The sequence below is a fragment of the Streptomyces sp. NPDC001070 genome, from assembly GCF_053598835.1.
Map to the genome: position 1 here is coordinate 282,955 of NZ_JBSFLB010000002.1, position 114,211 is coordinate 397,165.

Here is a 114,211-nt window from a genome sequence, read left to right on the forward strand (position 1 = left end):
GGCGCGCACCCCCTTGACCTTCGTACGGGTCACGTCGCACGTGACGCCCACGCGGCGCAGGTCCTCGGCCATGGCCTCCATGCCGCCCGCTTCCCACATCTCCCGGAAGGTCTTGCCGTTGTGCACGAAGACCCAACGGTCCTGCATGGTATCGGGATCGATGGCGTTCAACTCTTCCGTGAGCTTGTCGAGCGTCTTCTCGGCTCGCTCGCGAGTGAACCGCGTCTTCGAGAAGCGGCCCTCTGGTTCGAGTTCCGTCATGTAGTAGGAGATGGCATCTTCGAGCCGCTTCACTTCGGCGCGCGCCTCGGCTCCCTTGGCGTACTCCCGGACCTGGACGGGGAAGTCGCCGAGGACGCGGAGCACGTCGCCCACGAGGACGTCGCAGACGTCCTGAGGGTTGGGCGCGCCGAGGCCGCCGCCCTTGCACTTGCTGCAGCGCAGGTAGGTGTAGCTCCGGCCGTTGCTCATGTTCTTCTGCACGGTCATGTTGGTCGAGCAGTCGACGCAGATCAGTACTCCCAGGAACTGTGTCGCTCCGCCCGCCTGCCGGGTGGGCTGGTTCTTGCCCCGGCGATCGAGTGCCGCTTGAAGGGTCTCGAACTCCTCCTCGGTGAAGATCGGAGGGCCGACTCGTATCGGCTTTCCGTCGTTGCTGAGGACGAGTCTGCTCCGTCGCTTCCCGCCCTGCTTGTTCTCCTCGACCCGGAAGCCCATGAGCGCGGGGTTACGCAGGCGTCGGAGGAGAGTCGACGTGGTGAGTCCTGCCGACATGAGGCCGGAGCGGACGAGACAGAGGGCCATGCGTCGGGCGGAGACGCCCCGGAGCGCCATGCGCCGGGCCCAGTGCAGTGCCTTGTGTGCGCTCGGCTCGATGGCGAGCGCCGGCTTGCCGTCCACCTTCGTCGTGACGTAGCCGTACGTCGGCTTACCGACGAGCCACGAGTCCTGCGTGCGTGCGTAGTCCCACAGCGACGTGACGCGGGTCGACGTGTTCGCCGCCTCGATCTCGGCGATGCCGCCGATAAGCGTGACCATGATTCGGCCCACGGTCGTGCTGAGGTCGATCGCGTCGTTCTTCGACACGAGGTTCTTCCCGTACCGCTCGCACCACTCGATCATCGTGGACAGGTCCGTCATGCGACGGATGAAGCGGTCGAGCTTCCAGAAGAGCAGAGCGTCGAACTCCGGGGCCCGGTTGTTGAGCCACTCGCCGAGCTCCTTCCGCTTCCACGGCGGAACCTTCGTCGCCGAGACGTTGAGGTCGGATGCGACGCCTACGACCCGGTACCCCTTCTCTCTGGCCATGAGACGTAGGTCGAGTTCCTGCCGCACCGGCGATGTCGTGTCTTCGGTAAGTACGGACAGGCGGACGGAGAGGAGCGCGCGCGGAGCGTCCTCGGGGAGCAGAGCCTCTGCCCGCTTCAGGTCCTCCAGTAGGGCCAGGTCCGAGGCGGTCCACTCGCTCTCGATGTCGTACGTCTTCATGGTCGCGGAGCGTACAGGTTGGATGTGGAGCTGTCTTCCTATGGCCGTAGATGGACACCTACATCCAGATCGGGCCGACGGGCAAGAAGCTGCTGCCTTTGACGGTCAAGAACGCCGGTCAGATGCCCGCTTCGAGTGGTCACACGCACTGAGGTGAGCGAGGCACCCGATCGGTGACTGAGGCGCCGGCGGCAGAGCGAGGACGAGGTGGCCGCTACGCCGGAGGCGGTCGGCCCTTCGAGCCCTCGCCCGCCGACGTAGCCGGTGTCTTCTCGGACACCACTGCCAGGTCCTGAACGGTCCGTCCGAGAAGTGGAGTGGGTCTGGGGCCTTTCCGGCTTTGTGCGACCGCGTGGCCTCCGAGCCCCCTTCCCTGACGGGGAGGGGGGCTCGTTGGCGTGCCGTGGAGTGTGAGCGCAATGGCCGGTTTACCGTTGACCGGTATGCGACGAAGCACGGGAGGCGCTGCGGTGTCATCCGCTGAGTCACGTACCGATTCGACGCCCCTGCCGATCATCCTCGCCCTCGCTCTCGCCTTCACAGTCACCGTCGTCGACCCGCTGGTGCTCAGCCTGAACCTGCCGCAGGTGAGCCGGGCCCTCCATGTGCCGCCGCAAGTCGTCGGGCTGCTCGGCGGGGCAGCGACGCTGGTGATGGCCACCTCCGTTCTCGCCGCGGGCAGGCTCGGGGACTCCGTCGGGCTCAAGCGGCTGTTGATGCTGGGACTGGTCGTCGTCACGGTCGCCGACCTGCTCTGCGTGTTCTCACCCGGATATGGCTTCCTGCTGGCGATGCGCTTTCTGGCCGGGCTGGGGATGACCGCGCTGCTGGCAGTGCCGCTGGCCCTGCTGAAGGTGTCCGTGGCGCCGGAGAGGCGGCCGGTCGCCATCGGTGGCCTGATGGCCGTCGACGTGATCCTGTGCGGGCTGATCCCCGCGTTCACGGGCTGGGCCGTGGCGGCCGTCGGCTGGCGGTTCCTGTTTCTGATCGCCCCACTGCTGTGCCTGGTGTCGCTGTGGTTGACGGCTCGGTACGTCCCGGAGTCACCCGTCCAGCGGGGCCGTCGCCTCGACGTGGTCGGCGTCAGCCTGATCGGGGTGACTCTGCTGGCCCTCGTCCTCGGCCTTGCCGCGGCGCAGAACGGCATCCTCCGGCCCGAGACCTGGGTGCCGCTGGTCATCAGCCCGGCCGCCGCCGTGCTGTTCGTGCTGCATGCACGCCGTACTCCGGAACCCGCCTTGGACCTGGCATTGTTCCGCAGCGCACCGTTCAGCGTGGCCTTGGCGGCGACGCTCACGCTGAACTTCCTGATCGCGGGGCTCGGCATTGTCCTGGGGCAGTTCGGCAGCGCTGTGCTGTCGCTTTCACCCGAGTCCGTCGGCCTGCTGTACCTGCCCGGCACACTGCTGATCGCCGGTGCCGTGATCCTGGCGGGGAGCCTGATTGGTAAGTGCGGCCCGCGACCGGTGATGATCACCGGCCTGCTGGTGATGGCGGCAAGCGGACTGCTGATGGCGGGCACCGCAGGCCCCGCGATAGCAGTGTGGCTGCTCGTCCCGACCACATGGATGTGCAACCTCGGGTCGGTGGTCACTTCCGCATCGGTGTCCGAGACGGTCCTCTCCCAGGCGCCGCCCGGGCACTCCGGCACGGTTGCCTCCGTCCAGATGGCCTTCGCGATGACCGGCGCCGCTTTCGGGCCCACCGTCTACGTTCTGCTTCTCGACTTCTTCTTCCAGCGTCAGTGGCTGGTGGATGCGAAGTCACGCGGGCTGTCGGTGGCCCAGGCCGGGCGGGCCGTGGATGCTGTGCGCAGCGGACTGGCGCAGAGTCCGGGCAGCACCGTGTACGACTCCAACCTGCTTCGCCAGGCTTCAGGACTGGACCTCGGGCTGGACTTCGCCGACGGACTCCGGCTCACCATGCTGATCGTCAGCATCCTGCCGCTCGTCGTGGCGGCGTTGGCCCTTCTGCTGATGCCCCACCGCAAAGAGCCCACGGCCTAGGTGTGCCGAGCCCGTCGCCGACCGCGCTGTCACGCCTCCGCGGTGCCGTCAGCCGACGCGGTTGATCGGCGGGCACACCCATCGGGCGTCGATGACCTCGGGGCGTGGCAGATACATGCGCAAGCCGATGAACCAGATGTCCTGTCCGGGCGTGGGAAGCCAGTTGGGCTCGAGGGCGGGACCTGGAGACTCCGGCTGCAGGTGGATGGTCAAGCTTCCGTCTCCGTCGGTGAGCAGTCCTGGGGTACGGTCACCGATGGAGTATCGGCCGATCGGGTTGGGGACCAGGTTCCTGTCCGCGCCGTAGGCGGTCAGCGACCAGAAAGCGTCGACAGGGGGCAGATTCCCTGATTCGAAGCGCAGTTCGTAGCGGCCCGGGGACAGCTTGTTGCCGTCCGCATCGTGGAAGGCGGCCAGGTAGACCGCTTCCTCGGGATCGTTGACGGCGACGCCGACAAAAGACTGCTCCGCGGCTCGCCTCAGGAAATCGTCCCCGAACCGTCCCATCTCCGGGGGCGGGTAGCGCCAGCCGTTGATGACATGGGCCCATTCACCACTGAGCAGCTGCTGTTCGAGCATCCGGACGCCGGTCGTGGCGGCCCGGATCAGGCTCTGCTTAACGGGTTCGGGCTGGGCTTCGACGTCGAGCCCGGGCCCGATACCGATCTCGGCGAACTGCTTGAGCAGAACGTCGTGGTGCCGGGGTGGCGGATTCTCGGCCAGCATCGCGTTCAGCGTCTTCCACGGCCCGAGAGGATCATCCGCCGCGTCGATCGGTTCCAGCACGTCGCGGCGTTCCGGGACGTGCGCTCCTTCTTTGCCGAACAGATGGAGCGGGGTCAACCGATACCCGCGTTGAAGTGCGTGAACGTTCGCGAGGTCGTGCTCGCCGTCGACGAGGGTCCGGCCGACGACCACGGCCCAGGGACTGGGGGCGGTCGCCGTGCGGCGCACCCCTTCGGGGAGGTCTCCTGTCCATCCCGGCCCTACGAGAGCGAAATCACCGGCGTGCGAACCGCTGGCGCGCTGTCCCACGTAGTCGTAGTTGTCCGAGGTGACGCCGACCAGTTCGAAGGTGAAATAGCGGTCGTTCATGTCCGGGTGCGAGAGGATGACGGGTTCCTCGCTCAGGTCGACCCAGGCGAACGAGTACAGGGTGTCGTTGTTGGGGGCCAGGCCCTCCCGGTCGGAGGCGTCGAAAAGCTTGCGGGCGTGCCAGAAGTGGTTGACGGCGGCATAGGGCGCCGCGTCGGTGTCGGGCTTCCGGGTCACCCACCGGTGGCGGAGCCGGGCGTTGTAGATGTACGGGAACCCATAGACAAAGGCCTGTTCCCCGAGCGTGTAAGCGTATTCTCGGCGCCAGTCCCTGATGTGGCCGGTCAGTACGGGCTTCACCGATTCCCACATCAGCGGCAGCGCCTGCGATGCTTCGCGGGCGCGTCCGAGCGTTGCTCGTGGGTGGCGCACGGCGTCCGCCGTAGCCCTGCTCGTCGCCGTCGCCGCCTGGCCGATGCCCGACGCCACTCCTGTGAGCTGGTCGCGCAGTCGCTGCATGGGGTGGTTGATCGTGGCTTCAGAGGTCATCTCCGCGCTCATCTCCCGTCGTCGAGCACCACTGCGCTCACCAACTTCGGCCGCACAGCCGGCTCCGTCGGGCGACGCGATCCGAGCCCCTGCCTGCGGGCCGATGTCCGCATTGGTCACCGTGCTTTGTCGGGTATCGGGCGGGGGCTTCATGACTCCGTCCCCACTGCCGAGTAGATCACCGCAGCCAGGGCCCGGCAACCGAGGGCCCACGACGGGCAGGATCAGGGCCCTGCGGGACTCCGGTCCGTGAGCGGAGTCATGTGACCGGTGGACGGGGTCCACCGGTCCGCGTAACGCCGTAGGGCCTCGCCGGAGGCCACCGTCACAGCGAGCGCTACTTGTCAACCGCGGCGATCCCTATTTCGCAGCCCAGCTGCACGAGCACGGACAAACGGACGGACAGCTGGGCTTGGGGTGCGTCGTCCGGTGACGGGGCATCCGCCTTCTTCAGCTCCTCCAAGAGCGGCGGGAGCCGGCTCCCGATCCGTTCGACCTGTGCGGCACGTTCTGGTGCGTCGGCGGCGAGTCCGGCTGGGACTTCCTCGGCCTGCTGTCCGTCCGCTGCCATCTCACCGTGCCCTGGGGCGAGTTGTCCGGACACGTCGGTTACGGCCTCCGCCCGCCGGCGCGGGCACGCCACGGCGATGCCGCGCGCTGGGCTGCCCCTGGCACGTGAACTCGGCCTCGAGCAAGCGCTGATCACCTGCGACGACGGCAACACCGCGTCCCGGAAGGTGATCGAGGCCTGCGGCGGGTTTCCGGCCGACCGACGGGAGGGCGAGTTGTGCTTCCGGGCGTAATGTTCCGGCCTGCACGAGCGGGGGAGCGCCGGCGGGTATGCCGGGAACGGTGACGGCTGACTGACGGTGGCGATCAGGATGCCGGTGCGCATCGTCGCGCTGGTGGTGGTGCTTCCACCGCGATGTCGTGGGGCGCGCCCAGGGCGGCGGGCCGCGCGCTGGGCCGCGCCGGGGGTGGCCGGGGTCGGTACCTGGCCGTGGTCCCGGCGATCGCCTTGTGGCGGTACGTCGTGGTTCCGGCAGGCCGTGGCGTGGGCGTCTCCCTGGCGCGTGCGGTCTCCGTGCCGGTGGCGCTGCCCGCTGTGGCGTTGTGGTGGTACGTGCTGGGCCGGGCGGCCGGCGCCGGTGCGGTGTGGGTCGTCCGCGTGGTGACGGTGGCGGCGCTCTACCGGCACGTCCTGGTGCCGATGGCCGCCGGGGTGGTGTGGCCGGCGCGGCGGACGGTACGGATCCTCGTCGTGATCCTGGCCGTCGCGGTGTACCGCCACCTCCTCGTGCCGGCCCGCGCCCGCGGTGGCGTTGCCGGTGCGGTGGCTCGTCGTGGCCCGCTCGTATTCCTCCGGTACCGGGTCGTCGTGCAGGCGGCCCGGGAGGCATGGGCCGCCTGCTGGTCTTCTGGCGGGTCGCCGGGTATGTCTCGGGGGCCGTGGGCCGCGCGCTGAAGGGGCCGGCCATCCCGACCCTGATGGTGCCGGCGGGCTGGGCGTGGCGCACGGCCGGCCCTTGTGGCGACCGGTGCGGCGTGCGGCGGCCGAGGCGAGCCGGGCGGTGCTCGGCGCACTGGCCGTGGTGCGGGGACCGAGCGCGGGGTGCGCGGATCTGCGTACCGCGTCGACCGGCGCGCCGCCGCGTGTGGGGCGCGGCAGGCGTCGCGGGGAACCGGAAGGCCGGAACCCCCAGTAATCTGGAAGACGACAGGCAACCCCATCCGGGGTGACCAGACGCACGAGGGACTGAACGACACTGGGCAAGCGACAGCCCGAAGGCCCGCCGCCCGCACCCGCGGTGCAGCGCATCCGACTGCGCTACACCAAGCGCGGCCGCCTCCGGTTCACCAGCCACCGCGACTTCCAGCGCGCATTCGAGCGGGCGCTGCGCCGCGCCGAGGTGCCCATGGCCTACTCGGCGGGCTTCACCCCGCACCCCAAGGTGTCGTACGCCAACGCCGCACCCACCGGCGTCGGCAGCGAGGCCGAGTACCTGGAGATCGCGCTCGCCGAGGCCCGTGAGCCGGAGAAGCTGCGCCTGCTGCTGGACGAGTCGCTGCCGGCCGGTCTCGATGTGATCGAGGCCGTCGAGGCCCGTACTTCGGGGCTCGCCGAGCGGCTGGAGGCGTCCGTGTGGCAGCTGCGGCTGGACGGAGTGGAGCCTGCCGAGGCCGAGCGGGCCGTGGCCGCGTTCCTGGCCGCCGGGACCGTCGAGGTCCAGCGGATGACGAAGAACGGCGTGCGGACTTTCGACGCGCGCGAGGCCGTGATCCGGCTCGATGCGGTGGATCCGCAGGTGGCCGGGGCCCGGAACAGCATGTTCGAACAGGGTGCCGATAGGCCGAGGGCAGGAGCTTGTGCGATACTGCGGCTGGTTGTTCGGCATGTGACACCTGCCGTACGACCCGACGACGTCCTGTCCGGCCTCCGTGCGGTGGCCGACCTCGCGCCGCCGGTCCCCGCTGCGGTGACCAGGCTGGCGCAGGGGCCGCTCGACGAGGAGACCGGCACGGTGACCGATCCGCTCGCGCCCGACCGCGATGCCGCGACGGCGCCGGATGGCTCCGCGTAGGACCGTCGTCGTTGTGCGGCCGACGCACCAGGGGAAACCCGGGTCCGGCAGCACGCATCAGACGAGACTTTCGTCGGCCCGCCAGGGCGGTGCCGACGAGCGATACGACAGCTCCCGTGTGGCGCCCGCGCCCCCGGGCGGCGGCCCCGTGAAGACGCGGGCCGCCGTGTACCGGACCAGGACGCGGCGCCCGGGAGCGTGACGGGAGAAATGCCCGCATGCTCGAGCACAACGAGCCGAACGAGGCGCCCGAGAACGGCGCCACCGAAGCCGCCTCCGGCGGCACCGACACCGAAGCGACGGCCGCTCCGCGCCGCCGTCGCCGCGCGGCCAGCCGGCCCGCGGGACCGCCCGCGGCCGGAGAGGCCGCCCCGGACGTGACCTCCGGGGCCCCCGCCCAGCCGGCTGAGGCCGCTCAGGCCCCGGCCATACCGGCCGAAGCGCCCGCCGCCGGGGCCGAGGGCGAGCCCGCCCCCGCGCGTACCCGGCGCCGCGCCACCCGCAAGGTCGCCAGCCCCGAGCCGACCCCGGCCGAGGGCACCACCGAGGCGGCGGCGGAAGCCGCTCCCGCCCCGGCCCGGCGCCGCACGACGCGGAAGGCCGCTGTTGCCGCGGAGGCCCCCGAGGCCCCTGTGGCGGCAGAGCCCTCCGGGACGCCCGAGGTGGAGCAGGCCGAGCAGCCGGCCGCCCCCGCGCGTACCCGGCGCCGTGCGACCCGCAAGGTCGCCAGCCCCGAGCCGACCCCGGCCGAGGTCGGCCCCGTGGTCGCCGCCGACACCCAGGCCAAGGAACTCCAGGCCGACCTGCCGCTGCACGCCGAGGCCGCCCCCGAGGCGGAGCAGGCCGAGCAGCCGGCCGCCCCGGCCCGTACCCGGCGCCGTGCGACCCGCAAGGTCGCCAGCCCCGAGCCGACCCCGGCCGAGACGGTCGCCGCCGGGCAGCCCGAGGCCGTGGCCGCCGCCGACGCGCCCGCGAAGGCCCTGCAGGAGGAGCCCGCGAAGAAGGGCGGGAGGGCCGAGCAGCCCAAGACCACGCGCTCGCGCAGGCGTGCCGCCCCGGCCGCGTCCTTCCTCGCCGCCGACGACGGTTCGCGCCGCCTGAAGCCGGGGGCGCTCGCGCCGCGCGAGGAGGCGGCGGCGGAGGCCCGCGGGGCCGCGGCCCCGGAGCAGCGCACATACACCGCCAAGGCCGTCCCGGACGGCTCCGGCTGGGCCGTCGAGGTCGAGGACGCCTACGAGATCCGCGGTTACGGCGACACCGTGGACGAGGCCCGCGTCGCCGCGGTCGCGGCCGTCGCGGAGGCCTTCGGCGTCCCCGCCGACTCGATCGTCATCGAGGTCCAGGAGGGGCAGGAGGCGAAGGCGCCCGAGGCCGAGGTCAAGCCCGAGCCCGAGCCCGAGCCCGAGGCCGAGCCCGCCCCCGCGCGTGGCCGTCGCCGGGTCGTGCGCCCGCCCATGGCCGTCTTCCAGGCGCCGGTGTTCCAGGCCCCCGGTGCGGCGCAGCCCGAGCAGTCCGCCGCGCGCGAGGAGCAGCAGGAGCCCCAGGCCGAGACCGAGGCCGAGACCGAGGAGTACGCCGCCGAGAGCGGTGGCCGCCGTCGTCGTCGCCGTCGCCGCGGCGAGCCCGCGGAGGCCGTGGAGGGCGCCGGTACCGAGCGCGTCCTCGAGGAGGCGGAGTCCGAGCACGAGGACGAGGCGGAGCCCGAGGGCGAGGAGATCGCCGAGGGTGAGGCCGAGGAGCACGAGGGCGAGGCCGGCGAACGGCCGTCCCGCCGTCGCCGCCGTGGTGGCCGCCGTCGCCGTCGCGGCGAGGCCGCCGAGGGCGAGGAGATCGCCGAGGGCGAGGCCGAGGAGCACGAGGGCGCCGAGGACGAGTCCGAGGAGGACGAGGACCAGGGCGCCGAGAGCAGCAGCACCAGCCGCCGCCGTCGCCGCCGTCGTCGCCGTGGCGGCGAGGGCGCGGGCGAGGAGAACCTGGGCGAGGACGCCCCGGAGCGCACGGTCGTCAAGATCCGTGAGCCGCGCAAGCCCGCCGAGCCGGTCGACGAGGTGCAGTCCATCAAGGGCTCCACGCGTCTGGAGGCCAAGAAGCAGCGCCGCCGCGAGGGCCGCGAGCAGGGCCGCCGCCGCGTTCCGATCATCACCGAGGCCGAGTTCCTGGCCCGCCGCGAGGCGGTCGAGCGCGTCATGGTCGTCCGCGAGAACGGCGACCGGACGCAGATCGGCGTGCTGGAGGACGGTGTCCTCGTCGAGCACTACGTCAACAAGGAGCAGGCCACCTCCTACGTCGGCAACGTCTACCTGGGCAAGGTCCAGAACGTGCTGCCGTCCATGGAGGCCGCGTTCGTCGACATCGGCAAGGGCCGCAACGCGGTGCTGTACGCCGGTGAGGTCAACTTCGAGGCGCTGGGCATGGGCAACGGCCCGCGGCGCATCGAGGCGGCCCTCAAGTCCGGCCAGTCCGTGCTGGTCCAGGTCACCAAGGACCCGATCGGCCACAAGGGCGCCCGCCTGACCAGCCAGGTCTCGCTGCCCGGCCGCTACCTGGTCTACGTGCCCGAGGGCTCGATGACCGGCATCAGCCGCAAGCTGCCCGACACCGAGCGCGCCCGGCTGAAGCAGATCCTCAAGAAGATCGTCCCCGAGGACGCGGGCGTCATCGTGCGCACCGCCGCCGAGGGCGCGAGCGAGGACGAGCTGCGCCGTGACGTCGAGCGGCTGCAGTCGCAGTGGGAGGACATCCAGAAGAAGGCCAAGACCGGCAACGCGCCGTCGCTGCTGTACGGCGAGCCGGACATGACCGTCCGGGTCGTCCGCGACATCTTCAACGAGGACTTCACCAAGGTCATCGTCAGCGGCGACAACGCCTGGGAGACCATCCACGGTTACGTCGCGAACGTCGCGCCGGACCTCGCGGACCGGTTGAGCCGCTGGAGCTCCGAGGTCGACGTCTTCGCCACCTACCGGATCGACGAGCAGCTGCTGAAGGCGCTGGATCGCAAGGTCTGGCTGCCGAGCGGCGGTTCGCTGGTGATCGACCGGACCGAGGCGATGGTCGTCGTCGACGTCAACACCGGCAAGTTCACCGGCCAGGGCGGCAACCTGGAGGAGACGGTCACCAGGAACAACCTGGAGGCGGCCGAGGAGATCGTGCGCCAGCTGCGGCTGCGCGACCTGGGCGGCATCATCGTGATCGACTTCATCGACATGGTGCTGGAGTCCAACCGCGACCTGGTCATGCGCCGTCTGCTGGAGTGCCTGGGCCGGGACCGCACCAAGCACCAGGTGGCCGAGGTCACCTCGCTGGGCCTGATCCAGATGACCCGCAAGCGGGTCGGGCAGGGCCTGCTGGAGTCCTTCTCCGAGACCTGCGTGCACTGCAACGGCCGCGGCGTCATCGTCCACATGGACCAGGCAACGGCGGCCGGTGGCGGCGGCAAGCGCAAGCGCCGTCGCGGCGGCGCCGGCGAGGAGCCGGCGGCCGCGGAGACGGCCGCCGTCACCGAGGCCGAGGAGATCGTGGAGGAGGCTCCGGAGCTGGAGCCGGTCACGGTCGCCGAGGCCGAGCTGGTGCCCGCGATGGGCCCGGACACCGGCGACGGGGAGTGGTTCAGCAGCCCGGCCGAGGCCGAGGCGGCGGCCGGCCGCCGTTCCCGGCGGCGCGCGTCGCGGCGGGTCACCGCCCCGGTGAGCTCCCCGGACGCCACGGCCGAGATCGTCACGGTCGTCCCGGCCGTCGCGCCGGTCACCGAGCCCCAGGCGGCCGAGTCCGCGACGGCCACCGCCGTCGAGGTGCCCGCGGCCGCCGGGACCGCCGAGCCGGCCGAGGAGCCCGCCGCCCCGGTCCGCACCCGGCGCCGGGCGACCCGCAAGGCCACCGCGCCGACCGCCCCCGCGGGTGAGGCCGCGACCGTGGTCGTGCCCGCCGCGGCGGAGCCGGTCGCCGAGGCCCCGGCCCCCGAGCCGGAGCCCGTCGCCGAGGTCGCGCCGCCCGCGCCGCGCCGCCGCGCCACGCGCAAGGCGTCCGCCCCCGCGGGCGCGCCGTCCTCCGCCGAGGAGGCCGCGGTCGTGGTCGTCCCGGGCACCGAGGCGCAGCCGGAGGAGACCCCGGCGGCCGAGGCGGAGACGGAGACCGTCGAGGCGGAGCAGGCGGAGCCGAAGAAGCGGGCCCCGCGCAAGACGGCCGCGAAGAAGGCACCGGCGAAGAAGGCCGCCGTGAAGAAGGCCGCCACGAAGAAGACGACGGCGAAGAAGACGACGGCGAAGAAGGCACCGGCGAAGAAGGCCACGGCCGAGACACCCACCGAGGCGTCGTAGGTTCCCGGCCGGCGCATATCGGGCTGCTCCTCCTACCTGTGGGAGGAGCAGCCCGGCGCGTTGCTGTGACCTGGATTTCGCTCGCGTAACGCCAGCGGAACCTCTGGGGAACAGCTGCTAATCTTACTGCGGCCGACAGGGAAAACACGGGTGACACTGCTGTCGGTTCTACCGTTGCCGTCGCTCACCGTCACGGGACGATGACGACATACCACATATCCGGTTATGCGAAATCGGCTTTTCCGGACGCAGAACTGCAGTCGCCTGCCTCGGGACTTGGGCTTGCCGACGTCACGTGGTCAACGGAAGCCGCCGGCACTGCGCCAGGGGCGGTGGCCGTCCGTTGGGCGTCTTCCCGCCAGGAGTTGTGACCGGCCGAGAACCCTTGGTGCTGGAAGCGGGAGGAAACCCCATGCCAGGCGTTGACCAGGAATTCATTCCTGCTGCGCGGCCGGTCATCGGCGAGGAAGAGATCGATGCCGCGGTACGTGTGCTGCGCAGCGGCCGTGTCGTACAGGGCCCGGAGGTAGCCGCCTTCGAGGAGGAGTTCTCGGAGCTGGTGGCCGGCCGTCACTGCGTGGCGGTGAACTCCGGTACCTCCGCGTTGCAGCTCACCCTCCTCGCGCTGGGCATCGGCCCCGGCGACGAGGTCGTCGTGCCCTCCTTCTCCTTCGCGGCCTCGGCCAACGCGGTGCGACTCGTGGGCGCCGAGCCCGTCTTCGTCGACATCGAGGCAGACAGCTTCTGCATCGATCCGGCCGCCGTCGAGGCCGCCATCACACCCCGCACCGTGGCGATCATGCCGGTCCACCTGTACGGCCACCCGGCCGCGATGGACAAGCTGATGCCCATCGCCGAGCGGCACGGACTCGCGGTCGTCGAGGACGCCGCCCAGGCCCACGGCGCCGCGCTGAACGGACGGCCGGTCGGCTCCTTCGGCTCGGCGGGCTGCTTCAGCTTCTACCCGACCAAGAACATGCACGCCCTCGAGGGCGGCATGGTCACCACCGCCGACGCGCAGGTGGCGCGCACGCTGCGGCTGTTGCGCAACCAGGGCATGGAGCAGCGGTACGCCAACGAGATCGTCGGCGCCAACATGCGGATGACCGACGTCGCCGCCGCCATCGGTCGTGAGCAGCTGAAGAAGCTGCCCGCGTGGACCGAGAGGCGCATCGCCAACGCCGCGTTCCTGGACGCCGGACTGAACGGTGTGGGCGTGCCGCCCGTCGCGGAGAACGCGCGCCACGTCTACCACCAGTACACGATCCGTGTCAGCGGTGACCGGGACGCCGCGCACTCCGCCCTGGCCGAGGCCGGCGTGGGCAGCGGTGTCTACTACCCGACGCCGATCCACCGGTTGAAGCCCTACTGGGAGCCGGACCAGAAGATCAACCGCACCTGGGACCTGCCGGAGACCGAGCGCGCCGCCGCCGAGGTGCTGTCGCTGCCGGTCCACCCGAGCCTGTCGCAGAACGACCTGGAGCGTGTCGTGGCGGCCGTCAACGCACTGGGAGACGCACAGTGACCTCCACACCTCTGCGCGCGGGCCTGATCGGTCTGGGGGCCATGGGCCGCAACCACTGCCGGGTCCTGGCGGGCCTCGACGGAGTCGATCTCGTGGGCGTGGTCGACCCCAAGGGCGACCCCAAGGCGGCCCACGGCGCCCCGGTCCTCGACACGGTCGAGGAGCTCATCGCCCTCGGCGTCGACTACGCCGTGGTCGCCTGCCCGACCGCTTTGCACGAAGAGGTCGGCCTCATGCTCGCCGAGGCGGGTGTCGGCGCGCTCATCGAGAAGCCGCTGGCGCACACCGTCGAAGCGGCGCGGCTGCTGGTCGACGCCTTCGACTCACGCGGCCTGGTCGCCGGTGTCGGCCACATCGAGCGGTACAACCCGGCGCTGCAGAATCTGCGCGGCCGTCTCGAGGCGGGCGAGCTCGGCGATGTCTACCAGGTGGTCACGCGCCGCCAGGGGCCTTTCCCGCACCGCATCGCGGACGTCGGCGTGGTCAAGGACCTCGCGACCCACGACATCGACCTCACCTCCTGGGTGACCGGCCAGGAGTACGTGACCGTCGCCGCGCACACGGTGTCCAAGAGCGGCCGCCCGCACGAGGACATGGTCGCGGTCGTCGGGCAGCTGGCCGACTCCACCATGGTGAACCACCTGGTGAACTGGCTGAGCCCGCTCAAGGAGCGCACCACGGTCGTCACGGGCGAGCGGGGCTGTTTCGTGGCCGACACGCTCACCGCCGACCTGACCTTCTTCGCCAACGGTGTGCAGGACACCGAGTGGGAGGCGCTGCGCACCTTCCGTGGTGTGTCGGAGGGCGACATGGTCCGTTACGCCACACCCAAGCGGGAGCCGCTGCTCGTCGAGCACGAGCGCTTCCGCGACGCCGTCCTGGGCAAGCCCAGCGACATCGTGACGCTCCGTCAGGGGCTGCGTACAGTGCGGGTGTCGGCCGCAGTCATCGAGTCTGCGCAGAGCGGTCTCACGGTGACCATTCAGGAGAAGGGCGATACCAGCGATGGTGCGTGAGCGCGTGTTCGCTCGCAGGTCCGGAACGCGCGGCCGGATCGTCATGCTCGTGGACAACGGGGTTCATGGGGACTCTCGGGTGCAGAAGCAGGCGCGTTCGGCGGCCGCGGCCGGCTGGGACGTGATCCTGCTGGGCAAGTCCCCCGACAAACAGCGCCATGAGTGGCGGCTCGGTGACGCAGAGGTACTGCTGATACCCGTCCCCCAGCCTCTCAACAAGCGGCGCCATGAGTTCCGTCGTGCGCCGCTGCGCAGCCCGCTCGCTTATCCTCCGGGCAGGTTGGCCGACTACCGCAGGCAGAAGATGAAGGCGTGGCGGGTCGAGCTCAACCTCCGGGACGTGGCCGCCAAGGCCGAAGGCTCCACCTTCGGGCGCGTCCGGGTGCTGTTCCCGCGGATGCTGTCCAACATCATGAGCCGCTGGGTGGGCATGCGGTTCCGCCGCACCCGCCGGCTCGATGAGCGGCGCAAGAACATGGACTCCCGGCTGGACCGCTTCACCACGGCCTTCTGGGAGCGAACCATGGGCGACCGCGCGTGGCGTCGGCTGGACCCGGGGCTGTGGGACTACGAGCTGGCCTTCGGAAAGGTCATCGACGAGCTGCGGCCCGACCTGGTACACGCCAACGACTTCCGCATGCTCGGCACCGGAGCCCGCGCGGTGATGCGGGCACGGGCCAACGGTCGTCCGCTGAAGCTGGTTTGGGACGCCCACGAGTTCCTGCCCGGTATCAAGCCCTGGAACAGCCACCCGCGCTGGCACGTGGCGCAGTGTGCGCATGAGCGTGAGTACTCGGGCTACGCCGACGCCGTGGTGACCGTGTCGGAGACCCTCGCGGATCTGCTCGTGGAGCGCCACGGGCTGGCCGAGCGGCCGGCCGTCGTGCTGAACGCGCCCGGCGCCGATCTGCCGGAAGGGGCCGCCGACGAGGAGGTGCCGGACCTCCGCGCGCTCTGCGGTATCGGGCCCGACACCCCATTGGTCGTCTACAGCGGTGCGGCGGCCCCGCAGCGAGGCCTCGACATCATGGTCGAGGCTCTGCCCGGCCTCGAAGGCGTCCATGTCGCCTTCGTCGTGCTCAAGCCGACGTCCGGGTACCTCAAGGAGCTGCTCGCCCGGGCCGAGGAGCTCGGTGTGGCCGACCGCGTGCACGCGCTGCCCTACGTGCCGCATTACCAGGTGGTGCCGTTCCTGTCGGCGGCGGACGCGGGTGTGATCCCCATCCACCACTGGCCGAACCATGAGATCGCGTTGATCACGAAGTTCTTCGAGTACTCGCACGCGCGGCTGCCCCTCGTCGTCAGCGACGTCAAGACGATGTCCCAGGTGGCGCTGGAGACCGGCCAGGGCGAGGTGTTCAAGGCCGAGGACGTCGCCGACTACGCTCGCGCTGTCAAGGCCGTGCTGGCGGATCCGCAGCGCTACCGATCGGTCTACGACGATTCGGGCGTACTGGAGGAGTGGACCTGGGAAGCCCAGGCCCAGATTCTCGACCAGGTGTACAGCCGCCTCCTGGAGGCTCGCTGATGCCGACGCCCGATGTCAGCGTCATCGTCGCCGTCTACAACACCATGCCGTACTTGAGCGATTGCCTGACCTCCCTGGTGGAGCAGACGATCGGCCTGGACCGGCTGGAGGTCGTCGCCGTGAACGACGGCTCCACCGACGACAGCGGCAAGGAGCTGGACCGGTTCGCGAACCTGTACCCCGGCACGGTCAAGGTGATCCACCAGGCCAACTCCGGGGGCCCGGCCGCACCGAGCAACCGGGCGCTGGATGTCGCGACCGGGCGTTACGTCTACTTCATCGGATCCGACGACTACCTGGGCCACGAGGCGCTGGAGCGGATGGTCGCGGCGGCCGACGAGCACGGTTCCGATGTGGTGATCGGGAAGATGGAGGGGGTGGGCGGCCGGTACGTCCACCAGGCGCTGTACGAGACGACGCGGCACGACGTCACCTTCACCAACTCGGCGCTGCCGTGGACGATCGCCAACACCAAGCTGTTCCGGCGAGAGCTGGTCGAACGGTACAAGCTCCGCTTCCCGGAGGACCTCCCCGTCGGCAGCGACCAGCCGTTCACCATCGAGGCCTGCGTGCGGGCCGCCCGCATCTCGGTACTCGCGGACTACACCTATTACCACGCCGTCAAGCGTGGGGACGCCAGCAACATCACCTACCGCGCAGACCATGAGGCCCGGCTGCGCTGCACGGCCGAGATCATGCATTTCACGGCAGGGCTGATCCCCGTGGGCCCGGAGCGGGACGCGGTACTGAAGCGGCACTTCGGGTGGGAGCTGTCCAAGCTGCTCCTGGACGACTTCCCCGAGCTCGATCCCGCCGTGCAGAGGAACCTGGTGGCAGGCATCGGCCGGCTCGCCGACGCCTATCTCACCGACACGATCCGCAACGGGATGGGTGTCAAGAAGCGGGTGCGTATCGGCCTGGCGCAGCGGGGCAGGACCGACGAGCTCGTCGCGCTGATCCGTGACGAGGCGAAGCACGGGGCTCCCGCCTTCGTCCTGGAGGGCGAACGGGCCTTCGCCCGCTACCCGGGCTTCCGCGACGTCGACGCCGTCCTCCCGATGAGCTGGTACGAGCTGCTCGGCGAGGGTGTGCACGGGCGGCTGAAGGCGGGAACCAAGACCCTGTCCGCCTCCTGGCGGAAGAGCCCGGACGGTCCCGCGCTGGCCGTGACCGCGCGGACGAAGCTGCTCGGTCCCTTCGGGGCGGGGCCGGCCGCAGTCCGGTGCGAACTCAGCGGCCCCGAGTCCGTGCCGGTGTCCACGACCACAGGCACCTGGAAGAACGGCCTGGGTACCCGGGTCGACGTCGTGGTGCCGCTGCGACGGCTCCTGGCCGTGCGGCCGGGCCGGTCCGCGCGCTGGCGGCTCAACGTGGCCGCGGACCTGGCGGGCAAGCCGTACCGGGTGCCCTTCGGCGCCCACGCATCCGTGCTGCACAAGCGGGTATGGCACCGGATCCGCCCCTACCGCGTCTCCGTAACCACCGACGAGCAGGGCCGCCTGGTGCTTGCCGTCACCGCGATCAAGATCCTGCGGGGCATCTCACAGCGCCTGCGTCGACCGAGGAAGAAGTAGCCACGCCCATGAACATCTGTGTAGTCGCGCTCGGGAAGATCGGCCTGCCGCTCGCCGTGCAGTTCGCCGCCAAGGGCCACCGCGTCATCGGCGCGGACGTCAACGAGAAGGTCGTCGAGCTGGTCAACTCCGGTGTCGAGCCGTTCCCCGGCGAAGCGGACCTGGACACCAAGCTCAAGGCGGCCGTGGAGGCCGGTCTGCTGTCCGCGACGACCGACACCGCCGCGGCCGTCGCCGAGTCCGAGGCCGTCGTCGTGGTCGTCCCGCTGTTCGTGGACGCCGAGGGCGTGCCGGACTTCGGCTGGATGGACTCCGCGACCAAGGACATCGCCCGGGGCCTGCGTCCCGGCACTCTGGTGTCGTACGAGACCACCCTGCCCGTCGGCACCACCCGCAACCGCTGGGCGCCGATGCTGGAGGAGGGCTCCGGCCTGACGGCCGGGCGGGACTTCCACCTGGTCTTCAGCCCAGAGCGGGTGCTGACCGGCCGGGTCTTCGCCGACCTGCGCCGCTACCCGAAGCTCGTCGGCGGCATCGACGAGGCGTCGGCGAAGCACGGTGTGGAGTTCTACCAGGCGGTGCTCGACTTCGACGAGCGCGCGGACCTCAGTGAGCCCAACGGCGTGTGGGACCTGGGCTCCGCCGAGGCCTCCGAGCTGGCCAAGCTCGCCGAGACCACCTACCGCGACGTCAACATCGGCCTGGCCAACCAGTTCGCCCGGTTCGCCGACAAGGCCGGCATCGACGTCAAGAAGGTCATCGAGGCCTGCAACACCCAGCCGTACAGCCACATCCACCAGCCGGGCATCGCCGTCGGCGGCCACTGCATCCCGATCTACCCGCGGATGTACCTGTGGAACGACCCGGAGGCGACCGTCGTCCGCTCGGCCCGTGAGGCGAACGCCGCCATGCCGTCGTACGCCGTCGACCTGCTGGCCGCCGCCTACGGCGACCTCAAGGACGTCAACGTGCTCGTGCTGGGTGCCGCCTACCGCGGTGGCGTGAAGGAGACCGCGTTCTCCGGCGTGTTCCCGACCGTCGAGGCCCTCAAGGCGTACGGAGCCGTGCCGTATGTCTCGGACCCGATGTACACGGACGAGGAGCTGGCCGCCCACGGCCTGACCCCGCACCGCGGCGAGACCGTGACCGCCGCCGTCCTCCAGGCCGACCACGCCGAGTACCGCGAGCTCTCCGCCTCCGACCTGCCCGACGTCCGCGTCCTGGTCGACGGCCGCCGCACCACCGACCCGGCTCGCTGGGCGGGCGTGCGCCGCGTCGTCATCGGCGGCTGACCGCGAGGATCGGCCCGTCCATGCCCTCCCGTCTGCCGCGTCCCCTGCGCCGCCGTGGTGTCCTGCCGCTGCTGGTGTGCGTCGTCTACGCCGTGCTCCAGCTGGCGGCGGGGCCGCAGTGGACGCTCTTCCCGGACTCCTACCGCTACGCGAAGGCCGCCGAGACCGCTCTCGGCGTCCCCCGGGAGGAGGCGCACCACATCGCGCTGAAGGCCTTCTGCGCCGGCAAGGGCGACACCGCGGCGGAGGAGGCCCGGCTGCGCCCGGCCGGCGGTAGCGGTCGGGACGCAGGCGGGAAGGCCGAGCGTGACTGCCTGAAGCGATGGGCCGGCGCTGCGGACATCACCACCGACGACCCGCGCTATCAGGAGATCTTCGCCACCCGGCCCGGGTACCCGCTGCTCGCCGCCCCCTTCGTGGACGCCTTCGGCGTGCTGCGGGGCATGCGGCTGCTCGGCCTGCTCACGGCGGCGGCCTGCTCGCTGACCGTGTTCGGGATGCTGCGCGGAGCCCGGCTCTCGGTGCGTGCCGCGCTGGCCGGCCAGGTCGTGTTCCTGGCCGGCCCGCTGGGCTGGTGGTCGCTGCAGGCCCTGAGCGAGGGGCTGTTCACGCTGTGCGCGCTCGGTGTCCTGTGGGGCGCGCTGCTGCTGTTCCGGCGGCGGCTCGCGGCGGGAACGGCGGCCATGACCGTCGCGTTCGCGGCCGGGACCGTCACCCGGTACTCGTCCGTCCTCCTGCTGGCCGGGCTGCTCGCCCTGGCGGGTGCGGCGGCCCTCGTCCTCGGCAGGGGGCTGCGTCACCGGGGGACGGTGCTGCTCACCCTCGTGTCGGGGGCGGCCGCCGGCTCGCTGGCCGTCGCCCAGAAGGCGCTCGGTCTGCCGTCCGCGCAGATCACCCTGCAGGACACCTTCACCCGGCACTTCCGCTCGCCGGACGTGCCCGACCCCTGGCGGCGGCTGTTCGTCCTGGCGGTACGCTTCTGGCGGCACTGGCTGGCGGAGCAGGTGGCCATGCCCTATTTCCTGGTCCTGCTCGCCGTGGCGGGCTGGGCGTTGATCACCTACGGCGACGGGCTGGCCTGGCCGGCCTTCGCGGCGGCGGCCACGGGGGTCGCCCAGATCACCGCCCACCCCCTGGCACAGGAGGCCGACCGGCTCGGCGTCCTGATGTGGATGCCCGTCGTGCTGGGGCTGCCACTGATCGTCGAACGCCTCGGGACCGGAGGGCGGCCCTGGGACGGTGCGCCCGCCGGGTCGGCGGCGACGCGGGACGATCTCCTTGAGCCGCTGCCCGGCAGGGGCTGAATTCCATCGGCCCGGATCCGGGCCGCAGCGTCGCGGCACCGCCGCCATCGGGAAGGTCCGAAGAGTGAGCCACACCATCAAGCCCACCGCCCAGGTCGCGGAGACCGCCGAGCTGGGCGACGGCACCACCGTCTGGGAACTCGCCCAGATCCGCGAGAACGCCCGCCTCGGCGCGGGCTGTGTCATCGGCCGCGGCGCCTACGTCGGCACGGGGGTGCGGATCGGCGACAACGTCAAGCTGCAGAACTACGCCCTGGTCTACGAGCCGGCCGAGCTCGGCGACGGCGTCTTCATCGGTCCCGCGGTCGTGCTCACCAACGACCAGTACCCCCGTTCCGTCGACCCCGAGGGCAAGCTCAAGCGCGGAGGCGACTGGGAGGCGGTCGGCGTCAAGGTCGCCGAGGGCGCGTCGCTCGGTGCCCGCTCGGTGTGCGTCGCCCCCGTGCGGGTCGGCCGCTGGGCGCTTGTCGCGGCCGGAGCGGTGGTCACCAAGGACGTCCCCGATTTCGCCTTGGTCGCGGGGGTTCCCGCGCGCCGTATCGGCTGGGTCGGCCGGGCCGGTGTACGGCTGGCCGAGCGGGCGGGCGAGCCGGGCGTGTGGGAGTGCCCGCAGACCGGCGCGCTGTACCAGGAGGAGACGTCCGGCGAGGGCGGGACCGCGCTGGTTGAGATGCCGCAGCGGGCGTGACGCACTCCACCCGGTTTGACCCCCTCACACCGGGCCCGTAGTCTTGACCGTCGGCGTTTTAGCGCCCATTCCTGAGCACCTTCCTACCGGTTCAGGCCGGTAGAGGCCGTCCATGTACCACAGGGGCGGCTGGCGTCAGGAGTGACGATCCGAGCGAGAGAGTGAGTTCCGCGTGTACGCAATCGTGCGCAGCGGTGGCCGCCAGCACAAGGTGGCCGTCGGCGACATCGTCGAGGTTGACAAGATTTCCACCGGCAAGGTCGGCGACGCGGTCGAGCTCTCGACGCTGCTCGTCGTCGACGGCGACGCCGTCACCAGCGACCCGTGGGTGCTGGCCGGGATCAAGGTCCAGGCCGAGATCGTGGACCACCACAAGGGCCAGAAGATCGACATCCTGCGGTACAAGAACAAGACCGGCTACCGCCGTCGTCAGGGTCACCGTCAGCAGTACACGGCCCTGAAGATCACCGGCATCCCCGCCGCTGCGAAGTAAGGGACTGAAGAGAGATGGCACACAAGAAGGGCGCATCGTCCACCCGGAACGGTCGCGACTCCAATGCCCAGCGGCTCGGCGTCAAGCGCTTCGGCGGCCAGGTCGTGAACGCCGGTGAGATCATCATCCGCCAGCGCGGTACTCACTTCCACCCCGGCGCGGGCGTCGGCCGTGGCAAGGACGACACGCTGTTCGCCCTCGCCGCCGGTGCGGTCGAGTTCGGCACCAGCCGTGGTCGCAAGGTCGTGAACATCGTTCCCGTCGCCTGAGCGACCGGCGGCGATACGACTTCACCGAGGGCGGATCCTGTTTCCCGGGCCGGGAAGCAGGTCCGCCCTCGACGCGTTAACCCACAGACATTCCCGTACGCATCAGGAGGAACATCCGCATGACCACCTTCGTGGACCGCGTCGAGCTGCACGTCGCCGCGGGTAACGGGGGCCATGGCTGCGCCTCCGTGCACCGGGAGAAGTTCAAGCCGCTCGGCGGCCCGGACGGCGGCAACGGCGGCCGTGGCGGCGATGTGACCCTGGTCGTCGACCAGTCGGTCACCACGCTCATCGACTACCACCACCACCCGCACCGCAAGGCCACCAACGGCAAGCCCGGCGAGGGCGGCAACCGCTCCGGCAAGGACGGCACGGACCTGACCCTGCTCGTCCCGGACGGCACCGTCGTCCTGGACAAGAAGGGCAACGTCCTCGCCGACCTCGTCGGCCACGGCACCACCTTCGTCGCCGGCCAGGGCGGCCGCGGCGGCCTCGGCAACGCGGCGCTGGCCTCCGCCCGCCGCAAGGCGCCGGGCTTCGCGCTGCTGGGTGAGCCGGGCCAGGCCCGGGACGTGGTCCTGGAGCTCAAGACCGTCGCCGACGTGGCGCTGGTCGGTTACCCGAGCGCGGGCAAGTCCTCGCTCATCTCGGTGCTCTCGGCCGCCAAGCCGAAGATCGCGGACTACCCGTTCACCACGCTCGTCCCCAACCTGGGCGTCGTCACGGCCGGTTCGACCGTCTACACCATCGCCGACGTCCCCGGCCTCATCCCGGGCGCCAGCGAGGGCCGCGGTCTGGGCCTGGAGTTCCTGCGGCACGTCGAGCGCTGCAGCGTCCTGGTCCACGTCCTGGACACCGCCACCCTGGAGTCCGAGCGCGACCCGCTGACCGACCTCGACGTCATCGAGGCGGAGCTGCGGGCCTACGGCGGTCTCGAGGACCGTCCGCGGATCGTCGTCCTCAACAAGGTCGACATCCCCGACGGCCAGGAGCTCGCCGACATGGTCCGTCCCGACCTCGAAGCTCGCGGGTACCAGGTCTTCGAGGTGTCGGCGGTGGCCCACAAGGGCCTCAACGAGCTGTCCTACGCCCTCGCCGGCATCGTCGCCGAGGCACGCGCCGCCCAGCCGGTCCAGGAGGCCACGCGCATCGTCATCCGGCCCAAGGCCGTGGACGAAGCCGGCTTCACCGTCACCGCCGAGGACGGCTTCTACCGCGTCCGCGGCGAGAAGCCCGAGCGCTGGGTGCGCCAGACGGACTTCGCCAACGACGAGGCCGTCGGCTATCTCGCCGACCGGCTCGCCCGCCTCGGCGTCGAGGAGGAACTGGTCAAGGCGGGCGCCCGCGAGGGCGACGAGGTGGTCATCGGAGACGAGGACGACGCCGTCGTCTTCGACTGGGAGCCCTCTGTCGCGGCCGGTGCCGAGATGCTCGGCCGCCGCGGTGAGGACCACCGCTTCGACACTCCCCGGCCGGCGGCCCAGCGACGCAGAGACCGTGACGCCGAACGGGACGACCCGTCCAGCGAGTTCGAGGGCTTCGACCCGTTCGGGGGCTGAACGGGGGTCCGCGCCGGCCTTCTCCGGCCACCGCGGCAGCGGTGCGCAACCGATGCCGCGGTGGCGGACGGGAACCGCGCGCGACCGTCCGGCTCAGCGCCGCGACTGCGCTTCCGGCTCCGAAGTCCGTGGGACGCCGCCCCCCAGCGCCGCCCCGCGCGGTCCCACCACACGGGCCACGGCAGTGGGCTCCCGGACCTCCTGGCAGGCAGCGTGCCGCTCGTCGGCGGCTGCGGCCAGTGCCCGCGCCGCTGCCTTGAAGCGCTCAAGGGACGTGGGTTCCGCCGGCCCGAGTAGCCGTTCCTTGAGCGCTGCGCGGGCCGGGCCCAGGCTGTCCCGCTCCTGGTTGCGGACGCTGTCGAGCAGCCCCGGCACCTCGTGCGCGTCGGGTGAGAGGATCGTCGCCGCGGCCGCGGTGGGGAAGGCGGAGCGGAACGCGTTCTCGTCCAGTCCGCTGGTGTTCGCCACGGCGTGGGGCTTCTCGCTGGCCAGAAAGTCCGAGACGACGCTGGACACGTCGCTGATCAGCAGATCGGCCTCGTTGAAGCAGGAGTACAGCGACGGACGGGCGTCGGTGATGATCCGGTGCTCCCACGCCGGGGCGGCGGACCAGTAGGACTCCTCCCAAGCCGCGGTGGCGGCCTCGACCGCGGCGGCGCGGCCCGGGGCGGGGGCCCCCTGCAGCGCCATGCGCTCCACCTCGTCGGCGGCGGCCCGGAAGCGCGCCGTGGTGAGTCCGTCCAGCGCCGCCGTGTGGCGGGCGAGTGCGGTGCGCGGCGAGGCCGAGGCGTCCCACGCGGCGCACTGGGCCCGCTCGCGAGTGGCGTCGGCGATCATGGCCCGGATGCGGCGGTCTGCACGGCCGGCACGGGGATCGACCGAACCGGTCAGCGGATGCGGTTTGTAGAGCAGCCGTACGGCCCGGTCGCCGAGCAGGGCGCGGACGATGTTCTCCCCCGCCAGCACGATCGAGGTGTTGCCGGGCTGCCCGTCCCACCCCTCCCACGTGGGTGCGTACAGCACCGTGGTCCACGGCCCCTGCGGGGCGCCCTTGCCGGGCAGGATGGGGGCGAGCTGAGGACGTCCGACCTCCACGACGTCGCGGTCGTCGACGCCGATGTCGGCCAGGGCGTAACGCTCGCGTGCGGCGGGGCCCGCGACCCAGACCTCGTCGTACGCCTTGGCGTACGGATTGCAGCTGGAGAGCTTGTCACTCTCGCCGTGGTTGGTGAACGCGTGCTTGATGGTGGGGATGCGCAGGATCTGCGAAGTCTTCCCGGAGTTGGAGGGATGCAGCAGGACCTGGAGCGTGGAGTGCTCAAGTCGCATCAGGTCCGTGACCTTGGGGATGCAGAGCACGGGGATGTCCGTGGCCTCGAGGCGCTGCACCATGAGGCGTTCCCGGAGTACCACCACCGGCCGTCCGTCGAGCCGGGCAAGTGTCGAAAGCCACATGTTGACCTGGTAGGCCGACGCGGCGCCGCCGGAGAAGTAGATGCCCACCGTCGGCCGGTAGTCGGCCAGCCACCGGTCGAGCCATTCCAGGGCGCGGGCCCCGTCCACCGGGCGTCGGCCCGGCAGCAGCCACAGCGCCAGGTAGACGGTGCCGCCCACGGCCGCCAGTGCCGCCGAGGAGGCGCCGAGTGCCGCCCACAGTGCGTTTCCTGTGACTGCCGTGGCCAGCAGGCCGGCGGAGACGAACAACGAGAGCAGCAGCAGGCGGTGCCCGGGCCTGCGGGCCAGCAGCAGAGGCGGGGCCGTTGTCGGGTTGAGGGCGGCGGCGTCGATGTTGCGGGTCACCACGGGCAGCGTCCTGGCACGGCGCACGAGCAGGGCGACGGCGTGGCACGCGCTGTGGGCCGCGTACAGGGCCAGCAGGCCGACCAGCAGCGGCGCGTAGGCCCGGGTGCCGTGGACGCCGTCCACGCGCAGAAGGGTCGTCGTGGTGAGCAGGTCGCGCAGCAGCTGCCGGGCCGTGACGTCCAACCGGATACGTGTCAGCAGTCCCGTCAGCGTGGGGTGGCACAGGTGCAGGTGGAGATCGGCGAGCAGGCTTACCGCCGAGGCCGCGACGAGCAGCGGCACGTGCGACAGGACGGCCGCGGTCAGATGGGCTGCGAAAGCCGCTGCCATCACCACCAGTGGCACCGCGGCGGAACGCGGGTTCCCCGGTGGTGGCGGACCGGGACTTTGGTCACGTTTCAGCTGAATAAGAGGCACATAGCAACAACGAAGGCAATGCGGGGCAGTCACGCCGGCAAGTGAGCGGACGTCTTCTCAGATGAGACAATCTTGTGGATTCTGTCACAGTTCGGCTGCCGGGGTTCCCTCGGATTTCCCGTCGGGCGGAAGATGAACCTAGGGTTGCGGCAACATGCTGCGTGGGATGTGTCCGCCTTGCGTTCCGGTGAAGGTGGACGGGAGCATTGCCTGCGCCCTCTATTCCTTCAAGGTAGGTCGTCTGTGTCCGAGCACATAGCCAAGCCCCGTACCACGGCCGTCGTCCTGGCCGGCGGTACTGGCCAGCGCGTTGGCCTCTCGATCCCCAAGCAGCTCCTGAAGATCGCGGGCAAGGCGGTCGTCGAGCACACCCTCGCCGTCTTCGAGCAGGCCGACGGAATCGACGACGTCATCGTCCTCATGGCGCCGGGATATGTGCAGGACGTCGAAAAGATCGTGGCGAAGGCCGGCTTCTCGAAGGTGACGAGGGTCATGGAGGGCGGTGCGACGCGCAACGAGACGACCGAGCGTGCGATCGCCGCGATCGGTGCGGGGCTCGCCGACGGGGAGGACTGCAACGTCCTGTTCCACGACGCGGTACGTCCCCTGCTCTCACAGCGCGTCATCAACGACTGTGTCTCCGCCCTTGACCGTTACCAGGCCGTGGACGTCGCGATCCCCTCTGCGGACACCATCATCGTGACCCGGACGCACGGCGCGGACGGTGAGTTCATCACCGACGTCCCGGACCGTTCCCGGCTGCGCCGCGGGCAGACCCCGCAGGCGTTCAAGCTCTCCACGATCCGCCGCGCGTACCAGATCGCGTCCGGAGACCCCAACTTCCAGGCGACCGACGACTGTTCCGTCGTGCTGAAGTACCTGCCGGATGTGCCGGTGTACGTGGTGCCGGGTGACGAGTACAACATGAAGGTGACCCAGCCCGTCGACGTCTTCATCGCCGACAAGCTCTTCCAACTGGCCTCGCAGACGGCTCCGGAGCAGGCCGACGACGCCGCTTACCGCGCACGGCTCACCGGCAAGACCCTGGTCGTCTTCGGCGGTTCCTACGGCATAGGTGCCGACATCGCGGAGCTCGCCAAGCGCTTCGGCGCCAACGTCTACGCGTTGGGCCGTTCCACGACCGGTACCCACGTCGACAACCCCGAGCACGTCGACGACGCATTGTCCAAGGCCTACGCCGAGACCGGCCGCATCGACTACGTGGTCAACACCGCGGGCGTGCTGCGCATCGGCCGCCTCGCCGAGACCGACAACGCCACCATCGAGGAAGCCCTGCGCGTCAACTACCTCGCGCCGGTGCAGATCGCCCGTGCCGCGCACAAGTACCTCGCGGAGAGCGGCGGGCAGCTCATGCTCTACACCTCCAGCAGCTACACCCGCGGCCGTGCCGAGTACAGCCTGTACTCCTCGACGAAGGCCGCCATGGTCAACCTCACCCAGGCACTCGCGGACGAGTGGGCCGTCGACGGCATCCGTGTCAACTGCGTCAACCCGGAGCGCACGGCCACGCCCATGCGGACCAAGGCCTTCGGGCAGGAGCCCGAGGGCACCTTGCTGTCCTCGGAGTCCGTCGCGCGTTCCTCCCTCGACGTGCTGCTCTCGGACCTGACCGGCCACGTCATCGACGTCCGCCAGCAGGATCCGACCAGGGCCGCCGTCGGCGCGTCGAGCTTCGAGCAGGCACTGGCCGGGGTTTTGGCGCGGGAAGAAAACGCATAGTACAATTCCGCAATTGTGATTTCGGGTCCTCGGGAAGCGCGAAGGGGCATTTTCCGGGGACCTGATCCGTTGGCGACGCAGGTCGTGTTTGTCCATTCCAAGACCTTCGTCTTTCACCAGCGCTCAGGAGAAGGCCTTTCGTGATATCGACCGCCGTCCGCCTGGCCCGGGTGGGCAACCGCACCGAGCTGTCCGTATTGCTGATCATGCTGCTGAGCTATCCCGTCATGGTGGCGGGTGCTCTTTTTCCCCACCTGTGGCTGTTCGTCAGCGCGGCGGCGGTCAGCTATGCGTCCGACTGGCTGCTCCGTCGGCGTGGCGCATACGTGATGAGCAGACTCACCAAGGCCGGGGCCGGGCTGCCCGTCCGATTTCTGACGCGTGAGCTCATCGTCGTTCTCCTCCTGGCACGCACCGAGACGACGGACAGCAGAGTGTTCTACGTCGTCGTCCTGTGCTTCCTGGCTCTCTACGCGTTGCAGGTCCCCCATATCGCACTGGTCACCCTGATCGGCAACCGCCGCAGGCTGCCGTTCGAGGTACGGAACGTCGACCTGCCCGGGCTGCGCGTTCCGGCCGGTCCGCCGCGCTGGCTCAGTCATCACGCGGTGGAGAAGTTCCTGCACCTGGACCTCTTCGTGGTCGTCGGCCTGGTGGCCGCGTCCGTGGCGGATGAGCCGGTGTACGCCCTCGCCGGTGCCGCCGTGACGCTGTCGCTGGGGTTGCTGGGTGTGCTGCTGCTGGTCCCCTACCTGCGGCGCAGGCGCCTGGCGCCGGGCAGGGAGAAGGCGCTGGCCCACCTGGACCGCTGGCTGGGCGTCTACCGGCCCACCACGGTGCTCTACTTCTCCGGGTCCAAGGAGAGCGCCTACCAGGTCAACATGTGGCTGGACACCATGGCGCAGCTCGAGGGCCGTCCCCTGGTGCTCCTCCGTGAGCACTACATCCTTCCCAAGCTCGCCCCTACCACCGTGCCGGTGGTGAGCGTTCCCAGCGGCGTCCACCTCATGAACATGGACCTCTCGAACGCGCGGGTGGCGCTGTATCCGGCGAACGTCGGCAAGAACATCCACCTCCTGCGCGTACCGACCATGAAGCACGTCTTCATCGGGCACGGGGACAGTGACAAGGTCGCGAGCGTCAACCCCTTCAGCAAGGTCTACGACCAGGTGTGGACGGCCGGCAAGGCCGGCCGCGACCGCTACGCGCTGGCGGACGTCGGAGTCCGCGACGCGGACATCGTGGAGGTCGGCCGCCCTCAGCTGTCCGGCATCCTGCCGTGGACCGGGCCCCGGACAGACCGGATGCCCACGGTGCTCTACGCCCCCACCTGGGAGGGCTGGAGCGACGACCCCGGGAACACGTCCCTGATCCAGGCGGGCGAGAACATCGTGCGTGCTCTTCTCGCCTCCGAGACGCCGGTGCGCGTTCTCTACAAGCCGCACCCCTTCACCGGAACGCGGCAGCCCAAGGCCGGGCAGGCGCACAAACGCATCGTGGCGCTGCTGGAGAAGGCCAACACGGAGCGTGCCGCCGATCCCCGGTGGTCCGGACAGGACGACGGTCAGGCTTCCGCGCGGGCCGCGGCGCGCGCCGAGATGGCCCGCATCGAGGCACGACTGGCGCAGATCGAGAACTCGCTCCGTGAGTCGTCCGACGAGACGGACGCCGCCTATGACCAGGTTTCCGGCGGGAGCGGCGAGAGCGGTGTGACGGAGCTGCGGTCGCTGAGGGAGCAGTGGAGCGACGCGTACTGGCGTGCGCTGGTTCCCTGGGAGCACAAGGTGGTCACCGGTCCGCTGCCGCACCTGTACGACTGCTTCAACGCGGCGGACGCGATGGTCTCGGACATCTCCAGCGTCGTCTCGGACTTCATCGCGAGCGGCAAGCCGTACGCCATCACCGATTCCGCGGGGATCGGTGAGGCCGAATTCAAGCGGCTGAACACAGCGGCGCGCGCCGCGCTGATCCTGGACAACCGGGCAACGCGGCTCGGCGAGCTCGTGGCCGCAGTGAGTGAGGAGGGCCAGGACCCGCTGCTTGCCGCGCGGAGGGAGCTGAAGGAGTACCTGCTCGGCCCGGATGAACCCTCCTCGATCGTGCGCTTCGACGACGCCGTGCGCGCGCTGGCCATCGAGTCGGCGGCCCGTGAGGCCCGCCAGCCGGAACGGCACGCCGCCGAAGGGGCGGACGACGAACTGGCGATGGTGGTCCCCAGCCAGCGCGAGGGCGGCGAGCGCCTCGGACCTGTCGATGGCGACACCCTCGACGACGCGAACATCGGCTGAGGCCGCACCCTTTCCGGCTCTCAGGTTCGGGGCCCTGCCGGCGGGACGGCTCCCGTCGGCAGGGCCCCGTCGTGTGACGTCGATCACTGCTGGTGCCGAGCGGCTCCGCGCAACCATTTCGACCCCGGGCTCATCTCATACATCGGCAAGGCCGAAGCGAACGGAGATCGATGAATACACCGAGCATCAGCGTGGTCATCGGCGTGTATGACGCGATGCCCTACCTCGTGCGGTGCCTCGAGTCCATCGAGGAGCAGACCCTGGGTGCGGAACACATCGAGATCATCGCAGTGAACGACGGCTCCACCGATGGCAGTGGTGCGTACCTGGACCAGTTCGCGGCCCGGAGCATCATTTCGACGCGTGTTGTCCACCAGCCCAACTCGGGTGGGCCCAGCGGTCCGCGCAACACCGGACTCGCCCTGGCGCGCGGCCGCTTCGTCTTCTTCCTCGACGCCGACGACCACCTCGGCAAAGAGGCCTTCGAGCGCATGCTCGCCATGGCCGAGCGCAACGGCACCGATGTGGTGCTGGGCCGGGTGGAGGGGGTGAACCGCAGTGCCCCCAAGTCCATGTGGGGACAGAACCATGAGCGCACCGATGTCTTCTCCTCCCCGATCCGCTTCACCCTCAGTGCCCAGAAGCTCTTCCGCAGGGAACTGCTCGTCCGGTACGACATGCGCTTCCGCGAGGACCTCAAGACCGGTGAGGACGCGCACTTCACGATGGACGCGTATCTGCGGGGGAACGGCGTCTCCGTGGTCGCCGACTACACGTGCTACTACCTGGTCGGGCGCGAGGACGGCAAGCACGTCACCAAGAGCGGGAGTTACGTCCTGCGCTTCGACTCCGCGCGGGCGTTGATGGAGCTGATCGCCGAGCGCGTACCCCCGGGTGACAAGCGGGACCTGCTGATGACCCGGCCCTTCACGGTCACGCTGCTCCCGCAGTTCGGGCCGCGCTTCCTCGCGGTGAGCGAGGAGGAGCAGCGGCACAAGGTGGAACTCGGCCGGCCACTGGTGCGGGAGTACTTCACCGAAGGCGTGGCACGGCGGCTGCGCGTGCACGAGCGGCTCCGGCTCCACTGCCTGGGCCAGGGGCGGATCGATCTGCTGGCTGATGCCGTCGAGTTCGTGCGGTCCAAGGCGGAGGCGCCGGTGCACCTGGACGTCGGCGGGACCACGGCGTATCTGGCACTGCCGCATTTCCGGGACGAGGCCGCGGGCATCCCCGACCGTGTGTATGAGATGACCCGGGACGCGATTCCCGACGACGTCGCGGCCCGCATCAAGTCCGCGCGGCGGGTCAAGGCGGTGGCCCCGGCCTCGGCCCGGCGGCCGACCAGGGCGGGGAGGCTCCTGCGCCGGGTGCTCGGCAGGGCACTGGCCGCCAGGGTGGCGCGCCTGGCGGCCCGAACCGGGCTGCGGCGGGTTCGGGCCGGCGGGTAGGGCGGCTCAGTCGCGGCTGTTGAAGATCCTCTTGATGTTCACGGCCCGCTTCGCACGGCGCAGGGTGCTCCGGTCGGGACCGGCGAGGAACCTGAGCCGCTTCTCCAGGACCGCGAGACGGGCCTCGAGTTCAGCGGTCTTGGCGAGTGATTCCGACAGGCGCTTCGCGGTCGCGGCCTGGTTGAGTCTGGCCTGGTCGGCCTGGTCCTTGAGCCAGCCGATCCGGTAGCCCATGCGGTCGTGGTCCTCGTCCTGCCAGGCTTCCATCGCGGGCGGGAACGCGAGTTCGCCGATGCGCGCATCGAATGAGGCGCCGCGGTCGCCGTGGGTGTACGCGTTCTGGAGACCGTTCTTGTCGAGGAATGCGGTGAACCGGTCGAACCGCTCCCGGTGCCCGTTCAGGAGTTCGGAGAAGTCGGCCTTCTCGTAGAGCTCCGCGGGATGGGTGTCCGGGGCGACGTCCGTGGCGAGCATGTGCGGAATGCCGAAGTAGCGGCACAGTTCCAGCGTGCGGGAGTCGTGGCAGAGCACCATGGCCGGAGTGCCGGCGAGAAGGGCCGCGATGTTTCCGTGTATGCGGCCGCCGAAGGAGAAGTCGTAGGCGCGCAGATCGTCGATCCAGGGCACCGGGTCGAGATAGATGCGGACCTTGTTCTCGCGGAACCACGCGTGGGTACGGTGTGCCGGGTACGGACGGTGCACTCCGGCGGCCTCGGACACGTCGCCCCAGTAGAGGAGCTCCGCGTCCGTGAGGTTCTGTGCTATGTACGTCAGATTCGGGTAGGTCCGGAACGCGGTGTCCATCAGGGCGCCCGTGTGCCCGACACGAAGGGCGCTGTGCGACCCGTTGATGGCGATGCGCGACTCCGGTCCGATGGCGGCGGCCTTCCGTTCGACCGTGAAGCGGTCGCCGTCGAGGAACATCGAAGGGCAACCGATGACCTCTACGTCGCGAAATCCGAGCCCTTTGAGATATGACTCGGTGCACTCGCCGCGTACGCCGATCGTCGCCGAGCGGTCGAGCACGGCCGACACGAACCGCTTCACCTGAGGCTGTATCCCGTCCAGCCTTGCGGTGTTGTATTTCACATCCGCCTGGGCCCCGACGCCCAGCACGACCACCGGGATCTTGAGTTGCTCTATGAGTTTGCTGAGCTTGTTGAGCCCGCCCGCGAAGGACGGTCGGAATGCGTTGGCCAGGGGCACCACGAACGCGTCGAACTGCTCGTTGATGCGACCGGCTTCGGCGGGATCGAACCTGAACTGGTTGGTTATCTCGACATCCGGGGTCTGCAGGAGTTTGTGTGCGGCGTTACTGAAGATGAGGTTGCCGGAATTCGTTCCGATAACGTCTTTGTGGATGGCCCGCTCGTGCGGGACAACATCGAACGGGCTCTTGCCGGAACGCAGCAAGACTCTCTTCATGGTCGCCAGCTTTCCCTGCGGAATTCGAAGTGCCCTGGGGCACCGGACGTCGCGTGCGGTAGACATGGATGTCCGCGACAGCGTAACCCGAGAGTAAGTCGGCGCAAGGACAGCCCGACGGCGCCGTACGGTGGCCCGCCGTTCACGTTGCGTGCAAAGCGACGCAGGTTCGGGAAGCCGGCACCCGGTCGCGCCCGGAATCGTCCGGCCGTCGGAACTCGGAGGCGCCGGCATCGGCCGCTCGCGTAGATTGCGGTGCGAGGACCGATGCACGAGCGGTGCGAGACGTGAGGGAGCACGTGGCGAGCGTGAGACAGGACGTGGTGGACGCCCGACGGGTCGTGGTCAAGGTCGGATCGTCATCGCTGACGACGGCGGCCGGTGGCCTGGACGCGGACCGGGTGGACGCCCTGGTGGACGTCCTGACCAAGGCCCGCGGGACCCGGGAGGACGGCGCGGGCGCCAAGGAGATCGTCCTGGTCTCCTCCGGAGCCATCGCCGCCGGCCTCGCGCCGCTGGGGCTGACCCGGCGGCCCCGGGACCTGGCCCGGCAGCAGGCCGCCGCCAGCGTCGGCCAGGGCCTGCTCGTCGCCCGCTACACGGCCTCCTTCGCCAGGTACGGCGTGCGGGTCGGTCAAGTGCTGCTCACCTCCGACGACATGAGCCGCCGGGCGCACTACCGCAACGCGTACCGCACCCTGGACAAGCTGCTCGCCATGGGAGCCATGCCGATCGTCAACGAGAACGACACGGTGGCCACCGACGAGATCCGCTTCGGTGACAACGACCGGCTGGCCGCCCTGGTCGCCCACCTGGTCCGCGCCGACCTGCTCGTCCTGCTCTCCGACGTCGACGGCCTCTATGACGGCGACCCCGGCATCCCGGGCACCTCCCGCATCGACGAGGTCCGCGGGCAGGAAGACCTGGAGGGCGTGTCCATCGGCAGCACGGGCAGGGCGGGCGTCGGCACCGGCGGCATGGTCACCAAGGTCGAGGCCGCCCGGATCGCCGCGGGCGCCGGCATCCCGGTCGTGCTCACCTCCGCCTCGCAGGCCGCGGACGCGCTCGCCGGGCGGCGCACGGGCACCCTCTTCCACGCCACGGGCAAGCGCTCCGCCGACCGGCTGCTGTGGCTGGCCCACGCCTCCACCCCGCTCGGCGCGCTCATCCTCGACGACGGCGCCGTCCAGGCGGTCGTCAAGCGCCGCACCTCACTGCTGCCGGCCGGCATCGCGGGGGTCGAGGGCCACTTCACGGCCGGCGACCCGGTCGAACTGCGCGACACCTCCGGCCACGCGGTCGCGCGCGGCCTGGTGAACTTCGACGCCAAGGAACTGCCGCGGCTGCTCGGACGCTCCACCCGCGAACTGGCGCGGGAACTGGGCCCCGCCTACGAGCGCGAGGTCGTGCACCGGGACGACCTCGTACTGCTGCACCACTGACGGCCACCTCCTTCGTGGTTACTTCGTGAAAACCGCCCCGCGGCCTCTCCCGGGCTGCTGGACTTTGAGGGCGGAGCACGAGATCCGGCCAGGGACGAGACGACAGGGACGACAGGGAGGCCGCCGGTGAGACGAGGGCGCCCAGGGGCATCGTCGTCCCGAGGGACGGCGGAGCGGACACTGGTGAGCGTGGCCACCGACGACACCGTCCCGCAGACGCGGGAGCGCCCGGTGTCCCGGCTCTGGCACGTGACGCTCAGCGTCTCCGGGCCCGAGGCCCCGCTCGCCGAGGTGCGGCGCGCGCTGGAGCAGCTCGCGCACGACCACCCCTTCCTGCTGACCAGCCGGTACGCGGCCGACCACGCCGAGATCCGGTACTGGGAGGAGGCCCGGGACCTGCACGACGCCGCCGCCATCGCGCTGCGGCTGTGGGGTGAGCACCGCTCCTCCGCCAAGCTGCCGCCCTGGGAGACGGTCGGCCTGGAGGTCATCGACCGCGACACCTACCACCAGCGCCTCGCGGAGGGTTACGGACCGCCCCCGGCGGCACCGGTCGGCGTGCACCCGTACTGAGCGGGACCGCGCTCCGCGCGGGTCCCGGCCGGGTTCCGCCCCGGTCTCAGGGGCTGGAAAGCCGTCCCGCCGGCCGGTGCCCACGCCGTACCCTGGCGGCTATGAGCAGCCGCAGCCGCAGCCACAGCAACGACGACCTCGCCGCCTCCCTGCCCTCGCCGTGGCCGCAGAGTCCGGTCCTGCAGGCCGCCTACCGGGCCCGTGCGGCCGCGGAGGACCTCGCGCCGCTGCCGCGCTCGGTGAAGGACGACGCGCTGCTGGCGATCGCCGACGCGCTGGTCGTCCGCACCCGGGAGGTCGTCGAGGCCAACGCCGAGGATGTCGCCCGCGCCCGTGAGGCGGGGACGGGCGAGGCGATCGTCGACCGGCTGACGCTGACCCCGGAGCGGATCCGGGCCATCGCCTCCGACGTGCGCGACGTGGCCGGCCTGCCCGACCCGGTCGGCGAGGTGGTGCGCGGCTCCACCCTGCCCAACGGGCTGGACCTGCGTCAGGTCCGCGTACCGCTCGGCGTGGTGGGGATCATCTACGAGGCCCGGCCCAACGTGACCGTGGACGCGGCCGCGTTGTGCCTGAAGTCCGGCAACGCCGTGCTGCTGCGCGGCTCTTCCTCCGCGTACCACTCCAACTCGGCGCTGGTGGCGGTGCTGCGGGACGCCGTGGGCGGTGCCGGGCTGCCCGCCGACGCGATCCAGCTGGTCCCGGGGGAGAGCCGGGAGTCGGTGCGCGAGCTGATGCGCGCCCGCGGCATGGTCGACGTGCTCATCCCGCGCGGCGGCGCCTCCCTCATCAAGACCGTGGTCGAGGAGTCCATCGTCCCGGTGATCGAGACCGGCACCGGCAACTGCCATGTGTACGTGGACGCCCACGCCGACCTCGACATGGCCGTCTCGGTCCTGGTCAACTCCAAGGCGCAGCGGCCGAGCGTGTGCAACGCGGCCGAGACGCTGCTGGTGCACCAGGACATCGCCGCCGACTTCCTGCCGCGCGCCCTGGACGCGCTGGCCGAGGCCGGGGTCACCGTGCACGCCGACGAGCGGGTGCGGGAGCTGGCCGGGAAGTGCGGTACGAAGGCGACCGTCGTCCCGGCCACCACCGAGGACTGGGAGACCGAGTACCTGAGCTACGACATCGCCGCGGCCGTGGTGGACTCGCTCGACGCCGCCGTGCGGCACATCCGGCTCTGGTCCTCCGGGCACACCGAGGCCATCGTCACCACCTCACAGCCGGCCGCCCGGCGATTCACCCGATTGGTGGATTCCGCGGCGGTCGCCGTCAACGCCTCCACCCGGTTCACCGACGGCGGGCAGTTCGGCTTCGGAGCGGAGATCGGGATCTCCACCCAGAAGCTGCACGCGCGTGGCCCCATGGGCCTGCCGGAGCTGACCTCGACCAAGTACGTCTTCACCGGGGACGGCCACATCCGCGGCTGACCGCGCTCGCGGACGGAGTTTCCGAGCGGCCTGCCCAATCCGCGTCATCGGCCCTATTCTGGACGGGTGCCGGACGAACTGGGGGGCAAGCCGTTCCCGGACGGCGAGGACCACGGTGGCGCGGATGACGAATTCGCGTCCGTGGTGTTCGACGAGGCCTTCATACGGGCGGCCGCCTTCCACGAACCCAGTGCCCATGAGCGCATGCTCGCCTCCGCGACGGCGCAGGCCGAGGCGGAGGCCTCGCGCGCCCGCGTCCTCGGCGGGGAGGACGGCACGGGTCCGTACGACGAGGAGGACGCCGCCGGGCGCTCCACGGAGGACGAGGAGTACGAGGACCTCTACGCCCAGCGCCGGCCCTACCGCGGGCACGACCGCTGGCACCGGACGGTGGCCTGGGTGCTCGCCGTGGTGATGGGGATCGGCGTCGTCGCACTGACGTTCGCGGCGGTCTACCGGGGTGCCGGCGGCGCCCGCCAGCCCGCCGTGCCGCCCGCCCCGACGGGCCGGATCGGCGCCCCGTCCCTGCCCCCTGTGGCGGTCAGCCACACCCCCTGAGCCCGCCCGCAACTTGACTCGTACCAGCACGTTTTAAAGGGCCCTGACAGACCTACGCTTGTTGTATGACCGGGCCTGGTGACCCACCGGAGGGGAACCCCGAGGGCTCCCCGGGAGGTGGTGAGGACGAGTACCGATCCGTCGTCTTCGACGAATCGTTCGTTCGTGCTGCCCGGATACAGGAGTTCTCCGCGCGGGAACGGCTGGACGGCTCGGCCCGCTCCGTCCGCACCCGGCGCTTCTGGGCCCGGGGAGGGGCCCCGCGGCAGGCCCTGGTCCTCGTGCTGCTGATCGCCGTGGCCTTCGGCACCGCCGTCTACCTGGGCATACGCAATCCGTACGACCCGCCCGCCCCGCCCGTGGCGGAGCCGCTGCGGATCAGCCTTCTCCCGCTCACCCCCACGGCCGCGGTGCCCGCAGTGGACCGCGCGGATCCCTTCGCCGGGCAGCGCGCCGCGGGCTACCGGACCGGCGGCGACGGCTACACGCTGCCGCCGGCGCACCGCACCGCCCATTTCAGCGAGAGCCAGGTCATGCAGGCCCTGGTCTTCGCCAAGGACTACCTGGTCGCCTCCTCCGCCGACCCCGGCGCCCTGACCGGCGGCGACATCCGCACGGTGCGCACGATGCTGGATCCCGGGCAGCTCGACCAGTTCGACCGCAGCCTCGAGCGGCCCGCCGACGACGGAAGCCACGCGGCGACCGGCTGGCTGGTGCGCTTCGATCCCACCCGGGTCGCCCTCGCCGACGACGAGGTCCGGGTACGCGGCACCATGACCGTGGCCGAGGCGGGGGAGGAGGCCCTTGAGGTCGTCGCCGACCACACCCTGGTCTACGCCGTGCAGGCCGCCACCGGGGGCAGCGGCCAGGCCTCCCTGTTCACCGTCCGGCGCGAGCTGCGACTGCGCTTCGACCGCGAGGACCTGCGCGACCAGCACGTGGAGCTGCTGCAGGCCTCCGTCGAGGCCGGGCCGCTGTCCTGCGTGAGCGCCCCGGTGGCGCACTTCCTGCCGCTGCTGGCCGGACAGCGGCCGCCGGTGCAGCCCGGAGTCGACCCCTACGACCACCGCCACCAGATCAACTCGGTGTGCGGGGTGCTCGCGCCGGCGCCGGTGGTGGCCGGGCCCGGGCTCAGTCCTCGGGCGGGGAGTCCGGCGAGTCCTTCGGCGGGCGCTGCGGCGAGCCGGAGCCCGAGCCCGGGGTCCCGGTGAAGCGGTCGCGCAGCCGGCCGCCTATGTCGCCGGCCCCCGACCCGATGTCGGAGAGCAGCTTCATGAGCGGGTCCTTGCTCGTCTTCACCGTGTCGGCGTAGTGGCTCGCGGATTCCTTGAAGGAGTCGTAGACGGAGGTGTCCTGGTCCTCGCTGCGCCGCGGGTAGTGGCCGTCCATGATCCGCTGGTGGTCGCGGCTCGCGGCCCACTTCTTCAGCTCCGCCGCCCGCACCGTGGTGAAGGGGTGGCTGCGCGGGAGCACGTTGAGGATCTTCAGCACGGAGTCGCGCAGGTCGCCGGACTCCTCGTACTCCTCGGCCTGCTTCAGGAACGCGTCCACGTTCATCTCGTGCAGGTGGTTGCCGCCGGCGATCTTCATCAGGCCGCGCATCGAGGCCTGCAGGTCCTGGCCGACCAGGAGCCCCGCGCGGTCGGCGGAGAGCTCGGACTTGCGGAACCACTCGCGCAGTGCGGTGACGATCGCCATGATCGCGAGGTTGCCGAGCGGTATCCACGCGACCCGCAGGGCCAGGCTGGTCAGGAAGAGCAGGATCGTGCGGTACACGGCGTGGCCGGACAGGGCGTGGCCCACCTCGTGACCGACGACGGCCTGCATCTCCTCCTCGTCCAGCAGCTCCACCAGTCCGGTGGTGACGACGATGACGGGCTCGTCCAGGCCGATGCACATCGCGTTCGGCCGCGGGTCCTGGGTGACGTACATCGCCGGGATCTTCGGCAGGTCGAGGATGTAGCAGGCGTCCCGCAGCATGTTGTGGAGGTGGGCGAACTGCTGGTCGCTGACCCGCACGGAGTCCGAGAGGAACAGCAGCCGCAGCGAGCGTTCCGGCAGCAGGCCGCTGAGCGCCTTGAACACCGTGTCGAAGCCGCTCAGCTTGCGCAGCGCCACCAGCGCGGAGCGGTCGGCCGGGTGTTCGTACGCGCGCGAGGAGATGCCCTCGAAGCGCCGCCGGTTGCGTCCGGGCAGCCGCTTCCCGCCGTCCCCGCCGCCGTTCACACCGCTCGAATCGTTCGGACCGGACATATGTCCCTGCCCCCCCTGCTCGCCCGTTGATACCTAGTAAGGACGCGCGGAGCCACCGCGAAGTTCCACCGGGCCCGCCCGTACGATGTCCCCCGAGTCTTCCCGCCCACCGAGAGTCCTCGAAGCCACCAAGGGATCAGCCGAATGACCTCCTACGCGACCACCGCCCTCCTGACCACGCTCGCCGAGGGTGAGGGCGGCGGCAACCACGAGAGCCTCAGCCCTTACCTCACGGGCGGCGGCGCGCTGTTCGCGCTGCTGTTCCTGCTCTTCATCACCACCCGCTTCAACCGCGACCGCTGAGGTCGAACACGTGATGCGGGTAGGGTCTATCCGCATGAAGAAGCGAATCGGTGTGATGGGTGGGACGTTCGATCCCATCCACCACGGCCACCTCGTGGCGGCCAGCGAGGTGGCGCACCTTTTCCAGCTGGACGAGGTGGTCTTCGTGCCCACCGGCCAGCCCTGGCAGAAGAGCGCCCAGAAGGTGTCGGCGGCCGAGGACCGCTACCTGATGACGGTGATCGCCACCGCGTCGAACCCGCAGTTCTCGGTCAGCCGCAGCGACATCGAGCGCGGCGGCCGCACCTACACCATCGACACCCTCCGCGACCTTCGGGCCGAGCACCCCGAAGCGGAGCTGTTCTTCATCACCGGGGCCGACGCGCTGAACCAGATCTTCTCCTGGCGCAAGGCGGAGGAGCTGTTCTCGCTCGCGCACTTCATCGGCGTCACCCGTCCCGGGCACACGCTGGCCGACCCCGGCTTCCCGGCCGGCGGGGTCTCCCTGGTGGAGGTGCCCGCGCTGGCCATCTCCTCGACCGACTGCCGTCAGCGGGTCGCCAAAGGCGAGCCGGTCTGGTATCTCGTGCCCGACGGCGTTGTGCGCTACATCGACAAACGCAGGCTGTACCGGTAAGTGATCAGCGGCTGATCGGCAACTGGAGGGGTCCCCCAGTGAACGACTACCCCCGATGGCAATACGCCGAGGGAACACCCGAGCAGGGCGGTCAGGACCCGTACGGAGAGGACCCCTACCCACAGCAGCAGGGCGACTACGCAAACGAATACGGGAACGAGTACGGCGGATACGACCCGTACACGCAGCAGCCGCGCCGGCAGCAGCCCTACCAGGGCCGGCAGGGGTACTCCGGGCAGCCGTACTACCCGCAGGAGCAGCAGCAGTACCAGCAGCAGCCGCAGCACCCCCAGCAGGCACAGCAGTCGCAGCAGACCCAGCAGTACCAGGGCTGGATCCCGCAGCAGCCGCAGTACCAGGAGCCGTACTACGAGCAGCAGCAGTACGGGCAGCAGCCCCCGCCGCCTGCGCAGGCCCCTCCGGCCCAGCGGCCGCCGGCGTTCGACGAGCCGCCGCCGGCCCGGCCCGCCGCTGGCCGCGCGTCCTCGGCCGAAGCCGACTACCACACCGGCCAGTTCGCCTTCGTCGACGAGGAGAGCGAGGAGTCGGAAGAGGTCATCGACTGGCTGAAGTTCACCGAGTCCCGCACCGAGCGGCGCGAGGAGGCCAAGCGCCGCGGCCGCAACCGCGTCGTCGCCCTGGTCGTCGTCCTGGCGCTGGCGGCGGTCGGCGGCGTCGGCTACCTGTGGAAGGCCGGCAAGATCCCCGGCCTCGGCGGGGACACCGCGACCGCCCAGCAGGCTGCGGGCGGCCAGAAGCGCGACGTGATCGTGCTGCACCTGCGCCCGGTGGGCAGCGACGCGACCTCGACCGCGCTGCTGGTCAGCAACTCGACCACGAAGAAGGGCACGACCGTCCTGCTGCCGAACTCGCTCGCCGTGAGCAGCGACGACGGCGGCAGCACCACGCTCGGCAAGTCCGTCGTGGAGAACGGTTCCGCCCCCACCCGTGAGGCGCTGGAGGGCCTGCTCGGCACCAAGATCAGCGGCACCTGGCGGCTGGACACCCCGTACCTGGACAACCTCGTCGAGTCCCTCGGCGGCATCCTCGTCGACACCGACGCCACCGTGAAGGCCGGCAAGAAGAAGGGCGACAAGACCCTCGTCAAGCCCGGCAAGCAGCAGGAGCTGGGCGGCCAGGCGGCCGTCGCGTACGCCACCTACCGCGCTCCGGGCGAGGCGGCCGACAAGCAGCTGGCCCGCTTCGGGCAGGTCGTCCAGGCCATGCTGCGGAAGATGTACAGCGACCCCGACCTGGCCACCAAGACCATCGAGGGACTCAACCAGGTCATCGAGCCGCCGCTGACCGAGAAGGACCTCGGCAGCAGCCTCGCGGCGCTGTCGGAGGAGGCCAAGGGCGGCGACTTCACCACCGAGACCCTGCCGGTGCAGCCCGACGGGACGCTGAGCGAGAAGGCCACCGAGGACGTGGTCAAGAAGGTGCTCGGCGGCACCGTCACCAACACCGACTCCGACGGCATCCCCCGGGTCACCCTGAAGAACGCCTCCGGCGTCGCCGCCAACACCGGCGAGGCCCAGGTCCAGATCGTCGGCGGCGGCTACACCTTCGTCTCCGGCGCCACCGCGAGCAGCCAGGCCACCTCGGAGGTCCTGTACGCGGACGCCGACCAGAAGGAGAACGCACAGGAGCTGGCCAAGACGCTGGGCCTGTCCGCCAAGGCCGCCAAGAAGGGCACGGTCGCCTCCAACGCGGACATCACGGTCGTCCTGGGCCAGGACTACAGCCCGCCGAAGCCGGGCTGATCAGCGAGGCGGCACATAACCGGTCGGGGACCGAGGGCGGTCCGTGAGACCCTGGACGTACGACGTCCCCGACCGGAAAGCCGCACCTGTGACCGCCACGGACCGCTCCATCGAGCTCATCCAGACCGCCGCCCAGGCGGCCGCCGACAAGCTCGCGCACGACATCATCGCCTACGACGTCAGCGACGTCCTCTCCATCACCGACGCGTTCCTGCTGGCCTCCGCGCCCAACGACCGCCAGGTGAAGGCCATCGTCGACGAGGTCGAGGAGCGGCTGCTGAAGGAGCTCGGCGCCAAGCCGGTGCGCCGTGAGGGCGAGCGCGAGGGCCGCTGGGTCCTGCTGGACTACATCGACATCGTCGTGCACGTCCAGCACTCCGAGGAGCGGGTCTTCTACGCCCTGGAGCGGCTGTGGAAGGACTGCCCCGAGCTCGAGCTGCCCAAGGACGCCGTCGCGACCCGCGGCAAGGCCGAGGAGCACGCCCGTGCCACCGCCGCCGACGAGGACGGAGAGCTGATCTGAACGGGCACTCGCGCGGCCGCGGTCGTCGCATCGTCTTCTGGCGGCACGGTCAGACCTCCTGGAACGTGGAGGGCCGCTTCCAGGGCTCCACGGACATCCCGCTGACGGCCACCGGCCTCGCGCAGGCCAAGCGCGCTGCCCGGCTGCTGGCCGCTCTGCGCCCGGACGCGATCATCGCCTCCGACCTGCAGCGCGCCGCCGACACCGCCGCCGAGCTGGCCGCCGTCACGGAGCTGGACATCTCGTACGACGAGGGGCTGCGGGAGACCTACGCGGGTGTGTGGCAAGGCCTGACCCACGAGGAGATCACCGAGCGGTACGGCGAGCAGTACGCCGCCTGGAAGCGCGGCGAGCCCGTGCGGCGCGGCGGCGGCGAGCTGGAGACCGAGGTCGCCGACCGTGCCGCCCCCGTGGTGCTCGCGGCGGCCGACAAGCTGCCCGACGGCGGTGTCCTCGTCGTGGTCAGCCACGGCGGCGCCATCCGCACCACCATCGGCCGTCTCCTCGAGCTGGACCCGCGCAGCTGGGAGGCGCTCGGCGGCCTGTCCAACACCTGCTGGTCGGTCCTGGGCGAGGGCGCCCGCGGCTGGCGGCTGCTGGAGCACAACGCCGGCACCCTGCCCGAGCCGGTGCTCGGCGACGACGACTGACGGGCCGCGGACGCCCGGGGCGGGGCCGGTCCGGAGCCGATTTCAGGAATCCGGCCCTGACCGGCTAAGCTTCTTCTCGTTCGCCGGGCGGAAAGCCCGAGGACAGCGGGGCTATAGCTCAGTTGGTAGAGCGCTTGCATGGCATGCAAGAGGTCCGGGGTTCGAATCCCCGTAGCTCCACAGCACACCGGATCCCGTCTCCCTCAGGGGAGGCGGGATTCGTGCGTTGGCCCCGCCGTGCCCGGGGACGCCTCCCGCTCCGTAACGATCGCCGAGAGCGGGCGCGCGTGCCGGGGGCAGCCGATCAGCGGGTCGTCCACGTCCCGCAGTGACTCCGTCAGCTCGCGGCTCTCCTCGTCGGCCGGCGTGTAGACCACGATCCGGTGCTCCGGCATCGCCTCGACCGCCAGCGAGGTCGAGGTCAGCCGGATCCGTCCGACAGAGGCGTGCTGGATCACCTTGATCCGCTGCCCCGGCGCCGCCACGTCCCCGCTCGCCCACATCTGCGCGAACTCGGCGCTCTCCCGGATCAGCCGCTCGACGAACAACTCCCAGGCCGGCTCGCCCACATGCCGGCCGTACGAGGCGCGCAGTTGCGCGACCATCCGGGGCAGCTCGTCTTCCCGGTTGACGAAGGCCGAGCAGCACGGCGGGCCGGTGAACAGGCGCAGCAGCACATTGCGGTCGGCGCGGGAGGTGACCCGTACCACCGGGAAGAGACGGCGGTAGGCGGCGTTGGCGGCCAGCACGTCGTAGCGGGCGTTGTAGACCACCGCCGCGAGCGGGTCGAGGGCGTCGACGATGCCCTGCACCTCCTCGCCGACCGCCTCGGCGTCGGAGACCGGTTCCCGGACGAACGGCACGCCCGCCAGCCGGTACAGGTGCTTGCGCTCGGCCACGTCCAGCCGGAGGGTGCGCGCCACCGCGTCCAGCACCTGCACGCTGGCGTTGATCGGCCGGCCCTGCTCCAGCCACGTGTACCAGGTCACCCCCACCCCGGCGAGCTGCGCGACCTCCTCGCGCCGCAGCCCCGGGGTGCGGCGGCGCAGGCCGGGCGGCATGCCGACGTCCTCGGGCCCGATCCGCGCGCGGCGGCTGCGCAGGAAGGCGGCGAGCTCGGTGCGGCGCGGGGACGTGACGACGGCCATGCGCCCCATCGTCCGCCCGTGCGCGCGGTGGTGCCAGGTGCTGCTGGTACCAGCATCCGGGGGCTCTCGTTACCGGTACGGGCCCGCCCGCAGGCTCGTGCCATGGCCCATTCCACCGTTACCGCACAGGGCGTCCCGGAAGGTCTGGCCGGCAGGAGCGGCCCACGCGCCGGCCGGCTGCTCGGCATCCTGTTCACCGGACAGTTCATGGCCCTGCTCGACGTCTTCATCGTCAACGTGGCCGCGCCCACCATCCGCACCGACCTGCACGCGTCGGGCGCGGGGCTGCAGATGATCGTGGCCGGCTACACCATCTCCTACGCCGTCCTGCTCATCACCGGCGCCCGGATCGGCGACCTGCGGGGACACCGCAGGACGTTCCTCACCGGACTCGCCGTCTTCACCGCCGCCTCCCTGGCCTGCGGACTCGCCGGGGCCACCGGGCAGTTGACGGCCTTCCGGCTGGTGCAGGGCGCCGGGTCCGCGCTGATGATCCCGCAGGTGCTCAGCCTCATCCAGCGCAACTTCGCCGGCGAGCGGCGGGCGCGCGCCCTCGGCGTCTACTCGGCCGTGATGGCCACCGGCGCCGCCGCCGGGCAGTCCCTGGGCGGCCTGCTGGTCAGCGCCGACCTGTTCGGCACCGGCTGGCGCCCGGTCTTCCTGGTCAACGTCCCCATCGGGTTGACCCTGCTGGTCCTCGCCCCGCGCGTCGTCCCGCGCGATACGGAGGGCGCCGCCGAGCGCCGCCGCGGTCTCGACCTGCCCGGGCTGGTCACCCTGGGCGCCGCCGTGACCCTGCTCACCGTGCCCCTGGTGCTGGGCCAGGAGGAGGGCTGGCCGGTGTGGGGCTGGGTCTGTCTCGCTCTCGGCGCCGCGCTGCTCGCGCTCTTCGCCCGGCTCGAGGTGCTGCTGGCCCGGCGCGGCGGCGCCCCATTGGTGTCCTCACGGGTCCTGCGGGCGCCCGGCATGCTCCGTTCCGTCGCCGTCATCGGCGTCGCCATGGCCCTCAACGCGGGTTTCCTGTTCGCCATCGCCCTCCACCTGCAGAGCGGGCTGGGCCGCAGCGCCCTGCACACCGGGCTCACCTTCGCTGCGGCGGCGGTGGCCTTCGGGGGCACCAGCCTCACCTGGCACCGGCTGCCCGCGCGCACCCATGGGTGGCTGGCGCCGGGCGGACTGCTCGTGGCCGCAGCGGCCTTCGCGGCGACCGGCCTGCTGCTGCGCGGGGGACAGCTGCACGAAACCGCCTTCCCGGTGGCCCTGTTCGGGGTCAGCCTCGGGCTGGGCGCATCCTTCAGCCCCACGCTGACCCTCGCCCTCGGCCAGGTGCGCCCCGACGATGCCGCGGACGCCAGCGGGCTGCTCGCCACCGTCACGCAGCTCGGCCGGCTGATCGGCGTCGCCACGTTCGGCACGCTGTTCCTGAACCGGCTCACCGCCGCCCACTCCTCCGCGCACGCCGTCGCGGTCACCGCCGCCGCCCTTGCGGCCACGGCCGCGGGCGGCGCGCTCGTGGCGACGCTGCGCCGCCGGGCGGCATGAGCGGCCCTCAGCCGCCTGCTACGGGGGTCTTCCGGCCGCGCCAGGCCACGGTGGCCGCCAGGCACAGGAACGCGGCCCCGGCGGCCGGGTAGACCGCCGAGAGGGCCATCTGCGGCGCCGACTGGTGGAGTTCGGGACGCGAGACACCGTCGCCGTGCGGAGTGAGCCAGAGCGCGTAGGAGCTGAAGAGGAGGCCGAAGAGGGCGGTGCCGGCCCACCAGGGCGCGGAGCGGCGCCGCCGCAGGGCCCGACCGCCGAGCAGGACGAGCAGTGGGACCGCCCACACCCAGTGGTGCGACCAGGAGACGGGGCTGACCAGAAGCGCCGTGACGGCGCACGACAGGACCGCCCAGGCGTGCTCCCCGGCCAGTAGGTGCGCCGTGGCGACGGACAGGCCCACGCAGGCCACGAGGGCGGCGGCGACGAGCCACCAGACGCCCGGGTCACCGGTGTGCAGGGCCCGGGCGAGCACGCCCCGCAGGGACTGGTTGGCGGTGTCCTCGCCGTTGCCGGCCCGGTCGGCGGAGAGGACGACCTCCGTCCAGAAGCGGCGGGAGTCGCCCGGCAGGACGAGCGCGGTCAGGCCCACGGTCGCGGCGAAGGTGACGGACGCCACGGCGGCCTTCCGGAGCCAGGCGTTCCAGTGCTCGCGCCGCCGCCAGGCGACCACCGCCCCGCCGACGGCCAGGAAGAGCACGAACAGCAGCGGCGTCAGCTTGATCCCCGCCGCGATGCCGATCCCGGCGCCGCCGCCCCGGCGCCGGGTGAGGTCCCAGAGCACGAGGACCGCAAGCAGCAGGTTGATCTGTCCGTACCGCAGCGTCGTCCAGACCGGTTCGCACCACACCGCTCCCGCCGCGACGCCCAGCGCGACTGCTGCCGCGGGCAGCCGCCGCGGCAGCCCGGCCAGCCGCAGCGACAGATGGGCGAGGACGACCAGCAGGCCCAGGTTGAGCAGCGTCACCGCGACGCGCGCGGCGCCCGCGCCGAGCAGCGTCAGCGGTGTGAAGAGCAGCGCCGCGAACGGCGGATAGGTGTTGGGCAGCTGGGCGTGGGTGACCCGCATCGCGTACAGGTCGCCCCCGTTGCGCACCGTCCAGCCCTCGGCCCGGTAGACCGTGAGGTCGATCATCGAGACGTGCGCGGCGCGTTGGGCGGCCCAGAACGCCGCGAAGGAGACCAGGCACACGAGCGCCGCGACGAGGGTGGGCCGCCGGACCCGAGGACTTCGTGCCGCGGTGTCGGCCATCGGCTGCGTCGCGGTCACTGCGGCCTGCTCCAGTCACTTCCGGGGACGGGGTCAGCCGACAGTACCGGGCGCCGTCCCGGCGGGCCAGGAATCGATTTGGCGAACCGGCCCCAGGGCCGTGTAATGTATGCCAGGTCGCCGGGGGAACCCGGGAGAACGGCACCGCGGGGCTATAGCTCAGTTGGTAGAGCGCTTGCATGGCATGCAAGAGGTCCGGGGTTCGAATCCCCGTAGCTCCACTTCCGCAGTGTGACGAGAGCCCGTCCGATCAGCATGATCGGACGGGCTCTTCGCGTTGCGCGGGGACCGGGGGCCACTCCCGCGCCGGCACGGCGGTGGCGGCCGTGCGGGCAGGCCACGCGCCGGGGAAGGTCCCGATGGGCGGTGCCGGTCCGGTGCCGTGGACGGCGCACCCCCGCGGCTAGTGGTCGCGTCCCCGAGGCGGCGACCGGCACCTTTCGGCCGGCCCGTGGGCGGCCCGTCCGGGCCTGCCCGGCCAGAGCGTGATCGGGCGCCGCCGCCCCCGGCGGGTTTCCCGACCGTGGCGGGGCGTCCGACCGCGGCGGCCCGTCCCGAGGTGCGCGGGCGGGAGCCCGGGGCCCGGTTCGGGCGAGGAGCCCCGGCCGGCCCGGTAGTACCGCGCCGGGGCGCACCCGCGGCCCGCCACTCGGCCCGGACACGAGAGGGGCCCGGCACCGTGGGTGCCGGGCCCCTCTCGCGGGCGGCCGCGGTCAGCGGCGGCCGCCCTCCTCCATGCGCAGCGCCAGCGCCGGGCAGCGGGCCACCGCGCGCTGCGCGGCCGCGTCCAGGTGCGGGGGGACGGGCGTGCCGGCGATGTCCGGGTAGCCGTCACGGTCCAGCCGTACGATCTCGGGCAGCACGCCGGCGCACAGGCCGTGGCCCTTGCACAGCGTCCAGTCGACGATCAGCCGCTTGTCGCTGGTCTGAGCGGCCGCCGAGCCCGCGGGAGCGCCGCCGCGCAGCACCGGCGGGTCGGACTTCAGCAGCGGCAGCACGCCCACCGTGGGGCGGCCGCAGCCGCCGCCGAGGACGTGGGCGGCGAGGTCGTCGGTGAAGGCGTTGATGGTGGACATCACGAAGCGCATCGAACCGTCGGGGTGCTTGCACACCCCGCGCCCCTTCACCGCCACCGCGGTCTGCCGCAGTTGCTCCAGCGCGGCCTGCCCGCCGCCGTTGAGCACGTCCTGGAGCAGTCCTGCCATGCGGGGCAGCCCGAGGCGGCACGGCCCGCACTGGCCGGCCGTCTCGGCGGCCAGCCACTGTGCGACCCGCAGCGACTCGCCCAGCGGGCACAGGCCCGGGTCCAGCGGGAGCAGGGCGCCCGCGCCGAGGGTGGCCTTGTGGGCCTCCAGGCTCTCCCGTGCGATGGTCACCATCGAGGCGACGTTGGGGTCGATCCAGTTGCCGTGGTAGCCGCCGACGAGCACGCCCTGGCCCGGGTTCCCGCCGCACATCTGCAGGATGTACGACATCGGCACACCGGTCGGGGTCTCCACGACCGTCTGCCGGGGCACCGAGCCGGACACGGTCAGCATGGCGGTGCCGGGCTCGCCGGGGGCGCCCGCGGAGCCGAAGCGGATGGCGCCCATGCGCGCGCCGATGGCCAGTTGGGTGAAGGTCTCGGTGTTGGAGAAGAGCGTCGGCATCCCGCCGACGCCGGACTCGCTCGCGCTCACCTTCTTGCCCGGCGGCAGGGGGAGGCCGCCGTTGGCCGCCGAGATGATGCCCGAGGACTCGCCCGACACGAAGCGCTCGGGCATGCGTACGATCCGGGCCCGCAACTGGCGTCCGCGCTTGGTGCCGAGGCCGCGTTCGGCCAGGGCGTCGCGGACGGACTGCTCGTTGGTGTCGCGGGTGACGCTGACGACCAGTTCGCGGGCGCCGAGGATCTCGGCGCAGAGCAGGGCCCCGTCCAGCATGAGGTGCGGGGCGCGGCGCAGGATGACCGCGTCCTTGCGGCAGGCAGGCTCGCCCTCGCAGCCGTTGACCACGACGGCGGTCGGGGAGCCGCGCCGGCGCGCGGCCTCACCGACGGCCTTGAGCTTCTTGTAGAAAGGGAAGCCCGCGCCGCCGCGGCCGCGCAGGCCCATCAACTCGGCGAGGTCGAGAAGTTCGCCCTCGGTCATGCTCGGCATGGAACCGTGCACGTTGAGGTGGGTCACCCGGTCCAGGCGCTCCACCTCGTCGAACCCCGCGGTGATCCGGGGCAGCCCGACGGTGCGCACGTCGGGGAGCACATCACCCGCCCCCGAGCGAGGGGCGGGTGACCGGTCCGGTATGGCGGGAACGCTCATCGTTGTCCTTCATAGGGTCCGGGCGTGGACTGCTGCCAGGCGATCGGCTGGAGCCTGTCGGCCCCCAGCGGATCCGCGCCCTGCCCGCCGTCCGGCATCGGGGTGCCCCATGCGGGGGTGCCGTCCCAGCCGGTCTGCTGGGGTTGCTGCTGGTACGGCACTTGCTGCTGCTGGTACGGCGCCTGGGGTTCGGCGGGCACCTGCGGCAGTTGCATCGTGGCGGCCGCGGGATCCATGCCGAGGGTACGGTCCGGGGCCGGGGGAGGAACAGCCATGTACTGCTGGGCGGTGGGGAAGTTGGGCAGCGGCGGCAGCGGTTCGCTGTAGGCGCTGGCCAGGCTGGGACCACTCTCGTCCCGGGGGGCGGCCCTGCGGCGGCCGCCCGAACCGCCGCGGGCCGCGGCCCGTTCGCCGCCGAGCTTGCGGAAGGAGGCCGAGCGTTCGCGCGTCTCGGGGAAGAGCGCCTCGCCACGGGTCCTGCGGAGCCGGTAGATCAGCCCGATCGCGACACCCACCAGGCAGATCCCGTAGGCGACGATGATCCAGGTCTTGGCGGAGCGGCCGGACTCCAGACCGTGGATCAGCGCCATGCACCACGACGCGTAGGCGGTGCTGTGCAGGATCCGCCACCGCACCGGGTGGCGGTTGGCGGCGAAGACACTGCGCATCGCGCCGGTGGCGGCGGCGAGGATCATCAGGTAGGCCGCGATCACGCCGAGCGAGATGAGGCCGTCCCGGCCGGTGACGCCGAGGGGGAGGAAGGCGCCGGCGGTGGCGACACGCACCTCGACGACCTTCGTCGTCACGTGCAGGATCAGGAATCCGATCGCGGCGACACCCAGACCGCGGTGGATGCCCTGGGTGAGCAGCCGTTCGCGGGGCCCGAGGAAGACGGTGTCGGTGGACACCAGGCCCCAGATGACGGTGCAGCTCAGGGAGACGAGGGTGAGGACGCCGGCCCCGAAGTCGAGGAACGCCCGCAGAAACGGGCCTGCGGTGACGGCCAGGACGAGCAGGGCGGCAGCGGTACCGGCGATCGCCCAGGCGCGGGGCGACCGTGCGGCGCGAAGGGCCCCGGACAGGATGTCGCTCGCCGGGATCGGGGGGGTCCGGCGACTGTCCGAGGACTGACGGTTGGTGCGCATGCGCCAGACGCTAACCCGTACGGGTGCCCAGTTCGATCGTCTTTCGACAACCGGGGATGCGGATCATTACGAACTGCTAACGTCGGTTTGTTCGGGCTCTGTTCGGCAAGGATGATCGGTCCTTCACCCGGAGCGTCCGGCCTCCGGCACGATATGTCCGCATTCCGGATCGGAATGCCGCCCCAATTGCCCTTTCGTGGCGCTTCCTTGGGCCCTTCTTGGCGAACGCATGTCCCTGGCATGAGCTGTTCACCGCGAGAGTGGCGTGGCGGTGTACGCGCGCTGCCGGTTCCGGCGTGCCGCCATTCCGCGTGAGAACTTCACACAGCAGGGGGTTTCATGAGCTCAACCCGCTCCAGAAAGCGGGCCGGCCTGGCCCTGGCAGCGACACTGCCTCTGGTCGCCGGTGCGCTGGCGATGGGCATACCCGCCGCTCAGGCCGACGCCCCGCACGGGCGTGACAGCCTCGCCGGCAGCAAGCCGGCCTGGGCCACCGCCAAGGCCGACAAGGGCGCCACCGCAGACTCGGCGAAGGTCACCCTCCGGGTGTACCTCGCCGGCCGTGACGCCCAGGGCCTGGCGGACTACGCCAAGGCCGTGTCCGACCCCGGTTCCGCCTCGTACGGCAGGTTCCTCTCGGCCAAGCAGGCCAAGGCCCGCTTCGGCGCCACCGCCCAGCAGGTCGCGCAGACCCGGCAGTGGCTGGAGTCCTCCGGGCTGAAGGTCACCGGCGCCAACGACCACTACCTGACGGTCACCGGCGACGTCGCCGACGCCGAGAAGGCGTTCGGCACCCAGCTCCACAACTACGCCAAGGGCGCCAAGACCTACCACGCGCCGACCGCGACCGCCTCCGTCCCCGCCTCCCTGGACGGCGCGGTGCTCACGGTCACCGGCCTGGACAACTCCCCCCGGCGCGCGCGGCACCAGGACACGCTGCCGCCGCCCGGCGCCGTCTTCAAGAACTCGGGCCCCTTCTCCACGTATTTCGGGTCGAAGACGAACAACAGCCTCCCGGTCGCCTACGGCACGCACGCGCCCTACGCCATCAAGGGCTACACGGGTGAGCAGCTGCGCGCCGCCTACGGCGCGGGCTCGTACACCGGCAAGGGCGTCACCGTCGCGATCACCGACGCCTTCGCGTCGCCGACGATCGTGAACGACGCCAAGAAGTACGCGGCCCGCAACGGCGACGCCCCGTACAAGCGCGGCCAGCTCTCCCAGGTGCTGCCGAGCGACTACCGCTACACCGGACCCGACGAGTGCGACGCGTCCGGCTGGTACGGCGAGGAGACCCTGGACGTCGAGGCGGTGCACGCGGTCGCCCCGGCGGCCGACATCACCTACGTCGGCGCCTCCTCCTGCACGGACGACGACCTGCTCGACGCGCTCGGCAAGATCGTCGACCACCGGCTCGCCGACATCGTCTCCAACTCCTGGGGCGACATCGAGAGCAACGAGACCCCGGACATCGCCGCCGCGTACGACCAGATCTTCCAGCTCGGCGCGGTCGAGGGCATCGGCTTCTACTTCTCCTCCGGCGACGCGGGCGACAACGTCGCGGCGCACGGCGTGAAGCAGGTCGACACCCCGGCGAACTCCCCCTGGGTCACCTCCGTCGGCGGCACCTCGCTCGCCGTCGGCAAGGGCGACAAGTACCAGTGGGAGACCGGCTGGGGCACCCTGAAGGCCACGCTGTCCGCGGACGGCTCCAGCTGGACGAACTTCCCCGGCGCCTACACCTCCGGAGCGGGCGGCGGCACCAGCAAGCTCTACGGGCAGCCGTTCTACCAGCGCGGCGTCGTCCCCGACTCGCTCGCCCTGGCCAACGGCGGCACGGTCAAGCAGCGCGTCGAGCCCGACATCTCGGCCGTCGCCGACCCGAACACCGGCTTCCTGGTCGGCCAGACCCAGGCCTTCCCGGACGGGTCGTTCCAGTACAGCGAGTACCGGATCGGCGGCACCTCGCTGGCCGCGCCGGTCATCGCGGGCGTCCAGGCGCTGGCGCAGCAGGCCCGGCACGGCGTGCCGATCGGCTTCGCCAACCCGCTGATCTACGACCGCTACGGCACCGGGGCGTACCACGACGTCACCGACCACCCGCTGGGCCGCGGCAGGGACCTCGCGGTGGTCCGCGTGGACTTCGCCAACGGCTTCGACGCGTCGGACGGCACGATCACCTCGGTCCGCAGCCTCGGCAAGGACAGCTCCCTGTCCGCGGTCGTCGGCTACGACGACGTGACCGGCGTCGGGACTCCGGCGCGCGGGTACCTCGACTCGTACACGACGCACCACCGCCGCTGAGCACGGCCGGAAACGGCACGGAAGGGCCCGCACCGGGGGGATCCTCGGTGCGGGCCCTTCCCGCTCTGGGGTAACCTGACCCCATGCGTGCCGTACGCCTTCTGCTTAGCAAGCCGCGCTGACCAGGATCGATGTCAGTGCGGCGCCCCTCCTGTGCGAGGGGCTTTTTCGTTTCCGCAGTTCGCAGGCAGATGTCCGTACGGCGGCCGGGCCGCAGGCCGTCATGACAGCGATGGAGTACGAAGGACGATGAGCGAGACCACCCCCGCCGCCGAGGCGGCTGCGCCCCACCGCTACACGGCCGCCCTGGCCGCCGACATCGAGAGCCGCTGGCAGGACTTCTGGGACGAGAACCAGACCTTCGCGGCCCCCAACCCCAGCGGTGACCTGGCCGGGGACGGCCGGCTGGCCAAGCCCAAGAAGTTCATCATGGACATGTTCCCGTACCCCTCGGGCGCGGGACTGCACGTCGGCCACCCCCTGGGCTACATCGCCACCGACGTCTTCGCCCGCTTCCAGCGGATGACCGGCCACAACGTGCTGCACACCCTGGGCTTCGACGCCTTCGGCCTGCCCGCCGAGCAGTACGCGGTGCAGACCGGCACCCACCCCCGGGTGTCCACCGAGGCCAACATCAAGAACATGCAGCGCCAGCTGCGCCGCCTGGGCCTGGGCCACGACCCGCGCCGGTCGTTCGCGACGATCGACCCGGACTACTACAAGTGGACCCAGTGGATCTTCCTGCAGATCTTCAACTCCTGGTACGACGAGCAGGCCGACCGCGCCCGCCCGATCGGAGAGCTGATCGAGCAGTTCGAGAAGGGTGAGCGCGCCGTGCCCGGGGGAGGTTCCTGGGCCGGGCTAACCCCCGCCGAGCGTGACACCGTCCTGGGCGAGTACCGCCTGGCGTACGCCTCGGAGTCCGCGGTCAACTGGTGCCCCGGGCTGGGCACGGTGCTGGCCAACGAGGAGGTCACCGCCGACGGCCGCTCCGAGCGCGGCAACTTCCCCGTCTTCAAGGCCAAGCTGCGGCAGTGGATGATGCGCATCACCGCCTACGCGGACCGCCTGCTGGCCGACCTGGACGCGCTGGACTGGCCCGAGGCGATCAAGCTGCAGCAGCGCAACTGGATCGGCCGCTCCGAGGGCGCCAAGGTCGACTTCCGGGTGGAGGTCCACGACGGCCACGCAGCCGACCCGATCACCGTCTTCACCACCCGTCCGGACACCCTGTTCGGCGCCACCTACATGGTGCTGGCCCCCGAGCACCCGCTGGTCGACACCGTGCTGCCGGCCGCCTGGCCGGAGGGCACCAAGGACGCCTGGACCGGCGGCGCGGCCACCCCGGCGGAGGCCGTCGCGGCCTACCGCAAGCAGGCCCAGGCCAAGTCGGACGTCGAGCGGCAGACCGAGGGCAAGAACAAGACCGGCGTCTTCAGCGGCGCGTACGCCGTCAACCCGCTGACCGGCACCCGCATCCCGGTCTTCGTCGCCGACTACGTCCTGATGGGCTACGGCACCGGCGCCATCATGGCCGTCCCCGGCCAGGACGAGCGCGACTGGGAGTTCGCCACCGTCTTCGACCTGCCCATCATCCGCACCGTCCAGCCGCCCGAGGGCTGGGAGGGCGAGGCGTACACCGGCCAGGGCCCGGCGATCAACTCCGCCAACGACGAGATCGACCTGAACGGCCTGGAGGTCGCCGACGCCAAGCGCAAGGTCATCGCCTACCTGGAGCAGCGCGGCATCGGCCAGGGCACCATCAACTACCGGCTGCGCGACTGGCTGTTCAGCCGCCAGCGGTACTGGGGCGAGCCCTTCCCGATCGTCTACGACGAGGACGGCGTCGCCCACGCCCTGCCCGAGTCGATGCTGCCGCTGGAGCTGCCCGAGGTCGAGGACTACTCGCCGCGCACCTTCGACCCGGAGGACGCCGACACCGAGCCCGAGACCCCGCTGTCGCGCAACGAGGAGTGGGTCCACGTCGACCTGGACCTGGGCGACGGCCGGGGCGTGCGCCGCTACCGCCGCGAGACCAACACCATGCCCAACTGGGCCGGTTCCTGCTGGTACGAGCTGCGCTACCTGGACCCGCACAACGACCGGCAGCTGGTCGACCCCGAGATCGAGCAGTACTGGATGGGCCCGCGCGAGGGCCGGCCGCACGGCGGCGTCGACCTGTACGTCGGCGGTGCCGAGCACGCGGTGCTGCACCTGCTGTACGCGCGCTTCTGGTCCAAGGTGCTGTTCGACCTGGGGCACATCTCGTCCGTCGAGCCGTTCCACAAGCTGTTCAACCAGGGCATGATCCAGGCCTACGTCTACCGCGACAGCCGCGGCTTCCCGGTGCCGGCCACCGAGGTCGAAGAGCGGGACGGCGGGTACTGGTACGGCGGCGAGCAGGTCAAGCGCGAGCTGGGCAAGATGGGCAAGTCCCTGAAGAACGCCGTCACCCCGGACGAGATCGCCGCCGAGTACGGCGCCGACACCCTGCGCCTGTACGAGATGGCGATGGGCCCGCTGGACGTCTCGCGGCCGTGGGACACCCGCGCGGTCATCGGCCAGTACCGGCTGCTGCAGCGGCTGTGGCGCAATGTCGTCGACGAGGCGACGGGCGAGGTGACCGTCACGGACGCCGAGCCGGACGAGGACACCCTGCGCGCCCTGCACAAGGCGATCGACGGCGTCCGCCAGGACCTGGAGGGCCTGCGCTTCAACACCGCCATCGCCAAGATCACCGAGCTGAACAACCACCTGACCAAGGCGGGCGGCCCCCTGCCGCGCCCGGTGGCCGAGTCCCTGGTGCTGCTGATCGCGCCGCTGGCCCCGCACATCGCCGAGGAGCTGTGGCGGCGGCTGGGGCACGACGGGTCCCTGGCGTACGAGGACCTGCCGGTGGCCGACCCGGCGTACGTGGTGGACGAGACCGTCACCTGCGTCGTCCAGATCAAGGGCAAGATCAAGGCCCGCCTGGAGGTGCCGCCGGCGATCTCCGAGGCCGACCTGGAGGCCCAGGCCCTGGCCGATCCGGCCGTCGTCGCCGCGCTGGCGGGGGCGGGTGTCCGCAAGGTGATCGTGCGCGCGCCGAAGCTGGTCAACATCGTTCCGGCCTGATGGGGCCGGCGGGCAGCCGGGGGACTGGTCCCGCGGGGCCGGTCCCGCCGGTCTGATCGGGCCGATGTCCCGGTGGATCTCAGGGGCGGGTAAGGGTTCTCCCGGAACCCTTACCCGCCCCCGTCCGTTTACGGTGGGCACACCAGTCGATGGAGCAGATCGGGCCGGCCGCACGGACCGGCCGGACCGGGCAGAGGAGCCGCCGTGGATGTCGCCGTCGCCGTGATCCTGCTGCTCTTCGCGTCCTTCGTGGTCCTCGGCGCCGTCGCCACGGTCAAGACCGTGCGGGCCGTGAAGCGCGGGGTGGAGCGCACCAGCATCGAGGCCCGCCGTGTGGTCGAGGAGACCGGCCTCAAGGCCCGCCGCTACAGCCGGCCCGGGCCCGCGGGGAAGCTCGCCGAGCTGCGTCTGGCGCTGCGCACGTCGATCACGAGCACGGCGGAGGCGCTGGAGGGGCAGGCCGCCGCCGACTCATCACTGAGCGAGGCCGTCGCCCTGCTCGGCCGGCTGCGCTCGCACGCCAAGGAGCTCGACGCGGAGCTCAGGCTGCTGGAGCGCGAGCCCGACCGGACGCGCATCGCCGCCCGGATCGGCGAGCTCGAGGAACGTGCGCGGCGCATCACCCACTCCGCGGACTCGCTGCGCTGGGCCGCCCAGGACCGTGCCCGCCGCTTCGCCGACGACGACCTCGCGGCGCTGGGCCGCGACATCGACCTGGAGGCGGGGGCGTTGCGGCACTGGGCGCCGGCCTCGTTGCCGGAGCCGGATTCGGGGCCGCGGCCGCAGCCGGAGTTGCGGCGCGAGCGGGCGCGGGCGCCGGAGCCCGGCGCGGGCCGTCCGCCCAAGGCGTTGTGAGGGGTTGGGCGGAGTCGGGGGCGTTCACCCCGGTTCACCTCAGGGGAGCCGTACTGTCGCCTGGCCTTCGGCGCGGGTAACCTCCCGCACATGTCGTCCCATGTCGCTATCGTCACCGATTCCACGGCCTACCTGCCGCAGGAGGCCCTGACCCGGCACCGGATCACCGTGGTGCCCCTGGCGGTGGTGATCGGCGACGAAGCGCTGGAAGAGGGTACCGAGGTCTCGGCGCCCGCGGTCGCGCGCGCCCTGCAGCGCCGCAAGCCGGTGACCACGTCGCGGCCGAGCCCCGGGGAATTCGCCTCCGCCTACCGCGCGGTGGCGGAGTCGGGCGCGACCGAGATCGTCTCCCTCCATCTGTCGGCCGAGTTCTCCGGCACGTACGACGCCGCGCTGCTCGCGGGCGCGGAGGCGCCGGTGCCGGTGCGCGTCGTGGACACCGCGATGGTCGCCATGGCCCTCGGTTTTCCGGTGCTGAGCGCCGCAGAGGCGGCGGAGGCGGGCGGTTCCGCGGACGAGATCGTGGCGGCCGCGGAGAAGCGGGCGTCGGACACCTCGGCGTACTTCTACGTGGACACGCTGGACTATCTGCGGCGGGGCGGCCGCATCGGCGCCGCGCAGGCACTGCTCGGGTCGGCGCTCGCGGTGAAGCCGCTGCTGCAGCTGGACGAGGGCCGCATCCAGTTGCTGGAGAAGGTCCGTACGGCGTCCAAGGCGCTGGCGCGGCTCGAGGAGATCGTCGTCGAGCGCGCGGGCACGCGGACTGTCGACATCGCCGTCCACCACCTGGCCGCCGCGGACCGCGCCGCCGCTCTGGCCGAGCGGCTGCGCGCGCGGGTTCCCGGGCTCAACACGCTCGTCCTCAGCGAGGTCGGCGCGGTCATCGGCGCCCACACGGGCCCGGGGCTCCTGGGGGCGGTCGTCTCCCCGCTCTGACGCGCTGACCGGTGGGGGCGGCGGGGTGCTGGAGCCCCGGGTGCTGGAGCCCCGGGTTCTGGAGCGGCGGGGTACGGGGGTACGGGACAAGGGTCGCGGAGCGGCGGCGTCCATGGTGTCGGGAAGAGGTGCGGTGGGAGAGAAGCCCGCGGCTCGGGCGACCTCTTTCGGGTGACACGGATTTCCACAACCCCCCGGTAATCCACAGAACTTCCGCAAGATCATCTTGCCTCGGCGCACCCTCCTACCGTCCCTGACATGGGACCGACCACCGCAACCACCCGCCACCGCAGGCACACTTCCGCCGCGGCCCCCACCCCTGGGGCCGTCCGCGAGCGGGCCGCCGCCCTCTTCGACCCCCCGCCCCGCCCAACGGCCCGGGGCGAGGCCGCCGCGCCCCAGCCGCCTCCTGCGCAGGCCCCGGCAGCCCCGGCAGCCCCGAGAACCCCGGCAGCCCCGGCTGTCCCGGAACCGACCACGCGCGGCGCCGCGTGGCGACTCGCTCTGACCGAACGCCTCCCCACCTGGTTCTCCGTCCGCTGCGGCATCGAGGCGAAGACCGCGGTCGCCGTTGCCGTCGTGCTCCTCGTCGCCCTGGCCTTCGCGGTGCACCACTTCCGGACGGGCAGACCGCGCACCGTCGCGGTGCCCCCGGCCGCCTCGGCGCTGCCCGCCGCGGCACAGGCGCCTGCCGCGGTCGCGCCACGGGTGCCCCGCCCCGCGCCGGGGGCCGCACCGGTGCTGGTCGTCGACATCGCCGGCAAGGTCAGGAGGCCGGGGCTGCGCCGCCTGCCTGCCGGGTCCCGCGTGGCGGACGCCCTGGCCGCCGCCGGGGGAGCGCTACCCGGCACGGACACCAGTGCCCTGAATCTGGCCCGGTTGCTGGCCGACGGAGAGCAGATCGTCGTGGGCCGCCCCGCCGGGCCGCCGTCCGCCGCGATTCCGGGGGCCGCCGCCGCGACCGGCCCCCTCAGTCTCAGTGCCGCCACCGCGGAGCAGCTGGACGCGCTGCCCGGAGTGGGTCCTGTGCTCGCCCGCCACATCATCGACTACCGCACGCGGCACGGCGGCTTCACGTCCGTCGAGCAGTTGCGCGATGTCAACGGCATCGGGGACCGCCGGTTCTCCGATCTGAAGTCGCTGGTCACCCCGTGAGCGCGCCCCGCCCGGCGGTGCACGCCGCGGCCGCCTCGCCCCGGGGCGCGTCGAATCCCCGTCAAGAGGGCCCGCCGGACCTGCGGTTGGTGGCGCCCGCCCTGGCGGCCTGGCTTGCCGCGGGCGTGGCCCTCGCCGTACCGGGGGAAGCCGTGGCGTGGGCGTGCGTGCCGGCTGCCCTGGGGGCGGTGGCGCTGCTCGTACGCGGGTGGGCGACGGTCGCCACCGTGCTGCTGTGCGCGGCTGCGTCCGGCGCCGTCGCCGGTCTGCACGCCGCGGATCTCCACCGCGGTCCGCTTCCCGGGCTCGCGGCCGAACATGCTCACGCGGCGGTGGAGTTGGCGCTGATCGCCGATCCCCGCGTGGTCCGCCCGCATGTGAGCGGTGCCGCCCGGGCCCCGGACGCCGCGCTGCTGGAGGCGGAGGCCGTGCGGGTGACGGCACAGGGCACAACGACCGCTGTCCGCACCCCGGTCCTGGTCATCGCCCGGCAACCGACCGCCCCATGGCTGCGGTTGCTGCCCGGTGCCCGTATCGCCGTGGAGGCCCGCCTCGCTCCGCCGGCGGGGCCGGGCGACCGGATCGCCGCGGTCCTGTCGGCCCATGGCCCGCCCCGTGTCGTCGGTCCGCCGAGTCGCGCGCAACGCATGGCCGGCGGCCTGCGTGCGGGGCTGCGTGAGGCGACCGACGGCCTGCCCTCCGATGCCCGGGCCCTCCTACCGGGTCTGGTCGTCGGTGACACGTCCCGTATCCCGGTGGAGTTGCACGACGCGTTCGAGGCCACCGACCTGACCCATCTGACCGCGGTCAGCGGCTCCAATCTCTCGCTGGTCCTGATCCTCTTGATCGGTCCGCCCGGTGCCGCCCTGCGTGCCGAGCGCGGTGGTCTCGCGCCGCGGCTGGCGATCCCGCTCCGGCTGACGGCGGTGCTCGGGGGAGTGCTCACCGCGGGGTTCGTCGTCGTGTGCCGTCCCGATCCCAGCGTGCTGCGCGCGGCCGCCTGCGGGCTGATCACCCTGCTCGCCATCGGCACGGGCCGGCGTCGCAGCCTGCTGCCCGCGTTGTGCGCGGCCGCACTGGTGCTGCTCCTCTACGACCCCTGGCTCGCGCGCTCGTACGGCTTCGCCCTGTCCGTGCTGGCCACCGGTGCCCTCCTCGCCCTCGCGCCGCGCTGGAGCGCCGCCCTGCGGCGCCGGAGGGTGCCGCCGCGTCTGGCGGAGGTCCTGGCCGCGGCGGGTGCCGCGCAGGCGGTGTGCGCCCCGGTGGTGGCCGTCTTGGCCGCCCACGTCAGCCTGGTGGCCGTCCCCTGCAATCTGCTGGCGGAGCTCGCGGTGGGCCCGGCCACCGTCCTGGGGTTCGCCGCCCTGGCCGCCGCACCGCTCGCCATACCCGCCGCCAAGGCCCTCGCCTGGCTCGCCGCCTGGCCGGCCGGCTGGATCGCGGCGGTGGCCCGGCACGGTGCCGCCCTGCCCGGCGCGACGCTCGACTGGCCGGGCACATGGGCGGGTGCCCTGCTCCTCGCCGCCCTCACGGTGATGGCGGTCGCCGTGGGGCGCCGCCTCCTGAGGCGTCCGTGGTTGTGCGCCGTCGTCGTACTGCTGGTCGTGTCGGCCGTCCTGCGCCCCATCCCGCTGCCCCGGTCCGTGACCGGCTGGCCGCTGCCCTCCTGGCGGCTGGTGGCCTGCGACGTCGGTCAGGGCGACGCGCTGGTGCTGTCCGCGGGCGACGGCACCGCTCTGGTGGTCGACACCGGCCCGGAGCCCCGCCTCGTCGACCGCTGTCTGCGCTCCCTGGGGGTCACCGTGGTCCCGCTGCTCCTCCTCACCCACTTCCACGCCGACCATGTCGCCGGCCTGCCCGGGGTCCTGCGCGGCCGGGCCGTGGGCGCCATCGAGACCACCACCCTGGACGAGCCCTCCGACCAGGCGGCCTTCGTACGCCGTCAGGCAGCCGCCGCCCGCGTCCCCCTGCTGCGCGCGGAGGCCGGCGAGCACCGCCGCCTGGGCTCCCTGGACTGGCGGGTCCTGTGGCCTTCCCCGGCCGTGCCGCGGGCCGCAGACGACTCCGGCCCCAACGACGCCAGCGTCACCCTGCTGGTCCGCACGGCCGGGCTCACCGTGCTCCTGCTCGGGGACCTGGAGCCCGCCGCCCAGCGCGCGCTCCTGACCGCCGCCCCGGAGCTGCCGCGCGTCGACGTCCTCAAGGTCGCCCATCACGGCTCCGCGTACCAGGACCCCGGCCTCCTGGCCCGTCTCCGCCCCCGCCTCGCCGTCGTCAGCTGCGGCGCCGGCAACCCCTACGGCCACCCGTCACCGCGCACCGTCGCCGCTCTGCGCGCCCAGGGCGCGACCGTCCTGCGCACCGACCGGGACGGCCCGATCGCCGTCCTGGGGGACCGGGAGGATCTGCGGGCCGCCGCGGCCGGCCCGTCCGGTGGCGCGGAGCGAGTCGTCCGCAGACGGCGAAGGGCCCGCACCGGTACGCGACCGGTACGGGCCCCACACGCCCGAGGGAGGGGCGGCTCAGACCTTCTCGAGCCCCAGTTCCTCCTCCGGCACGGAGATCACCCAACGGGTGCTCTGCCGCGGCCGCAGGTAGAGCAGCCAGTAGGCCAGGGAGGCCGCGACGATCACACCGGTGATCACCAGGTCCTGCGCCGTCTGCTGGGTCAGCACGTACGCCAGCACGACGACCAGGAGCAGCGGCACCGCGGGCCACAGCGGCATGCGCCAGGCCGACCGCTCCTTGTGCCCACCGCGTCGCGAACCGAGGGCCGCCAGGGCGACGACGATGTACATCGCCGCGACCGCGACACCCGTGACGCCGCTCAGGGTCTCCACCGGCACGAAGCACAGCACCGCGCCCGGTACGCCGACCGCGAGCGTCGCGATCCACGGAGCGCCGAACCTCTTGCTCAGCGTGCCGAAGGCCTTGTTGACCGGGGTCGGCCAGGCACGGTCCCGCGCGGAGGCGTAGAGCACGCGGGAGTTCTGGATGACCATCACGATGCCCGCGTTGATGATCGCCAGCGCGATGCAGAGGCTGATGAAGGTGCCGACCGCCGAGTTGCTCCAGCCCCGGACGAGGGCGGAGAGGTCACCGGCCATCAGCGAGTTCATGTCGGGAGCGCCCAGTGTGATCGCGATCGTCGGCACGATCACCACCAGCGCGCCGATGCCCAGCGTCCACAGCACGGTGCGGGAGACCGTGTGCCGCGGGTTCTCCATCTCCTCGGACAGGTACACGGCCGTGCTGAAGCCCTGCAGCACGAAGAGCGCGATCGCCAGCCCCGCGATGATCGTCCCCGCCGTGACCGCCGAACTCACCCCGTGCCCAGCCTCCGTCACCGGGTGGATCAGCACCGAAGCGGACCGCGAGGTGTGCGAGAAGCCGAGGAAGGCCACGACCCCCGCCGCGACGACCTCCAGGACCAGGAAGATGCCCGTGATCCAGGCGTTCGCCCGCAGGTCCAGCAGGCCCATGACGGTCGCGAGCAGCATGACCGCGGCGCCCGCTGTCTTCGGGTCGATCTGCATGATCGGCGCCAGGTACTCACCTGTGCCGAGCGCGATGATCGGCGGCACGATCATGACGACGATCAGGGACAGCACGAACACGATCCACCCGGCCAGCCGCCCGATGAGCGTGCCCACCATCGCGTACTCGCCACCGGCGCTCGGGATCAGCGTCCCCAGCTCCGAATAGCAGAAGGCCACCGCGATGCAGAGGATCGCCGCGATCACGATGGTCAGCGCCGTACCCGTCCCCAGATCGGCGAAGAGCGGCGGCACGATGACGAACAGCGACGATGCCGGGGTCAGGCACGAGAGCGTCAGCAGGGTTCCACCGACCACGCCGATCGACCTCTTCAGGGACTTCGGCGCTTCGATGGGAGGGGCCAGCGGAGAGTGCGGGGCCGCCGGCGGGTGGAGCGTGTCGGTCATGCGCGCATCCGATCGGGTCGGGCTGAAGGGGGCTACCGCCTCCGGTCCAGGGAAACATGAACGGAATATTCACTTCCGGTTCCGAGGATGAAACCGCGCGCGTCAAGTCCCCGTCAAGAGCCTCCAGACAACGAAATCCGAAGATCAACTACCGCCCGTCCAACGCAAACCCAAGTGATATGCGTCTCGTGCTGCACATATCAGCGCTCGCGGATCAGAATAGCCACGCCCCATCTTTCATCAGGTCACGGTCTCGCATCTCGGATACCGTCCCCCAGGCCTGCACCCATTGCGGCCGAATCGCGTAGAACGCGTACGAAGGGCCGTCGCCTCGCGGGTCCCACTCGGCCTTCTCCGCGAACGCCTCGCCGACGCCCTCCGGCAGCTCCGCACACCGCACGACCCTCGCCGAGCCGTCGATGAGCACCAGATCCCGGGTGTGCCCCAGGCTCATCCGCACCCGTCCCGACGTCTCCAGGTTCCGCCCCGTGGGATTCGTCGTCCGCGTCGCCAGCCACAACTCCTCCCCGTCCCACCAGAAGGAGAGCGGGACCAGGCACGGCACCCCCTCCGCGTCCGCCGTCGCCACCCACACGTCCTCGTCGTCCCGGAGCCGGCGCATCGCACCGGCGTGTCGCTCGCGCAGCGTTCGTGTCATGCTCGCGAAACTACCGGCCTGTAGCGCCGGAGCCGCCGTTTCCCCAAGACTGGCCCCATGGACGCATCCCAGGTCGACGCATACCTCCACCGCATCGGCGCCTCCCGCCCCGCCCGCCCCGACGCGGCGGCTCTCCGCGAGCTGCACCTGCGCCACCTGATCGCCGTCCCCTTCGAGAACCTCTCCATCCATCTCGGCGAGGGCGTCTCCCTGGACCCCGATGCCCTCCGCAACAAGATCGTCAGTGCTCGCCGGGGCGGCTTCTGCTACGAGCTCAACGGCGCCTTCGGGGCACTGCTCGCCGCCCTCGGCTACGACGTCACCCACTGCGCGGCCCGCACGATCAACGGCGGACGCCTCGGCATCCCCTTCGACCACATGGCGCTCCACGTCCGCACCGGCGACGGGGCCACACTCCTCGCCGACGTCGGCTTCGGCCGCCACGCCCACCACCCCCTCCGCCTCACCCCCGACACCGACCAGTCCGACCCCGGCGGCGTCTTCCGCTTCACCCCGGCCCCGCACGGCGACCTCGACCTCCACCACGACGGCGTCCCGGTCTTCCGTCTCGAACCGCGCCCGCGCGACCTCGCCGACTTCGAGGTCGGCTCCTGGTACCAGCAGACCTCGCCGAAGTCCCACTTCACGCAGTCCCTCGTCTGCTCCCGCCTCACCGAGGACGGCGGCCGGCTCACGCTCTCCGGCCGCACACTCATCACCACCGCCCCGGACGGCACTCGCCTCGAGGAACCCCTGGACACCGACGACGTCGTCCTCTCCGCCTACCGCGACAGCTTCGGCCTCGCCCTGGACCGGGTCCCCGAGGTAAAGTAAGACTCGATCTACGTAAGATCCGGTCTACCTTCATACTCGCCGCAGGGGCCGATGCCGATGGAGTTCACGGGCCGCACCGCCGACCTCGAGCGCCTCAACCACCAACTGCGCCTGGTCACCGAGGGCACGGCCGCTACCCGCGGCCAAGCCGTGATCATGACCGGCCGGCGCCGCGTCGGGAAATCCCGGCTCGTCCAGGAGTTCTGCGACCGCTCGGGGCTGCCCTACATGGTCTTCCAGGCCACCCGCGGCCGGAACCCCGCGGCGGAGCGGGCGGACTTCGCCACCGCCCTCGCCCAGTCCGCCCTGCCCGGCGCCGATCTCGTCGCCGGGCTCCAGGCCGCCGACTGGAACCAGGCGCTGCGCTCGCTCGCCCTCGCCGCCCCCGACACCACGCCGAGCATCGCCGTCATCGACGAGGTGCCCTGGCTGGTCGAGCAGGACCCCGAGTTCGAAGGAGCCCTGCAGACCGTCTGGGACCGCCACCTGTCCGCCAAGCCCGTTCTCCTGGTCCTGGTCGGCAGCGACATGTCGGTGATGGAGGCCCTCCAGACCTACGGCCGCCCCTTCTTCGGCCGCGGCACCAAGATGACCGTGCGCCCCCTGCACCTCGCCGACGTGCAGGCCATGACCGGTCTCGGCGCCGCCGACGCCGTGGACGCGCTCCTGATCACCGGGGGCTTCCCGGAGATCGTCCAGTCGTGGCGGCCCGGCACCTCCCGCACCGCCTTCCTGCGCGAGGCCTTCTCCACCCCGCTCTCCCCGCTCCTCGTCGCGGGGGAGCTCTCCCTGCTCGGCGAGTTCCCCGAGGCCTCCCACTCCCGCGCCGTCCTGGAGGCCGTCGGCAGCGGCGAACGCACCTTCTCCTCCATCGCCGCCCACACCGGCGGCGCCCACCCGCTTCCTTCGGGCACCCTCTCGCCCCTGCTCGGCACCCTGCTGACCAAGCGCGTCCTGGCCGCCGACCTCCCGCTGTCCACCAAGGCCGACACCAAGAACAAGCGCTACCGCATCGCCGACCCGTACCTCCGCTTCTGGCTGGCCTTCGTGGACCGCGCTCTCCCGCTGATCGAACGCGGCCGCGGCGACCTCGCCCTCGACCGCTTCGAGCGCTCCTGGCCCACCTGGCGCGGCCGCGCTGTCGAACCCGTCGTCCGCGCCGGCCTGCAGCGGCTGCTCCCCGACGAGGCGTGGCCCCGCACCGAGGTCGTCGGCGGCTGGTGGAACCGCCAGAACAACCCGGAGGTGGACCTCGTCGGCGCCGACCGCGAACCGGTGGCCGCACAGGTCCACTTCGTCGGCTCGATCAAGTGGTTCGACACCCACCCCTTCGGCCGCCACGAATACGAAGCCCTCGTCCGCGACGTGCCGGCCGTCCCCGGCGCGACCTCCGCCACACCCCTCGTCGCGGTCTCCCGCTCCGGCGTCACCCCCGGCCTCCCCCTGGCCGCCCACTGGGGCCCCGAGGAGCTGGTGCGCGCCTGGCAGGGATGAGCTCCGCGCCACGGGTCACGGCACCACCGCCGTCGCCGTGATCTCCACCAACTGGCCGGTGTACCCGAGGCAGCCGACGCCGAGCAGCGTCGACGTATGGGGCCCGGCACTCAGCCCCGAGGCCCGGACGACCTCCCAGACCCGTGACAACTCGGCGGTGTCGGACCCGACGACGTACACCGTGCTGGCGACCACGTGCTCCAGACCGCTGCCCACAGCGCGCAGGGCCTCCGCGAGATTGGCGACGACCTGCCGCGCCTGGGCGACCGGATCACCGGGCCCCACCAGGGCGCCCTCGGCGTCGAGGGGCACGGAACCCGCCATGAAGGCGATCCGCTGCCCGGCGTCGACGACCGCGGCATGCGCGTAGCCGGGCGGCGGGAACAGGGTGGGGACGATCGTGCGGTGGACCACGGGGCCTCCTGGCTCGGACGGGCCGACCCGGCCATCGTGCAGAAGCACCACCGGGGACGTCACCAGGTTTTCGCGTCCCGCCACACAGTGAGGGCAGCGGGCACGCCCTGCCCGCGCACGCCGAACAGCGGCGCCGCCTCAGCGGCTTGAAGGCGAGCGGACCGCAGGTGGCGGCACCGAGGCGGGCGCCGGCGCGGCGTCGCGCGGTGCCCACCGTGCCGGTGCGCGAGCCGGGAGCTTTCCGGGAAGTGCAACCACCTTGTCACGGGATGCCCATGGCTCGGTCTCAGCAGGCATGAAGGACCGGAGGCCGTGGCAGGTTGACGGCATGACCATCATCGGCTGGATCGTACTGGGCCTCCTCGCGGGCGCCATCGCGAAGATACTGCTCCCCGGCAAGGACCCGGGCGGGCTGGTCGGGACGACGCTGATCGGTATCGCGGGCGCCGTGGTCGGCGGCTGGATCTCGGCGAAGTTCCTGGACCACCCCATCACCAAGAACTTCTACGACCTGCCCACGTGGGGCGCGGCCATAGGCGGCGCGCTCGTCCTCCTGATCATCTACCGCATTCTGTTCGGCGACTCCCGCTGACCGCGGGCACGGGCAGCAGCCGCACGTCCTCCCGGCGTACGGAGAAGGCCTGCGAACGCCGCGGGTCCCAGAGCCAGATCCACTCCTCGGAGCTGCCGAAGGACAGGACGGCGCGGCCGGACGGCACCGGGCCGTTCTCCACGGCGAGTGGTCCGTCACCGACGGGCACGACGCACATCAGGGTGCCCCGCAGCCCGAAGTACGCGGGCGGGGTCTCCCCCCGCCCGGCGGCGGACGCGGCGACCCGGGCGGCCGAGTCGGCGTCGCGGGAACCGACGACGAGCGAGGTGAGGGCGAAGGCCGCCGAGAGCAGCACGGTGACGGCGACCAGGGCGAGGCGGTTGTCGCCCTTGGCGACGTGCACATGCCGCAGCCAGCCCGTCACCGCCGTCAGGAAGAGGACGAACGCCAGGGCGAGGCACAGAGGTTCGGCGGCGGCCGCGTACCGCCACAGGTCCTCGGTGGAGCGGACCGAGGAGGACGGAATGCCGAACCAGCCGAGGTAGAACGCCTGCATCAGCCGGCCGAGCCAGCTGACCAGCGACCATCCCACCGGAAGGGCCAGCGGTACCAGCCAGACCGCGTTCCGCGAGAACCACGAGTCGCGCAGCGCGAAGTACACCCCCGGCGCGCAGAGCAGGGTCAGCGCCGCCAGGACCGGGACCGCGACGGCGGTGCCCGGCGGCCCGGGCAGGGCGCGACCGCCCACCGCGGCGGCGACGAGGCCCGCGGCGGCGGGCAGCATCCACACCCGGGGCAGCCTGCGGCGTGCCCGGACGGCAGCCTCCTGCTCCGTCTCGGGCGGGACGGGCCGCAGTTCGTACGCCTCGGCGGTGAACTCGTCCCCGCCCAGTGGCCGTTCCGTCAGCTCCCGCTCGATCGCCTCCCGGGTGAGCCCGTTCGGCAGGCGCAGCAGCCGGTGTGCGCCGCGTCCGCCGCACGCCGCCCACCACCGCGCGAGCCGGCTCCGCCAAGAGGAGCCGTCGCCGGGACGGCGGATCACGCGGTACTCCGTCCGCGGGTCGTCAGGCCGGGCCAGCAGCGCCGCGTCCCTGACCCACAGGCCGAGCTGGTGGGTCCTGGCCAGCCGCTCGACCGCGCCGCAGGCCGCCTTCTCGGCCCGCCAGCGGGAGCCGTTGAGCCGGACCTCGACGACCAGCGCGACCCGGCTCCCGCCCGCCGTGACGGGGGAGTCCTCACGGCCGGCGCGGCGTACCGTCCAGCCCCGGGCCTCCATCAGGCCCTCGGCGAGGGCGAGCTCGTCGGGCTGGTCGACGGCCTCGACCAGAAGGCGTACGCGCTGGTTGAAGGCGGCGGCCGGGAGCACCCCGGCCGCCTCGGGACGCTGCGTCCCCGGATCCTGCGGGCGACGGCGCTGCACCGGTACGCGCAGCGGCACGGTCTATTCCTCCTCGAGCCAGCCCTCGAACTCCTCCGCCAGCGCGTTGAGCGCGGCGGGATCGAGCTCCTCGTCGTCATCGCTTATGACGACGAGCCACTGGGCGTCCTCGGCGTCGTCCTCCCCCGCGAGGGCGTCGCGGACGAGCTGGGGACGGGTGGGCAGGTCGAAGCGCTCGGCGGCTTCGTCGGCGGCGTCCTCGGCGGCATCGCGGTCGGGGAGGACGAGCACATGTCTTACGTCGGTCACCGGGACATTGTGTCGGACCCGCGTGGGATGCTGGACCGCGATGGCCAGGAACAGTACGACAGACAGCCCGCTCGCCCCCGTGACGATCGCCGTGGGGCAGGAGGACCTGCTCCTCGACCGCGCGGTGCGGGAGGTCGTGCAGGCGGCGCGGGCGGCCGACGCCGACACCGACGTGCGCGATCTCACTCCGGACGCGCTCCAGCCGGGCACGCTCGCGGAGCTGACCAGCCCGTCGCTCTTCTCGGAGCGCAAGGTCGTGGTCGTGCGGAACGCGCAGGATCTGTCCGCCGACACGGTCAAGGACGTGAAGGCCTATCTCGACACCCCCGTCGAGGAGATCACGCTCGTCCTGCTGCACGCGGGTGGTGCCAAGGGCAAGGGCCTGCTGGACGCGGCACGCAAGGCCGGGGCGCGCGAGGTGGCGTGCCCGAAGATGACGAAGCCCGCGGACCGGCTGGCCTTCGTCCGCCAGGAGTTCCGCACCCTCGGCCGGTCCGCGACGCCCGAGGCCTGCCAGGCCCTGGTCGACGCCATCGGCAGCGACCTGCGGGAGCTCGCCAGTGCCTGCGCCCAGCTCGCCGCCGACGTGGAGGGCGCGATCGACGCGGCCGTGGTCGCCCGCTACTACACGGGCCGGGCCGAGGCCACCGGCTTCGAGGTCGCCGACCTGGCGGTGACCGGCCGCGCCGCCGAGGCGCTGGAGCGGCTGCGCTGGGCCGTCGCGGTCGGCCAGCCGCTGCCCGGCATCACCTTCGCGCTCGCCTCGGGCGTACGGGCCATCGGCAAGCTTGCCTCCGCTCCGCGCGGGGCGCGGCCCGCGGACCTGGCCCGGGACCTGGGCATGCCGCCGTGGAAGATCGACCGGGTACGGCAGCAGATGCGCGGCTGGTCCGGCGACGGGGTCTCCGCCGCCCTGCGCGCGGTCGCCGAGGCCGACGCCGCGGTCAAGGGCGGCGGCGCCGACCCCGCGTACGCGCTGGAGAAGGCGGTCGTGGCGGTCGCCCGCGCGGCCCGCTCCCGCTGACGCCGGCAGCGGTGGCCCAGGGCCGGGAGCCTGTCGTCACATCGGCACCCCCGGCTCCGCTGGGGGTGTCCCCGGGCGCGGTGCAATCGCAAGGCGGAGAGTCGTCCTCGTAGCGGGCTGCTCGGACGATCCGACGACGCAGCCGAGGCCAGGTGCCGTGTGGTGGGGGCACCCCCGGCCGAAGGCTGGGGGAGGGAAGCCGACGACAGGCTCTGGCTGCACAGCCCTTCGTCATCCCCCCGTGACGGCGCGGCATTCCCGCCGTACCGGCATGAACATGGCATATCTACCAAGCCCGAAGGGCCCCGTACCGGGGAGGTACGGGGCCCTTCGGAGGCCGCACCCGCGTGGCGAACGCAGGCCGCGTGCGGCCGGAAGATCAAGGGTGCCGGTGGAGGAGCGGGTGAGAGGGACCGCTGTGTCCGTCACCGGCGGGGTACTGCGTACGAGAAGGCTCAGCCCTGGAGGGAGGCGACCTTGACGGCCAGCGCCGACTTCTTGTTGGCGGCCTGGTTCTTGTGGATGACGCCCTTGCTCACGGCCTTGTCGAGCTTCTTGGCGGCGAGACGCGCGGCCTCGTTGGCCTTCTCGACGTCGCCGGCGGCCACGGCCTCACGGGTGCGGCGGATGGCGGTCTTGAGCTCGGACTTGACGGCCTTGTTGCGCAGGCGCGCCTTCTCGTTGGTCTTGTTGCGCTTGATCTGGGACTTGATGTTCGCCACGAAAGAGCCTTTTCAGGTTTGATCTGATGGGGTTCGCACCTCGGGTAGAGGGCACGAGGCGCGACTGCCCAGGTTAGCAGTCGGCCACCGCGCCGCCCAAACCGGCGGCCGCCGGGGCAGGTCCCGGCCCCTCGCCGGCCGCCCGGCATGGCCGTGGGTCCCGGCCATGGGACTATAGGAGCCATACGTATCGATCCGACCAGAGGCGACAGGCGCCTCAAGAGACAGGACCCTGCGTGCCCGCGACCCCTTCGAACGTGCCGGAGCCGAGCCGTACCGACCCGGCGCTGATCCGCAATTTCTGCATCATCGCGCACATCGACCACGGCAAGTCGACGCTTGCCGACCGGATGCTCCAGCTCACCGGTGTGGTGGATCAGCGGCAGATGCGCGCCCAATACCTCGACCGGATGGACATCGAGCGCGAGCGCGGCATCACGATCAAGTCCCAGGCCGTCCGTCTGCCCTGGGCGCCCACCGAGGGCGCTGGTCAGGGGAAGACCCACATCCTGAACATGATCGACACCCCGGGGCACGTGGACTTCACCTACGAGGTGTCGCGGTCGCTCGCGGCCTGCGAGGGCACGATTCTGCTGGTCGACGCCGCCCAGGGCATCGAGGCGCAGACGCTGGCCAACCTCTACCTGGCGATGGAGAACGACCTCACCATCGTCCCGGTGCTGAACAAGATCGACCTGCCGGCCGCGCAGCCCGAGAAGTTCTCCGAGGAGCTGGCCAACCTCATCGGCTGCGACCCCTCGGACGTGCTGAAGGTCTCCGCCAAGACCGGGCTCGGCGTCGAGGCGCTGCTGGACCGCGTCGTGGAGACCGTCCCGGCGCCGGTCGGCGTGGGGGACGCACCCGCCCGCGCGATGATCTTCGACTCGGTGTACGACTCCTACCGCGGCGTCGTCACCTACGTCCGGGTCGTCGACGGTCAGCTCAGCAAGCGCGAGCGGATCAGGATGATGTCCACCGGCGCGACCCACGAGCTGCTGGAGATCGGCACCAACTCGCCCGAGATGCTGCCGGCCGACGGTCTGGGCGTCGGCGAGGTGGGCTACCTGATCACCGGTGTGAAGGACGTCCGCCAGTCCAAGGTGGGTGACACGATCACCCAGCAGACCAAGGGCGCCACCGAGGCCCTGGGCGGCTACAAGGACCCCAAGCCCATGGTGTTCTCGGGCCTTTACCCGCTGGACGGCTCCGACTACCCGGAGCTGCGCGACGCCCTGGACAAGCTCCAGCTCAACGACGCCGCCCTGGTCTACGAGCCGGAGACCTCCGCGGCCCTCGGCTTCGGCTTCCGTGTCGGCTTCCTCGGCCTGCTCCACCTGGACGTGATCCGCGAGCGCCTCGAGCGCGAGTTCGGCCTCGACCTGATCGCCACCGCTCCCAACGTGGTCTACCGCGTGGTGATGGAGGACGGCGCCGAGCACACCGTCACCAACCCCAGCGAGTTCCCCGAGGGCAAGATCTCCGAGGTGTACGAGCCGGTGGTGCGGGCCACTATCCTGGCGCCCACCGAGTTCATCGGCGCGATCATGGAGCTCTGCCAGACCCGGCGGGGCTCGCTGCTGGGCATGGACTACCTCTCCGAGGACCGGGTGGAGATCCGCTACACCCTTCCCCTCGCCGAGATCGTCTTCGACTTCTTCGACCAGTTGAAGTCCAAGACCCGCGGCTACGCCTCGCTCGACTACGAGCCCACCGGCGAGCAGTCCTCCAGCCTGGTCAAGGTGGACATCCTGCTGCACGGCGACAAGGTCGACGCCTTCTCCGCGATCACGCACAAGGACAACGCGTACGCGTACGGCGTGCGCCTGGTGGCCAAGCTGCGCGAGCTCATCCCGCGGCAGAGCTTCGAGGTGCCGGTCCAGGCCGCCATCGGATCCCGGGTGATCGCCCGCGAGACCATCCGCGCCATCCGCAAGGACGTCCTCGCCAAGTGCTACGGCGGTGACATCTCCCGCAAGCGGAAGCTGCTGGAGAAGCAGAAGGAAGGCAAGAAGCGGATGAAGATGGTCGGCTCCGTGGAGGTGCCGCAGGAGGCCTTCATCGCGGTGCTCTCCAGCGACGACGCCGCGGCCAAGAAGAAGTAGCCGCCGGCGCGGTCCAACCCGCCGCACGCGAGGGGCGCTTGTCCGATGACCGGGCAGGCGCTCTTTCGTATGAACGGCCCGGCATTCGGGTGATTGGCAAAAAGCCGGGCGTGCGCGGTTTCTGCCGGGAGCTCGTGACGTTACTCATCGTGACAGCGGCGAAAGACGCCGCTGCGGAAGGGGAATGTGACGTGAAGTACTCGAAGGCCGCGGCCGTCGTCGCCGGTTCCGTGATCGCGCTGGGCGCCGCCGGTGCCGCCGCGTCCCCCGCCTTCGCCGGGGAGGCCCTCCCGCTCGGCAACGGGCCGATGAAGATCCTGGACGCCAAGGACGAGGTCACCAAGACCGGCCTCAAGGCGGTCACCGGGAAGACGAACGAGCTGCTCGGCGGGGCCAGCAAGGCCGGGGGCACCAAGGCCATGATCGGCGGCCTGCCCATCGGAGGCTGATCGCCGCGACCCTCCGGTGCCGCCGACGGGTGGCCGGCGCGGCCGGAAGGCGGGCTCCCCGGATTCCGGGCGGGCCCGCCGTTATATGTATGTGGCATGCATTTTGGTCGTCACGGTTGCATCGCGGTGACCGCAGCCCCTTACCAAGCGGGCGTCGATTCCCTAGTCTGATCACCACTCGGTAGTTACTCACGAGTCACCCAGCAAAGAGGCGGGCCCCCGGAGGTTGTCGTGACCGACACGCAGACTTTGATCGAGAACCGGCCGCCCTCCGTGGCGAACCTGTTCCTGGAGCGCGTCGAGGCGACGCCCGATGCCGAGGCGTACCGGTTCCCGGTGCCGTCGGCGGACGGCGGACGGGAATCCTGGACTTCGCTGACCTGGAAGCAGGCCGCCGACCGGGTCTACGCCATCGCCGCGGGCCTGATGGACCTGGGCGTACGCCCCGAGGAGCGGGTGGCCATCGCCTCCGCCACCCGGGTCGAGTGGATCCTCGCCGACCTCGGCGTGCTGTGCGCCGGAGCGGCCACCACCACCGTCTACCCGAGCACCAACGCCGACGAGACGGCCTTCATCCTGGCCGACTCCGGCAGCCGGGTGCTGATCGCCGAGAACGCGGCGCAGCTGGCCAAGGCCGTCGAGCGTCGCGCGGAGCTGCCCGAGCTGGCCCACGTCGTGGTCGTCGACGCCGACGGCGCCGACCTCGGGGACGACGGCTGGGTGCTCTCGCTGGCCCAGCTGGAGCAGCGCGGCAAGGTCTACCTGGAGAAGAGCCCCGAGGCGGTACGCAAGGCCGTGGGGGAGATCACCAAGGACCAGCTGGCCACCCTGATCTACACCTCCGGCACCACCGGCCGCCCCAAGGGCGTACGGCTGCCGCACGACTGCTGGGCGTACATGGCCCGGGCGATCCAGGCGAACGGCCTGCTGGAGGCCGAGGACGTCCAGTACCTCTGGCTGCCGCTGGCGCACGTCTTCGGCAAGGTGCTCACCGCCGGTCACATCACCATCGGGCACGTGACCGCTGTCGACGGTCGCGTCGACAAGATCATCGAGAATCTGCCGGTCGTGCAGCCCACCTACATGGCCGCCGTCCCGCGCATCTTCGAGAAGGTCTACAACGGCGTCGCCGCCAAGGCCCGCGCCGGCGGCGCGGCCAAGTACCGGATCTTCAAGTGGGCCGCCGAGGTCGCCCGCGACTACGCCAAGGCCACCCAGGACAACCGCCGCCGCACCGGCAACGCCAGTGCCCCCTTCGCGCTCTCCGCCAAGCACGCCGTCGCCGACCGCCTGGTCTACGCCAAGCTCCGCGAGGCCTTCGGCGGCAGGCTGCGCGCCTGTGTCTCCGGCTCCGCCGCCCTCGCCCCGGAGATCGGCTACTTCTTCTCCGGCGCCGGTATCCACATCCTGGAGGGCTACGGACTGACCGAGTCCAGCGCCGCCAGCTTCGTCAACCCCGGCGAGGCGTACCGCACCGGCACGGTCGGCAAGCCGCTGCCCGGCACCGAGGTCCGGATCGCCGAGGACGGCGAGATCCTGCTGCGCGGCCCCGGCATCATGCAGGGCTACCACGGGCTGCCCGAGAAGACGGCAGAGGTGCTCGAGCCGGACGGCTGGTTCCACACCGGTGACATCGGGGAGCTCTCCGCGGACGGCTTCCTCACCATCACCGACCGCAAGAAGGACATCATCAAGAACTCCAACGGCAAGTACATCGCGCCGGCGGCGGTCGAGGGCCAGTTCAAGGCCGCCTGTCCCTTCATCAGCAACGTGCTGGTGATCGGCGCCGACCGCAACTTCTGCACCGCCCTGTTCGCCCTCGACGAGCCCACGATCCTCGGCTGGGCGAAGGAGAACGGCCTGGAGGGCCGGTCCTACGCGGAGGTCGTCGCCTCCGAGCAGGTGCGGGAGCTGATCGACGGCTACGTGAAGCGGGTCAACGAGGACCTGCAGCGCTGGCAGCAGATCAAGACCTTCCGCGTGCTGCCCCGCGACCTCGACGTCGAGCACGGCGACCTCACGCCGAGCCTGAAGCTCAAGCGCCCGGTCGTGGAGCGGGAGTTCAAGGACCTGATCGAGGACATGTACGCCGGTACGCGGGAGGGCTGAGCCCGTCCTCAGTCGCCCACCCGGGGGCCCGGCAGGTCCGCGCCGCGGAACGCGCGCTCCAGCCGGGCCACGCGGTGGGCGAGCGCGGTGACGTCCGGACGGCCGTCGGCGGCGAGTTGCCGTTCGACGGCCGCGAGGCGCCGCTCCATCGCCTCGAGCCGGCCCCGGTCACGTTCCAGCAGGCCCCGCAGCTGCCGGGTCTTGTGGTGCAGGTCGATGAAGACGGTCACCTTGGCACGCAGCACCCAGGGGTCGAAGGGCTTGGTCAGGTAGTCCGCCGCGCCGGTGGAGTAGCCGCGGAAGGCGAAGGTGGTGTCCAGGTCGTTCCCGGTCAGGAAGATGATCGGGATGTCCTTGGTCTGGTCGAGGCGCTTGATGTTCGCGGCGGTCTCGAAGCCGTCCATGCCGGGCATCAGGACGTCGAGCAGCACCACCGCGAACTCCTGGCGCAGCAGTGCCTTCATCGCCTCCTCCCCGGAACGGGCGCGGACCAGCGGCTGGTTGAGCGCGCCGAGGATCGCCTCCAAGGCGACGAGGTTGTCCTCCATGTCGTCGACGAGGAGGATGCCCGCCGTGCCGCCGACGGTGCCGGTGGTGCCCGGGTTCACGATGTGGGCCTCGCGGGGTCGTAGGGGCCGGGGCCGTCGCCGTCCTGCGCAGCCTCGGGGTCGCGCAGCAGATGCGCCACGTGCAGCAGCCGGTCCACGTCCACCGGCTTGGGCACGTAGTCGCCGGCGCCGCAGGCCATGGAGCGCTCGCGGTCGCCCGGCATCGCCTTCGCCGTGAGGGCGATGATCGGCAACTCGGCGAAGCGCGGTGTGCGGCGGATGGCCTCGATCGGCTCGTAGCCGTCCGTCTCGGGCATCATTACACATCCTCCACCCGGGCCTGGCCGCCCAGCCGGCCGTCGGTGCCGACCTCCCGGGCGGCCCGGGTCACCTCCCCGGTGAACAGCGACAACTGTTCCACCATGCGGCTGACCGCCCGGCCCGGTCTCCGCAGGTCCCCGCGGAGCGGCCGGCTGCCGTCGTGCAGATCCACCCGCTGCGTCAAGTCGCCGCCCGCCGCGGCGTCCAGCACCCGGGTCGCGTTCGCCGCCGGGATCACCAGCGCGCCGATCGGGGAGTTCGCCGCCCGCACGCTCATCGCCCAGGAACCCTGGCCGGGGCTCTCCGCGAGCCGCTCGTCGAGCGTGCCCCGGCGGACGACCTCCCGCATGACGCCGGCCAGTTCGGGGGAGAAGTGCTGCTCCCGGGCGACGATCGGGTTGAACGTTCCGGCGACTTCGGCCTGCACCCCTTTTGTCCCTTCGCCCAGCCGCACACCGAAGTCGCCGTCGCGCAGGGAGCGCATCGCCGTCAGCAGCGGCCGCAGTTCCGCCACGCGGATCCACTCTCCGTCCGGGGGCGGGTCGACGACACGCGGACGGGCGGGAGCAGCGGTTTTCGGGGCGGGAACAGCCGATTTGAGAGCCATGATGGCCTTCTTCGGTGACTCGGCGCTTATGGGCGCGCTCAGTCTGTCACGCTGGACGTGCCGTTAAGGGCGCAATGCCGGATCTGCTCGGGAGCCGCACAGTGGGGCCTGATTCCATGCCACGGGAGTTCGTCTCCCGTACCAGCCTGCCCGGGAATCAGCTCGCGGCCTCCGCCGCGCGGAAGTTCGTCCGTGCCGCGCTGGCCGAATGGACCACGGAGGAGCCCTGGCCGGCCGAGAGCATCGGTGACCATCTCGTGGACGACGCGGTGCTCCTGGTGAGCGAACTCGTCACCAACGCGGTCATCCACGCGGGCACGACGGTCGAGCTGCTCTGCCGGCTGGAGAGCGCCGCGCCCGGCGGACGCGACGAGGGCGGGCTCGTCGTCGAGGTCTCCGACCACCACCCGGCCCGCGTCGTCCGCGACCGGGCCGAACTCGCCCGCGAGGGCCGCGACGGCGGGCGCGGCCTGCAGCTCGTCTCCGCGCTCTCCGAGGAGTGGGGCATCACCTACCGGCGCGACCGGAAGACCATCTGGTGCCGGCTGGCCGTCATGCGCGAACCCAGGGGTGTCCTGCCCCCGGCCCCCGAGGCCGACCGCGCCCTGATGCGCGGACTGCGCGCCACCGAGATCCTCGCGCCCATGCCGCACCGCGGCCTGCGGCGGCACGACAGCGAATGGATCAGCCGCGGCTCGCTCTCCTTCCTCGCCGAGGCCTCCGACCTGCTCGCCGGGCAGCTCGACGAGGACATGGTCGCCTCCCTCGCCGGGCAGCTGCTCGTTCCCCGGCTCGCCGACTGGTGCGCGGTCTGGCTGTCCGGGGACGGCCCCGAGAACACCGAGCCGCGCCTGGCCCGCGTCTGGCACGCCGCGGAGAGCCGCATCGACGGGCTCCGCATGGTGCTGGAGAAGGAGCCGCCGCCCCCGGGCACCCGCGCCGGCGCCGTCCCCTGGCCCTGGCCCGCCACCGCCCAGGGCGGGGACACGGTCGGCGCGGCACTCGCCTGCCCCCTGATCACCGGCGGCCGCTGCCACGGCACGCTGCTGCTGGGGCGTACGGGGCTGATGCGCTTCCCCGACGAGGTCATCGGGCTCATCGAGGACTTCGCGCGACGGGTCGCGCTCGCGGTGGGCACCGCCCGCCAGTACGCACGCCAGGCCATGATCAGCCGGGTCCTGCAGCGCGGCCTGCTGCCCGCCGGGATCGGCGCCGTGCCGGGCGTCGACACCGCCGTCGTCTACGAGCCCACGCGCGCGGACGTCGTCGGCGGCGACTTCTACGACCTCTTCCCCGCGGGGGGCGGCCGCTGGTGCTTCGCCCTCGGCGACGTCCAGGGCAACGGTCCCGAGGCCGCGGCGGTCACCGGCCTCGCCCGGCCCGTCATGCGGCTCCTCGCACGCGAGGGGTACGGGGTCGCGGAGGTCCTCGACCGGCTCAACCGCGCCCTCGCGGACGAGGCCGCGGCGGCCACGCTCGGCGACGCGCTCGGCCCGGGCTGGGACGCGGGGCCGCGGTTCCTGTCCCTCCTGTACGGGGAGATCATCCCGGAGGGCGACGGATCGGGCGGCCGCGGCGCCCTCTGCACGCTGGCCAGCGCCGGCCACCCCTTGCCGTTGCTCCTCACGGAAGGCGGTGCGGTGCGGCCCGCGGCCACGCCGCAGATACTGCTGGGGATCACGGACGACGCGCGGTACCGCAGCGAATCGTTCCACCTGGCCCCCGGGGACACGCTGCTGTGCGTCACCGACGGGGTGACGGAGCGGCGCAGCGGAGGCCGCCAGTTCGACGACGACGACGGGCTCGCGGCCGTGCTGGCGGCTTGCGCCGGGCTGGGGGCGGCGGGGGTGGCGGAGCGGATCCGGCGGGCGGTGCACGAGTACGACGTGGCTCCGCCGGACGATGACTTGGCGTTGCTGGTGCTTCAGGCTCAATAGCGGTGCGTCGTTGTGTGCGGGTTGTCTGCGCTTGCGGTGGGGGTTCCCCGCGTTCTGGACGCTGACGCATATGTGTGTGCGGCATCCGGGACAGATTGAGGTGGTGCCCGCCATGCACGTGAATATGCGCTCCGGAATGGCCGGCCCCGGAGGCCCCGACCCCGGCCCACTACACGCGCAGCGCAGGACGGCAACTGATCGCGCCGGGCAACCCCACCCCCCAACCGCAACCACAGCGGCGCCGCACACGACAAGGCGCACCCGGGACGGCAACGCTCGGGGATGCCGGACAATGGGACGCATGCCATCCGTACTGCCCGACGGCGATCCGATGCCCGAGGACGGCGCGCTCCCGGCCGCGGCCCTCCGCGGCGCCGCGGACCGCCCGCTGGGGTTCTACCTGCACGTCCCGTACTGCGCCACGCGCTGCGGCTACTGCGACTTCAACACCTACACCGCCGCCGAGCTGCGCGGCACCGGCGGCGTGCTCGCCTCCCGCGAGAACTACGCGGACACCCTCATCGAGGAGATCCGGCTGGCGCGCAAGGTGCTGGGCGACGACCCCCGCCGCGTCGAGACCGTGTTCGTCGGCGGCGGGACCCCCACCCTGCTCCCGGCCGCGGACCTGGCGCGCATGCTCGGGGCGATCCGGGACGAGTTCGGCCTGGCGGAGGGCGCGGAGGTCACCACCGAGGCGAACCCGGAGTCGGTCGACCCCGAGTACCTGGGGGAACTGCGGGCCGGGGGGTACAACCGGATCTCGTTCGGCATGCAGAGCGCCCGCCCGCATGTGCTGCAGGTGCTGGACCGGCGGCACACGCCGGGCCGTCCGGAGGCGTGCGTGGCGGAGGCGCGGGCGGCGGGCTTCGAGCACGTCAACCTGGACCTGATCTACGGCACCCCCGGGGAGTCGGACGACGACTGGCGGGCGTCGCTGGACGCCGCGATCGGCGCGGGCCCGGACCATGTGTCGGCGTACGCGCTGATCGTGGAGGAGGGCACGCAGCTGGCGCGCCGGATCCGGCGCGGTGAGGTGCCGATGACGGACGACGACGTGCACGCAGACCGCTACCTGGTGGCGGAGGAGCGTCTCGCGGGGGCCGGTTTCGGCTGGTACGAGGTGTCGAACTGGGCGACCGCGGACGAGGCCCGGTGCCGCCACAACGAGCTGTACTGGACCGGCGCGGACTGGTGGGGCGCCGGGCCGGGTGCGCACAGCCACGTCGGCGGGGTGCGCTGGTGGAACGTGAAGCACCCGGCGGCGTACGCGGCCGCGCTCGCGGAGGGGCGCAGTCCCGGCGCGGGCCGCGAGGTGCTGGCGGCGGAGGACCGCCGTGTGGAGCGGATCCTGCTGGAGCTGCGGCTCTCCGACGGCTGCCCGCTCGGCATCCTCGCCCCGGCGGGCGCGGAGGCCGCGGAGCGCGCCGTAAGGGACGGCCTCCTGGAGTCCGGTCCTTACGCCGAGGGCCGCGCCGTCCTCACCCTCCGCGGCCGCCTGCTGGCGGACGCGGTGGTCAGGGACCTGGTCGACTAGCACCCCCGGCCGGCCCGATCGCTCGCCGGAGTGAGGCACTGCGCACACCGGCAGTGCCTCCCTGCGCTGTTCGGGGTCCTGCCGGGGCTCACTCCGGAGCCGTGACGAAGTCGATCAGCTCCTCCACCCGCCCCAGCAGTTCCGGCTGCAGGTCCTTGTACGACCGGACCGCGCCCAGGATGCGCTGCCAGGCCGCGCCGGTGTTCTCCGGCCAGCCGAGGGCGCGGCACACGCCGGTCTTCCAGTCCTGGCCGCGGGGGACGGACGGCCAGGCCGGGATGCCGAGGGAGGCGGGCTTCACGGCCTCCCAGACGTCGATGTAGGGGTGGCCCACGACCAGGACGTGCTCGCCGGTGACCGCCGCGGCGATGCGGGACTCCTTGCTGCCCGGGACGAGGTGGTCTACGAGGACGCCGAGGCGGGCGTCGGGTCCGGGGGCGAAGCCGGCGACGATGGCGGGGAGGTCGTCGACGCCGTCGAGGTACTCCACGACGACGCCTTCCGCGCGCAGGTCGTCGCCCCAGACCCGTTCGACCAGTTCCGCGTCGTGGCGGCCCTCGACGTAGATCCGGCCGGCGCGGGCCACCCGGGCCCGGGCGCCGGGGACGGCGATCGAGCCGGAGGCGGTCAGGCGCGGGCCGGCCGGCGGGGCGGCGGCGGAAGGACGCACGAGGGTGACGACGCGGCCCTCCAGGAGGAAGCCGCGGGGCGTCATGGGGAACACGCGGTGCTTGCCGAAGCGGTCCTCGAGGGTGACCGTGGGGCCCTCGGCGGTCTTCTCGCAGCGGACGACGGCACCGCAGAAGCCGGTGGACACCTCCTCGACCACCAGGTCCCGTTCGGCCGCGACCTCGGGCGCGGGTGTGGCGGGCCGCTTCCACGGCGGGGTGAGGTCGGGATCGTAGCTGCGGCTGCGCATGCCAGGGATCGTATCCGCGCGGCGCACCGCTCAAGCCGATCCGAACCGGACGGCCAGCGCGTCCCGTTGGGCGCGCACGAAGCCCGCGTCGACGACGGCGCCGTGCCCCGGCACATAGAGCGCCGTCTCGCCGCCCAGTCGCAGCAGCCGGTCCAGGGTGCCGGGCCAGGCGAGCGGGGCGGCGTCGGGGCCGGCCTGCGGCTCGCCCGACTCCTCGACGAGGTCGCCGCAGAAGACCACGGCCGGCGTCCCCGGCACCACGACCACCAGGTCGTGGGTGGTGTGCCCCTCACCCGGGTGGACCAGCAGGACCTGCCGGTCGCCGCCGAGGTCGAGCTCGTACGAGCCGTCCACGAGGTTGTCCGGGCGGACGAGGGCCTCCACCGCCCGGGACGACTCGGTCTCGCCGGCGCCGTGCTCGACCGCGTCCAGCCCCAGCGAGAAGCGCTCGCGGTCCAGATAGGTGTCGAGGGCCATCTCGCCGAAGACCTGGACGCCCTCGAAGGCGGCGGTGCCGAAGACATGATCGAAGTGGCCGTGGGTGAGTGCGATGTGGGTCACATCGCGGCCCGTCAGTTCGTGGACCTGCCGGCGCAGTGCGGCGCCCTCGGTGACCGAGGAACCCGTGTCGATCATGAGGACGCCCTCGTCGCCGACGACGACCCCGACCGTCACGTCGAGGAACGGCAGCCGCTGCCGGGCGACCCCCGGAGCGAGCTGCTCCCAGCCGCCGGGGGCCGGTGCGGTCGGTGTGGTCTCCACAACGTGACGGTATCCCCGCGGACGGGGTCGCGCCCGCTACGGTGGCCGGTCAAGGGCGCCCCGGGCCGGACCTGTGGACGGCCCTTGCCGAGGTGTTGCCACCCCGCCGTACACTGACTTGGGGAAAACTGGCACTCAAAGAAGAGGAGTGCCAGGCCGCAGGGGCCACGACCGTACGGTGACGAGCGACTGGAGGTGCGCGATGCTCAGTGAACGACGGCTCGAAGTGCTGCGTGCCATCGTCCAGGACTACGTGGGCACCGAGGAACCGGTCGGTTCGAAGGCGCTCACCGAACGCCACCGCCTCGGCGTGTCCCCGGCCACCGTCCGCAACGACATGGCCGTGCTGGAGGACGAGGGCTACATCCAGCAGCCCCACACCAGCGCCGGCCGCGTGCCGACCGACAAGGGCTACCGGCTCTTCGTCGATCGGCTCACCAGCGTCAAGCCGCTGTCCGGCGCCGAGCGCCGGGCCATCCAGAACTTCCTGGACGGCGCCGTCGACCTCGACGACGTCGTGGCCCGCACGGTCCGGCTGCTCGCGCAGCTGACCCGGCAGGTCGCGATCGTCCAGTACCCGTCGCTCACCCGCTCGACCGTGCGCCACGTCGAGCTGCTCGCGCTCGCCCCGGCCCGGATCATGCTCGTGCTGATCACGGACACCGGACGGGTGGAGCAGCGGCTGGTGGACGCCCCGGCCCCGGTCGGGGAGACCGTGCTGGCCGATCTGCGGGCCCGGCTGAACAGCCGGGTGGTGGGCCGCCGGTTCACCGACGTCCCGCAGCTGGTGCAGGAGCTCCCCGAGGGCTTCGAGCCCGACGACCGGCCCTCCGTCCAGGTGGTTCTCGCCACACTGCTGGAGACCCTGGTCGAGGAGACCGAGGAGCGGATCATGCTCGGCGGCACGGCCAACCTGACCCGCTTCGGGCACGACTTCCCCCTCACGATCCGCCCGGTGCTGGAGGCACTTGAGGAGCAGGTGGTGCTCCTCAAGCTGCTGGGCGAGGCGAAGGACTCGGGCGTGACGGTGCGAATCGGTCACGAGAACTTCCATGAGGGCCTCAACTCCACATCGGTCGTCTCCGTCGGCTACGGTTCGGGCGACGAGGCGGTCGCGAAACTCGGCGTGGTCGGACCGACCCGCATGGACTACCCCGGAACGATGGGAGCGGTACGCGCAGTGGCACGTTACGTCGGACAGATCCTGGCGGAGTCGTAGTGGCCACGGACTATTACGCGGTGCTCGGCGTCCGCCGCGACGCCGGCCCGGACGAGATCAAGAAGGCCTTCCGCCGTCTCGCGCGCGAGCTGCACCCGGACGTCAATCCGGACCCGAAGACCCAGGAGCGGTTCAAGGAGATCAACGCCGCTTACGAGGTGCTCTCGGACCCGCAGAAGAAGCAGGTCTACGACCTCGGCGGCGACCCGCTGTCCGCCAACGGCGGCGGGGCGGGCGCGGGCGCCGGCTTCGGCGCGGGCTTCGGCAACTTCAGCGACATCATGGACGCCTTCTTCGGCACGGCGTCCCAGCGCGGTCCGCGCTCGCGCACGCGGCGCGGCCAGGACGCGATGATCCGGCTGGAGATCGAGCTGGACGAGGCGGCCTTCGGCACGACCAAGGACATCCAGGTCGACACGGCCATCGTCTGCAACACCTGTCACGGCGAGGGCGCCGCCCCGGGCACGTCCGCGCAGACCTGTGACATGTGCCGCGGCCGCGGTGAGGTCTCCCAGGTCACGCGGTCCTTCCTCGGCCAGGTCATGACCTCCCGGCCGTGCCCGCAGTGCCAGGGCTTCGGCACCGTCGTCCCCACCCCGTGCCCGGAGTGCGCGGGCGACGGCCGGATCCGCTCGCGGCGCACGCTGACGGTCAAGATCCCGGCCGGCGTCGACAACGGGACCCGCATCCAGCTGGCGGGCGAGGGCGAGGTCGGCCCGGGCGGCGGCCCCGCCGGCGACCTCTACGTCGAGATCCGCGAGCTGCCGCACTCGGTCTTCCAGCGGCGCGGCGACGACCTGCACTGCACCGTCACCATCCCGATGACGGCCGCGGCGCTCGGCACCAAGGTCCCGCTGGAGACGCTGGACGGCCTGGAGGAGGTCGACATCCGACCCGGCACCCAGTCCGGACAGTCGATCCCGCTCCACCAGCGCGGCGTCACGCACCTGCGGGGCGGCGGCCGGGGCGACCTCATCGTGCACGTCGAGGTCCAGACCCCGACCAAGCTCGACCCGGAGCAGGAGGAGCTGCTGCGCCGCATGGCGAAGCTGCGCGGCGAGGAGCGGCCCCTGGGGCAGTTCCAGCCGGGCCAGCAGGGGCTGTTCTCCCGGCTCAAGGACGCGTTCAACGGACGTTAGGCGGTAACGCCGGCGCCCGCGGGCCCGCGGTCCGGGGTGTTCCACCCCGGACCGCGGGCCGTGTCGTGCCGTGAAACGATGGGCGCATGGCCGCCCTGACCGACTCCCGCGCGCGGACCGCGCCGTGACCGCCCCCGTCTTCGTCGTCGAGCCGGACGCGCTGGGCCGGGAACGCATCACGCTCTCCGGCCCCGAGGGGCGGCACGCGGTCGCCGTGCGCCGGCTGCGCGTCGGCGAGGAGATCGTCCTCACCGACGGCCTCGGACGCGGCGCGTACGGCACCGTGGCGGCGGTCGACGGCAAGGACACCCTCGAGGTCGCCGTCGCCGGCGTCCGTGAGGAGCCCGAGCCCCGCCCGCGGATCACCGTCGTCCAGGCCCTGCCCAAGGGCGACCGCGGCGAGGTCGCCGTGGAGACCATGACCGAGGTCGGCGTCGACGCGGTCGTGCCGTGGGCCGCCGCGCGCTGCATCACCCAGTGGAAGGGGGAACGCGGCGCCAAGTCCCTCGCCAAGTGGCGCTCCACCGCCCGTGAGGCCGCCAAGCAGGCCCGCCGACTGCGGTTCCCCGAGGTCACCGACCTGATGACGACACGTCAGCTCGCCGGGCTGCTGTCCGGCGCGGCCTTCGCCGCCGTCCTCCACGAGGAGGGCTCGGAGCCGCTCGCCACCGCCCCGCTGCCGCCGGAGGGCGACATCGTCCTCCTCGTCGGCCCCGAGGGCGGTGTCTCCCCGGACGAACTCGACGCCTTCGCCGCCGCCGGCGCCAAGCCCTACCGCCTCGGCGCGAGCGTCCTGCGCACCTCCACCGCGGGCGTCGCCGCCGCCGCCCTCCTCCTCGGCCGTACGGGCCGCTGGGGCTGACACTCGGGCGTCCCGGGGTGTTCCCGAAATGCCCCGGGAGGACGTCCCGGGGGCAATGAGATCGAAAACCCCTGACCAGCAGGGCACCGGGTGGTTAATGTGACGACGTGACGCAGCCGCAGCCTTCGCACCCCTCGTACCTCCGCTTTCCGCACCTGCACGGTGACCTGATCACCTTCACCGCCGAGGACGACGTCTGGGCCGCCCCGCTGGACGGCGCCGGGCGGGCCTGGCGGGTCAGCGCGGACAACATGCCGGTCGGCCATCCACGGTTCTCGCCCGACGGGGCGCACATCGCGTGGACCTCGACGCGGGACGGCTCGCCCGAGGTGCACGTGGCGGCCGCCGACGGCGGGCCGTCGAAGCGGCTGACGTACTGGGGCAGCGGCCGCACCGGCGTGCGGGGCTGGACGCCCGGTGGTGAGGTGCTGGCCATCAGCGCGTACGGGCAGGCGTCACTGCGCCGCAGCTGGGCGCGGGCGGTCCCGCTCGACGGCGGTCCGGCGCGGACGCTGCCGTACGGTCCGGTCGGGGACGTCGCCTACGGTCCGGACGGGGCCGTGCTCCTGCTGTCGGCGACGATGGGCCGCGAGGCCGCGGCGTGGAAGCGCTACCGGGGCGGCACCGCGGGCAAGCTGTGGATCGACCGCACGGGCGACGGGGAGTTCGAGCGGCTCCACGCGGAGCTGGACGGCAACCTGGAGTGCCCGATGTGGGTGGGTGGGGTCCCCCATGCCGAAGGCCAGGGACGGATCGCCTTCCTCTCCGACCACGAAGGCGTGGGCGCGGTCTACTCCAGCCTCCCGGACGGCAGTGACCTGCGCCGCCACACCGCCGTGGAGGAGGGCGGCTTCTACGCCCGCCAGGCCGCCACCGACGGCACCCGCGTCATCTACACCAGCACCGGGCGGCTGTTCCTGCTGGACGACCTCGACGGGGCCGAGGCCCGCCCGCTCGACGTACGCCTGGGCGGCCAGCGCGGGGACCTGCAGCCGCACCCCGTCCACGCCTCCCACCACCTCGGCGACGCCCGGCCGGACCACACCGGCCGCGGCAGCGCCGTCGAGATCCGGGGCACGACGCACTGGGTCACCCACCGCGGCGGCCCGGCGCGGGCGCTGTCCGCCGAGCCGGGGGTGCGCACACGGCTGCCCCGCGTGTTCGGCGGCGAGGGCGACCAGCAGGTCGTGTGGGTCACCGATGCCGAGGGCGAGGACGCCCTGGAGATCGCCCCCGCGGCGGGCACCGGCTCGGCCGCGCCCCGCCGGCTGGCCGCGGGGCGGCTCGGCCGGGTCCTGGCGATGACCGTCTCCCCCGACGGCCACCGGATCGCCGTCGCCTCGCACGACGGCCGGGTGCTGCTCGTCGAGGCGCAGACCGGCGAGGTCCGCACCGTCCTGGAGAGCGAGCACGGCCACGCCAGCGGCCTCGCCTTCTCGCCCGACTCGGCCTGGCTCGCCTGGTCGCACGCCGGGCCCGAGCCGCTGCGCCAACTCAAGCTCGCCTCCACGGCCGACCTGACCGTGGTCGACGCGACCCCGCTGCGCTTCCGGGACTTCTCGCCCGCCTTCACCTCCGACGGCAAGCACCTGGCGTTCCTCTCCGAGCGGTCCTTCGACCCGGTCTACGACGAGCACGTCTTCGACCTCGCCTTCCTCGGCGCCTGCCGCCCGCACCTGATCACTCTCGCCGCCACCACCCCCTCGCCCTTCGGCCCGCAGCGCCACGGGCGGCCCGTCGACTCCTCCGCCGAGGACAAGGACGGCGACGACCGCGGCCAGGACGAGGGCAAGAAGGACGCGCGCAAGGAGGACGGCGAGGACCGCCCCCGCACGCCCGCGACGAAGGTCGACGCCGAGGGCCTGGCCGACCGCATCGTGCCCTTCCCGGTGGAGGCCGCCCGCTACTCCACGCTCCGGGCCGCCAAGGACGGCGTCCTGTGGCTGCGCCACCCCGTGCGCGGGGTCCTGGGCGCGAGCCTGGCATCCCCCGAGGCCGAGCCGCCGTCCACCGCGCTGGAGCGGTACGACCTCAAGCAACTGCGCGTGGAGGACATCGCCGACGACGCCGACGACTACGCCGTCAGCGGCGACGGCAACAAGGTGCTGGTGACGTCCGGTCACCGGCTGCGGGTCGCGGCGGCCGACCACAAGTCGACGTCCTCGGACGACGAGACCGACAGCAATGTCACCGTCGACCTCTCCCGGGTCCGCGTGACCGTCGACCCGCATGCCGAATGGCGTCAGATGTACGACGAGGCCCACCGCCTCATGCGCGACAACTTCTGGCGCGCCGACATGGGCGGCGTCGACTGGGACGGCGTGCGCGAACGCTACCGGCCCGTGCTGGACCGGGTCGCCACCCACGACGACCTCGTCGACCTGCTCTGGGAGGTCGCGGGCGAGCTGAACACCTCGCACGCCTACGTCATACCGCCCGGCGGCCGCGGCGACTCCCTGCACCGCCAGGGCCTGCTCGGCGCCGACCTCGCCGCCGACGCGGACGGCGTCTGGCGCGTCGAGCGGGTCCTGCCCTCCGAGACCTCCGACCCGCGCGCCCGCTCCCCGCTCGCCGCGCCCGGCGTCGCGGTGCGCGCCGGCGACGCGATCCTCGCCGTGGACGGACGGCCCGTCGACCCGCTGACCGGCCCCGGGCCGCTGCTGATCGGCACGGTGCGCAAGCCCGTCGAGCTCACCGTCGCCCCGGCCGACGGCGGCGCGGTGCGCCATGTCGTCGTCGTGCCCATCTCGGACGAGGAGTCGCTGCGCTACCACGACTGGGTCGCCGGGCGCCGGGCGTACGTGCGCGAGCTGTCGGGTGGCCGGCTGGGGTATCTGCACGTGCCCGACATGGTCGGCTCAGGCTGGGCGCAGCTCCACCGCGACCTGCGCGTCGAGGTCGCCCGGGAGGGCCTGATCGTGGACGTGCGGGAGAACCGCGGCGGCCACACCTCGCAGCTGGTCGTGGAGAAGCTCGCGCGGCGGATCGTCGGCTGGGACGTGCCGCGCGGGCTGCCCGCCTTCAGCTACCCGCTGGACGCGCCGCGCGGGCCCGTCGTGGCGGTCGCCAACGAGTTCTCCGGCTCGGACGGGGACATCGTCAACGCGGCGATCAGGGCGCTGGGGATCGGTCCCGTGGTGGGGACCAGGACCTGGGGCGGCGTCATCGGCATCGACTCCCGCTACCACCTGGTCGACGGGACGCTGGTCACCCAGCCGAAGTACGCGACGTGGCTGGAGGGCGTGGGCTGGGACGTGGAGAACCACGGCGTCGACCCGGACGTCGAGGTCGTGCACACCCCGCAGGACTCGGCCGCCGGGCGCGACCCGCAGCTGGACGAGGCCGTCCGCCTCGCCCTGGAGGCGCTGGAGGCCAACCCGGCCCGTACGGCGCCCCCGCTGCCGTAGCGGCGGCCGCGCCGCCGGGCCCCGCGGAACCGGGGGCCCGGCGCGTCCCGGGCCCGGCGACGGCGCGCCGCCGCAAGGGGCACCGGTAGCATGCGGGACGTACTGATCAACCCCTGGACGGAGGCGTCAGGTGGCAGGAGAACCGCAGGCGGACTGCCTGTTCTGCAAGATCGCCGCGGGGAACGTGCCCGCGACCGTCGTGCGGGAGACCGCGACGACCGTCGCGTTCCGCGACATCAACCCGCAGGCACCGACGCACGTCCTGGTCATCCCCAAGGCGCACTACGCGGACGCCGCGACGCTGGCCGCCGAGGCGCCGGAGCTCGTCGCGGACATACTGCGGGAGGCGGGCGAGGTCGCGGCCGAGGACAAGGTCGACGGCACCGGGTACCGGATCGTGTTCAACACCGGTGCCGGGGCGGGCCAGACCGTCTTCCACGCGCACGCCCACGTGCTGGGCGGGCGCGGCCTCGAGTGGCCGCCCGGATAGGTCCCCGTGTCCGCACGCGAACTGGTCGTGCTCGGCACGGCCAGCCAGGTCCCGACCCGGCACCGCAACCACAACGGCTACTTCCTGCGCTGGGACGCCGAGGGCATCCTCTTCGACCCGGGTGAGGGCACCCAGCGCCAGATGCTGCGGGCGGGCGTCGCGGCGCACGACCTGACCCGGCTGTGCGTGACCCACTTCCACGGCGACCACAGCCTGGGCCTGGCCGGGGTGATCCAGCGGATCAACCTCGACCGGGTGCCGCACCCGGTCACGGCCCACTACCCCGAGTCCGGCAAGCGCTTCTTCGACCGGTTGCGCTACGCCACCGCCTACCGCGAGACCGTGGGGCTGCGCGAGGAACCGGTGAAGGGCGAGGCGGCCGTGCTGGCGCAGACGGACGCCTTCCTGCTGGAGGCGCGCCGGCTGTCGCACCCGGTGGAGGCGTACGGCTACCGGCTGATCGAGCCCGACGGGCGCCGCATGCTGCCCGAGCGGCTCGCGGCGCACGGCATCACCGGCCCGGCGGTGGGCAGGCTGCAGCGCGAGGGCGAGGCCGGCGGGGTGACGCTCGCCGAGGTGAGCGAGCCGCGCCCGGGCCAGCGTTTCGCCTTCGTGATGGACACCCGGCTGTGCGACGCGGTGTACGCCCTAGCGGAGGGCTGCGACCTGCTCGTCATCGAGTCGACCTTCCTGGACGAGGACGCCGCGCTGGCGGACGAGCACGGGCATCTGACGGCCGGTCAGGCGGCCCGGGTCGCCGCCGAGTCGGGCGTCCGGCACCTGGTGCTCACGCACTTCTCGCAGCGCTACACCGACCCGGCGGACTTCGAGCGCCAGGCGCGGGCCGCGGGCTTCGAGGGCGAGTTGACGGTCGCCCGGGACCTCGGCCGGGTGCCCGTGCCCAAGCGCCGCCCGTTGTAGCCGGAAGGCCGCCGCACGCCCCTGACCTGTACGGTTGCCGGGTGAGCATCCCGAAGGCCGAACTCCATCTGCACATCGAAGGCACCCTCGAACCCGAGCTCGCCTTCGCCCTCGCCGAGCGCAACGGCGTCGACCTGCCGTACGCCTCGACCGAGGAGTTGCGGCAGGCGTACTCCTTCAGCGACCTGCAGTCCTTCCTGGACCTGTACTACGCGCTGATGGCCGTGCTGCGCACCGAGGAGGACTTCGCCGACCTCGCCGACGCGTACCTCGCCCGCGCGGCCGTGCAGGGCGTGCGGCACGCCGAGATCTTCTTCGACCCGCAGGCGCACACCGCGCGCGGCGTCCCGATCGGCACGGTCGTCGAGGGACTGGCGCGGGCGCTGGACCGCAGCCGGGAGCGGCACGGCGTCAGCACGCAGCTGATCATGTGCTTCCTGCGGGACGAGTCCGCCGAGTCCGCGATGGAGACCTTCGAGGCCGCCCGGCCCCACCTGCACCGCATCAGCGCCGTCGGCCTGGACTCCGCAGAGGTGGGCCACCCGCCGTCGAAGTTCCGCGCGGTGTACGAGGCGGCCGCGGCGGCGGGCCTGCGCCGGGTCGCCCACGCGGGCGAGGAGGGCCCGCCGGCGTACGTGTGGGAGGCGCTGGACGTGCTCGGCGTCGACCGGATCGACCACGGCATCCGCAGCATGGAGGACCCGGAGCTGGTGGCCCGGCTCGTCCGCGACCAGGTCCCGCTGACCGTCTGCCCGCTGTCCAACGTGCGGCTGCGCTGCGTGGACACCCTCGCCGACCACCCGCTGCCCGCGATGCTCGACGCGGGGCTGCTGGTCACGGTCAACTCCGACGACCCCGCCTACTTCGGCGGTTACGCCGGCGACACCTTCGACGCCGTGGCGGGCGCGCTCCCGCTCGGCGAGGACGCCCTGCGGCGGCTGGCCCGCAACTCCTTCCGGGCCGCCTTCCTCGACGGCGACGAGGACCTGCGGGCCCGGTACCTCGCCGAGGTGGACGCCTACACGTTCTGAGTGCGGCCGCGCGTGCCCGTCTGAGTACGCGCACTCATGCGGGCCGCCGCGCGGAGGCGGAGCATGGAGTCATGCGCAAGCATCCGATACGGCCCGCAGCGGCCGTCACGCTGATCGTGACCACGCCCGTCGCCACGTGGGGGCTGATGGGCCGGCAGGACGCCGCCGGTTTCGCGCCCTCCGAACTGGACTACATGGTGCGGCCCTTCGCCATCCCGGCGGGGCTGGAGACCGGACTCGGCGTGGCCGCCGCCGTGCTGGCCACGGGCGCGGCGGTGGTGCTGGGCCGCGCCTCCCGGCCTGGGCCGGACCGGCTCGACGGCCGGTGGTGGGAGGTGATCGGGCCGCTGGTGGCGGCCGGGGTGCTGGCGGCCGCCGTCTGGCGGACGGTGACGGCGGGGGTCATCGGCGCCAACATCGGCGCCGGGCTGGCGATCCTGCTCGGCGGGCCCGTCATCGCCGGGCTGGTCCTGTGGTCGCTCGGCCGGGGCCTGTGGCTGGCCCGCTCGCGGCACCGCGGCCCCCGTCCCCCGCGCGGGGGGACGGGCACCGCGGGGTGGCGGCCCGCCGCGGGTCAGGGCACGTAGTACATCGGGTTGGGGAGCTTGAACGACTTGTCGGCGTGACCGCCGCTCAGGTCGCTGTACTGGTCGCCGAAGTTGGCGAGGATGTTGTAGCCCTGCGCCTCGATGTGGGCCCGGGTGCCCGCCTTGTAGTCGGCGGTGGAGCAGGTCCAGGTCGGGGCGGAGCAGGGCAGGTAGTCGGTGGCGACCTTGTTCTTCAGGAAGAAGTGGGCCGGGTCGGCGGCCGAGGTGTAGCCGGCGGTCCCCAGGTTGCGGACGCTCGCGGCGCGCTGCGTCTCCGGGCGGCCGGTGATCCAGAAGACCGTGACGCCGTGCTCGGCGGCCCAGTTGGCCAGCGCGGGCATGCCGAAGACCGGGGCCATGTCCTTGTTCTGGATGTAGGCGTCGTTGGAGGCCGGCGTGTAGTTGAAGCCCACCTCCAGCTCGTAGTTGTACGTCAGCAGGGACGTGTCGTCGACGTCGAGGACGATCGCCGGCTTGCCGTGGCCGTGGTGCGCGGACTTCGTGAGGGCGTCCTGCAGGTAGCTCCTGGCCTTCTTCTCGATCCCGGCGACCTGCTTGGCGTAGTTGCCGTCGGGGGAGGCGTAGTGCTCACCGGAGGCGTCGACGGTGTCGCCGTAGTACGCCTTGATCTCGGTGACCACGTCGGTCAGGTTGGGTATCTGCTTGTCGCTGCGGGGCACGGACGTGTCCGCGGTCGCCGCGCCCACCCCGTAGAGGGTGGCGGCGGCCGCCGCCGCGGCGACGGTGGCGGCGAGGGCGCGTGCGCGCCCGCGGGTGAACGCGGACGGTCTGGCTGCGGGCATCTGCTGGCTCCTTCGACACGGGGTGACGGCCGCACGGGCAGGCACACGCCGTTCAGGGGGAACGTCCGTCCCTGCGGGGCTCGTTGACGCGGGCGAACCTAGACGCCCCGATCACGGCTGGTCAAGGATCATCTACGCGCGATGACCCGGGATCGCCGCCCGGGGACGAATCAGCCCAGGTCACCACGTGGGGAAAGGACCGGCAAAGCTTTGGTATGGCGCTGGGCCCGGGTCGCGGACCGCGGACCCGCCGTCCGCGGGTCAGTGGCGGTGCCGCCCCGGGCGGTGCCGTCCCGTGGCCGCGCCCCGCCTGCGGGTGGCCCGGGACAGGGCCGCCCCGGCCGCGAAGAACAGCGCCCCCACCCCGAACGCGGTGAAGCCCAGCGGTGCCTTCGGCAGCCCCCACAGCGTCTCGGCGAAGGGGTCGGGCGGCGCCTGCGCGCTGCCCGCGCCGCCCAGGAGGCCGAGGATCAGCGACACCCAGACGGCGAACCCGGCCAGGGCCACCAGCGCACCGGCGGCCATGAGCACCCGGCCCGGCCCCCGCACCCGGAACAACCCGGCACAGGCCTCCTCGGCGGCGCCCGGGTCCGCCTCGTGGCCGCCGTCCTCGGCGTAGCGGCGGCGCCCGGCGAGGTACTGGGCGCGTCCCGTGGGGTAGCGGCGGCCGTGCCGGGCGCCGGTCCGGTCGCGGGCGTCCCCGAGGTCGTGGACGACCGCCGGGGGCGGGGGAGCGGCGTACGGAGCATCCGGGGCGTCAGGAGCCTCCGGGGCGTCCCGGCTCCCCGGGGCGCCCGCCTCCTCCGGCCCGGCCGGCGCCGGCCGGGCCGCCTCCACCGACAGCCGCAGTTCGACGTGGCCGATGCGCAGCAGGTCCCCGTCGTGGAGAGGGTGCGGCGCGTCGAGCAGGGCCCCGTTGAGATAGGTGCCGTTGGTCGAGCCGAGGTCGCTGACCACGACATGGCTCCCGGCGCGGTTCATCGCGGCGTGCCGCCGGCTCACGCCCTCCGCGTCGAGCCGGATCCCGCTGCCGGGGAGCCTGCCGATCTCGGAGTACCCGGCCGGGATGTCGTGGGCCGCGCCGGCCTCCGGCCCCGTGGTCACGATCAGTTGTGGCGGTGCGGCCGAGTGTCCGGGCATCTCCAGCCCCTGGGAGTCATCCGCTTTCCCTCAGCATCCGTCCGCACCCGCGCGCGGACAAACGCTGGTCACGCCCCCGGGCACGCGTACGATCGGTCGGGAACCACACAGGTCGGGAGGAAGCCCGGGTGGAAGACCAGCCCGTCCTCGATCCGCTCGCGGCGGTGCGCGAGCCGGACGACCCGGAGACCGATGTGTACCTGACGGGCACGGTCTTCCTGGACATCATCTTCACCGGTCTCGACAGCGCTCCCGTGCGCGGCACCGAGTCGTGGGCCCGCGGCATGGGATCGAGTCCCGGCGGGGTGGCCAACATGGCCACCGCCCTCGCCCGGCTCGGACTGCGCACCTCGCTCGCGGCCGCGTTCGGCGACGACGTGTACGGGGACTACTGCTGGGACTCCCTCGCCGAGGGGGAGGGCATCGAACTGTCCCTGTCCCGCAAGATCCCCGGCTGGCACTCGCCGGTCACCGTCTCCATGGCGTACGAGGGCGAGCGCACCATGGTCAGCCACGGCCACGAGGCCCCGCCGCCCGAGGAGCCCGCCCCGGCGTGCCCGCCGCCGAGCCGGGCGTGCGTGGCCTCGCTGGTGCCGGGCGGCCCGCGGCAGGAGTGGATCGGCAGCGCCGCCGGCCGCGGCAGCCGGATCTTCGCCGACGTCGGCTGGGACGACAGCGGCCGCTGGGACCCGGCCGACCTCGCCGACCTGACGCACTGCGAGGCCTTCCTGCCGAACGCCTCCGAGGCCATGCGCTACACCCGCACCGACTGCCCGCGGGCCGCCGCCCGCAAGCTGGCCGAGATCGTCCCGCTGGCGGTGGTGACGCTCGGCCCGGAGGGCGCGTACGCGGTCGACTCCGGCAGCGGGCAGGAAGCCGAGGTCCCGGCGCTGTCCGTGGAGGCCCTGGACCCGACCGGGGCCGGGGACGTCTTCGTCGCGGGGTTCCTGACCGGCACCCTGGCCGACTGGCCGCTCGGCGACCGGCTGGCCTTCGCCTGCCTGACGGCCGCGCTGTCGGTGCAGGAGTTCGGGGGTTCGCTGTCGGCGCCGGGCTGGATCGAGATCGCGGCCTGGTGGCAGCACGCCAAGGCGTACGACGACCAGGACCGTTCGGCGCTGCGCCGCTACGCCTTCCTGGACGACCTGCTGCCCACAGGCACCCGCCGCTGGCCCCTGCGCCGGGCGGTGCCCACCATCGGCTTCCGGCCGCCGCCGCTCCGCTGACGCGGTGGCGGGGCCGGTGGTGGGGTCGTCGTCAGGCGATCACATCGATGGGGCAGCGGGCCGCCTTCGCGCGCTCGATCCGGGCGTCCCCCGTGACCAGGGTGAACCCCAGGTGTTCGGCGAGCGCGGCGTACGAGGCGTCGTACGCCGAGAGGTCGGTGCGCAGCTCCCAGATTCGATCGAGCAGGGCGTATCCGGGCATCCGCTGGATCGGCAGGGCGGACAGCAGGGCGATCGCCGTCTCCGCCGCCTGCTCCAGCTTTCCCCCGAGCGACAGGCCGCGGATCGCGTGGGCCGCCTCGAACTCGATGACCGCCGGTGCGTGCAGGGTCTCGCCGGACAGCCGCTTGCGCGCGAGATCACCCAGTGGGCCGCCGTGGGTGAGGGCCAGGACGAGCGCGGACGCGTCGACGACGATCACCCGCGGCGCCCCTCGTCGAGGTGTCCCAGCAGGTCCTCCACGGTGTAGTCGGTCGTCGCCGACTTCCGGGCGCTGGCCAGTATGTCGTCGACCGTCGGCGTTCTCGCCTGTTCGATCAGCCTCTGGCGCAGGTACTCGTTCAGGGACTGGTGCGTTCGCCATACCGTCACGCCAGCATGCGAAGTGCATGCATGCGTTTTGCATGCGCCGTCAGACCCGGCGCTCCAGCACCTGCCCCGGCCAGGGGTCCGCGTCGGCCTGCGGCACCGTGAAGGGCTGGGCGCGGGTGAAGCCCAGTGCCTCGTACCGCCGCACCAGGCGGCCCCCGCCGCCCGCGTAGCAGTCGACCCGCAGCAGGGAGATGCCGCGGCGCCGGGTCTCGGCGACGGCGTCGTCCACCAGGGCCGCGCCGATGCCGCTGCCGGACAGCGACCGGTCGGTGACCAGCAGCCGCAGGTACAGCTCGCGTTCGTCCACGGGCGGGGCGTAGTCGGGCTTCTCCTCGGCCAGCACGCACACGCCCGCGACCCGGCCGCCGACCTCCGCCGCGCGCAGCAGGTACTCGTCGGCGTACCGGGCGACGCGCTCCACCGCCGGGGGCCTGGAGGACCAGGGGCGGGTGCCCCACTGCCCGGTGTGGCCGCGCTCGGTCAGCCAGGCGATGGCCCCGTCCAGCAGGGCGAGCGTCGCGGGCAGGTCCCCGGGTCCTCCGGTACGGATCTCCATCCCGCAGTTCTACCCGGCGCGTGACGCAGCGTAAAACCCCTCGGAACCCCAGCCGCACCGACGTACCCTTGAACCCCAAGCCCAATGGCATGTCGAACAGCAGAAGGCGGGATGAGCAGGCCGACGAGCCTGGCCCATGACTCAGACACCGACAACGCAGCAACCGCAGGCGAGCGCCCACTTCGTCGTACCGGCCAAGCACCCCATGGTGACCGTCCTGGGGTCCGGTGACTCTCTCCTGCGCGTGATAGAGCAGGCGTTCCCGGCCGTCGACATCCATGTACGAGGCAATGAGATCAGCGCGAGCGGTGAACCCGCGGACGTCGCGCTGGTCCAGCGCCTCTTCGACGAGATGATGCTGGTGCTGCGCACCGGCCAGCCGATGACGGAGGACGCAGTGGAGCGGTCGATCGCCATGCTCCGCCAGGACAGCGGAGCCGACGGCCTGGAGGAGACCCCCTCCCAGGTGCTGACCCAGAACATCCTGTCCACCCGGGGCCGCACCATCCGCCCCAAGACCCTCAACCAGAAGCGCTACGTCGACGCCATCGACAAGCACACGATCGTCTTCGGCATCGGCCCGGCGGGCACGGGCAAGACCTACCTGGCCATGGCCAAGGCCGTCCAGGCCCTGCAGTCCAAACAGGTCAACCGGATCATCCTGACCCGCCCCGCCGTCGAGGCGGGCGAGCGCCTCGGCTTCCTGCCGGGCACGCTCTACGAGAAGATCGACCCGTACCTGCGTCCGCTGTACGACGCGCTGCACGACATGATCGACCCCGACTCGATCCCGCGCCTCATGGCGAGCGGGACGATCGAGGTCGCTCCTCTGGCGTACATGCGCGGCCGCACGCTCAACGACGCCTTCATCATCCTCGACGAGGCGCAGAACACCAGCGCCGAGCAGATGAAGATGTTCCTCACCCGGCTCGGCTTCGACTCCAAGATCGTCATCACCGGCGACGTCACGCAGATCGACCTCCCCGGCGGCACGAAGAGCGGACTGCGCCAGGTCGTGGACATCCTCGAGGGCGTCGAGGACGTGCACTTCTCGCGCCTGACGAGCACGGATGTCGTACGCCATAAGCTGGTCGGGCGCATCGTGGACGCCTACGAGCGCTACGACGACCTCAACGGCAACCGAAAGTAGCCACCGAAGCACTATGGCGATCGACGTCAACAACGAATCCGGCTGGGATTTCGACGAGGCGGCGGTGCTCGACATCAGCCGCTACGCCCTGCAGCACATGCGCATCCACCCGCTGTCCGAGCTCTCGGTCATCGCGGTCGACGCCGACGCCATGGAGCAGCTGCACATCCAGTGGATGGACGAACCGGGCCCCACCGACGTCATGTCCTTCCCCATGGACGAGCTCCGTCCCGGGAAGGACGACGAGGAGCCCCCGCAGGGCCTGCTCGGGGACATCGTGCTCTGCCCCGAGGTCGCGAAGAAGCAGGGCGAGGCGGCCGTCACCAAGCACTCCATGGACGAGGAGCTGCAGTTGCTCACCGTCCACGGGGTGCTGCACCTGCTCGGCTACGACCACGAGGAGCCCGACGAGAAGGCGGAGATGTTCGGCCTGCAGAAGGCCGTCCTCGACGGCTGGCGCGCCGAGCGCGGCATCCAGGGTCCCTCCCCGGCCCCGACCACCACCCACTGATCGCGATGGTGGTCTCCGCCGTCCTGCTCGTCGTCGTCGCCTGGCTCGCCGCCTGCGCCGAGGCCGGCATCGCGCGCACCTCCCGCTTCCGGGCCGAGGCCGCGGTGCGCGCCGGCCGGCGCGGCGCCGACAAGCTGCTGGCGGTCTCATCGGACCCCACCCGCTACCTCAATGTCGCCCTGCTGGTCCGGGTGGCCTGCGAGATGGCGGCGGCGGTGCTGGTCACCGTCGTCTGCGTGCGGCACTTCGAGGAGACCTGGCAGGCGGTCCTCGTCGCCGTCGCGGTCATGATCGTGGTCTCCTACGTCGCGGTGGGCGTCTCGCCCCGCACCATCGGCCGCCAGCACCCGCTGAACACGGCCACCGCGGCGGCGTACGTACTGCTGCCGCTGGCCCGCGTCATGGGCCCGATCCCGGCGCTGCTGATCCTCCTCGGCAACGCGCTCACCCCCGGAAAGGGTTTCCGCCAGGGCCCGTTCGCCTCCGAGGCGGAGCTGCGCGCGCTGGTCGACCTCGCCGAGAGCGAGTCCCTCATCGAGGACGAGGAGCGCCGCATGGTGCACTCCGTCTTCGAACTCGGCGACACCCTCGTGCGCGAGGTCATGGTGCCGCGCACCGAGCTCGTCTCCATAGAGCGCTACAAGACCATTCGCCAGGCCATGACCCTCGCCCTGCGCAGCGGGTTCTCGCGCATCCCGGTCACGGGCGAGAGCGAGGACGACATCGTCGGCATCGTCTACCTCAAGGACCTCGCCCGCCGGGTGCACATCAACCGCGACGCGGAGACCGACCCCGTCTCCTCGCTGATGCGCCCGGCCTACTTCGTCCCCGACACCAAGAACGCGGGCGACCTGCTGCGCGAGATGCAGCGGGAGCGCAATCACGTCGCCGTGGTCATCGACGAGTACGGCGGCACGGCCGGCGTCGTCACCATCGAGGACATCCTGGAGGAGATCGTCGGCGAGATCACCGACGAGTACGACCGCGAGGCGCCGCCCGTCGAGGAGCTCGGCGCGGGCCGCTACCGCGTCACCTCCCGCCTCGACCTCGGCGACCTCGGCGAGCTCTACGGCGTCGACCTCGACGACGAGGACGTGGAGACCGTCGGCGGTCTCCTCGCCAAGACCCTCGGCCGGGTGCCCATCCCCGGCGCCTCCGCCGTCGTCGACCTCCCCGAGGCCGCCTCGGTCCCCGACGCCCCGGCCGCCCTGCGGCTCACCGCGGAGGCCCCCTCGGGCCGCCGCAACCGCATCGGCGCGGTCCTCGTGGAGCCGGTCGCGGCCGTCACGGAGGACCCTGCGGGGCCGGAGCCGGACGGGGCGATGCACGGCTAGCCGGCCGGTCCCGGGCTCCGGCCCGGATCCGTCAGCCCTCGTAGACGGGGGCTTCGTCGTCACTCATGCAGGGGATCATGACAATGCCCCGTCCCCGGAGGGAACCCCTCGGACGGATACGCTGACCGCATGAGCGACGAGCTGCCCGGACTGTCCGCCGAGGACCGCAAGATCATCACGCTGGCCCGCTCCGCCCGGGCCCGCAACGGCGTCCCCGAGGGCGCGGCCGTCCGCGACGAGACGGGACGCACGTATGTGGCGGGGACCGTCGCGCTGGAGTCGCTGTCGCTCAGCGCGCTGCGGACCGCGGTCGCCATGGCGGTCGCGAGCGGTGCCAAGTCCCTGGAGGCTGCGGCCGTGGTGTCCGAGGCGGAGGCGGTGCCGGACGAGGACCGCGCGGCCGTGTGCGACCTGGGCGGTGCGGACACCCCCGTGCTGCTGGCCGGACCCGACGGCGCCGTGCGGACGACGGTCACCGCGGGCTGAGGTGACGCCGGCTCACCCGGTGGCGGCCGCCGCCTCCGGGAACGCCGCCACGAACTCCGCGACCTCGGGCCGGTGGTCGTCCGAGCGCCACGCCAGGGCGAGTTCGGCGGGCGCCAGGCCCCGTACGGGGCGGGCCACGACCCCGGGGCGAGGGTAGAGCTCCGCGTTGCCCTGCGCGACGAGGGCGACGCCCAGCCCCGCGGCGACGGCCTCGAACACGTCGTCCGGGGTGGCGGCCGCCGTGCCGACGACGCGTCACGGCCGCCCCGCGCGTCGAGGCCGAGCCAGAAGTCGCGGAGCGCCCGGCGTCGCGCGGCAGGACCGCGAAGGGCTCGTCGTACAGCTCGGCGAAGTCGATCTCGTCCCGGCCCACGAGCGGGTGGTCCGCCCGGCGTCGTGCGCCGCTTCGTCCCCAGGCTTCGGGGAGGGCAACCTCGAGGTCGGCAACGACCGCTTCGCCCCCGTCCGCGCATCGCCGCGGACCTCGGCCTCACCCCGGGACAGCTCGCCCCGGCCTGGCTGCCGCACCAGCACGAGCACGTCGTCCCCATCCCCGGCAGCCGGACCCCGGCGCACATCGCGGAGAACCTCACGGCCGCCCGTGTGGAATTGCACACCGACACCCTGGCCCGCGTCGACGAGGCCCTGGGCGCCTTCCGGCCCGAGGGCACCCGCGCTACTGGGCTGAGACCCCAGGAGTCCCGGCCGGCAGGGGCGTGCCCGGCGCCCGCCCGAGGGGGCCGAGCCGAACGCCGTCCCGGCAGCCAAGGCCGCCGGAGCGGCCGCTCGAGCGGTCCGGGGCGCCGTGTCCCGGTGCCCGCCGCCCGGCGGCGGCGCCGCGCGCGTCAGCGGGGCCCGGTGGATCAGGGACAATGGTCGCCATGAGCGTTCGCACCGAGACGACCCCAGCCCCCGCCCACCGGGCCGGCTTCGCCTGCTTCGTGGGCCGCCCCAACGCGGGCAAGTCCACCCTGACCAACGCTCTGGTCGGCACGAAGGTCGCCATCACCTCGAACCGGCCGCAGACCACCCGGCACACCGTGCGCGGCATCGTGCACCGCCCCGACGCCCAGCTCGTCCTCGTCGACACCCCCGGCCTGCACAAGCCGCGCACCCTGCTCGGCGAGCGGCTCAACGACGTCGTGCGGACCACCTGGGCCGAGGTCGACGTGATCGGCTTCTGCCTGCCCGCCGACCAGAAGCTCGGCCCCGGCGACCGCTACATCGCCAAGGAGCTGGCCGGGGTCCGCAAGACCCCCAAGGTCGCCATCGTCACCAAGACCGACCTGGTGGACTCCAAGCGGCTCGCCGAGCAGCTGGTCGCCATCGACCGGCTCGGCGCCGAGCTGGGCATCGAGTGGGCGGAGATCATCCCCGTCTCCGCCGTCGGCGACAAGCAGGTCTCGCTCCTCGCCGACCTCATCGTCCCGCTGCTCCCGGAGGGTCCCGCCCTCTACCCGGAGGGCGACCTCACCGACGAGCCCGAGCAGGTCATGGTCGCCGAACTCATCCGCGAGGCCGCGCTGGAGGGCGTACGGGACGAGCTGCCGCACTCCATCGCCGTCGTCGTCGAGGAGATGCTGCCGCGAGAGGGCCGGCCGGCGGAGAAGCCGCTGCTGGACGTGCACGCCAACATCTACATCGAGCGCCCCAGCCAGAAGGGCATCATCATCGGCCCCAAGGGCGCCCGGCTGAAGGAGGTCGGCACCAAGTCCCGCCGCCACATCGAGGCGCTGCTCGGGACGCCGGTCTTCCTCGACCTGCACGTCAAGGTCGCCAAGGACTGGCAGCGCGACCCCAAGCAGCTGCGCAAGCTCGGTTTCTAGCCCGGTCCACCCCGTCGCTGTGGAGGACCTGGCGGTGCAGGGGGTCGCCCGCACGCGCCCGGCCAAGTCCGTGCACGACGCCGGATGGTCGGCGTTCGTGAGCATGCTGGAGTACAAGGCCGCCCGGCACGGGGGCACCTTCATCGGGATCGGCCGCTTCGAGCCCACCAGTCAGGTGTGCTGCGTGTACGGGCTCAAGGACGGGCCCAAGCCCCTGCACGTCCGTGTCTGGACGTGCGGGGCGTGCGGGGCGGTCCTGGACCGGGATGTGAACGCGGCGGTCAACGTCGCCAAGGCGGCCGGACTGGCCGTGTCAGCCCGTGGAGCGCAGGCAAGGCCCGGTCTCGTCCCGGCACCGCGCGGCGAAGCGGGAACCCACCCGACAGCGCAGCGCTCCACGGCACGGTAGACGGGAGTCGCCGTCCTTCAGGACGGCGAGGATGTCAAGCGCCCTCCTTCAGCACCAGCTGGATCAGCTCGCGCTGCTCCTCGGTCAGCCGCGGGTCCGCGCAGTGCACCGTGCGGCCGTCGACCGTGATCTCGTACCGGAAGCCGTCCGGTACGCCCTGCGGGGGCGCGGCCGGGCCCGCGGCGAGGACGTCCCGGGCCAGGGCGTGCAGACGGAACGCGTCGGGCCGGCCGGCGGTGTCCAGCACGGCCCGTCGCTCGATCCCCGCGAAGCCGCCGGAGCGGATCACCTGTATGCGCATGGCGGACGTCTACCCCTGTGCGGGCGGCCGCGCACCTTCCGGCGCCGGGGACTGGCGCGGCACCTCCGTGCCGTTGACGGCGGTCGCGATGCCGACCTCCGACCAGCACTTCACGACCGCCGCGTGCTCCTCGCCCTCGCCGAACCGCCCGGCGGCCGCGCTCACGGTCGCCTGCGCGAACTCCGCGAAGGTCGCCCGCGGTGACAGCTCCCCGCCGGTCAGCACGTCGTACCAGATCCGGCCGGCCCGCTCCCAGGCGTTGCCGCCCAGCGCGGTGGCCAGCAGGTAGAACGCCCTGTTGGGGATGCCGGAGTTGATGTGCACACCGCCGTTGTCCCGCGAGGTGCGGACGTACTGGTCCATGTGCCCGGGCTGCGGGTCCCTGCCGAGCACGTCGTCGTCGTAGGCCGTGCCGGGGGCCTTCATCGAGCGCAGGGCCACCCCCGTGACGCGCGGGGCGAGCAGGCCGGCGCCGATCAGCCAGTCCGCCCGGTCGGCGGTCTGGCCCAGCGCGTACTGCTTGATGAGGGAGCCGAAGACGTCGGACATCGACTCGTTGAGCGCGCCGGACTGGCCGAAGTAGTCGAGGTTGGCGGTGTACTGGGTGACGCCGTGGGTGAGTTCGTGGCCGATGACGTCGATGGGGAGCGTGAAGTCGAGGAAGATCTCCCCGTCGCCGTCCCCGAAGACCATCTGCTCGCCGTTCCAGAACGCGTTGTTGTAGTCGCGGTCGTAGTGGACGCTGGCGTCCAGCGGCAGTCCGGCGTCGTCGATGGAGTGGCGGCCGTAGGCCGTCAGGTAGAGCTCGAAGGTCGCGCCGAGCCCGTCGTAGGCCCGGTTGACCGTAGCGTCGGCCGAGGCCGCGTCGCCCTCGCCGCGGACCTTCCGCCCGGGCAGGTCCGTCTGGTGCTCCGCGTCGCTGATCGTGCGGCGCGGCTGGTCCGACGGCTCCGCGCCGGGCACCGGGAGGGCGCCGATGACGGTGGTCAGCCGGCGGCGGGTGCGCTGCGCGGCGTCGCGCTCCAGGGTGCGGCGGGCGGGCTCGGCGAGTGCGCGGTCCTCGTTGCGGGCGACCTTGTCGAGGACGTGCGGCGGCACGATCGTGCAGAAAACAGGTGTCTGCTCCATGCATGGCAATGTGGCACGGTGCTCACTGTCTGTCACTAGCTGTGAGCATGATCCACGAAAAGGAGGGAAGATCTACGTTTTTCATGTCATCGGGGGCGGTCTTGCATACTGAGAAGAACGCCGCAGCGGCTGCAGGGTCCTCGGGGGCTCGGCTATGGTCGACAGCATCATGCGTTTCGGGCTGCTTCTTCTTAGCTGCCGCGGCGAGGGCCTGTAGTCCAGGTCGACTCCCTCCCCGCGGAGTTTGGCGTTGTCGGAGAACCAGCGCCGGTCGGCCGCTTCCAAAGCCGCAACCGAGGAGCACCCCCGCAGATGTCCACCCCGAACGCCGTCGGCCGCCCCACGCCCATCACCGCCGCGACCGTACGCCAGCGCCCCACCGCGATGCCGGTCCACAAGTACAAGCCCTACGAGGCGGTGGAGATCCCGGACCGCACCTGGCCGGGCAAGCGGATCACCAAGGCCCCCCGCTGGCTGTCGACCGACCTGCGGGACGGCAACCAGGCGCTGATCGACCCCATGTCGCCGGCCCGCAAGCGCGCCATGTTCGACCTGCTGGTGAAGATGGGCTACAAGGAGATCGAGGTCGGCTTCCCCGCCTCCGGGGAGACCGATTTCGCCTTCGTGCGCTCCATCATCGAAGAGGGCGCGATCCCCGAGGACGTCACGATCTCAGTGCTGACCCAGGCCCGCGAGGAGCTCATCGAACGCACCGTGGAGTCCCTGCGCGGCGCCCCGCGCGCGACCGTGCACCTGTACAACGCGACCGCCCCGACCTTCCGCCGGGTGGTCTTCCGCGGCTCCAAGGAGCAGATCAGGCAGATCGCCGTGGACGGCACGCGCCTGGTCATGGAGTACGCGGACAAGATCCTGGGCGACGACACCGTGTTCGGCTACCAGTACAGCCCGGAGATCTTCACCGACACCGAGCTGGACTTCGCCCTGGAGGTCTGCGAGTCGGTCATGGACGTCTGGCAGCCCGAGGAGGGCCGCGAGATCATCCTGAACCTGCCGGCGACCGTGGAGCGCTCCACCCCCTCCACCCACGCGGACCGCTTCGAGTGGATGTCGCGCAACCTGAGCCGCCGCGAGTTCGTGTGCCTGTCCACGCACCCGCACAACGACCGCGGCACCGCGGTGGCCGCCGCCGAGCTGGCCGTGATGGCCGGCGCCGACCGCGTCGAGGGCTGCCTGTTCGGGCAGGGCGAGCGCACCGGCAACGTCGACCTGGTCACCCTGGGAATGAACCTGTTCAGCCAGGGCGTGGACCCGATGATCGACTTCTCGCAGATCGACGAGATCCGCCGCACCGCCGAGTACTGCAACCAGATGGAGGTCCACCCGCGCCACCCGTACGTGGGCGACCTGGTCTACACGTCCTTCTCCGGCTCCCACCAGGACGCCATCAAGAAGGGCTTCGACGCCATGGAGGCCGACGCGGCCGCCCAGGGCCCGGGTGTGACCGTCGACGATCTGGAGTGGGCGGTCCCGTACCTGCCGATCGACCCCAAGGACGTCGGCCGCTCCTACGAGGCCGTGATCCGCGTGAACTCGCAGTCCGGCAAGGGCGGCGTCGCGTACGTGCTGAAGAACGACCACAAGCTGGACCTGCCGCGCCGCATGCAGATCGAGTTCTCGAAGATCATCCAGGCGAAGACCGACGCCGAGGGCGGCGAGGTCACGCCGAACGAGATCTGGGCGATCTTCGAGGACGAGTACCTGCCCACCCCGGAGAACGCCTGGGGCCGCGTCGCGCTGCGCTCGGCGCAGACCTCGACCAGCAGTGACGGCACCGACACCCTGACCGTCGAGGCGGTCGTGGACGGCGCGGAGACGGTCCTGACGGGCACCGGGAACGGCCCGATCTCGGCGTTCTTCGACGCCCTGGCCTCGGTCGGGGTCGACGCCCGCCTGCTGGACTACACCGAGCACACCATGAGCGAGGGCGCCAGCGCCCAGGCCGCCTCGTACATCGAGTGCGCCATCGACGGCAAGGTCCTGTGGGGCATCGGCATCGACGCCAACACCACCCGGGCCTCGCTGAAGGCGGTCGTCTCCGCCGTCAACCGCTCGGCCCGCTAGTCACCGCGGACGGTGAACCGGCCACGGCGCCCGCCCGGGCGCCGTGGCCGATTCTTGTATTCGGCCCTCACGTGGTACTGACTCCGGCTTGCTCATGTGGCTAACATCACGTCATTACGGCGCCGTTGCCGGAGCGTTACCCACGCCTGCGGCGCGTAATGCGACGAACCGGTGTAAATCGGTATAGCGGCCGGAGGGTGCGAGGTGCTCCAGATCAAGGGCTTGTGCATCTTGGGCGTGCGGACGGTCTGGCACACCGAAGGTGACGGGGAGTTCTTCTGCGCCGACTGCGGCGGCGACCGCGGCTACCGGCGGCGCACCGGTACCCGGCGGCTGACCCTGCTGGGTCTGCCGCTGCTGCCACGCGGTTCGGCCGGCACGATCGTGGAGTGCGTGGTGTGCCGCGCCCGCTCCGGCCCCGAGGCCCTGGAACAGCCCACCACCACCGTCTTCTCCGCCATGCTCCGCGACGCCGTCCACACCGTCGCCCTCGCCCTGCTCACCGCCGGCGGCACGATGGGCCGCGGCGCCCGCGAGGCCGCCGTCGACGCCGTCCGATCGGCCGGCTTCACCGATTGCACCGAGGACCAGCTGCTCGGCCTGCTCGCGGCGATCGTGGCCGACGAGGGCCGGTTCCCCGGCGCCGCCGACGCCCTGGACGCCGAGGGAATCGCCGACGCCCTCGACGGCTGCGGCACCTGGCTGTCCATCGAGCTCCACGAGGCCCTGGAACCCCTCTCCCGCCACCTCGCCCCCCAGGGGCGCGAGCACATCCTGCTCCAGGGCGCCCTCATCGCCCTCGCCGACGGCCCCTACCTCCCCGCGGAACGGGAGGTCCTCGGCGCCGTCGGCCGCTGCCTCGGCCTGGTCTGCGAGGACACCGACCGCGTCCTGGAGGCGGCGGCCCGCACGCCGTCCTGAGGGATCCGGGAGCCGGCACCGGTGGCGTAGCGGGACCGGCACGACGCGGGGACGTTCCCGGTCATCCGCGCCCCACGGCTGTGCCGCGCCCCCGCCTGCCGGTGGCGTACTCCCCGGGGAGTAACGGACCCCGGGCCGCACCCCGCGCAGTAAGGCCCGGTTCGCTCTCGGGTCCGACGAAACGGCGTCCCGCGGCCGGAAGTCTGGAGACGACCAGACAACCGGCCCGGAGGGAGGCCCGCGATGGGGGCCCCGACCACTGAGACCACGGCGAGCGCGGCGGCGGAGCCGCGGCCCGAGCCAGGACAGGGAAGGCGGCGAGGGGCGCGCCTGGTGCCCTGGGGGGTGCTCGTACTCTGGCTCGCGGTGCTCGCGCTCGCCGGCCCACTGGCCGGCAAGCTCGCCGACGCGCAGCAGAACCGGGCGGTCGACTACCTGCCGGCGAGCGCCGATTCGACCCGGGTGGCGAAGCTGCAGGACGCGCTGCCCGGCGGTGAGGCCACCGAACTCGTCCTCGTCTACCACCGCGACGGCGGGCTGACCGCCGCCGACCGGGCCACGGCCGAAGGCCAGGTCGCCACCGTCGCACGGGCGCACCGGCTCAGCGGCGGCGGGCAGCCGCACGGCGTCCCGTCGCGGGACGGCACCACCCTGATGTACCCGGTCGCCGGCACCGGGCCGGGCCAGGACGACGCGGCCCAGCGAGCCTTCGTCGAGGACGTGCGCGCCGTCGCGACCGGCGGCGACGGACTGACCGTCCAGGTGGGCGGCCCCGGGGCGCTCACCACCGACATGAAGGAGGTCTACTCCTCCCTCGACGGGCCGTTGCTGTACACCACGGTCGCCGTGGTCGCCGTGCTGCTGATCCTCATCTACCGCAGTCCATTGCTGTGGCTGCTGCCGCTCCTGGTCGCGGGCGTCGCCGACGCCGCCGCCATGGCCGGGGTCTACGGCCTGCACCGGGCCTTCGACGTCACCGTCACCGGCCAGAGCCAGGGCGTGATGACCATCCTCGTCTTCGGCGCAGGCACCGACTACGCGCTGCTGCTCGTCTCCCGCTACCGCGAGGAGCTGCGCCGCGTCCCGCGCCCGTACGACGCCATGCGCGCCGCGCTGCGCGGCTGCGGCCCCGCCGTCCTGGCCTCCTCCGGCACGGTGGCCGCCGGGCTGCTGTGCCTGCTCGCCGCCGACCTCAACAGCAGCCGGGGCATGGGCCCCATCGCCGCGGTCGGGGTGCTGTGCGCGCTCGTGGCCATGACGACCCTGCTGCCCGCGCTGCTGGTGCTGCTGGGGCGCCGGGTCTTCTGGCCGCTGGTCCCGGCGTACGGCAGCGAACCGCCGGTCCGGCGCGGCCTGTTCGCGGCGATGGGCGGCTCCGCGGCACGCCGGCCGCTGGCCGTGCTCGCGGGCGGGGCGGTCCTGCTGGGCGCCCTGGCGATCGGCACGGTCAACCTGCCCGGGAGCCTGAAGAACGACAACGCCTTCACCAGCACCCCCGAGTCGGTGGCAGCCATGCGCACCCTCGCCCGCGCCCACCCCGACAGCGGCGCCCAGCCGATCACCGTCATGGCGCCCACCGGCCGGGCGGACGAGGTCGCGGCGGCGGCCCGGACGACCGAGGGCGTCGCCGCCGTGGAACGCGGCCGCAGCGGCGGCGGCTGGACCGAACTGTCCGTCACCGCCCGGGCGGTACCGGAGTCCGCGGCGGAGACGGTCACCATCAAGGCGTTGCGCTCGGACCTGGACGGCCCGTACGGGGCGTACGTGGGCGGGCCCAGCGCCCAGCAGCTCGACCTCGCGGACACCAGCGCGCGCGACCGCCTGCTCGTCGTGCCGCTCGTCCTCCTCTCCGTGCTGCTGATCCTCGTCGCGCTGCTGCGCAGCCTCGTCGCGCCGCTGATGCTCGTCGCGGCGGTGATCGCCGTGTGGGGCGCGTCGCTGGGCATCGGCGGGCTGGTCTTCGGGCCGCTCTTCGGTTTCGAGGGGACGGACCCGGGGCTGCCGCTGCTGTCCTTCGTCTTCCTGGTCGCCCTCGGCGTCGACTACGGCATCTTCCTGATGCACCGGATGCGCGAGGAGTCGCTCGACGGCGCCACGCCCGCCGCCGCGGCCCTCACGGCGCTGCGCACCACCGGCGGGGTCATCGCCTCCGCGGGACTGGTGCTGGCGGCGACCTTCTCCGTACTGGTCGACATGCCGCTGGTGTCGCTGGTGGAGCTGGGCTTCGTCATCGCGGTCGGTGTGCTGCTGGACACCTTCCTGGTGCGGACCTACCTCGTCACGTCGGCCAGTCTGGCGCTCGGCCGCCGGGTGTGGTGGCCGGGCCGGCTCGGCCGGGCGTGAGCCGGCCCGGCCGGCACCCTGGGAACCCGCCGACCCCGTAACGGAAGATGGAGCCGTGCCGAAGCAGCCACGCACCGCCCTCGCCCGCCACGGCGACGCCCTCCTCGCCGTCGCCGTGCTCGCGCTGCAGTGCGCGCTCGCGGTCCTCTTCCCCGACGAGAACGGGCATCGCCCGGACGCGCTGGGCTGGACGCTGATCGTCGTCAGCGCGCTGGTGCTGACGGCGCGGCGGCGGGCGCCGATGGCCGTGATGATCGCGACGGTCGTGGTCGTCGGCCCCTACCACGCCCTGGACAACCTCCATGCGGCCGTGGTCCCGGCCAGCATGGTGGCGCTGTACTCGCTGGCCGTCGCCGGACCGCCGGTCCGGACCTTCCCGACGGTGGCGGCGGTCATCGGCATCATGACGTCGGTGATGGCGGCGACCCCGAACCGGCACGCGGTCACCGACATGCTGCGCAGCGGCGGCTGGGTGCTGGCGATGGCACTGGTCGGCGAGGCGGTGCGGATCCAGCGCAAGTACGTGGCCGCGATCGTCGAGCGCGCCGAGCGGGCGGAGCGCACCCGTGAGGAGGAGGCGGCCCGGCGGGTCGCCGAGGAGCGGCTGAGGATCGCCCGGGACCTGCACGACCTGCTCGCCCACAGCATCACGCTGATCGGCGTGCAGACCTCGGTCGCCGCCCACGTGCTGCTCGCGGATCCGGACCGGCTGGACCGCACGGCCGTCGCCGGCGCCCTGGACGGCATCGCGGACACCTGCCGCGACGCCCGCGCGGAGCTGCGGGCCACCCTGCAGGTGCTGCGCGGCGACGACGAGCGCGGCCCGCTGCCGGGCCTGGCCGGGGTGACCGACCTGGCCCGGTCGGCGGAGGCCGCGGGGGCCCGGGTGGAACTGGCGGTTGCGGCCGGTGCCGACGGGGTGCCCCCGGCCATCGGCGCGGCCGCGTACCGGATCGTGCAGGAGGCCCTGACCAACACGGTGCGGCACGCCGGCGGCGGCACCCGGGTGCGGGTCGGACTCACCCTCGACGCCCAGAAGGAGGCCCTGCGCATCGCCGTCACCGACGACGGGCCGTGCCCGGAGGAAGGACCGCAGTCCCCGCCGCAGCAGGACGGCAAGTGGCGCCCCTGGCGGGCCATGGCGGCGCCCAAACCGCCCGCGGAGCTCCCCGCGCCGGCCGGTTACGGCCTCATCGGCATGCGCGAGCGGGCCCGCAGCGTCGGCGGCACCCTCACCGCCGGTCCCTCCCCGGAGGGCGGTTTCGCCGTGGCGGCCGTGCTCCCGCTCGCCGGGGGCGGCGCGCTCGCGGGAGGTCCCGCGTGATCCGCGTGCTGCTCGCCGACGACCAGACCCTGGTCCGCGAGGCCTTCGCGATGCTCGTCGAGTCCGCCCCCGACATGGAGGTCGTCGGCCACGCGGCCACCGGGCGGCAGGCCGTGGCGGCGGCCCGCTCCTGCCGGGCCGACGTGGTCGTCATGGACATCCGCATGCCCGACCTCGACGGCATCGAGGCCACCCGCCTCATCGCCGCCGACGACGACCTGGCCGGCGTCCGGGTGCTGGTGCTGACCACGTACGACACCGACGACCACGTCCTGCCGGCGCTGCGCGCCGGGGCCAGCGGCTTCCTGGTCAAGGACACCCGCCCGGCCGACCTCCTCGACGCCATCCGCACGGTCGCCGCGGGCGAGGCCCTGCTCTCCCCGGGGCCGACCGCGCGGCTGATCGCCCGGGTCCTGCGCCTCCCGGAGGGCCCCCCGCAGGGCGGCCCGGCCCCGGAACGCCTCGCGGTGCTCTCCGAGCGGGAGCGGCAGGTGCTCACCCTGGTCGCGCGGGGCCTGAACAACACGGAGGCCGCCGAGGCACTGGGCCTCAGCCCGCTCACCGCCAAGACCCACGTCAGCCGCATCATGGGCAAACTCGGTGCCCGCGACCGCGCGCAGCTGGTGATCGCGGCCTACGAGTCGGGGCTGGTCGCGCCGGGTGGACCGGCGGGTGTCAGCGGCTGACCATCCAGGCCACGATCGCCGCGCCGGCGGCGAAGCAGGCGAGCATGATCCACAGTGTCGAGCCCAGCGTCTGCCGGTCCGCGGCCATCCCGGACGCCGCGGAGGCGCCGTGGACCCGCGACAGATGGTCCAGCGCCCGCTCCTCGGCGCCGCCCCAGGTGATCTGCTCGCGCCACTCGCAGTGCCGGCACTCGAGCATCCGCCGCTGCCGGTCGGCGTAGCCGTACAGGACCTCCAGGACGGTGCCGTCGGGGCCGGTCGCGGTGATGTGGTGGGTGACGCTGTCCATCAGCGGGCCGCCAGGACGAGGGCCAGCGCGATGAGCGCCGGCACGGTCTGCACGAAGACGATGCGGCGGCTCGCGGTCGCCGCGCCGTACACCCCCGCCACGGCCACGCAGACCAGGAAGAACACCTTCGCCTGGAAGCCGGCCGGATCGGACGCCACCGCGCCCCACACCAGCCCGGCGGCCAGGAAGCCGTTGTAGAGCCCCTGGTTGGCCGCGAGCGGCCTGCTCTCCGCCGCGAACTCGGCGCTCGTCCCGAAGACGGCCCGCGTACCCGGGGTGGTCCACAGGAACATCTCCAGGACCAGGATGTAGACGTGCAGGGCCGCTATCAGCAGCACGGCGACGGTTGCGGTGATCGACATGGGCCGTAGCGTACGACCCGGGCCGGGCCGGTCGCTCCGTACGGGAGAATGGGCGCATGAGTCTGTTCCGCGACGACGGCATCGTGCTGCGCACCCAGAAGCTGGGCGAGGCGGACCGGATCATCACCCTGCTCACCCGCCGGCACGGCCGGGTGCGGGCGGTGGCCCGCGGCGTGCGGCGGACGAAGTCCAAGTTCGGGGCGCGGCTGGAGCCCTTCTCCCATGTGGACGTGCAGTTCTTCGCGCGCGGGGGAGAGCTGGTCGGCCGCGGCCTGCCGCTGTGCACCCAGGGCGAGACGATCGCCCCCTACGGCAGCCGCATCGTCAGCGACTACGCCCGCTACACCGCGGGCACGGCGATGCTGGAGACCGCCGAGCGCTTCACCGACCACGAGGGCGAGCCGGCGGTGCAGCAGTACCTGCTGCTCGTCGGGGGACTGCGCACCCTCGCCGGCGGCGAGCACGATCCGCGCCTGGTGCTGGACGCCTTCCTGCTGCGCTCGCTCGCGGTCAATGGCTACGCGCCCAGCTTCGGCGACTGCGCGAAATGCGGGCTGCCCGGGCCCAATCGGTTCTTTTCGGTCGCCGCGGGAGGAGTCGTATGCGGCGAGTGCCGCCCGCCCGGAAGCGTCGTACCCTCACTGGAGTCACTGGAACTCCTCGGCGCGTTGCTCGTCGGGGACTGGGAGACCGCCGACGCGTGCGAGCCGCGCCACTGCCGGGAGGGCAGCGGACTGGTCGCCGCGTATCTGCAGTGGCACCTGGAGCGCGGCCTGCGCAGTCTGCGCTTCATCGAGAAGTAGCGGCATCCGGCAGCACCAAGACGTGAGGCACAGGAAGTGGAGAGCAGGCGCATGGCAGTACGCGGGATTCTGAGCCGTTCACGGCGCGAGTACCGGGCTCCCGACCCGCACCCGTCCGGCGCGCAGCCCCCCAAGATCCCCGGCGAGCTGGTCCCCCAGCACGTCGCCATCGTCATGGACGGCAACGGCCGCTGGGCCAAGGAGCGCGGCCTGCCCCGCACCGAGGGCCACAAGGTCGGCGAGTCCGTCGTGCTCGACGTTCTCAAGGGCTGCCTGGAGCTGGGCGTCAAGAACCTCTCCCTGTACGCCTTCTCCACCGAGAACTGGAAGCGCTCCCCCGAGGAGGTCCGCTTCCTCATGAACTTCAACCGCGACGTCATCCACCGCCGCCGCGACGAGATGCACGAGCTGGGCATCCGCGTGCGCTGGGCCGGGCGCATGCCCAAGCTTTGGAAGTCCGTCGTCAAGGAGCTCCAGGTCGCGGAGGAGATGACCCGCGACAACGACGCGATGACGCTGTACATGTGCGTCAACTACGGCGGCCGCGCGGAGATCGCCGACGCGGCGGCCGCGCTCGCGCAGGACATAAAGGCGGGTCGTCTCGACCCCTCCAAGGTCAACGAGAAGACCCTGGCCAAGTACATGTACCACCCCGACATGCCGGACGTGGACCTGTTCGTGCGGCCCTCCGGCGAGCAGCGCACCTCCAACTTCCTGATCTGGCAGTCCGCCTACGCCGAGATGGTCTTCCAGGACGTCCTGTGGCCGGACTTCGACCGCCGCGACCTGTGGCGCGCGTGCCTGGAGTACGCCTCGCGCGACCGCCGCTTCGGGGGCGCGATCCCCAACGAGCAACTGCCGGAGACGGAGGGGACCGCGCCGGAGGCCTGACCGGTAGCATCCGGTGGATCTTTGTCACCGGGGAGGGGCGGGCACATGGACAACGCGACACCGCGGGCGGAGACGGCTCCCGTCACGCTGGCGTACACGCTGACCGCCGACGACTTCGCGTCGGCGCTGCGCGCACGACAGCGCCGGACACCGTGGGGGCGCGCGACGCGCCTGCTGACGATGGTGGCCCTGGTGCTGTTCGTGATCGCCACGGCGGTCTCACTGGCCCTCGGTGAGGGCATGCCCGTCCCCGCGCCGCTCACCGCCGGCCTGGTGGCCGGCCTCACGAGCCTTGTGTGGCTGCCCCGCCTCCAGGCCCGTGCGCTGCAGAAGGCGACGGCGCGACACGGGCGGATCGAGGCGGTGGTGGACGCCTCGGGCGTCCGGCACTCGGCGGAGCACGGTTCCAGCTCCATGGCCTGGCAGCTGTTCGGACGTTACCTCGAGACCGGGGACGCCTTCGTGCTGCTGAGTCCGGACCGGGCGGGCACCACCCTGGTCATCCTCCCCAAGCGGGCCGCCGGAGCCCCCGGTGAGACGGACCGCCTGCGGGCGCTGCTCGACGCCCACCTGACCCGCGGGTGAACACGGCCCGGACGCGCGGCTGTGCCGCGGCAGCGCTGCTCGCGGCCGGAGGCTTTCTCGCGCTGCTGAGCTTCTTCGGCGCCACCGAGCTGGGTACCTTCCCCGGCGACCTGCAGGAGAACCGGGCTCCGCTGGTCGTCACGGCGTGCGTGATCGCCGTTCTGCTCACCGCGGGCGGAGTCGCCGCGGCGGGGCGGGGCTCGTGCGTCGCGCTCGCCTCCGCTGCCTGCGTCGCCCTGCTCGTGACGTGGCGGCTGTACACCATCGGGCCCGCCCTGCACTGCTGGTCGTACAACACCGTGGTGAGCAACCCCGACGGCTCGTACGACTGCGTCGACCGCTGACCGGACGGAAGGCTCAGTCCTCGGTGGCGTGCGCGCACCCCGCGCACTCCGCGCACGTGCCGAAGATCTCGACCGTGTGCGCGACGTCCACGAAGCCGTGCTCCTCGGCGATCATGTCGGCCCACTTCTCGACCGCCGGGCCCTCGACCTCGACGGCCTTGCCGCAGAGGCGGCAGACCAGGTGGTGGTGGTGACCGCTGCTGCAGCGCCGGTAGACGGACTCGCCGTCGCCGGTGCGCAGGACGTCGATCTCGCCGGCGTCGGCGAGGGACTGCAGCGTGCGGTAGACCGTGGTGAGGCCGACCGAGTCGCCCCGGTGCCGCAGAAGGTCGTGCAGCTCCTGGGCGCTGCGGAACTCGTCGACCTCGGCCAGGGCCGCGGCGACAGCGGCGCGCTGCCGCGTCGATCGGCCGCGGACGGGGGGCTTGGCGGTCGTCACCGGTGGCCTCCTACTCGGTCGGTTCGGTCGGTCATTCTGCCAGGCCGGGCGCTCACACCCGGACGTCGTCCTCGGTGGGACGCGCCGCGGGTACCTCCAGGGTGCACCGTGCCCCCTCCTCGGCGGCACGTCGTGCACGCTTTTTCGCCAGCGGCGCGGCCAGCAGGGTCAGCGTGACGAAGACGCCGATGGCGATCAGCACGATGGTCGCGCCGGAGGGCACGTCGGCGTAGTACGAGGTGACGGTTCCGGAGAAGGCGACCGTCACGCCGAGCGCGATCGACAGGCCGAAGGTCGTGGCGAAACTGCGGGTGATCTGCTGCGAGGCGGCGACCGGGATCACCATCAGCGCGCTCACCAGCAGCAGCCCGACGACCCGCATGGCGACCGTGACCGTGACCGCCGCGGTGACCGCGACCAGCAGGTTGAGCAGCCGGACGGGCAGGCCGGTGACGCGGGCGAACTCCTCGTCCTGCGAGACCGCGAACAACTGCCGCCGCAGGCCCACGGTGACCAGCACGACGAAGCCGGCCAGCAGGCAGATCGCGGTGATGTCCTGCGACGAGACGGTGGTGATGGAGCCGAACAGATAGGTGGTGAGGTTGGCGTTGGAGCCGTTCGGCGCGAGCGAGGTGAACAGCACGCCGGCGGCCATGCCGCCGTAGAACAGCATGGCGAGCGCGATGTCGCCGCGGGTCCTGCCGTACCACCGGATGAGCTCCATGACGACCGCGCCCGCGATCGACACGGCCGTCGCCATCCACACCGGGTTGGTGCTGAGCAGGAAGCCCAGGCCGACACCGGTGAGCGCGACATGGCCGATGCCGTCGCCCATCAGGGCCTGGCGGCGCTGGACGAGGTAGATGCCGATCGCGGGGGCGGTGATGCCGACCAGGACGGCGGCGATCAGGGCCCGTTGCATGAAGGCGTAGGAGAACAGCTCCATCAGAACAGCCCCGTCCGGATCGGTTCGGCCGCACGGTCGGCGTGCGGGTGCACATGGTCGTGGCCGGGCAGCGCGTGCTGGCCCTGTGCCTTCGGCGGGGGGCCGTCGTGGACGACGCAGCCGTCGCGCAGCACCACCGCGCGGTCGATGAGCGGCTCCAGCGGGCCGAGTTCGTGCAGGACCAGCAGAACGGTGGTGCCCAGCGAGACCTGTTCGCGAAGCGTCCCGGCGAGCACCTC

98 protein-coding genes, 2 tRNA genes and 3 pseudogenes (2 of these 103 running past the window's edge) are annotated in these 114,211 nt (G+C 72.2%); 70 read left to right on the top strand and 33 right to left on the bottom strand.

Annotated elements, in window-relative coordinates; all coding sequences use genetic code 11:
- Window positions 1-1,488, bottom strand: the 5' portion of a protein-coding gene (locus ACWDAS_RS03575) for a recombinase family protein (RefSeq protein ID WP_450387058.1). 87 nt of this gene lie to the left of the window's left edge; only the first 1,488 of its 1,575 coding nucleotides appear in the window; its start codon is at window positions 1,486-1,488; the stop codon falls past the left edge of the window.
- 443 nt (window positions 1,489-1,931) lie between these two features.
- Here ACWDAS_RS03575 and ACWDAS_RS03580 point away from each other — a divergent pair, with 443 nt between their 5' ends.
- Entirely contained in the window at window positions 1,932-3,494 is a 1,563-nt protein-coding gene (locus tag ACWDAS_RS03580) for an MFS transporter (RefSeq protein WP_450387060.1), read from the top strand.
- A gap of 48 nt (window positions 3,495-3,542) precedes the next feature.
- Here ACWDAS_RS03580 and ACWDAS_RS03585 read toward each other — a convergent pair whose 3' ends face one another.
- Window positions 3,543-5,231, bottom strand: coding sequence for a DUF1254 domain-containing protein (locus ACWDAS_RS03585; protein ID WP_450387062.1), 1,689 nt, complete (start codon window positions 5,229-5,231; stop codon window positions 3,543-3,545).
- A 772-nt stretch (window positions 5,232-6,003) separates the two neighbouring features.
- On the opposite strand from ACWDAS_RS03585, the gene ACWDAS_RS03590 reads away from it, so the two are divergent.
- The 13 genes from ACWDAS_RS03590 (at window position 6,004) to obgE (ending at window position 23,224) form a co-directional block, all read left to right on the top strand.
- On the top strand, window positions 6,004-6,543 hold the full coding sequence (locus tag ACWDAS_RS03590) for a hypothetical protein (RefSeq protein ID WP_450387064.1): 540 nt from the start codon (window positions 6,004-6,006) through the stop codon (window positions 6,541-6,543).
- 343 nt (window positions 6,544-6,886) lie between these two features.
- Window positions 6,887-7,660, top strand: a complete 774-nt coding sequence (locus tag ACWDAS_RS03595; protein ID WP_450387066.1) for a TIGR03936 family radical SAM-associated protein — start codon at window positions 6,887-6,889, stop codon at window positions 7,658-7,660.
- A gap of 218 nt (window positions 7,661-7,878) precedes the next feature.
- Window positions 7,879-11,976: an Rne/Rng family ribonuclease gene (locus tag ACWDAS_RS03600; protein WP_450387068.1), complete on the top strand. Its 4,098-nt coding sequence runs from the start codon at window positions 7,879-7,881 to the stop codon at window positions 11,974-11,976.
- Between the two features lie 412 nt (window positions 11,977-12,388).
- Window positions 12,389-13,501 carry a DegT/DnrJ/EryC1/StrS family aminotransferase gene (locus tag ACWDAS_RS03605; RefSeq protein WP_450387070.1) on the top strand — a complete coding sequence of 371 codons (1,113 nt, stop codon included), beginning with the start codon at window positions 12,389-12,391 and terminating at the stop codon, window positions 13,499-13,501.
- A 41-nt stretch (window positions 13,502-13,542) separates the two neighbouring features.
- Entirely contained in the window at window positions 13,543-14,517 is a 975-nt protein-coding gene (locus ACWDAS_RS03610; protein ID WP_450387286.1) for a Gfo/Idh/MocA family protein, read from the top strand.
- Window positions 14,518-14,596: 79 nt separating this feature from the next.
- Complete coding sequence (locus ACWDAS_RS03615; RefSeq protein ID WP_450387072.1) at window positions 14,597-16,045, top strand: glycosyltransferase family 4 protein; 1,449 nt, start codon at window positions 14,597-14,599, stop codon at window positions 16,043-16,045.
- Complete coding sequence (locus tag ACWDAS_RS03620) at window positions 16,045-17,619, top strand: glycosyltransferase family 2 protein (RefSeq protein WP_450387073.1); 1,575 nt, start codon at window positions 16,045-16,047, stop codon at window positions 17,617-17,619. Before ACWDAS_RS03615 ends, ACWDAS_RS03620 begins: the two co-directional genes overlap by 1 nt.
- Window positions 17,620-17,627: 8 nt before the next feature.
- Window positions 17,628-18,911 carry a nucleotide sugar dehydrogenase gene (locus ACWDAS_RS03625; protein ID WP_450387075.1) on the top strand — a complete coding sequence of 428 codons (1,284 nt, stop codon included), beginning with the start codon at window positions 17,628-17,630 and terminating at the stop codon, window positions 18,909-18,911.
- A 20-nt stretch (window positions 18,912-18,931) separates the two neighbouring features.
- Complete coding sequence (locus ACWDAS_RS03630; protein WP_450387077.1) at window positions 18,932-20,215, top strand: hypothetical protein; 1,284 nt, start codon at window positions 18,932-18,934, stop codon at window positions 20,213-20,215.
- Window positions 20,216-20,279: 64 nt separating this feature from the next.
- Window positions 20,280-20,903, top strand: a complete 624-nt coding sequence (locus ACWDAS_RS03635) for an acyltransferase (RefSeq protein ID WP_450387079.1) — start codon at window positions 20,280-20,282, stop codon at window positions 20,901-20,903.
- Between the two features lie 172 nt (window positions 20,904-21,075).
- Window positions 21,076-21,396 carry a 50S ribosomal protein L21 gene (rplU, locus tag ACWDAS_RS03640; RefSeq protein WP_018556584.1) on the top strand — a complete coding sequence of 107 codons (321 nt, stop codon included), beginning with the start codon at window positions 21,076-21,078 and terminating at the stop codon, window positions 21,394-21,396.
- Between the two features lie 14 nt (window positions 21,397-21,410).
- Entirely contained in the window at window positions 21,411-21,665 is a 255-nt protein-coding gene (gene rpmA / locus ACWDAS_RS03645; protein ID WP_319161286.1) for a 50S ribosomal protein L27, read from the top strand.
- A 119-nt stretch (window positions 21,666-21,784) separates the two neighbouring features.
- Window positions 21,785-23,224 (top strand): GTPase ObgE, encoded by a 1,440-nt coding sequence (obgE, locus tag ACWDAS_RS03650; protein WP_450387081.1) that lies wholly within the window; start codon window positions 21,785-21,787, stop codon window positions 23,222-23,224.
- 93 nt (window positions 23,225-23,317) lie between these two features.
- On the opposite strand, the gene ACWDAS_RS03655 is transcribed toward obgE, so the two are convergent.
- Complete coding sequence (locus ACWDAS_RS03655) at window positions 23,318-25,357, bottom strand: hypothetical protein (RefSeq protein WP_450387083.1); 2,040 nt, start codon at window positions 25,355-25,357, stop codon at window positions 23,318-23,320.
- Between the two features lie 330 nt (window positions 25,358-25,687).
- Between ACWDAS_RS03655 and ACWDAS_RS03660 the strand changes: the two genes are divergently transcribed.
- The 3 genes from ACWDAS_RS03660 (at window position 25,688) to ACWDAS_RS03670 (ending at window position 30,920) form a co-directional block, all read left to right on the top strand.
- Window positions 25,688-27,184 (top strand): SDR family NAD(P)-dependent oxidoreductase, encoded by a 1,497-nt coding sequence (locus tag ACWDAS_RS03660; protein ID WP_450387084.1) that lies wholly within the window; start codon window positions 25,688-25,690, stop codon window positions 27,182-27,184.
- A 140-nt stretch (window positions 27,185-27,324) separates the two neighbouring features.
- Complete coding sequence (locus ACWDAS_RS03665; RefSeq protein WP_450387086.1) at window positions 27,325-29,472, top strand: hypothetical protein; 2,148 nt, start codon at window positions 27,325-27,327, stop codon at window positions 29,470-29,472.
- Between the two features lie 170 nt (window positions 29,473-29,642).
- Window positions 29,643-30,920 (top strand): glycosyltransferase family 2 protein, encoded by a 1,278-nt coding sequence (locus ACWDAS_RS03670; protein WP_450387088.1) that lies wholly within the window; start codon window positions 29,643-29,645, stop codon window positions 30,918-30,920.
- Window positions 30,921-30,926: 6 nt separating this feature from the next.
- Here the strand turns inward: ACWDAS_RS03670 and ACWDAS_RS03675 are convergent, their stop codons facing one another.
- A complete protein-coding gene (locus ACWDAS_RS03675; RefSeq protein ID WP_450387090.1) occupies window positions 30,927-32,333 on the bottom strand; it encodes a polysaccharide pyruvyl transferase family protein in 1,407 nt (468 codons plus the stop codon).
- Between the two features lie 311 nt (window positions 32,334-32,644).
- Here ACWDAS_RS03675 and proB point away from each other — a divergent pair, with 311 nt between their 5' ends.
- From proB to ACWDAS_RS03700, 5 genes are all read left to right on the top strand, one after another.
- Window positions 32,645-33,787, top strand: coding sequence for a glutamate 5-kinase (gene proB, locus ACWDAS_RS03680; RefSeq protein ID WP_450387092.1), 1,143 nt, complete (start codon window positions 32,645-32,647; stop codon window positions 33,785-33,787).
- Between the two features lie 126 nt (window positions 33,788-33,913).
- A complete protein-coding gene (locus ACWDAS_RS03685) occupies window positions 33,914-34,360 on the top strand; it encodes a hypothetical protein (protein WP_450387094.1) in 447 nt (148 codons plus the stop codon).
- Window positions 34,361-34,461: 101 nt separating this feature from the next.
- Window positions 34,462-35,793, top strand: a complete 1,332-nt coding sequence (locus ACWDAS_RS03690; RefSeq protein WP_450387096.1) for a glutamate-5-semialdehyde dehydrogenase — start codon at window positions 34,462-34,464, stop codon at window positions 35,791-35,793.
- A 66-nt stretch (window positions 35,794-35,859) separates the two neighbouring features.
- Complete coding sequence (locus ACWDAS_RS03695; RefSeq protein ID WP_450387098.1) at window positions 35,860-36,351, top strand: SCO2584 family spore wall biosynthesis protein; 492 nt, start codon at window positions 35,860-35,862, stop codon at window positions 36,349-36,351.
- A gap of 65 nt (window positions 36,352-36,416) precedes the next feature.
- Complete coding sequence (locus ACWDAS_RS03700) at window positions 36,417-37,562, top strand: SCO2583 family membrane protein (RefSeq protein WP_450387100.1); 1,146 nt, start codon at window positions 36,417-36,419, stop codon at window positions 37,560-37,562.
- Here ACWDAS_RS03700 and ACWDAS_RS03705 read toward each other — a convergent pair.
- Window positions 37,483-38,604 carry a M48 family metallopeptidase gene (locus tag ACWDAS_RS03705; RefSeq protein WP_450387102.1) on the bottom strand — a complete coding sequence of 374 codons (1,122 nt, stop codon included), beginning with the start codon at window positions 38,602-38,604 and terminating at the stop codon, window positions 37,483-37,485. The genes ACWDAS_RS03700 and ACWDAS_RS03705 overlap by 80 nt on opposite strands.
- 144 nt (window positions 38,605-38,748) lie before the next feature.
- Between ACWDAS_RS03705 and ACWDAS_RS03710 the strand changes: the two genes are divergently transcribed.
- From ACWDAS_RS03710 to ACWDAS_RS03735, 6 genes are all read left to right on the top strand, one after another.
- On the top strand, window positions 38,749-38,907 hold the full coding sequence (locus tag ACWDAS_RS03710) for a hypothetical protein (RefSeq protein ID WP_450387103.1): 159 nt from the start codon (window positions 38,749-38,751) through the stop codon (window positions 38,905-38,907).
- A 34-nt stretch (window positions 38,908-38,941) separates the two neighbouring features.
- The gene (gene nadD, locus ACWDAS_RS03715) at window positions 38,942-39,523 is read left to right on the top strand and encodes a nicotinate-nucleotide adenylyltransferase (RefSeq protein ID WP_450387105.1); all 582 of its coding nucleotides are present in this window, start codon (window positions 38,942-38,944) and stop codon (window positions 39,521-39,523) included.
- Window positions 39,524-39,561: 38 nt separating this feature from the next.
- On the top strand, window positions 39,562-41,286 hold the full coding sequence (locus ACWDAS_RS03720) for an LCP family protein (protein WP_450387107.1): 1,725 nt from the start codon (window positions 39,562-39,564) through the stop codon (window positions 41,284-41,286).
- An 88-nt stretch (window positions 41,287-41,374) separates the two neighbouring features.
- The gene (gene rsfS, locus ACWDAS_RS03725) at window positions 41,375-41,809 is read left to right on the top strand and encodes a ribosome silencing factor (RefSeq protein WP_450387109.1); all 435 of its coding nucleotides are present in this window, start codon (window positions 41,375-41,377) and stop codon (window positions 41,807-41,809) included.
- Window positions 41,806-42,459 carry a histidine phosphatase family protein gene (locus ACWDAS_RS03730; protein WP_450387287.1) on the top strand — a complete coding sequence of 218 codons (654 nt, stop codon included), beginning with the start codon at window positions 41,806-41,808 and terminating at the stop codon, window positions 42,457-42,459. The genes rsfS and ACWDAS_RS03730 overlap by 4 nt, the downstream gene beginning before the upstream one ends.
- A 107-nt stretch (window positions 42,460-42,566) precedes the next feature.
- Window positions 42,567-42,639: transfer RNA gene (locus ACWDAS_RS03735), tRNA-Ala, on the top strand.
- A 23-nt stretch (window positions 42,640-42,662) separates the two neighbouring features.
- Here the strand turns inward: ACWDAS_RS03735 and ACWDAS_RS03740 are convergent.
- Window positions 42,663-43,607: a helix-turn-helix transcriptional regulator gene (locus tag ACWDAS_RS03740; protein ID WP_450387111.1), complete on the bottom strand. Its 945-nt coding sequence runs from the start codon at window positions 43,605-43,607 to the stop codon at window positions 42,663-42,665.
- A gap of 102 nt (window positions 43,608-43,709) precedes the next feature.
- Here ACWDAS_RS03740 and ACWDAS_RS03745 point away from each other — a divergent pair, with 102 nt between their 5' ends.
- On the top strand, window positions 43,710-45,149 hold the full coding sequence (locus ACWDAS_RS03745) for an MFS transporter (RefSeq protein ID WP_450387113.1): 1,440 nt from the start codon (window positions 43,710-43,712) through the stop codon (window positions 45,147-45,149).
- 7 nt (window positions 45,150-45,156) lie between these two features.
- Here ACWDAS_RS03745 and ACWDAS_RS03750 read toward each other — a convergent pair whose 3' ends face one another.
- Window positions 45,157-46,416 (bottom strand): glycosyltransferase 87 family protein, encoded by a 1,260-nt coding sequence (locus tag ACWDAS_RS03750; RefSeq protein ID WP_450387115.1) that lies wholly within the window; start codon window positions 46,414-46,416, stop codon window positions 45,157-45,159.
- Window positions 46,417-46,564: 148 nt separating this feature from the next.
- Between ACWDAS_RS03750 and ACWDAS_RS03755 the strand changes: the two genes are divergently transcribed.
- A tRNA-Ala gene (locus tag ACWDAS_RS03755) sits at window positions 46,565-46,637 on the top strand.
- A 492-nt stretch (window positions 46,638-47,129) separates the two neighbouring features.
- Here the strand turns inward: ACWDAS_RS03755 and ACWDAS_RS03760 are convergent.
- Complete coding sequence (locus tag ACWDAS_RS03760; protein ID WP_450387117.1) at window positions 47,130-48,713, bottom strand: NADH-ubiquinone oxidoreductase-F iron-sulfur binding region domain-containing protein; 1,584 nt, start codon at window positions 48,711-48,713, stop codon at window positions 47,130-47,132.
- Complete coding sequence (locus ACWDAS_RS03765) at window positions 48,710-49,858, bottom strand: hypothetical protein (protein WP_450387119.1); 1,149 nt, start codon at window positions 49,856-49,858, stop codon at window positions 48,710-48,712. The genes ACWDAS_RS03760 and ACWDAS_RS03765 overlap by 4 nt, the downstream gene beginning before the upstream one ends.
- A gap of 339 nt (window positions 49,859-50,197) precedes the next feature.
- Between ACWDAS_RS03765 and ACWDAS_RS03770 the strand changes: the two genes are divergently transcribed.
- From ACWDAS_RS03770 to ACWDAS_RS03795, 6 genes and pseudogenes are all read left to right on the top strand, one after another.
- Window positions 50,198-52,162 (top strand): S53 family peptidase, encoded by a 1,965-nt coding sequence (locus ACWDAS_RS03770; protein WP_450387120.1) that lies wholly within the window; start codon window positions 50,198-50,200, stop codon window positions 52,160-52,162.
- Window positions 52,163-52,411: 249 nt separating this feature from the next.
- Window positions 52,412-55,276, top strand: a complete 2,865-nt coding sequence (gene leuS / locus ACWDAS_RS03775) for a leucine--tRNA ligase (protein WP_450387122.1) — start codon at window positions 52,412-52,414, stop codon at window positions 55,274-55,276.
- A gap of 204 nt (window positions 55,277-55,480) precedes the next feature.
- Window positions 55,481-56,131 (top strand): hypothetical protein, encoded by a 651-nt coding sequence (locus tag ACWDAS_RS03780; protein WP_450387124.1) that lies wholly within the window; start codon window positions 55,481-55,483, stop codon window positions 56,129-56,131.
- A 90-nt stretch (window positions 56,132-56,221) separates the two neighbouring features.
- A complete protein-coding gene (locus ACWDAS_RS03785; RefSeq protein WP_450387126.1) occupies window positions 56,222-57,067 on the top strand; it encodes a DegV family protein in 846 nt (281 codons plus the stop codon).
- 258 nt (window positions 57,068-57,325) lie between these two features.
- A complete protein-coding gene (locus tag ACWDAS_RS03790; RefSeq protein WP_450387127.1) occupies window positions 57,326-58,222 on the top strand; it encodes a ComEA family DNA-binding protein in 897 nt (298 codons plus the stop codon).
- Window positions 58,219-60,645, top strand: a pseudogene (locus ACWDAS_RS03795) (ComEC/Rec2 family competence protein); the annotation flags it as partial. The gene ACWDAS_RS03790 and the pseudogene ACWDAS_RS03795, both read left to right, overlap by 4 nt.
- Before the next feature lie 99 nt (window positions 60,646-60,744).
- Here the strand turns inward: ACWDAS_RS03795 and ACWDAS_RS03800 are convergent.
- On the bottom strand, window positions 60,745-62,166 hold the full coding sequence (locus ACWDAS_RS03800) for an APC family permease (RefSeq protein ID WP_450387129.1): 1,422 nt from the start codon (window positions 62,164-62,166) through the stop codon (window positions 60,745-60,747).
- Window positions 62,167-62,380: 214 nt separating this feature from the next.
- The gene (locus ACWDAS_RS03805) at window positions 62,381-62,824 is read right to left on the bottom strand and encodes a pyridoxamine 5'-phosphate oxidase family protein (RefSeq protein ID WP_450387131.1); all 444 of its coding nucleotides are present in this window, start codon (window positions 62,822-62,824) and stop codon (window positions 62,381-62,383) included.
- A 57-nt stretch (window positions 62,825-62,881) separates the two neighbouring features.
- On the opposite strand from ACWDAS_RS03805, the gene ACWDAS_RS03810 reads away from it, so the two are divergent.
- Both ACWDAS_RS03810 and ACWDAS_RS03815 read left to right on the top strand, forming a co-directional pair.
- Window positions 62,882-63,658: an arylamine N-acetyltransferase family protein gene (locus ACWDAS_RS03810; RefSeq protein ID WP_450387133.1), complete on the top strand. Its 777-nt coding sequence runs from the start codon at window positions 62,882-62,884 to the stop codon at window positions 63,656-63,658.
- Between the two features lie 57 nt (window positions 63,659-63,715).
- A complete protein-coding gene (locus ACWDAS_RS03815; RefSeq protein ID WP_450387135.1) occupies window positions 63,716-65,152 on the top strand; it encodes an ATP-binding protein in 1,437 nt (478 codons plus the stop codon).
- Window positions 65,153-65,167: 15 nt separating this feature from the next.
- Here the strand turns inward: ACWDAS_RS03815 and ACWDAS_RS03820 are convergent, their stop codons facing one another.
- Complete coding sequence (locus ACWDAS_RS03820; RefSeq protein ID WP_450387136.1) at window positions 65,168-65,566, bottom strand: RidA family protein; 399 nt, start codon at window positions 65,564-65,566, stop codon at window positions 65,168-65,170.
- Between the two features lie 328 nt (window positions 65,567-65,894).
- Between ACWDAS_RS03820 and ACWDAS_RS03825 the strand changes: the two genes are divergently transcribed.
- Entirely contained in the window at window positions 65,895-66,158 is a 264-nt protein-coding gene (locus ACWDAS_RS03825) for a GlsB/YeaQ/YmgE family stress response membrane protein (protein WP_450387138.1), read from the top strand.
- Here ACWDAS_RS03825 and ACWDAS_RS03830 read toward each other — a convergent pair.
- Both ACWDAS_RS03830 and ACWDAS_RS03835 read right to left on the bottom strand, forming a co-directional pair.
- On the bottom strand, window positions 66,124-67,557 hold the full coding sequence (locus ACWDAS_RS03830; protein ID WP_450387140.1) for a hypothetical protein: 1,434 nt from the start codon (window positions 67,555-67,557) through the stop codon (window positions 66,124-66,126). The genes ACWDAS_RS03825 and ACWDAS_RS03830 overlap by 35 nt on opposite strands.
- 3 nt (window positions 67,558-67,560) lie before the next feature.
- On the bottom strand, window positions 67,561-67,806 hold the full coding sequence (locus tag ACWDAS_RS03835) for a hypothetical protein (protein ID WP_450387141.1): 246 nt from the start codon (window positions 67,804-67,806) through the stop codon (window positions 67,561-67,563).
- 40 nt (window positions 67,807-67,846) lie between these two features.
- Between ACWDAS_RS03835 and holA the strand changes: the two genes are divergently transcribed.
- Entirely contained in the window at window positions 67,847-68,830 is a 984-nt protein-coding gene (gene holA, locus ACWDAS_RS03840) for a DNA polymerase III subunit delta (RefSeq protein ID WP_450387143.1), read from the top strand.
- Window positions 68,831-69,285: 455 nt separating this feature from the next.
- On the opposite strand, the gene rpsT is transcribed toward holA, so the two are convergent.
- Window positions 69,286-69,552: a 30S ribosomal protein S20 gene (rpsT, locus tag ACWDAS_RS03845; protein WP_450387145.1), complete on the bottom strand. Its 267-nt coding sequence runs from the start codon at window positions 69,550-69,552 to the stop codon at window positions 69,286-69,288.
- A gap of 236 nt (window positions 69,553-69,788) precedes the next feature.
- Here rpsT and lepA point away from each other — a divergent pair, with 236 nt between their 5' ends.
- The 3 genes from lepA (at window position 69,789) to ACWDAS_RS03860 (ending at window position 74,212) form a co-directional block, all read left to right on the top strand.
- On the top strand, window positions 69,789-71,654 hold the full coding sequence (lepA, locus tag ACWDAS_RS03850) for a translation elongation factor 4 (RefSeq protein ID WP_450387146.1): 1,866 nt from the start codon (window positions 69,789-69,791) through the stop codon (window positions 71,652-71,654).
- A gap of 191 nt (window positions 71,655-71,845) precedes the next feature.
- Window positions 71,846-72,103, top strand: coding sequence for a hypothetical protein (locus ACWDAS_RS03855; protein ID WP_450387148.1), 258 nt, complete (start codon window positions 71,846-71,848; stop codon window positions 72,101-72,103).
- Between the two features lie 231 nt (window positions 72,104-72,334).
- Window positions 72,335-74,212, top strand: a complete 1,878-nt coding sequence (locus ACWDAS_RS03860; RefSeq protein ID WP_450387150.1) for an AMP-dependent synthetase/ligase — start codon at window positions 72,335-72,337, stop codon at window positions 74,210-74,212.
- Window positions 74,213-74,220: 8 nt separating this feature from the next.
- Here the strand turns inward: ACWDAS_RS03860 and ACWDAS_RS03865 are convergent, their stop codons facing one another.
- From ACWDAS_RS03865 to ACWDAS_RS03875, 3 genes and pseudogenes are all read right to left on the bottom strand, one after another.
- On the bottom strand, window positions 74,221-74,760 hold the full coding sequence (locus tag ACWDAS_RS03865) for a response regulator (protein ID WP_450387288.1): 540 nt from the start codon (window positions 74,758-74,760) through the stop codon (window positions 74,221-74,223).
- Window positions 74,761-74,816: 56 nt separating this feature from the next.
- Entirely contained in the window at window positions 74,817-75,077 is a 261-nt protein-coding gene (locus ACWDAS_RS03870) for a response regulator (RefSeq protein ID WP_450387152.1), read from the bottom strand.
- Window positions 75,078-75,088: 11 nt separating this feature from the next.
- Window positions 75,089-75,565, bottom strand: a pseudogene (locus tag ACWDAS_RS03875) (HAMP domain-containing protein); the annotation flags it as partial.
- 239 nt (window positions 75,566-75,804) lie between these two features.
- Between ACWDAS_RS03875 and ACWDAS_RS03880 the strand changes: the two are divergent.
- Complete coding sequence (locus ACWDAS_RS03880; protein WP_450387154.1) at window positions 75,805-77,625, top strand: SpoIIE family protein phosphatase; 1,821 nt, start codon at window positions 75,805-75,807, stop codon at window positions 77,623-77,625.
- A 301-nt stretch (window positions 77,626-77,926) separates the two neighbouring features.
- Window positions 77,927-79,159 (top strand): radical SAM family heme chaperone HemW, encoded by a 1,233-nt coding sequence (gene hemW / locus ACWDAS_RS03885; protein WP_450387156.1) that lies wholly within the window; start codon window positions 77,927-77,929, stop codon window positions 79,157-79,159.
- 88 nt (window positions 79,160-79,247) lie between these two features.
- On the opposite strand, the gene ACWDAS_RS03890 is transcribed toward hemW, so the two are convergent.
- Complete coding sequence (locus tag ACWDAS_RS03890; protein WP_450387158.1) at window positions 79,248-80,078, bottom strand: DUF3097 domain-containing protein; 831 nt, start codon at window positions 80,076-80,078, stop codon at window positions 79,248-79,250.
- Between the two features lie 30 nt (window positions 80,079-80,108).
- Complete coding sequence (locus ACWDAS_RS03895) at window positions 80,109-80,840, bottom strand: MBL fold metallo-hydrolase (RefSeq protein WP_450387160.1); 732 nt, start codon at window positions 80,838-80,840, stop codon at window positions 80,109-80,111.
- A gap of 202 nt (window positions 80,841-81,042) precedes the next feature.
- On the opposite strand from ACWDAS_RS03895, the gene hrcA reads away from it, so the two are divergent.
- From hrcA to ACWDAS_RS03935, 8 genes are all read left to right on the top strand, one after another.
- Window positions 81,043-82,059: a heat-inducible transcriptional repressor HrcA gene (gene hrcA / locus ACWDAS_RS03900; RefSeq protein ID WP_450387161.1), complete on the top strand. Its 1,017-nt coding sequence runs from the start codon at window positions 81,043-81,045 to the stop codon at window positions 82,057-82,059.
- Window positions 82,059-83,198 carry a molecular chaperone DnaJ gene (dnaJ, locus tag ACWDAS_RS03905; protein WP_450387162.1) on the top strand — a complete coding sequence of 380 codons (1,140 nt, stop codon included), beginning with the start codon at window positions 82,059-82,061 and terminating at the stop codon, window positions 83,196-83,198. The genes hrcA and dnaJ overlap by 1 nt, the downstream gene beginning before the upstream one ends.
- Window positions 83,199-83,322: 124 nt before the next feature.
- On the top strand, window positions 83,323-84,060 hold the full coding sequence (locus tag ACWDAS_RS03910) for a 16S rRNA (uracil(1498)-N(3))-methyltransferase (protein WP_450387164.1): 738 nt from the start codon (window positions 83,323-83,325) through the stop codon (window positions 84,058-84,060).
- 107 nt (window positions 84,061-84,167) lie between these two features.
- Window positions 84,168-87,467, top strand: coding sequence for a S41 family peptidase (locus ACWDAS_RS03915; protein ID WP_450387166.1), 3,300 nt, complete (start codon window positions 84,168-84,170; stop codon window positions 87,465-87,467).
- Between the two features lie 130 nt (window positions 87,468-87,597).
- Window positions 87,598-87,957: a histidine triad nucleotide-binding protein gene (locus ACWDAS_RS03920; RefSeq protein WP_450387168.1), complete on the top strand. Its 360-nt coding sequence runs from the start codon at window positions 87,598-87,600 to the stop codon at window positions 87,955-87,957.
- Window positions 87,958-87,963: 6 nt separating this feature from the next.
- Window positions 87,964-88,878: a ribonuclease Z gene (locus ACWDAS_RS03925; protein ID WP_450387170.1), complete on the top strand. Its 915-nt coding sequence runs from the start codon at window positions 87,964-87,966 to the stop codon at window positions 88,876-88,878.
- A gap of 41 nt (window positions 88,879-88,919) precedes the next feature.
- Window positions 88,920-89,909 (top strand): adenosine deaminase, encoded by a 990-nt coding sequence (locus ACWDAS_RS03930; RefSeq protein WP_450387172.1) that lies wholly within the window; start codon window positions 88,920-88,922, stop codon window positions 89,907-89,909.
- Window positions 89,910-89,980: 71 nt separating this feature from the next.
- On the top strand, window positions 89,981-90,496 hold the full coding sequence (locus ACWDAS_RS03935) for a hypothetical protein (RefSeq protein ID WP_450387173.1): 516 nt from the start codon (window positions 89,981-89,983) through the stop codon (window positions 90,494-90,496).
- Here the strand turns inward: ACWDAS_RS03935 and ACWDAS_RS03940 are convergent.
- Window positions 90,484-91,299: an HAD family acid phosphatase gene (locus tag ACWDAS_RS03940; protein WP_450387175.1), complete on the bottom strand. Its 816-nt coding sequence runs from the start codon at window positions 91,297-91,299 to the stop codon at window positions 90,484-90,486. The genes ACWDAS_RS03935 and ACWDAS_RS03940 overlap by 13 nt on opposite strands.
- A gap of 261 nt (window positions 91,300-91,560) precedes the next feature.
- Window positions 91,561-92,439, bottom strand: a complete 879-nt coding sequence (locus ACWDAS_RS03945; protein ID WP_450387177.1) for an FHA domain-containing protein — start codon at window positions 92,437-92,439, stop codon at window positions 91,561-91,563.
- A 128-nt stretch (window positions 92,440-92,567) separates the two neighbouring features.
- On the opposite strand from ACWDAS_RS03945, the gene ACWDAS_RS03950 reads away from it, so the two are divergent.
- A complete protein-coding gene (locus ACWDAS_RS03950; RefSeq protein ID WP_450387179.1) occupies window positions 92,568-93,665 on the top strand; it encodes a carbohydrate kinase family protein in 1,098 nt (365 codons plus the stop codon).
- Window positions 93,666-93,696: 31 nt separating this feature from the next.
- On the opposite strand, the gene ACWDAS_RS03955 is transcribed toward ACWDAS_RS03950, so the two are convergent.
- The 3 genes from ACWDAS_RS03955 to ACWDAS_RS03965 are packed head-to-tail and all read right to left on the bottom strand — an operon-like array spanning window position 93,697 to window position 94,812.
- Complete coding sequence (locus tag ACWDAS_RS03955) at window positions 93,697-94,086, bottom strand: type II toxin-antitoxin system VapC family toxin (RefSeq protein WP_450387181.1); 390 nt, start codon at window positions 94,084-94,086, stop codon at window positions 93,697-93,699.
- A complete protein-coding gene (locus ACWDAS_RS03960) occupies window positions 94,083-94,256 on the bottom strand; it encodes a hypothetical protein (protein ID WP_450387183.1) in 174 nt (57 codons plus the stop codon). The genes ACWDAS_RS03955 and ACWDAS_RS03960 overlap by 4 nt, the downstream gene beginning before the upstream one ends.
- Before the next feature lie 40 nt (window positions 94,257-94,296).
- Entirely contained in the window at window positions 94,297-94,812 is a 516-nt protein-coding gene (locus tag ACWDAS_RS03965; RefSeq protein ID WP_450387185.1) for a GNAT family N-acetyltransferase, read from the bottom strand.
- A 136-nt stretch (window positions 94,813-94,948) separates the two neighbouring features.
- Here ACWDAS_RS03965 and ACWDAS_RS03970 point away from each other — a divergent pair, with 136 nt between their 5' ends.
- From ACWDAS_RS03970 to ACWDAS_RS03985, 4 genes are all read left to right on the top strand, one after another.
- Entirely contained in the window at window positions 94,949-95,962 is a 1,014-nt protein-coding gene (locus tag ACWDAS_RS03970; RefSeq protein WP_450387187.1) for a PhoH family protein, read from the top strand.
- A gap of 13 nt (window positions 95,963-95,975) precedes the next feature.
- A complete protein-coding gene (gene ybeY / locus ACWDAS_RS03975) occupies window positions 95,976-96,473 on the top strand; it encodes an rRNA maturation RNase YbeY (RefSeq protein ID WP_450387189.1) in 498 nt (165 codons plus the stop codon).
- Between the two features lie 5 nt (window positions 96,474-96,478).
- Window positions 96,479-97,807: a hemolysin family protein gene (locus tag ACWDAS_RS03980; protein ID WP_450387191.1), complete on the top strand. Its 1,329-nt coding sequence runs from the start codon at window positions 96,479-96,481 to the stop codon at window positions 97,805-97,807.
- Window positions 97,808-97,936: 129 nt separating this feature from the next.
- On the top strand, window positions 97,937-98,293 hold the full coding sequence (locus ACWDAS_RS03985) for a cytidine deaminase (protein ID WP_450387193.1): 357 nt from the start codon (window positions 97,937-97,939) through the stop codon (window positions 98,291-98,293).
- A gap of 12 nt (window positions 98,294-98,305) precedes the next feature.
- Here the strand turns inward: ACWDAS_RS03985 and ACWDAS_RS03990 are convergent, their stop codons facing one another.
- A complete protein-coding gene (locus ACWDAS_RS03990) occupies window positions 98,306-98,512 on the bottom strand; it encodes a LysR substrate-binding domain-containing protein (protein WP_450387195.1) in 207 nt (68 codons plus the stop codon).
- A 177-nt stretch (window positions 98,513-98,689) separates the two neighbouring features.
- Here ACWDAS_RS03990 and ACWDAS_RS03995 point away from each other — a divergent pair, with 177 nt between their 5' ends.
- The 3 genes and pseudogenes from ACWDAS_RS03995 to ACWDAS_RS04005 all read left to right on the top strand — a co-directional run.
- Entirely contained in the window at window positions 98,690-99,178 is a 489-nt protein-coding gene (locus ACWDAS_RS03995) for an aldo/keto reductase (RefSeq protein ID WP_450387197.1), read from the top strand.
- A complete protein-coding gene (gene era / locus ACWDAS_RS04000; RefSeq protein WP_450387199.1) occupies window positions 99,166-100,119 on the top strand; it encodes a GTPase Era in 954 nt (317 codons plus the stop codon). Before ACWDAS_RS03995 ends, era begins: the two co-directional genes overlap by 13 nt.
- Window positions 100,120-100,132: 13 nt before the next feature.
- Window positions 100,133-100,528 (top strand): annotated as a pseudogene (locus tag ACWDAS_RS04005) (zinc ribbon domain-containing protein); the annotation flags it as partial.
- A 34-nt stretch (window positions 100,529-100,562) separates the two neighbouring features.
- Here the strand turns inward: ACWDAS_RS04005 and ACWDAS_RS04010 are convergent.
- Window positions 100,563-100,829 carry a protealysin inhibitor emfourin gene (locus tag ACWDAS_RS04010; RefSeq protein WP_450387201.1) on the bottom strand — a complete coding sequence of 89 codons (267 nt, stop codon included), beginning with the start codon at window positions 100,827-100,829 and terminating at the stop codon, window positions 100,563-100,565.
- Between the two features lie 9 nt (window positions 100,830-100,838).
- Window positions 100,839-101,957 (bottom strand): M4 family metallopeptidase, encoded by a 1,119-nt coding sequence (locus ACWDAS_RS04015; protein WP_450387203.1) that lies wholly within the window; start codon window positions 101,955-101,957, stop codon window positions 100,839-100,841.
- Window positions 101,958-102,269: 312 nt separating this feature from the next.
- Between ACWDAS_RS04015 and leuA the strand changes: the two genes are divergently transcribed.
- The 5 genes from leuA to ACWDAS_RS04040 all read left to right on the top strand — a co-directional run bounded on the left by leuA (window position 102,270) and on the right by ACWDAS_RS04040 (window position 109,313).
- A complete protein-coding gene (gene leuA, locus ACWDAS_RS04020; RefSeq protein WP_450387205.1) occupies window positions 102,270-104,039 on the top strand; it encodes a 2-isopropylmalate synthase in 1,770 nt (589 codons plus the stop codon).
- A gap of 204 nt (window positions 104,040-104,243) precedes the next feature.
- The gene (locus tag ACWDAS_RS04025; RefSeq protein WP_450387206.1) at window positions 104,244-104,960 is read left to right on the top strand and encodes a TerB family tellurite resistance protein; all 717 of its coding nucleotides are present in this window, start codon (window positions 104,244-104,246) and stop codon (window positions 104,958-104,960) included.
- Window positions 104,961-105,203: 243 nt separating this feature from the next.
- The gene (locus tag ACWDAS_RS04030) at window positions 105,204-107,303 is read left to right on the top strand and encodes an MMPL family transporter (protein WP_450387207.1); all 2,100 of its coding nucleotides are present in this window, start codon (window positions 105,204-105,206) and stop codon (window positions 107,301-107,303) included.
- A gap of 55 nt (window positions 107,304-107,358) precedes the next feature.
- A complete protein-coding gene (locus ACWDAS_RS04035) occupies window positions 107,359-108,627 on the top strand; it encodes a sensor histidine kinase (protein ID WP_450387209.1) in 1,269 nt (422 codons plus the stop codon).
- 50 nt (window positions 108,628-108,677) lie between these two features.
- Window positions 108,678-109,313, top strand: coding sequence for a response regulator (locus ACWDAS_RS04040; RefSeq protein WP_450387289.1), 636 nt, complete (start codon window positions 108,678-108,680; stop codon window positions 109,311-109,313).
- Here ACWDAS_RS04040 and ACWDAS_RS04045 read toward each other — a convergent pair.
- Both ACWDAS_RS04045 and ACWDAS_RS04050 read right to left on the bottom strand, forming a co-directional pair.
- Window positions 109,303-109,602 (bottom strand): hypothetical protein, encoded by a 300-nt coding sequence (locus ACWDAS_RS04045; protein ID WP_450387211.1) that lies wholly within the window; start codon window positions 109,600-109,602, stop codon window positions 109,303-109,305. The two genes, ACWDAS_RS04040 and ACWDAS_RS04045, sit on opposite strands and share 11 nt — an antisense overlap.
- A complete protein-coding gene (locus ACWDAS_RS04050; protein ID WP_450387213.1) occupies window positions 109,602-109,964 on the bottom strand; it encodes a DUF1304 domain-containing protein in 363 nt (120 codons plus the stop codon). Before ACWDAS_RS04050 ends, ACWDAS_RS04045 begins: the two co-directional genes overlap by 1 nt.
- 56 nt (window positions 109,965-110,020) lie before the next feature.
- On the opposite strand from ACWDAS_RS04050, the gene recO reads away from it, so the two are divergent.
- The 4 genes from recO to ACWDAS_RS04070 are packed head-to-tail and all read left to right on the top strand — an operon-like array spanning window position 110,021 to window position 112,587.
- Window positions 110,021-110,767 carry a DNA repair protein RecO gene (recO, locus tag ACWDAS_RS04055; protein ID WP_450387215.1) on the top strand — a complete coding sequence of 249 codons (747 nt, stop codon included), beginning with the start codon at window positions 110,021-110,023 and terminating at the stop codon, window positions 110,765-110,767.
- A 51-nt stretch (window positions 110,768-110,818) separates the two neighbouring features.
- Window positions 110,819-111,658 carry an isoprenyl transferase gene (locus ACWDAS_RS04060; protein ID WP_450387217.1) on the top strand — a complete coding sequence of 280 codons (840 nt, stop codon included), beginning with the start codon at window positions 110,819-110,821 and terminating at the stop codon, window positions 111,656-111,658.
- 45 nt (window positions 111,659-111,703) lie between these two features.
- Window positions 111,704-112,243, top strand: coding sequence for a YcxB family protein (locus ACWDAS_RS04065; protein WP_450387219.1), 540 nt, complete (start codon window positions 111,704-111,706; stop codon window positions 112,241-112,243).
- Window positions 112,240-112,587, top strand: a complete 348-nt coding sequence (locus tag ACWDAS_RS04070; RefSeq protein WP_450387221.1) for a hypothetical protein — start codon at window positions 112,240-112,242, stop codon at window positions 112,585-112,587. The genes ACWDAS_RS04065 and ACWDAS_RS04070 overlap by 4 nt, the downstream gene beginning before the upstream one ends.
- A gap of 13 nt (window positions 112,588-112,600) precedes the next feature.
- On the opposite strand, the gene ACWDAS_RS04075 is transcribed toward ACWDAS_RS04070, so the two are convergent.
- The 3 genes in view from ACWDAS_RS04075 to ACWDAS_RS04085 are tightly spaced (at most 52 nt apart) and all read right to left on the bottom strand, a layout consistent with a single transcriptional unit that may run on beyond the window.
- Window positions 112,601-113,026, bottom strand: a complete 426-nt coding sequence (locus tag ACWDAS_RS04075) for a Fur family transcriptional regulator (RefSeq protein WP_450387223.1) — start codon at window positions 113,024-113,026, stop codon at window positions 112,601-112,603.
- A gap of 52 nt (window positions 113,027-113,078) precedes the next feature.
- The gene (locus ACWDAS_RS04080) at window positions 113,079-113,972 is read right to left on the bottom strand and encodes a metal ABC transporter permease (RefSeq protein WP_450387224.1); all 894 of its coding nucleotides are present in this window, start codon (window positions 113,970-113,972) and stop codon (window positions 113,079-113,081) included.
- Window positions 113,972-114,211 carry the end of a metal ABC transporter ATP-binding protein gene (locus tag ACWDAS_RS04085; protein ID WP_450387226.1) on the bottom strand. The gene runs 522 nt beyond the window's last position, so the window shows 240 of its 762 coding nt (coding positions 523-762); the start codon falls outside the window, past its right edge — the gene reads right to left on this strand; the stop codon is at window positions 113,972-113,974. Before ACWDAS_RS04085 ends, ACWDAS_RS04080 begins: the two co-directional genes overlap by 1 nt.

What these genes read in the sequence shown, in the direction of transcription:
- ACWDAS_RS03580 (WP_450387060.1), top strand. Translation starts at nt 1,932, where the DNA reads ATGCGACGAAGCACGGGAGGCGCTGCGGTGTCATCCGCTGAGTCACGT.
- ACWDAS_RS03585 (WP_450387062.1), bottom strand. Translation starts at nt 5,231, where the DNA reads ATGAAGCCCCCGCCCGATACCCGACAAAGCACGGTGACCAATGCGGAC.
- ACWDAS_RS03590 (WP_450387064.1), top strand. Translation starts at nt 6,004, where the DNA reads ATGTCGTGGGGCGCGCCCAGGGCGGCGGGCCGCGCGCTGGGCCGCGCC.
- ACWDAS_RS03600 (WP_450387068.1), top strand. Translation starts at nt 7,879, where the DNA reads ATGCTCGAGCACAACGAGCCGAACGAGGCGCCCGAGAACGGCGCCACC.
- ACWDAS_RS03605 (WP_450387070.1), top strand. Translation starts at nt 12,389, where the DNA reads ATGCCAGGCGTTGACCAGGAATTCATTCCTGCTGCGCGGCCGGTCATC.
- ACWDAS_RS03610 (WP_450387286.1), top strand. Translation starts at nt 13,543, where the DNA reads ATGGGCCGCAACCACTGCCGGGTCCTGGCGGGCCTCGACGGAGTCGAT.
- ACWDAS_RS03620 (WP_450387073.1), top strand. Translation starts at nt 16,045, where the DNA reads ATGCCGACGCCCGATGTCAGCGTCATCGTCGCCGTCTACAACACCATG.
- ACWDAS_RS03625 (WP_450387075.1), top strand. Translation starts at nt 17,628, where the DNA reads ATGAACATCTGTGTAGTCGCGCTCGGGAAGATCGGCCTGCCGCTCGCC.
- ACWDAS_RS03630 (WP_450387077.1), top strand. Translation starts at nt 18,932, where the DNA reads ATGCCCTCCCGTCTGCCGCGTCCCCTGCGCCGCCGTGGTGTCCTGCCG.
- rpmA (WP_319161286.1), top strand. Translation starts at nt 21,411, where the DNA reads ATGGCACACAAGAAGGGCGCATCGTCCACCCGGAACGGTCGCGACTCC.
- obgE (WP_450387081.1), top strand. Translation starts at nt 21,785, where the DNA reads ATGACCACCTTCGTGGACCGCGTCGAGCTGCACGTCGCCGCGGGTAAC.
- ACWDAS_RS03655 (WP_450387083.1), bottom strand. Translation starts at nt 25,357, where the DNA reads ATGGCAGCGGCTTTCGCAGCCCATCTGACCGCGGCCGTCCTGTCGCAC.
- ACWDAS_RS03670 (WP_450387088.1), top strand. Translation starts at nt 29,643, where the DNA reads ATGAATACACCGAGCATCAGCGTGGTCATCGGCGTGTATGACGCGATG.
- ACWDAS_RS03690 (WP_450387096.1), top strand. Translation starts at nt 34,462, where the DNA reads ATGAGCAGCCGCAGCCGCAGCCACAGCAACGACGACCTCGCCGCCTCC.
- ACWDAS_RS03700 (WP_450387100.1), top strand. Translation starts at nt 36,417, where the DNA reads ATGACCGGGCCTGGTGACCCACCGGAGGGGAACCCCGAGGGCTCCCCG.
- ACWDAS_RS03705 (WP_450387102.1), bottom strand. Translation starts at nt 38,604, where the DNA reads ATGTCCGGTCCGAACGATTCGAGCGGTGTGAACGGCGGCGGGGACGGC.
- ACWDAS_RS03710 (WP_450387103.1), top strand. Translation starts at nt 38,749, where the DNA reads ATGACCTCCTACGCGACCACCGCCCTCCTGACCACGCTCGCCGAGGGT.
- nadD (WP_450387105.1), top strand. Translation starts at nt 38,942, where the DNA reads ATGAAGAAGCGAATCGGTGTGATGGGTGGGACGTTCGATCCCATCCAC.
- ACWDAS_RS03740 (WP_450387111.1), bottom strand. Translation starts at nt 43,607, where the DNA reads ATGGCCGTCGTCACGTCCCCGCGCCGCACCGAGCTCGCCGCCTTCCTG.
- ACWDAS_RS03745 (WP_450387113.1), top strand. Translation starts at nt 43,710, where the DNA reads ATGGCCCATTCCACCGTTACCGCACAGGGCGTCCCGGAAGGTCTGGCC.
- ACWDAS_RS03760 (WP_450387117.1), bottom strand. Translation starts at nt 48,713, where the DNA reads ATGAGCGTTCCCGCCATACCGGACCGGTCACCCGCCCCTCGCTCGGGG.
- ACWDAS_RS03765 (WP_450387119.1), bottom strand. Translation starts at nt 49,858, where the DNA reads ATGCGCACCAACCGTCAGTCCTCGGACAGTCGCCGGACCCCCCCGATC.
- ACWDAS_RS03770 (WP_450387120.1), top strand. Translation starts at nt 50,198, where the DNA reads ATGAGCTCAACCCGCTCCAGAAAGCGGGCCGGCCTGGCCCTGGCAGCG.
- leuS (WP_450387122.1), top strand. Translation starts at nt 52,412, where the DNA reads ATGAGCGAGACCACCCCCGCCGCCGAGGCGGCTGCGCCCCACCGCTAC.
- ACWDAS_RS03785 (WP_450387126.1), top strand. Translation starts at nt 56,222, where the DNA reads ATGTCGTCCCATGTCGCTATCGTCACCGATTCCACGGCCTACCTGCCG.
- ACWDAS_RS03790 (WP_450387127.1), top strand. Translation starts at nt 57,326, where the DNA reads ATGGGACCGACCACCGCAACCACCCGCCACCGCAGGCACACTTCCGCC.
- ACWDAS_RS03800 (WP_450387129.1), bottom strand. Translation starts at nt 62,166, where the DNA reads ATGACCGACACGCTCCACCCGCCGGCGGCCCCGCACTCTCCGCTGGCC.
- ACWDAS_RS03805 (WP_450387131.1), bottom strand. Translation starts at nt 62,824, where the DNA reads ATGACACGAACGCTGCGCGAGCGACACGCCGGTGCGATGCGCCGGCTC.
- ACWDAS_RS03810 (WP_450387133.1), top strand. Translation starts at nt 62,882, where the DNA reads ATGGACGCATCCCAGGTCGACGCATACCTCCACCGCATCGGCGCCTCC.
- ACWDAS_RS03815 (WP_450387135.1), top strand. Translation starts at nt 63,716, where the DNA reads ATGGAGTTCACGGGCCGCACCGCCGACCTCGAGCGCCTCAACCACCAA.
- ACWDAS_RS03825 (WP_450387138.1), top strand. Translation starts at nt 65,895, where the DNA reads ATGACCATCATCGGCTGGATCGTACTGGGCCTCCTCGCGGGCGCCATC.
- holA (WP_450387143.1), top strand. Translation starts at nt 67,847, where the DNA reads ATGGCCAGGAACAGTACGACAGACAGCCCGCTCGCCCCCGTGACGATC.
- ACWDAS_RS03865 (WP_450387288.1), bottom strand. Translation starts at nt 74,760, where the DNA reads ATGGAGGACAACCTCGTCGCCTTGGAGGCGATCCTCGGCGCGCTCAAC.
- ACWDAS_RS03870 (WP_450387152.1), bottom strand. Translation starts at nt 75,077, where the DNA reads ATGCCCGAGACGGACGGCTACGAGCCGATCGAGGCCATCCGCCGCACA.
- ACWDAS_RS03880 (WP_450387154.1), top strand. Translation starts at nt 75,805, where the DNA reads ATGCCACGGGAGTTCGTCTCCCGTACCAGCCTGCCCGGGAATCAGCTC.
- hemW (WP_450387156.1), top strand. Translation starts at nt 77,927, where the DNA reads ATGCCATCCGTACTGCCCGACGGCGATCCGATGCCCGAGGACGGCGCG.
- ACWDAS_RS03890 (WP_450387158.1), bottom strand. Translation starts at nt 80,078, where the DNA reads ATGCGCAGCCGCAGCTACGATCCCGACCTCACCCCGCCGTGGAAGCGG.
- hrcA (WP_450387161.1), top strand. Translation starts at nt 81,043, where the DNA reads ATGCTCAGTGAACGACGGCTCGAAGTGCTGCGTGCCATCGTCCAGGAC.
- ACWDAS_RS03935 (WP_450387173.1), top strand. Translation starts at nt 89,981, where the DNA reads ATGCGCAAGCATCCGATACGGCCCGCAGCGGCCGTCACGCTGATCGTG.
- ACWDAS_RS03940 (WP_450387175.1), bottom strand. Translation starts at nt 91,299, where the DNA reads ATGCCCGCAGCCAGACCGTCCGCGTTCACCCGCGGGCGCGCACGCGCC.
- ACWDAS_RS03945 (WP_450387177.1), bottom strand. Translation starts at nt 92,439, where the DNA reads ATGCCCGGACACTCGGCCGCACCGCCACAACTGATCGTGACCACGGGG.
- ACWDAS_RS03965 (WP_450387185.1), bottom strand. Translation starts at nt 94,812, where the DNA reads ATGGAGATCCGTACCGGAGGACCCGGGGACCTGCCCGCGACGCTCGCC.
- ACWDAS_RS03970 (WP_450387187.1), top strand. Translation starts at nt 94,949, where the DNA reads ATGACTCAGACACCGACAACGCAGCAACCGCAGGCGAGCGCCCACTTC.
- ybeY (WP_450387189.1), top strand. Translation starts at nt 95,976, where the DNA reads ATGGCGATCGACGTCAACAACGAATCCGGCTGGGATTTCGACGAGGCG.
- ACWDAS_RS03980 (WP_450387191.1), top strand. Translation starts at nt 96,479, where the DNA reads ATGGTGGTCTCCGCCGTCCTGCTCGTCGTCGTCGCCTGGCTCGCCGCC.
- ACWDAS_RS03985 (WP_450387193.1), top strand. Translation starts at nt 97,937, where the DNA reads ATGAGCGACGAGCTGCCCGGACTGTCCGCCGAGGACCGCAAGATCATC.
- era (WP_450387199.1), top strand. Translation starts at nt 99,166, where the DNA reads ATGGTCGCCATGAGCGTTCGCACCGAGACGACCCCAGCCCCCGCCCAC.
- ACWDAS_RS04010 (WP_450387201.1), bottom strand. Translation starts at nt 100,829, where the DNA reads ATGCGCATACAGGTGATCCGCTCCGGCGGCTTCGCGGGGATCGAGCGA.
- ACWDAS_RS04015 (WP_450387203.1), bottom strand. Translation starts at nt 101,957, where the DNA reads ATGGAGCAGACACCTGTTTTCTGCACGATCGTGCCGCCGCACGTCCTC.
- leuA (WP_450387205.1), top strand. Translation starts at nt 102,270, where the DNA reads ATGTCCACCCCGAACGCCGTCGGCCGCCCCACGCCCATCACCGCCGCG.
- ACWDAS_RS04030 (WP_450387207.1), top strand. Translation starts at nt 105,204, where the DNA reads ATGGGGGCCCCGACCACTGAGACCACGGCGAGCGCGGCGGCGGAGCCG.
- ACWDAS_RS04040 (WP_450387289.1), top strand. Translation starts at nt 108,678, where the DNA reads ATGCTCGTCGAGTCCGCCCCCGACATGGAGGTCGTCGGCCACGCGGCC.
- ACWDAS_RS04045 (WP_450387211.1), bottom strand. Translation starts at nt 109,602, where the DNA reads ATGGACAGCGTCACCCACCACATCACCGCGACCGGCCCCGACGGCACC.
- ACWDAS_RS04050 (WP_450387213.1), bottom strand. Translation starts at nt 109,964, where the DNA reads ATGTCGATCACCGCAACCGTCGCCGTGCTGCTGATAGCGGCCCTGCAC.
- recO (WP_450387215.1), top strand. Translation starts at nt 110,021, where the DNA reads ATGAGTCTGTTCCGCGACGACGGCATCGTGCTGCGCACCCAGAAGCTG.
- ACWDAS_RS04060 (WP_450387217.1), top strand. Translation starts at nt 110,819, where the DNA reads ATGGCAGTACGCGGGATTCTGAGCCGTTCACGGCGCGAGTACCGGGCT.
- ACWDAS_RS04065 (WP_450387219.1), top strand. Translation starts at nt 111,704, where the DNA reads ATGGACAACGCGACACCGCGGGCGGAGACGGCTCCCGTCACGCTGGCG.
- ACWDAS_RS04080 (WP_450387224.1), bottom strand. Translation starts at nt 113,972, where the DNA reads ATGGAGCTGTTCTCCTACGCCTTCATGCAACGGGCCCTGATCGCCGCC.